This window comes from Diaphorobacter oryzae DSM 22780 (assembly GCF_059568935.1).
This window is the reverse complement of record NZ_JCANUL010000001.1, coordinates 281225-393327: the sequence shown is the minus strand read 5'-3', so window position 1 is coordinate 393327 and position 112103 is coordinate 281225. Positions and strand designations below refer to the sequence as shown.

At 66.3% G+C, this 112103-nt stretch carries 106 protein-coding genes and 1 other RNA gene (2 of these 107 running past the window's edge); 69 read left to right on the top strand and 38 right to left on the bottom strand.

The genetic code is table 11. From position 1 onward, the window contains the following. Both BP68_RS01835 and BP68_RS01830 read right to left on the bottom strand, forming a co-directional pair. On the bottom strand, positions 1-202 hold the 5' portion of the coding sequence (locus tag BP68_RS01835) for a YnfA family protein (protein ID WP_496368495.1). The gene continues 128 nt to the left of window position 1, outside the view; only the first 202 of its 330 coding nucleotides appear in the window; its start codon is at positions 200-202; its stop codon lies off the left edge, out of view. Positions 203-240: 38 nt separating this feature from the next. Beyond that, entirely contained in the window at positions 241-3411 is a 3171-nt protein-coding gene (locus tag BP68_RS01830) for a bifunctional diguanylate cyclase/phosphodiesterase (RefSeq protein WP_496368493.1), read from the bottom strand. A 245-nt stretch (positions 3412-3656) separates the two neighbouring features. On the opposite strand from BP68_RS01830, the gene BP68_RS01825 reads away from it, so the two are divergent. From BP68_RS01825 to icd, 8 genes are all read left to right on the top strand, one after another. Then, positions 3657-5537 carry an ABC transporter ATP-binding protein gene (locus tag BP68_RS01825; protein ID WP_496369052.1) on the top strand — a complete coding sequence of 627 codons (1881 nt, stop codon included), beginning with the start codon at positions 3657-3659 and terminating at the stop codon, positions 5535-5537. 202 nt (positions 5538-5739) lie between these two features. Further along, a complete protein-coding gene (smc, locus tag BP68_RS01820; protein WP_496368491.1) occupies positions 5740-9264 on the top strand; it encodes a chromosome segregation protein SMC in 3525 nt (1174 codons plus the stop codon). 21 nt (positions 9265-9285) lie between these two features. Continuing rightward, positions 9286-10383, top strand: coding sequence for a cell division protein FtsZ (locus BP68_RS01815; protein WP_496368490.1), 1098 nt, complete (start codon positions 9286-9288; stop codon positions 10381-10383). 70 nt (positions 10384-10453) lie between these two features. Next, on the top strand, positions 10454-10954 hold the full coding sequence (locus BP68_RS01810; RefSeq protein ID WP_496368488.1) for a hypothetical protein: 501 nt from the start codon (positions 10454-10456) through the stop codon (positions 10952-10954). A gap of 86 nt (positions 10955-11040) precedes the next feature. After that, entirely contained in the window at positions 11041-13143 is a 2103-nt protein-coding gene (gene ligA / locus BP68_RS01805; RefSeq protein WP_496368486.1) for an NAD-dependent DNA ligase LigA, read from the top strand. Then, positions 13143-14084, top strand: coding sequence for a patatin-like phospholipase family protein (locus BP68_RS01800; RefSeq protein ID WP_496368484.1), 942 nt, complete (start codon positions 13143-13145; stop codon positions 14082-14084). The genes ligA and BP68_RS01800 overlap by 1 nt, the downstream gene beginning before the upstream one ends. Positions 14085-14270: 186 nt before the next feature. Further along, entirely contained in the window at positions 14271-16769 is a 2499-nt protein-coding gene (locus BP68_RS01795; protein ID WP_496368482.1) for a penicillin-binding protein 1A, read from the top strand. A gap of 102 nt (positions 16770-16871) precedes the next feature. Further along, on the top strand, positions 16872-18131 hold the full coding sequence (icd, locus tag BP68_RS01790; RefSeq protein ID WP_496368480.1) for an NADP-dependent isocitrate dehydrogenase: 1260 nt from the start codon (positions 16872-16874) through the stop codon (positions 18129-18131). Positions 18132-18258: 127 nt separating this feature from the next. On the opposite strand, the gene gntR is transcribed toward icd, so the two are convergent. Beyond that, positions 18259-19284: an HTH-type transcriptional regulator GntR gene (gntR, locus tag BP68_RS01785; RefSeq protein WP_496368478.1), complete on the bottom strand. Its 1026-nt coding sequence runs from the start codon at positions 19282-19284 to the stop codon at positions 18259-18261. 235 nt (positions 19285-19519) lie between these two features. Here gntR and BP68_RS01780 point away from each other — a divergent pair, with 235 nt between their 5' ends. The 6 genes from BP68_RS01780 (at position 19520) to BP68_RS01755 (ending at position 25508) form a co-directional block, all read left to right on the top strand. Beyond that, complete coding sequence (locus BP68_RS01780; RefSeq protein ID WP_496369050.1) at positions 19520-20050, top strand: gluconokinase; 531 nt, start codon at positions 19520-19522, stop codon at positions 20048-20050. Beyond that, complete coding sequence (locus BP68_RS01775) at positions 20047-20571, top strand: TRAP transporter small permease (RefSeq protein ID WP_496368476.1); 525 nt, start codon at positions 20047-20049, stop codon at positions 20569-20571. Before BP68_RS01780 ends, BP68_RS01775 begins: the two co-directional genes overlap by 4 nt. A 15-nt stretch (positions 20572-20586) precedes the next feature. Then, the gene (locus BP68_RS01770; protein WP_496368474.1) at positions 20587-21867 is read left to right on the top strand and encodes a TRAP transporter large permease; all 1281 of its coding nucleotides are present in this window, start codon (positions 20587-20589) and stop codon (positions 21865-21867) included. Between the two features lie 48 nt (positions 21868-21915). Further along, entirely contained in the window at positions 21916-22926 is a 1011-nt protein-coding gene (locus tag BP68_RS01765; protein WP_496368472.1) for a TRAP transporter substrate-binding protein, read from the top strand. A 120-nt stretch (positions 22927-23046) separates the two neighbouring features. Then, on the top strand, positions 23047-24864 hold the full coding sequence (gene edd / locus BP68_RS01760; protein WP_496368470.1) for a phosphogluconate dehydratase: 1818 nt from the start codon (positions 23047-23049) through the stop codon (positions 24862-24864). After that, complete coding sequence (locus tag BP68_RS01755; protein ID WP_496368468.1) at positions 24855-25508, top strand: bifunctional 4-hydroxy-2-oxoglutarate aldolase/2-dehydro-3-deoxy-phosphogluconate aldolase; 654 nt, start codon at positions 24855-24857, stop codon at positions 25506-25508. The genes edd and BP68_RS01755 overlap by 10 nt, the downstream gene beginning before the upstream one ends. A 60-nt stretch (positions 25509-25568) precedes the next feature. Here BP68_RS01755 and gloA read toward each other — a convergent pair whose 3' ends face one another. After that, the gene (gene gloA / locus BP68_RS01750) at positions 25569-25985 is read right to left on the bottom strand and encodes a lactoylglutathione lyase (RefSeq protein ID WP_496368466.1); all 417 of its coding nucleotides are present in this window, start codon (positions 25983-25985) and stop codon (positions 25569-25571) included. A 56-nt stretch (positions 25986-26041) separates the two neighbouring features. Further along, entirely contained in the window at positions 26042-26830 is a 789-nt protein-coding gene (locus BP68_RS01745; protein WP_496368464.1) for an SDR family NAD(P)-dependent oxidoreductase, read from the bottom strand. Between the two features lie 99 nt (positions 26831-26929). Here BP68_RS01745 and BP68_RS01740 point away from each other — a divergent pair, with 99 nt between their 5' ends. The 3 genes from BP68_RS01740 to BP68_RS01730 all read left to right on the top strand — a co-directional run bounded on the left by BP68_RS01740 (position 26930) and on the right by BP68_RS01730 (position 29866). Then, a complete protein-coding gene (locus tag BP68_RS01740) occupies positions 26930-27763 on the top strand; it encodes a TOBE domain-containing protein (protein ID WP_496368462.1) in 834 nt (277 codons plus the stop codon). A gap of 159 nt (positions 27764-27922) precedes the next feature. Further along, positions 27923-28942 carry a MerR family transcriptional regulator gene (locus tag BP68_RS01735; RefSeq protein ID WP_496368460.1) on the top strand — a complete coding sequence of 340 codons (1020 nt, stop codon included), beginning with the start codon at positions 27923-27925 and terminating at the stop codon, positions 28940-28942. Between the two features lie 96 nt (positions 28943-29038). Then, positions 29039-29866 (top strand): class I SAM-dependent methyltransferase, encoded by an 828-nt coding sequence (locus BP68_RS01730; protein WP_496368458.1) that lies wholly within the window; start codon positions 29039-29041, stop codon positions 29864-29866. A 105-nt stretch (positions 29867-29971) separates the two neighbouring features. Here BP68_RS01730 and ffs read toward each other — a convergent pair. Continuing rightward, an RNA gene (ffs, locus tag BP68_RS01725) (signal recognition particle sRNA small type) lies at positions 29972-30068 on the bottom strand. 118 nt (positions 30069-30186) lie between these two features. Between ffs and dnaX the strand changes: the two genes are divergently transcribed. The 4 genes from dnaX to BP68_RS01705 all read left to right on the top strand — a co-directional run bounded on the left by dnaX (position 30187) and on the right by BP68_RS01705 (position 33765). Then, positions 30187-32169 (top strand): DNA polymerase III subunit gamma/tau, encoded by a 1983-nt coding sequence (gene dnaX / locus BP68_RS01720; protein ID WP_496368456.1) that lies wholly within the window; start codon positions 30187-30189, stop codon positions 32167-32169. A 30-nt stretch (positions 32170-32199) separates the two neighbouring features. Continuing rightward, positions 32200-32532, top strand: a complete 333-nt coding sequence (locus BP68_RS01715; protein ID WP_496368455.1) for a YbaB/EbfC family nucleoid-associated protein — start codon at positions 32200-32202, stop codon at positions 32530-32532. A gap of 170 nt (positions 32533-32702) precedes the next feature. Further along, entirely contained in the window at positions 32703-33293 is a 591-nt protein-coding gene (gene recR / locus BP68_RS01710) for a recombination mediator RecR (protein ID WP_496368453.1), read from the top strand. 64 nt (positions 33294-33357) lie between these two features. Beyond that, the gene (locus tag BP68_RS01705; RefSeq protein WP_496368451.1) at positions 33358-33765 is read left to right on the top strand and encodes an MAPEG family protein; all 408 of its coding nucleotides are present in this window, start codon (positions 33358-33360) and stop codon (positions 33763-33765) included. Between the two features lie 6 nt (positions 33766-33771). Here BP68_RS01705 and BP68_RS01700 read toward each other — a convergent pair whose 3' ends face one another. Continuing rightward, positions 33772-35004, bottom strand: a complete 1233-nt coding sequence (locus BP68_RS01700) for an MFS transporter (protein WP_496368449.1) — start codon at positions 35002-35004, stop codon at positions 33772-33774. Between the two features lie 384 nt (positions 35005-35388). Between BP68_RS01700 and BP68_RS01695 the strand changes: the two genes are divergently transcribed. From BP68_RS01695 to BP68_RS01670, 6 genes are all read left to right on the top strand, one after another. Beyond that, positions 35389-36435 (top strand): methionine ABC transporter ATP-binding protein, encoded by a 1047-nt coding sequence (locus BP68_RS01695; RefSeq protein ID WP_496368447.1) that lies wholly within the window; start codon positions 35389-35391, stop codon positions 36433-36435. 10 nt (positions 36436-36445) lie between these two features. Further along, on the top strand, positions 36446-37111 hold the full coding sequence (locus BP68_RS01690; protein ID WP_496368444.1) for a methionine ABC transporter permease: 666 nt from the start codon (positions 36446-36448) through the stop codon (positions 37109-37111). Positions 37112-37231: 120 nt separating this feature from the next. Continuing rightward, positions 37232-37783, top strand: coding sequence for a cupin domain-containing protein (locus BP68_RS01685; protein WP_496368435.1), 552 nt, complete (start codon positions 37232-37234; stop codon positions 37781-37783). After that, positions 37780-38865, top strand: a complete 1086-nt coding sequence (locus BP68_RS01680) for a DUF6817 domain-containing protein (protein WP_496368433.1) — start codon at positions 37780-37782, stop codon at positions 38863-38865. Before BP68_RS01685 ends, BP68_RS01680 begins: the two co-directional genes overlap by 4 nt. A gap of 229 nt (positions 38866-39094) precedes the next feature. Next, entirely contained in the window at positions 39095-40081 is a 987-nt protein-coding gene (locus BP68_RS01675) for a zinc-dependent alcohol dehydrogenase family protein (protein WP_496368431.1), read from the top strand. 36 nt (positions 40082-40117) lie between these two features. Next, on the top strand, positions 40118-40777 hold the full coding sequence (locus BP68_RS01670) for a dienelactone hydrolase family protein (protein ID WP_496368429.1): 660 nt from the start codon (positions 40118-40120) through the stop codon (positions 40775-40777). A gap of 13 nt (positions 40778-40790) precedes the next feature. Here the strand turns inward: BP68_RS01670 and BP68_RS01665 are convergent, their stop codons facing one another. Both BP68_RS01665 and BP68_RS01660 read right to left on the bottom strand, forming a co-directional pair. Next, positions 40791-41435, bottom strand: coding sequence for a phosphoribosyltransferase (locus BP68_RS01665; protein WP_496368427.1), 645 nt, complete (start codon positions 41433-41435; stop codon positions 40791-40793). Continuing rightward, the gene (locus BP68_RS01660; RefSeq protein WP_496368425.1) at positions 41432-41998 is read right to left on the bottom strand and encodes a bifunctional pyr operon transcriptional regulator/uracil phosphoribosyltransferase PyrR; all 567 of its coding nucleotides are present in this window, start codon (positions 41996-41998) and stop codon (positions 41432-41434) included. The genes BP68_RS01665 and BP68_RS01660 overlap by 4 nt, the downstream gene beginning before the upstream one ends. A 100-nt stretch (positions 41999-42098) precedes the next feature. On the opposite strand from BP68_RS01660, the gene BP68_RS01655 reads away from it, so the two are divergent. The 4 genes from BP68_RS01655 to BP68_RS01640 all read left to right on the top strand — a co-directional run bounded on the left by BP68_RS01655 (position 42099) and on the right by BP68_RS01640 (position 44713). Beyond that, positions 42099-42650: an ATP-binding cassette domain-containing protein gene (locus tag BP68_RS01655; protein ID WP_496368423.1), complete on the top strand. Its 552-nt coding sequence runs from the start codon at positions 42099-42101 to the stop codon at positions 42648-42650. A gap of 3 nt (positions 42651-42653) precedes the next feature. Continuing rightward, the gene (locus BP68_RS01650; RefSeq protein ID WP_496368421.1) at positions 42654-43109 is read left to right on the top strand and encodes a hypothetical protein; all 456 of its coding nucleotides are present in this window, start codon (positions 42654-42656) and stop codon (positions 43107-43109) included. 113 nt (positions 43110-43222) lie between these two features. Then, complete coding sequence (locus tag BP68_RS01645; RefSeq protein WP_496368419.1) at positions 43223-44020, top strand: MetQ/NlpA family ABC transporter substrate-binding protein; 798 nt, start codon at positions 43223-43225, stop codon at positions 44018-44020. Between the two features lie 141 nt (positions 44021-44161). Further along, the gene (locus BP68_RS01640; RefSeq protein ID WP_496368417.1) at positions 44162-44713 is read left to right on the top strand and encodes an NADPH-dependent FMN reductase; all 552 of its coding nucleotides are present in this window, start codon (positions 44162-44164) and stop codon (positions 44711-44713) included. Between the two features lie 133 nt (positions 44714-44846). On the opposite strand, the gene BP68_RS01635 is transcribed toward BP68_RS01640, so the two are convergent. Beyond that, on the bottom strand, positions 44847-45497 hold the full coding sequence (locus BP68_RS01635; RefSeq protein ID WP_496368415.1) for an FMN-dependent NADH-azoreductase: 651 nt from the start codon (positions 45495-45497) through the stop codon (positions 44847-44849). A 133-nt stretch (positions 45498-45630) separates the two neighbouring features. Between BP68_RS01635 and BP68_RS01630 the strand changes: the two genes are divergently transcribed. The 5 genes from BP68_RS01630 to BP68_RS01610 all read left to right on the top strand — a co-directional run bounded on the left by BP68_RS01630 (position 45631) and on the right by BP68_RS01610 (position 52502). After that, the gene (locus tag BP68_RS01630; RefSeq protein WP_496368413.1) at positions 45631-46524 is read left to right on the top strand and encodes a LysR family transcriptional regulator; all 894 of its coding nucleotides are present in this window, start codon (positions 45631-45633) and stop codon (positions 46522-46524) included. 72 nt (positions 46525-46596) lie between these two features. Next, on the top strand, positions 46597-47220 hold the full coding sequence (locus tag BP68_RS01625; RefSeq protein WP_496368411.1) for an RBBP9/YdeN family alpha/beta hydrolase: 624 nt from the start codon (positions 46597-46599) through the stop codon (positions 47218-47220). Between the two features lie 418 nt (positions 47221-47638). Further along, entirely contained in the window at positions 47639-49582 is a 1944-nt protein-coding gene (locus BP68_RS01620; protein WP_496368409.1) for a hypothetical protein, read from the top strand. Further along, entirely contained in the window at positions 49576-50610 is a 1035-nt protein-coding gene (locus BP68_RS01615; protein WP_496368407.1) for an ATP-binding protein, read from the top strand. The genes BP68_RS01620 and BP68_RS01615 overlap by 7 nt, the downstream gene beginning before the upstream one ends. Then, positions 50607-52502 carry a hypothetical protein gene (locus BP68_RS01610; RefSeq protein ID WP_496368405.1) on the top strand — a complete coding sequence of 632 codons (1896 nt, stop codon included), beginning with the start codon at positions 50607-50609 and terminating at the stop codon, positions 52500-52502. The genes BP68_RS01615 and BP68_RS01610 overlap by 4 nt, the downstream gene beginning before the upstream one ends. A 388-nt stretch (positions 52503-52890) precedes the next feature. Here BP68_RS01610 and BP68_RS01605 read toward each other — a convergent pair whose 3' ends face one another. Genes BP68_RS01605 through BP68_RS01595 form a run of 3 tightly spaced genes read right to left on the bottom strand, consistent with a single transcriptional unit; the run spans position 52891 to position 54187 of the window. Further along, positions 52891-53457, bottom strand: coding sequence for an HAD domain-containing protein (locus BP68_RS01605; RefSeq protein ID WP_496368403.1), 567 nt, complete (start codon positions 53455-53457; stop codon positions 52891-52893). Between the two features lie 16 nt (positions 53458-53473). Then, the gene (locus tag BP68_RS01600; protein WP_496368401.1) at positions 53474-53701 is read right to left on the bottom strand and encodes an MbcA/ParS/Xre antitoxin family protein; all 228 of its coding nucleotides are present in this window, start codon (positions 53699-53701) and stop codon (positions 53474-53476) included. A 33-nt stretch (positions 53702-53734) separates the two neighbouring features. Then, positions 53735-54187, bottom strand: coding sequence for an HAD domain-containing protein (locus tag BP68_RS01595; RefSeq protein ID WP_496368399.1), 453 nt, complete (start codon positions 54185-54187; stop codon positions 53735-53737). Here BP68_RS01595 and BP68_RS01590 point away from each other — a divergent pair. Beyond that, positions 54134-54634, top strand: a complete 501-nt coding sequence (locus BP68_RS01590; RefSeq protein WP_496368397.1) for a helix-turn-helix domain-containing protein — start codon at positions 54134-54136, stop codon at positions 54632-54634. The genes BP68_RS01595 and BP68_RS01590 overlap by 54 nt on opposite strands. Here BP68_RS01590 and BP68_RS01585 read toward each other — a convergent pair. Continuing rightward, positions 54592-55026 (bottom strand): hypothetical protein, encoded by a 435-nt coding sequence (locus BP68_RS01585; protein ID WP_496368395.1) that lies wholly within the window; start codon positions 55024-55026, stop codon positions 54592-54594. The two genes, BP68_RS01590 and BP68_RS01585, sit on opposite strands and share 43 nt — an antisense overlap. 79 nt (positions 55027-55105) lie before the next feature. Here BP68_RS01585 and BP68_RS01580 point away from each other — a divergent pair, with 79 nt between their 5' ends. Both BP68_RS01580 and BP68_RS01575 read left to right on the top strand, forming a co-directional pair. Beyond that, positions 55106-55642: a helix-turn-helix domain-containing protein gene (locus BP68_RS01580; protein ID WP_496368393.1), complete on the top strand. Its 537-nt coding sequence runs from the start codon at positions 55106-55108 to the stop codon at positions 55640-55642. Positions 55643-56442: 800 nt separating this feature from the next. Continuing rightward, positions 56443-57348, top strand: coding sequence for a transglycosylase SLT domain-containing protein (locus BP68_RS01575; RefSeq protein ID WP_496368391.1), 906 nt, complete (start codon positions 56443-56445; stop codon positions 57346-57348). Positions 57349-57463: 115 nt separating this feature from the next. Here the strand turns inward: BP68_RS01575 and BP68_RS01570 are convergent, their stop codons facing one another. The 7 genes from BP68_RS01570 to BP68_RS01540 are packed head-to-tail and all read right to left on the bottom strand — an operon-like array spanning position 57464 to position 62318. After that, complete coding sequence (locus BP68_RS01570) at positions 57464-58660, bottom strand: MFS transporter (RefSeq protein WP_496368389.1); 1197 nt, start codon at positions 58658-58660, stop codon at positions 57464-57466. A 20-nt stretch (positions 58661-58680) separates the two neighbouring features. Beyond that, complete coding sequence (arsH, locus tag BP68_RS01565) at positions 58681-59436, bottom strand: arsenical resistance protein ArsH (RefSeq protein WP_496369048.1); 756 nt, start codon at positions 59434-59436, stop codon at positions 58681-58683. Then, positions 59384-59818: an arsenate reductase (glutaredoxin) gene (gene arsC / locus BP68_RS01560; RefSeq protein WP_496368387.1), complete on the bottom strand. Its 435-nt coding sequence runs from the start codon at positions 59816-59818 to the stop codon at positions 59384-59386. The genes arsH and arsC overlap by 53 nt, the downstream gene beginning before the upstream one ends. 14 nt (positions 59819-59832) lie before the next feature. Next, complete coding sequence (arsB, locus tag BP68_RS01555) at positions 59833-60918, bottom strand: ACR3 family arsenite efflux transporter (protein ID WP_496368385.1); 1086 nt, start codon at positions 60916-60918, stop codon at positions 59833-59835. 1 nt (position 60919) lies between these two features. Then, a complete protein-coding gene (locus BP68_RS01550) occupies positions 60920-61426 on the bottom strand; it encodes an arsenate reductase ArsC (protein ID WP_496368383.1) in 507 nt (168 codons plus the stop codon). Positions 61427-61433: 7 nt separating this feature from the next. Beyond that, positions 61434-61973, bottom strand: a complete 540-nt coding sequence (locus tag BP68_RS01545) for an ArsI/CadI family heavy metal resistance metalloenzyme (RefSeq protein WP_496368381.1) — start codon at positions 61971-61973, stop codon at positions 61434-61436. 21 nt (positions 61974-61994) lie between these two features. Further along, entirely contained in the window at positions 61995-62318 is a 324-nt protein-coding gene (locus BP68_RS01540) for an ArsR/SmtB family transcription factor (RefSeq protein WP_496368379.1), read from the bottom strand. A gap of 115 nt (positions 62319-62433) precedes the next feature. On the opposite strand from BP68_RS01540, the gene arsA reads away from it, so the two are divergent. The 3 genes from arsA (at position 62434) to BP68_RS01525 (ending at position 65591) form a co-directional block, all read left to right on the top strand. After that, entirely contained in the window at positions 62434-64194 is a 1761-nt protein-coding gene (gene arsA / locus BP68_RS01535; RefSeq protein WP_496368377.1) for an arsenical pump-driving ATPase, read from the top strand. A gap of 318 nt (positions 64195-64512) precedes the next feature. Beyond that, positions 64513-64887, top strand: a complete 375-nt coding sequence (locus tag BP68_RS01530) for an antitoxin Xre-like helix-turn-helix domain-containing protein (RefSeq protein ID WP_496368375.1) — start codon at positions 64513-64515, stop codon at positions 64885-64887. Then, positions 64887-65591 carry an RES family NAD+ phosphorylase gene (locus BP68_RS01525; protein WP_496368374.1) on the top strand — a complete coding sequence of 235 codons (705 nt, stop codon included), beginning with the start codon at positions 64887-64889 and terminating at the stop codon, positions 65589-65591. Before BP68_RS01530 ends, BP68_RS01525 begins: the two co-directional genes overlap by 1 nt. A 440-nt stretch (positions 65592-66031) precedes the next feature. On the opposite strand, the gene BP68_RS01520 is transcribed toward BP68_RS01525, so the two are convergent. Beyond that, positions 66032-67084, bottom strand: a complete 1053-nt coding sequence (locus tag BP68_RS01520; RefSeq protein ID WP_496368372.1) for a site-specific integrase — start codon at positions 67082-67084, stop codon at positions 66032-66034. Between the two features lie 75 nt (positions 67085-67159). On the opposite strand from BP68_RS01520, the gene BP68_RS01515 reads away from it, so the two are divergent. After that, positions 67160-68209, top strand: coding sequence for a DNA-binding protein (locus tag BP68_RS01515; RefSeq protein ID WP_496368370.1), 1050 nt, complete (start codon positions 67160-67162; stop codon positions 68207-68209). A gap of 695 nt (positions 68210-68904) precedes the next feature. Next, complete coding sequence (locus BP68_RS01510) at positions 68905-69912, top strand: D-2-hydroxyacid dehydrogenase family protein (protein ID WP_496368368.1); 1008 nt, start codon at positions 68905-68907, stop codon at positions 69910-69912. A 113-nt stretch (positions 69913-70025) separates the two neighbouring features. Here BP68_RS01510 and BP68_RS01505 read toward each other — a convergent pair whose 3' ends face one another. The 4 genes from BP68_RS01505 to BP68_RS01490 all read right to left on the bottom strand — a co-directional run bounded on the left by BP68_RS01505 (position 70026) and on the right by BP68_RS01490 (position 73682). Further along, positions 70026-71153 (bottom strand): branched-chain amino acid ABC transporter substrate-binding protein, encoded by a 1128-nt coding sequence (locus BP68_RS01505; RefSeq protein ID WP_496368366.1) that lies wholly within the window; start codon positions 71151-71153, stop codon positions 70026-70028. Between the two features lie 143 nt (positions 71154-71296). Next, entirely contained in the window at positions 71297-71521 is a 225-nt protein-coding gene (locus BP68_RS01500) for a hypothetical protein (protein ID WP_496368364.1), read from the bottom strand. Between the two features lie 209 nt (positions 71522-71730). Next, positions 71731-72168: a DNA polymerase III subunit chi gene (locus tag BP68_RS01495; RefSeq protein WP_496368362.1), complete on the bottom strand. Its 438-nt coding sequence runs from the start codon at positions 72166-72168 to the stop codon at positions 71731-71733. A 23-nt stretch (positions 72169-72191) separates the two neighbouring features. Beyond that, positions 72192-73682, bottom strand: coding sequence for a leucyl aminopeptidase (locus BP68_RS01490; RefSeq protein WP_496368360.1), 1491 nt, complete (start codon positions 73680-73682; stop codon positions 72192-72194). A gap of 23 nt (positions 73683-73705) precedes the next feature. On the opposite strand from BP68_RS01490, the gene lptF reads away from it, so the two are divergent. From lptF to BP68_RS01465, 5 genes are all read left to right on the top strand, one after another. Then, positions 73706-74800 (top strand): LPS export ABC transporter permease LptF, encoded by a 1095-nt coding sequence (gene lptF / locus BP68_RS01485; protein WP_496368358.1) that lies wholly within the window; start codon positions 73706-73708, stop codon positions 74798-74800. Beyond that, entirely contained in the window at positions 74797-75906 is a 1110-nt protein-coding gene (gene lptG, locus BP68_RS01480) for an LPS export ABC transporter permease LptG (RefSeq protein WP_496368356.1), read from the top strand. The genes lptF and lptG overlap by 4 nt, the downstream gene beginning before the upstream one ends. Before the next feature lie 2 nt (positions 75907-75908). Beyond that, positions 75909-76289, top strand: a complete 381-nt coding sequence (locus tag BP68_RS01475; RefSeq protein ID WP_496368354.1) for a sirohydrochlorin chelatase — start codon at positions 75909-75911, stop codon at positions 76287-76289. Between the two features lie 69 nt (positions 76290-76358). Then, on the top strand, positions 76359-77300 hold the full coding sequence (locus tag BP68_RS01470; protein WP_496368352.1) for a CysB family HTH-type transcriptional regulator: 942 nt from the start codon (positions 76359-76361) through the stop codon (positions 77298-77300). Positions 77301-77335: 35 nt separating this feature from the next. Then, the gene (locus tag BP68_RS01465) at positions 77336-78505 is read left to right on the top strand and encodes a pyridoxal phosphate-dependent aminotransferase (protein ID WP_496368350.1); all 1170 of its coding nucleotides are present in this window, start codon (positions 77336-77338) and stop codon (positions 78503-78505) included. Between the two features lie 11 nt (positions 78506-78516). On the opposite strand, the gene BP68_RS01460 is transcribed toward BP68_RS01465, so the two are convergent. The 3 genes from BP68_RS01460 to cobA all read right to left on the bottom strand — a co-directional run bounded on the left by BP68_RS01460 (position 78517) and on the right by cobA (position 81783). After that, complete coding sequence (locus tag BP68_RS01460; protein WP_496368348.1) at positions 78517-79347, bottom strand: alpha/beta fold hydrolase; 831 nt, start codon at positions 79345-79347, stop codon at positions 78517-78519. A 59-nt stretch (positions 79348-79406) separates the two neighbouring features. Further along, positions 79407-80894, bottom strand: coding sequence for a ribonuclease G (rng, locus tag BP68_RS01455; RefSeq protein WP_496368346.1), 1488 nt, complete (start codon positions 80892-80894; stop codon positions 79407-79409). A gap of 64 nt (positions 80895-80958) precedes the next feature. Continuing rightward, positions 80959-81783: a uroporphyrinogen-III C-methyltransferase gene (cobA, locus tag BP68_RS01450; protein ID WP_496368344.1), complete on the bottom strand. Its 825-nt coding sequence runs from the start codon at positions 81781-81783 to the stop codon at positions 80959-80961. Between the two features lie 212 nt (positions 81784-81995). Between cobA and BP68_RS01445 the strand changes: the two genes are divergently transcribed. The 9 genes from BP68_RS01445 to BP68_RS01405 are packed head-to-tail and all read left to right on the top strand — an operon-like array spanning position 81996 to position 90920. Then, positions 81996-83720 carry a cytochrome D1 domain-containing protein gene (locus BP68_RS01445; protein WP_496368342.1) on the top strand — a complete coding sequence of 575 codons (1725 nt, stop codon included), beginning with the start codon at positions 81996-81998 and terminating at the stop codon, positions 83718-83720. 18 nt (positions 83721-83738) lie between these two features. Continuing rightward, positions 83739-84083 carry a c-type cytochrome gene (locus tag BP68_RS01440; protein ID WP_496368340.1) on the top strand — a complete coding sequence of 115 codons (345 nt, stop codon included), beginning with the start codon at positions 83739-83741 and terminating at the stop codon, positions 84081-84083. After that, positions 84080-85285: a cytochrome D1 domain-containing protein gene (locus BP68_RS01435; protein ID WP_496368338.1), complete on the top strand. Its 1206-nt coding sequence runs from the start codon at positions 84080-84082 to the stop codon at positions 85283-85285. The genes BP68_RS01440 and BP68_RS01435 overlap by 4 nt, the downstream gene beginning before the upstream one ends. Before the next feature lie 3 nt (positions 85286-85288). Then, positions 85289-86344, top strand: a complete 1056-nt coding sequence (gene ahbB, locus BP68_RS01430; RefSeq protein ID WP_496368336.1) for a siroheme decarboxylase subunit beta — start codon at positions 85289-85291, stop codon at positions 86342-86344. Further along, positions 86331-86813 carry an Lrp/AsnC family transcriptional regulator gene (locus BP68_RS01425; protein ID WP_496368334.1) on the top strand — a complete coding sequence of 161 codons (483 nt, stop codon included), beginning with the start codon at positions 86331-86333 and terminating at the stop codon, positions 86811-86813. Before ahbB (BP68_RS01430) ends, BP68_RS01425 begins: the two co-directional genes overlap by 14 nt. Further along, entirely contained in the window at positions 86803-87285 is a 483-nt protein-coding gene (ahbB, locus tag BP68_RS01420; protein ID WP_496368332.1) for a siroheme decarboxylase subunit beta, read from the top strand. The genes BP68_RS01425 and ahbB (BP68_RS01420) overlap by 11 nt, the downstream gene beginning before the upstream one ends. 2 nt (positions 87286-87287) lie before the next feature. Then, positions 87288-88508, top strand: coding sequence for a heme d1 biosynthesis radical SAM protein NirJ (gene nirJ, locus BP68_RS01415; protein ID WP_496368330.1), 1221 nt, complete (start codon positions 87288-87290; stop codon positions 88506-88508). Next, entirely contained in the window at positions 88501-90102 is a 1602-nt protein-coding gene (locus BP68_RS01410; RefSeq protein ID WP_496368328.1) for a cytochrome D1 domain-containing protein, read from the top strand. Before nirJ ends, BP68_RS01410 begins: the two co-directional genes overlap by 8 nt. Positions 90103-90155: 53 nt before the next feature. Continuing rightward, the gene (locus BP68_RS01405) at positions 90156-90920 is read left to right on the top strand and encodes a Crp/Fnr family transcriptional regulator (RefSeq protein WP_496368326.1); all 765 of its coding nucleotides are present in this window, start codon (positions 90156-90158) and stop codon (positions 90918-90920) included. On the opposite strand, the gene BP68_RS01400 is transcribed toward BP68_RS01405, so the two are convergent. The 6 genes from BP68_RS01400 to BP68_RS01375 all read right to left on the bottom strand — a co-directional run bounded on the left by BP68_RS01400 (position 90921) and on the right by BP68_RS01375 (position 96046). Continuing rightward, positions 90921-91538, bottom strand: coding sequence for a Maf family protein (locus BP68_RS01400; RefSeq protein WP_496368324.1), 618 nt, complete (start codon positions 91536-91538; stop codon positions 90921-90923). It lies immediately after the preceding gene. A gap of 63 nt (positions 91539-91601) precedes the next feature. Further along, entirely contained in the window at positions 91602-92069 is a 468-nt protein-coding gene (gene rlmH, locus BP68_RS01395; protein WP_496368322.1) for a 23S rRNA (pseudouridine(1915)-N(3))-methyltransferase RlmH, read from the bottom strand. Positions 92070-92084: 15 nt separating this feature from the next. Then, the gene (rsfS, locus tag BP68_RS01390; RefSeq protein WP_496368320.1) at positions 92085-92900 is read right to left on the bottom strand and encodes a ribosome silencing factor; all 816 of its coding nucleotides are present in this window, start codon (positions 92898-92900) and stop codon (positions 92085-92087) included. A gap of 171 nt (positions 92901-93071) precedes the next feature. Next, entirely contained in the window at positions 93072-94022 is a 951-nt protein-coding gene (gene hemF / locus BP68_RS01385) for an oxygen-dependent coproporphyrinogen oxidase (RefSeq protein WP_496368318.1), read from the bottom strand. Continuing rightward, positions 94022-95305 (bottom strand): phosphoribosylamine--glycine ligase, encoded by a 1284-nt coding sequence (gene purD, locus BP68_RS01380; RefSeq protein ID WP_496368316.1) that lies wholly within the window; start codon positions 95303-95305, stop codon positions 94022-94024. The genes hemF and purD overlap by 1 nt, the downstream gene beginning before the upstream one ends. Before the next feature lie 21 nt (positions 95306-95326). Further along, complete coding sequence (locus BP68_RS01375) at positions 95327-96046, bottom strand: YebC/PmpR family DNA-binding transcriptional regulator (protein ID WP_496368314.1); 720 nt, start codon at positions 96044-96046, stop codon at positions 95327-95329. Between the two features lie 71 nt (positions 96047-96117). On the opposite strand from BP68_RS01375, the gene BP68_RS01370 reads away from it, so the two are divergent. Next, complete coding sequence (locus BP68_RS01370; RefSeq protein ID WP_496368312.1) at positions 96118-97626, top strand: helicase HerA-like domain-containing protein; 1509 nt, start codon at positions 96118-96120, stop codon at positions 97624-97626. A 71-nt stretch (positions 97627-97697) separates the two neighbouring features. Further along, positions 97698-98399 (top strand): glutathione binding-like protein, encoded by a 702-nt coding sequence (locus tag BP68_RS01365; protein ID WP_496368310.1) that lies wholly within the window; start codon positions 97698-97700, stop codon positions 98397-98399. Between the two features lie 88 nt (positions 98400-98487). On the opposite strand, the gene BP68_RS01360 is transcribed toward BP68_RS01365, so the two are convergent. Continuing rightward, positions 98488-99192, bottom strand: coding sequence for a YebC/PmpR family DNA-binding transcriptional regulator (locus BP68_RS01360; RefSeq protein WP_496368308.1), 705 nt, complete (start codon positions 99190-99192; stop codon positions 98488-98490). Positions 99193-99472: 280 nt separating this feature from the next. Here BP68_RS01360 and BP68_RS01355 point away from each other — a divergent pair, with 280 nt between their 5' ends. From BP68_RS01355 to BP68_RS01320, 8 genes are all read left to right on the top strand, one after another. Continuing rightward, positions 99473-100315, top strand: coding sequence for an enoyl-CoA hydratase-related protein (locus BP68_RS01355; protein WP_496368306.1), 843 nt, complete (start codon positions 99473-99475; stop codon positions 100313-100315). Between the two features lie 178 nt (positions 100316-100493). After that, positions 100494-101483 (top strand): threo-3-hydroxy-L-aspartate ammonia-lyase, encoded by a 990-nt coding sequence (locus tag BP68_RS01350; RefSeq protein WP_496368304.1) that lies wholly within the window; start codon positions 100494-100496, stop codon positions 101481-101483. Between the two features lie 121 nt (positions 101484-101604). Then, complete coding sequence (gene upp, locus BP68_RS01345; RefSeq protein WP_496368302.1) at positions 101605-102234, top strand: uracil phosphoribosyltransferase; 630 nt, start codon at positions 101605-101607, stop codon at positions 102232-102234. Further along, positions 102231-102806 carry a GNAT family N-acetyltransferase gene (locus tag BP68_RS01340; protein ID WP_496368300.1) on the top strand — a complete coding sequence of 192 codons (576 nt, stop codon included), beginning with the start codon at positions 102231-102233 and terminating at the stop codon, positions 102804-102806. Before upp ends, BP68_RS01340 begins: the two co-directional genes overlap by 4 nt. A 135-nt stretch (positions 102807-102941) precedes the next feature. Further along, complete coding sequence (locus BP68_RS01335) at positions 102942-104672, top strand: Na/Pi cotransporter family protein (protein WP_496368298.1); 1731 nt, start codon at positions 102942-102944, stop codon at positions 104670-104672. Positions 104673-104939: 267 nt separating this feature from the next. After that, a complete protein-coding gene (adh, locus tag BP68_RS01330; RefSeq protein WP_496368296.1) occupies positions 104940-106463 on the top strand; it encodes an aldehyde dehydrogenase in 1524 nt (507 codons plus the stop codon). Positions 106464-106572: 109 nt separating this feature from the next. Then, the gene (gene adhP / locus BP68_RS01325; RefSeq protein ID WP_496368294.1) at positions 106573-107604 is read left to right on the top strand and encodes an alcohol dehydrogenase AdhP; all 1032 of its coding nucleotides are present in this window, start codon (positions 106573-106575) and stop codon (positions 107602-107604) included. 13 nt (positions 107605-107617) lie between these two features. Continuing rightward, positions 107618-108019 carry a DUF779 domain-containing protein gene (locus tag BP68_RS01320; protein ID WP_496368292.1) on the top strand — a complete coding sequence of 134 codons (402 nt, stop codon included), beginning with the start codon at positions 107618-107620 and terminating at the stop codon, positions 108017-108019. 97 nt (positions 108020-108116) lie between these two features. Here the strand turns inward: BP68_RS01320 and BP68_RS01315 are convergent, their stop codons facing one another. Then, positions 108117-110126: a sigma-54-dependent Fis family transcriptional regulator gene (locus BP68_RS01315; protein WP_496368290.1), complete on the bottom strand. Its 2010-nt coding sequence runs from the start codon at positions 110124-110126 to the stop codon at positions 108117-108119. Between the two features lie 164 nt (positions 110127-110290). Next, complete coding sequence (gene sbcB / locus BP68_RS01310; RefSeq protein ID WP_496368288.1) at positions 110291-111730, bottom strand: exodeoxyribonuclease I; 1440 nt, start codon at positions 111728-111730, stop codon at positions 110291-110293. Between the two features lie 68 nt (positions 111731-111798). Between sbcB and BP68_RS01305 the strand changes: the two genes are divergently transcribed. Then, positions 111799-112103, top strand: partial view of a lytic murein transglycosylase gene (locus tag BP68_RS01305; RefSeq protein ID WP_496368287.1) — the 5' end (the start) only. The gene runs 1015 nt beyond the window's last position; only the first 305 of its 1320 coding nucleotides appear in the window; the start codon lies at positions 111799-111801; its stop codon lies off the right edge, out of view.

Here is a 112103-nt window from a genome sequence, read left to right as displayed (position 1 = left end):
CGCCGCCGTAGGCCGCGTACACCCGTCCCGCCGCCGCCGGATGCAGCGTGAGCAGCCAGGCAAACAGCGCCAGGCTGACGGCGGCCGGCACCAGCAGCCAGGCGCTGCGCCCCTGGCGCAGCCACAGCCAGGGCAGGTAGCAGCCGATGATTTCGGCCAGGGCCGTGGCAAAGAACAGGGCGATGGTCTGCAAGGCGGCCATGGAGGGGGGCAAAACGGTGGCGAAGCGGCGCCCGCGGCTCAGGCCGCGGGCGTGGCGGTGTGCTGCAGCACCAGGGCCTCGAAGGCGTCGACCTGCAGCGGCGGGCTCAGCAGATAGCCCTGCCAGGCGCGGCAGCCGTTGCGCTCCAGGAAGGCGCGCTGCGCCTCGGTTTCCACGCCCTCGGCCGTGACCTGCAGGCCCAGGCTGGTGCCCAGCGCGACGATGGTGCGGGCGATCACGGCGTCGTTGGGGTCGGTGAGCACGTCGCGCACGAAGCTCTGGTCGATCTTCAGCTCCTGCAGCGGCAGGCGCTTGAGGTAGGCCAGCGACGAATAGCCCGTGCCGAAGTCGTCCAGCGAGAAGCCCACGCCGTAGCCGCGCAGCTGCACCATCTTGGCGATGGTGTCCTCCACGTCCTCGAGCAGCATGCCCTCGGTCAGCTCCAGCCGCAGCTGGCGCGCCTCGGCCCCCGTGCCGGCCAGCGCCGCCAGCACCTGGGGCACGAAGCCGGCCTCGTGGAACTGGCGCGGGCTCACGTTCACCGCCACCGACAGCTGGCCCAGCACCGGGTGCGCATTCCAGGTGGCCAGCCGCTCGCAGGCCGTGCGCAGCACCCACTCGCCCAGGCGCAGGATCAGGCCGCATTCCTCCGCCAGGGGGATGAACTGCGAAGGGGGAATGAAGCCCCGTTCGGGATGGCGCCAGCGCACCAGCGCCTCGGCGCCGGTGATGCGGCCGTGCACCACCTTGGGCTGGTAGAACAGCTCGAACTGCCCGGCATCCAGCCCTGCGCGCATGTCGGCCTCCAGCGCCACGCGCGCGGACACCACGGCCTGCATCTGCGGGTCGAAAAAGCGCAGGGTGTCGCGCCCGGCGGCCTTGGCCTCGTACATGGCCAGGTCGCTGCGCTTGAGCAGCTCGTCCACCGACTCGCGCAGGCCCTGGAAGACGGAGATGCCTATGCTCAGCGTGGTGTGGCGCGCCTCGCCGCCGCCGAGCTGGAACGGCTCGCGCAGCGCGGCCAGGATCTTCTGGCCCACTTCCTCCGCATGGGTCGCGGCCTCCTGCGGGTTGGCGCCCAGGTCCTTGAGCACCACCACGAACTCGTCGCCGCCGTGGCGCGCCAGGGTGTCGTCCTCGTGCACGCAGCCGCGCAAACGGTCGGCCACCTCGCACAGCAGGCGATCGCCCATGTCGTGGCCCTGTGTCTCGTTGATGTTCTTGAAGTTGTCCAGGTCCAGCATCAGCACCGCGCCGCAGCGCTGGTGCCGTGCGCTCACCGCCAGGGCCTGCTGCAGGCGGTCCAGCAGCAGGCGCCGGTTGGGCAGACCGGTGAGCGGGTCGTTGTAGGCCAGGTAGCGGATCTCCTCCTCGGCCGCCTTGCGCTGGCTCTGGTCCACCATGGTCACGATGTGGCTGCCGTCCAGCACCATGCCCGACAGTTCGATGGTGCGGTGCAGGCCGGCCTTGGAGGTGATCACGCATTCCACCGAGCGGATCACGCCGTCCGCGCCATTCTCGGCCGCCTCGTTCTCGGCCTCTTCGCAGGCGGCGTGCCAGGCCGCGCGCGCCTGCAGGCGCTGCTGCGCGTCGGGCATCACCAGGCGCCACCAGGTGTCCACATCCGGCGCCTCCTGCGCGTCATAGCCGCAGATCTGGACATGGCGCTCGTTGCGGAACACGATCACCCCGCCTTGCACCTGGTTCACCCCCACGGGCATGTGGTTGAGGATGTTGCGCAGGCGTTGCTCGCTGTGGCGCAGCGCTTCCTCCATCTGCTTGCGCTCGCTGATGTCCTGTATCACTGCGATGTGGTACTCGGGCTTGCCGGCCAGGCGCAGGGGCGAGACCATGAGGTCCACCCAGCCGATGCTGCCGTTCTTGCGCCGGCAGCGCTTTTCCAGGCGGTATTCGCTCAGTTCGCCGGCCAGCATGCGGTCCAGCATGGACAGGTCCTGCACCAGGTCCTCCGGCTCGCTGAAGTCCTGAAAGCGCATCTGCTGCAGTTCCTCCTCGGTATAGCCCAGCAGATCGCAGAGTTTCTGGTTGGCGCGCACCAGTCTGCCCGTGCGCGACTCGGTCTGGGCCATGCCCACGGCGGCCTGGGTGAAGACGGTGCGAAAGCGCTCCTCGCTCTCGCGCAGCGCCGTTCCCGCCTCTTTCACATGGTCCAGCGCCTGGGCGCGGCGCAGCACCAGCAGGCAGACCAGCGCCGTGAGCAGCGCTGTCACCAGCAGGACCGCAGAGCCCAGCAGCCAGGGCAGGCGCGCCTCCTGGGACGACAGAAAGCTAGTCGTCGGCCGAAGCTCCAGACGCCAGTTCCGGCCGCCCACATGCACATCCTGCAGGCGCACCATGTCGGCATAGGCAGGGGCTTGCGTGGCGGTGAGGAGCGGGTAGGCGGGCACCGGCGCATTGGCTCCGGCCGGACCCGAGTCGGACATGGTCAGCGACAGGCCTTCCATGTGGCCTTCGTCGCGCAGCGCCTGCACGACGTCGTGCACCCGCAGGCTCACGCCCACCGCGCCCAGAAAGCGCGGCGCTTCCAGCCGGCCTGGCACGGAGGGGGCGAACACCGGCACGCGGATGATGATGCCGGCGCGGTGCTCGCGCTCCTGGTACAGGTCGAAAGGCGCCGAGGCCACCAGGGCGCCGGTGTCCCGCGCGCGGTACATGGCCTCCAGGTTGGCCGGCTGCGAGTGGATGTCCAACCCCTGCACGCCCATGTTGCCCGCCTGGGGCCAGACAAAGTCGACGACGAAATAGTCCGGCAGCTCCTGCGCCGGGCGAATGGCGAAATCCTGGGGCAGGCGCCCGTCCATGTGGGCATCGCTGCGGGCGCGCGCCTCGAAGGCGCTGCGTTGGGGGCCGGGCACATAGCGGGTGAAGTTGATGTTCTTCACGCCGGGGTGGTTGTAGGAGAGCGCCAGCTCGCTGGCCACGCGCTCGAAGTCGGCGCGCCGCAGTTGCGGATTGACCGTGAGCAGACCGCGCATGCCCTGGAGCAGGTCCGCGTGGGACTCCATGCGCCGCTGCAGCGCCTCGGCAAACAGGCGCGCCTCCTGGTCGAAGCGCGCCTGGGCAATGGCGAGCGTAGAGGCGCGCAACTGGTCCCACAGCGCGTAGCTGGCCACGCAGCCCACCAGCGCCATCACCAGGCCCGGCAGCCAGAGCCAGGACGAAGGGCGTGGTGTGGAGGAATGGGACATGGCTGGGGGAGTGAAGGAGGAGGGCGGCGGTCTGGGGCCGCATGCGCGCCGCAAAGCATAGCGGCATTTGCCCGTGCTTCCGGCCTCGCGGCCCTTGCCGCCCCAAAAGCCGCACGGCCGCTGTCTGCACTGCAGCGTTGGGACCACAGGGGAGGAGGCGAACCGCGCCCGCATTTCCCTGGCGCCGCGCCGGTTCTTGCGCAAGGGGGCCGTACCATTCCGGGACAAGGAGTCCATTGCCCGTGCTGTTCCGTCTGTTTGAAAACCAGGTTCCGCCCTATCCGCCGGCCGAACCCATGCCGCCGCCCAAGGGTTTCTTCGCCTTCCTCTGGGCCTGCACGCAGGGCATGCGCGGCTGGATCGCGCTGCTCACCGTGACGTCGGCACTGCTGGCGCTGTACGAGGCACTGCTGTTCGCCATCATGGGCCATGTGGTGGACTGGCTGGGCACCGCTTCGCCCGAGCGTTTCTGGCAGGAGCAGCGTGCCACCATGCTGGGCATCGTGGCGGTGCTGCTGGCCAGCGGCGGCCTGCTGGCGCTGCACACCTCGGTCATGCACCAGGTGCTGGCCATCAACTTCCCGATGCGGCTGCGCTGGGTGTTCCACCGGCTGATGCTGGGCCAGAGCATGTCGTTCTACGCCGACGAGTTCGCGGGCCGCATCACCACCAAGATCATGCAGACCGCCCTGTCGGTACGCGAGGTGGTGTTCCTGGTCGTGGATGTGCTGGTGGGTGTGAGCGTCTACATGATCGGCATCCTGGTGCTGGCGGCCAGCTTCGAGTGGCGGCTGATGATTCCCTTTGCGCTGTGGCTGGCGGCCTACGTGGGGGCGTGTTTCTACTTCGTGCCGCGCCTGGGCCAGATCGGCAAGGAACAGGCCGACGCGCGCTCGATGATGACCGGCCGGGTGACCGATGCCTATACCAACATCGCCACCGTCAAGCTCTTCGCCCACACGCGCCGCGAGGCCGAATACGCCCGCAGCGCCATGGAGGCCTTCAAGGCCACGGGCTACGCGCAGATGCGGCTGGTGAGCCAGTTCGAGATCGCCAACCACCTGATGATCACGCTGCTGCTGCTGGGCAGCACGGGCACGGCGCTGTACTTGTGGTCGCAGGGCCAGGCCAGCGCCGGCGTGGTGGCGGCAGTGACTGCCATGGCGCTGCGCCTGATGGGCTATTCGCACTGGGTGATGTGGCAGATGACGGGCCTGTTCGAGAACGTGGGCACCATTCAGGACGGCATCACCACGCTGACCCGCCCGCGCACCATCGTGGATGCGCCCGATGCCCGGCCGCTGCAGGTCGCGCGCGGCGAGATCGCCTTCGAGGACGTGAGCTTCGCCTACAAGGAGGGTGGCAGGCAGGTCGTCGATGGACTGAACCTCACCATCCGCCCCGGGGAGCGCATCGGCCTCATCGGCCGCTCGGGTGCGGGCAAGTCCACGCTGGTGAACCTGCTGCTGCGCTTCCACGACGTGCAGGGCGGACGCATCGCCATCGACGGCCAGGACATCCGCGGCGTGACGCAGGACAGCCTGCGCAGCAGCATCGGCATGGTCACGCAGGACACCTCCCTGCTGCACCGCTCCATGCGCGACAACATCCTCTACGGCCGCCCCGACGCCACCGAGGAGCAGATGCGCGCAGCCGCGCGCAAGGCCGAGGCGGCGGACTTCATCGAGCAGCTCACCGACCTCAAGGGCCGCAGCGGCTACGACGCCCATGTGGGCGAGCGCGGCGTCAAGCTGTCGGGCGGACAGCGCCAGCGCGTGGCCATCACGCGCGTGATGCTCAAGGACGCCCCCATCCTGCTGCTGGACGAGGCCACGAGCGCGCTGGACTCCGAGGTCGAGGCCGCCATCCAGCAGAGCCTGGACGGCCTGATGCACGGCAAGACCGTGATCGCCATCGCCCACCGCCTCTCGACCATTGCCGCCATGGACCGCCTGATCGTCATGGATCAGGGCCATATCGTCGAACAGGGCACGCACCAGCAACTGCTGGCGCTGGGCGGCGTGTACGCACGGCTGTGGGGCCATCAGAGCGGTGGCTTCCTGGGCGAGGAGCAGGACGATGGGGAAGCGCCCGCGCCCGCACAGGAGAAAGAGCCGATGGTTTGAAGTCAAATATGGCTTGAGGGCGCACTGGCACTGCGCCTAAAGCTATTCTTTTTGAGTCGACGGTACGCCTGGGGCGGGGCCTTGCCAGGCACCCCTTGCGCCCCGTGCGCCAGTGCCCCGCCGGGCCACGGGATACCTGGACCGCCACGGTATGATTCCTGCATTGCCCGCCACAGCGAACAGACTTTTACACGCCTGACCCGTGCGTCTCAATTCGATCAAACTCGCCGGCTTCAAGTCGTTTGCCGAACCCACCAACTTCATGCTCCCGGGCCAGCTCGTGGGCGTGGTGGGTCCCAACGGCTGCGGCAAGTCCAACATCATGGACGCGGTGCGCTGGGTGCTGGGCGAATCGAAGGCCAGCGAGCTGCGCGGCGAGTCCATGCAGGACGTGATCTTCAACGGCACCACGCACCGCAAGCCCGCCAGCCGCGCCAGCGTGGAGCTGACGTTCGACAACCATGACCACCGCGCGGGCGGGCAGTGGAACCAGTTTGGCGAGATCGCCGTCAAGCGCGTGCTCACGCGCGACGGCACCAGCAGCTACTACATCAACAACCAGCCGGTGCGCCGCCGCGACGTGCAGGACGTGTTCCTGGGCACGGGCCTGGGCCCGCGCGCCTACGCCATCATCGGCCAGGGCACGATCAGCCGCATCATCGAAAGCCGTCCCGAGGAGCTGCGCCTGTTCCTCGAGGAGGCCGCAGGCGTCTCCAAGTACAAGGAGCGCCGCCGCGAGACCGAGAACCGCCTGGCCGACACGCGCGAGAACCTCACGCGCGTCGAAGACATCCTCCGCGAACTCAACGCCAACCTTGAAAAGCTGGAAAAGCAGGCCGAGGTAGCCGCGCGCTACAACGCGCTGCAGGCCGACGTGACGCTTAAGCAGCACCAGCTGTGGTTCCTCAAGCGCGCCGACGCCGAGGCCGACCAGGCCAAGGTGCGCGCCGACGGCCTGCAGGCCGTGAACGACCTCGAGTCGCGCATGGCCGACCTGCGCCATGTCGAGGCAGACCTTGAAACCATCCGCCAGGCCCACTATGCGGCCGGCGACCAGGTCAACCAGGCCCAGGGCCGCCTGTACGAGGCCACGGCCGAGGTCGGCAAGCTCGAGGCCGAGATCCGCTACGTGGTCGAGGGCCGCCAGCGCGTGGAGCAGCGCCTGCTGCAGCTGGCCGAGCAGATCGTCCAGTGGTCCGCCCGCAAGGAGGAGGCCGAGGCCGAGGTGGAGCACCTGGCCGGCGCCGGCGAGACCGCCGAGGAACAGGCCGAGCTGCTGGCCGCCCAGGTGGAGGAGCAGGCCATGCAGCTGCCCGACCTGGAGGACGCCCTGCGCCAGGGCCAGCAGCGCAGCGAGGAGCAGCGCGCCGCCGTGGTGCAGATTCAGCAGCAGATCCAGGTGCTGGCCGCCGAGCAGCGCAGCCTGGACGAGCAAAGCCGCCAGTTGGACGCCCGGTTCGAGCGCCTGCGCGCCGACCGCAATGCCCTGGCCGCCCCCGACGAGGCCCGCCTGGCCAACCTGCGCCAGCAACTGCAGGAGGCCGAGGAGGGCGCCGAGATGGCCGAGGCCCGCCTGGCGGAGCTGCAAGACAGCGTGCCGCAACTGGACGATGAACGCCGCACACGCCAGCAGGCCGTGAACCAGGAGGCCGCCCGCCAGGCCGACCTGTCGGCCCGCCTGGATGCCCTCAAGGCGCTGCAGGACAAGGTCAAGGTTGACGGCAAGCTCCAGCCCTGGCTGGCCAAGCACGGCCTGGATGGGCTGCAGGGCCTGTGGAGCCGCCTGCACATCGAACCGGGCTGGGAGAACGCGCTGGAGGCCGCGCTGCGCGAGCGCCTGGCCGCTCTGCCCGTGGGCCGGCTGGACATGGTGCGCGGCTTTCTCGGCGCCGGCGGGCAGGATGCGCCGCCCGCGCGCCTGGCCTTCTACAGCGCACCGCCCGCCGCCGCGCCCGAGCCCGCCGCGGCGCAGCCCCGGCTGTCCGACCTGCTGCGCGTGCACGACGCCGGCCTGCGCGCCGTGCTCGTGGACTGGCTGCAGGGCTGCTACACCGCGCAGTCGCTGGACGAGGCACTCAACCGCCGCGCGCAGCTGCAGCCGGGCGAGGCCATCTACGTGGCCGGCGGCCATGCGGTGGGCGTGCACAGCGTGAGCTTTTACGCCCAGGATTCCGAGCAGTCGGGCCTGCTGGCGCGCGCTCAGGAGATCGAACATCTGGAAAAGGAGCTGCGCGCCCAGGCGCTGATCGCCGAAGAGGCGCGCACGGCCCTGGTGCGGGCCGAGGCCGCCTACGCCGACGCCGCCCAGCGCCTCGTGGCCGCCCGCCGCGAGGCCAGCGAGGCCCAGGGGCGCTTTCACGAGCTGCAGGTGGAGACGCTGCGCCTGTCGCAGCTGGCCGAACAGACGCGTGCGCGCAGCGAGCAGATCGGCGCCGACCTGGCCGAGGTCGAGGCTCAGCTGTCCGAACTGCAGGAGCGCCGCGTGGCCGCCGAGGCGCGCTTCGAGGAGTTGGACATGCAGCTCGCCGACAGCCAGGAGCGCCACGCCCAACTGGGCGATCGCGTGATCGAGGCCGAGCGCCGCCTGGCCGAGTGCCGCGAGCAGCAGCGCGCGCTGGAGCGCCAGGCGCAGGAGGCCGTCTTTTCCCAGCGCAGCCTGCAGGCCCGTCGGGCCGAACTGGCACGCACCATCGACACGGCGGCCACCCAGGCGACCGCGCTGCAGGACGAACGCCAGCGCGCCCAGGACGAACAGGGCCGCCTGTCCGACGCCGCCGCCCAGGGCGGGCTGCAGCAGGCGCTGGACCTGAAGATGGAACGCGAAAGACAGCTTGCCGCGCAGCGCAGCGAGTACGACGACCTCACGGCCAAGCTGCGCGCCAGCGACGAACGCCGCCTGCAACACGAGCGTGCGCTGGACCCGCTGCGCGCGCGCATCACGGAATTCCAGCTCAAGGAACAGGCCGCGCGCCTGGGACTGGAGCAGTACAGCACGCTGCTGCAGGACGCGCAGGCCGACCTGGCGGCCGTGGAGCGCTCCATCGCCGAGGGCGGCGTGCGCATCGCCGGGCTTCAGGGCGAGATCGACCGCCTGCACCGCGAGATCACCGCCCTGGGCGCGGTGAACCTGGCGGCGCTGGATGAGCTGCAACTGGCGCGCGAGCGCAAGACCTTCCTGGACGCGCAGACGGAAGACCTCACGCTGGCCATGAACACGCTGGAGGACGCGATCCGCAAGATCGACGGCGAGACGCGCACGCTGCTGTCGGGCACCTTCGAGACCGTCAACGGGCATTTCGGCCGCATGTTCCCCGAGCTGTTCGGCGGCGGCCAGGCCAGGCTCATCATGACGGGCGACGAGATCCTCGACTCCGGCGTGCAGGTCATGGCCCAGCCGCCGGGCAAGAAGAACCAGACCATCCACCTGCTGTCGGGCGGCGAGAAGGCGCTCACGGCCATCGCGCTGGTGTTCGCCATCTTCCAGCTCAACCCCGCGCCGTTCTGCCTGCTGGACGAAGTGGACGCGCCGCTGGACGACGCCAACACCGAGCGCTACGCCAAGCTGGTGTCCAGCATGTCGCGCAGCACGCAGTTTCTTTTCATCAGCCACAACAAGATCGCCATGGAAATGGCCGAGCAACTGATCGGCGTCACCATGCAGGAGCAGGGCGTCTCGCGTATCGTGGCCGTGGACATGGAGTCCGCGCTGACCATGGCGCAGACCTGAGACGCCCCCCATTCATTCACCATGAGCAACTTCCAACTCGGTCTCATCATCGCCGGCGCCATCGTGCTGATCGTCGTCGTCGCCTACAACGCCTGGACCACCCACCGCAATGCGCCCAAGCGCGCCCGCCCGCCCGAGGCCGACCCGGCGCAGCCGACCGCGCCGCGCCAGGAGCCGGCCTTCGACGGCGCGGGCCTGCAGGGCCATCATGATGCGGCCCATGCCGACCCCAGCTTCGACGGCCATGCCGTGGACCTGCGTGACGCGCTCCAGCTGCCCGTGCCGCCGGCGGAGCGCCGGGGCGGGCTGGACCCGCTCATCGACGCCATCGCGCCCGTCGTGGCCGAGCAGCAGGTCTCGGGCGATGCGGCGCTGGCCGCCATGCCGCCCACGCGGCGCGCGGGCAGCAAGCCCTTCGCCATCGAGGGCTTCAACGAGGCCGCCCAGCAGTGGGAAACGCCCCAGCCCGGCCAGCGCTACCTGCAGTTCCAGTCCGGCGTGCAGCTGGCCAACCGCGTGGGTGCGCTCAACGAGATCGAGTTTTCCGAATTCGTGATGAAGACCCAGGGCTTTGCCGACGCGATCAACGCCACGCCGGACTTCCCCGACATGCTGCACGAGGTGGCCCGCGCGCGCGAGCTGGACCAGTTCGCCAGCGACCACGATGCCCAGCTCACCTTCGTGCTGCGCGCGCGCCAGGCCGCGTGGAGCCCCGGCTACGTGCAGCAGAACGCCGCCCGACAGGGGTTGGTGGCCGGCGCGATCCCGGGCCGCCTGGTGCTGCCGGCCAACGGGGCGGGCCTGCCGCCGATGCTGACGCTGACGTACGACTCCCAGGCCGCCATGTCGGACGACCCCGAGCAATCCGCCGTGCGCGACATCGTGCTGAGCCTGGACGTGGCCCAGGTGCACCGCGCGGAGCAGCCCTTCATGCGCCTGCGCGAGGTGGCGGCGGCGCTGGGCCAGGCCATGGACGGCGTGCTGTGCGACCAGAACGGCACGCCGCTGCCCGCCATGACCATGGACCCCATCGCGGCCGACCTGGAGCAGCTCTACGACAAGCTGGACCAGCGCGAGCTGTCGGCCGGCTCGGTGCTGGCGCGGCGCGTGTTCAGCTGAGTTCTGAGCCCCTGCGGCTTGCCGGGCTTTGGCCGGCGGGCCGCGGGACCGCTGTGGCAGGATGCCGCGCGTGAACCTGAAGACCCTTTTCTTTCCCCCGCTGCGCGAGCAGGGCGGCGCGCTCTACCGGGCCCGCCGCCAGCAGATCGAGATCGTCAAGATGGCCGTGGTGACCGCCGCGGGCATCGCCGTCATCGCCTTCGGCCAGATGTACGCCATGGGCACCCTGTATCTGGCCGTGGGCGGCTTTCTGGGCTGGCGCATGTGGCAGGAACGCCAGCGGTTCGGCCCCGGCGGCCCGCCCGTGGTGCGCGTGAGCGATGACGAGGCCCTGTTCGTGCTGCCCTCGCCGGTGATGCTGCGCGCCGAGCGCGTGCCGCTGCGCGACGTGAAGGCCGTGACCCTGCAGGGCGACTTCTGGCAGCGCCATGTCGTCTTCGAGCGCAAGCATGGCGCGCCCACGCGCGTGACGGCCTCCTACGGCCGCCATGATGCGGCGGTGGTGGACTACCTGCGCCGCAGCCTGCCCCCGCGCATTCCGGTCACGGTGCAGGCGCAGGTGACGCTCTGAGCCGCCGGCCCGCTCCGGTCTGAGGCATGATGCGGTTCGCCGCCGTGCTCCCCGCGAGCCGGCCCCCGTGAACCTACTGCATGGCCATGGCCGAGAATCTGGACCTTTTTTCCCAACCAGCGCCCAAGGGGCCTGTGCTGGTAGCTACCAAAATTGAAGCATTGCGCGCCCAACTCAACCGCTGGGCCCATGAGTACTACGTGCAGGACGCCCCCAGCGTCCCCGACGCCGAGTACGACCGCGTGTTCCAGCAGCTGCAGGCGCTGGAGGGCGCCTATCCCGACCTGGTCACGCCCGATTCGCCCACGCAACGCGTACTCGGCGCGGTGCTGGGCGGGCTCACGCCCGTGCGGCACCGCGTGGCGATGCTCAGCATCCGCACCGAGACCGATACCGAGGCCAGCGGCGCCGAGGCCTTCGACGCGCGCGTGCGCCGCGAACTCAAGCTGGCCCCGGACGGGCCCGCCGTGGAATATGTGGCCGAGCCCAAGTTCGACGGCCTGGCCATGAGCCTGCGCTACGAGGCGGGCCGCCTGGTGCAGGCCGCCACGCGCGGCGACGGCGAGGTGGGCGAGGACGTGACGCACAACATCCGCACCATTCGCCAGATACCGCTCACGCTGCCCGCGGGCGTGCCGCCCGTGCTCGAGGTGCGCGGCGAGGTGTACATGCGCCGCGCGGACTTCGACGCCCTCAACGAGCGCCAGCGCGAGAGGGGCGACAAGACCTTCGTGAACCCCCGCAACGCCGCCGCCGGCGCGGTGCGGCAGCTGGATTCGGGCATCACCGCGCAGCGGCCGCTCTCGTTCTTCGCCTACGGGCTGGGCGAGGTCACGCCGCCCGCAGAGGGCGGCCCCGACATCGCCACGCATTTCGCCTGGCTGCAGCAGCTCAAGGCATGGGGTTTTCCTGTGGCGGAGCAGGTGCAGATTGCGCAAGGCGCTCCTGAACTCATAGCATTCCACCAGCAGGTCGGGGCCACGCGCGACGCGCTGCCCTACGACATCGACGGCGTGGTCTACAAGGTCAACAGCCTGCAGTTGCAGCGCCAGCTCGGCTTCGTGACGCGGGAGCCGCGCTGGGCCGTGGCGCACAAGTACCCGGCGCAGGAGATGGCCACCCAGGCCCTGGGCATCGACGTGCAGGTGGGCCGCACGGGCAAGCTCACGCCCGTGGCGCGCCTGGCGCCGGTGTTCGTGGGCGGCGTCACGGTGACCAACGCCACGCTGCACAACCTGTTCGAGATCCGCAAGAAGGGCGTGCGCGTGGGCGACACGGTGATCGTGCGCCGCGCGGGCGACGTGATTCCCGAGGTCGTGGGCGTGGTGCCCGGCCGGCGCCCGGCCTATGTGCCCAACTTCCGCATGCCCGCGCAGTGCCCCGTGTGCGGCAGCCGCGTGGTGCGGGAAAAGGGCGAGGCCAACCACCGCTGCACGGGCGGCCTGTTTTGCGCCGCGCAGCGCAAGGAGGCCATCCTGCACTTCGCCGCCCGGCGCGCCATGGACATCGAGGGCCTGGGCGACAAGCTGGTGGACCAGCTCGTCGACGGCAACGTGATCCGCACGCTGCCCGACCTGTACCGCCTGGGGCTCAGCGCCCTGGCGGCGCTGGACCGCATGGCGGAAAAGTCGGCGCAGAACGTGCTCGACGCGCTGCACAAGTCCAAGCAGACCACGCTGGCGCGCTTTCTGTTCGGCCTGGGCGTGCGCCATGTGGGCGAGGCCACGGCCAAGGACCTGGCGCGGCATTTCGGGCAGCTCGACGCCATCATGGACGCCAGCGTGGACCAGCTGCTGCAGGTGAACGACGTGGGCCCCGTGGTGGCCGAATCCATCCACACCTTCTTTGCCCAGCCGCACAACCGCGAGGTGGTGGAGCAGCTGCGCGCCTGCGGCGTGACCTGGGAAGAGGGCGCGCCGGCCGAGCGCGCCACGCTGCCGCTGGCGGGCAAGACCATCGTGCTGACCGGCACGCTGCCCACGCTGGGACGCGAGGAGGCCAAGGAGCTGCTGGAGGCCGCGGGCGCCAAGGTGGCGGGCTCGGTCAGCAAGAAGACCCACTATGTGGTGGCCGGCAGCGAGGCCGGCAGCAAGCTGGACAAGGCACAGGCGCTGGGCATTCCCGTGCTGGACGAGGACGGCCTGCGCGCGCTGCTGCAGGGCACGCTGGCGCAGGAAGGGGGCGCCTGATGGCGCTGACCCGCCGCGCGCCGCGGCTTGGACTGGCGCTGGGCAGCGGCTCGGCCCGCGGCTGGGCGCATATCGGCGTGCTGCAGGCGCTGCGCGAGGAGGGCGTGCGGCTGGACGTGGTCTGCGGCTCCTCCATCGGCGCGCTGGTAGGCGCGGCCTACGCGGCGGGCGAGCTGGAGCGCTTTGCCGACTGGGTGCAGGGCCTGGGCATGCGCGACGTGTTCGGCTTCATGGACTTCAACCTGGCGGGCGGCATGCTCAAGGGCGAGAAGCTCATCGCCTTCTGGCGCCGCAACTTCGCGGACTTCGACATCGAATCCTCGCCGCTGCCCTTCGGCGCCGTGGCCACCGACCTGCATTCGGGCGCCGAGGTCTGGCTGCGCCACGGCTCCATCGCCGACGCGGTGCGCGCCTCCATCGCGCTGCCGGGCCTGTTCACGCCCGTGGCGCACGAGGACGGGCGCCTGCTGGTCGATGGCGGCCTGGTCAACCCCGTGCCCACGTCGCTGGCGCGGGCCATGGGGGCGGACATCGTCATCGGCGTGGACCTGAACGCCGACATCCTGCACCGCCACATGCACCCCCTGGCCGTGGTGCAGGAGCCGGCGCCAGACGCACCCGAGGGCGCGGCCACGCCCCCCGAGCCGCAGCCCGCGCGCAACGGCGACTGGATGAGCCGCCTGAAGTTCTGGAACAACGGCGGGGCCGAGGCGCCGCTGCCGCCCAAGCCTTCGGTGCTGGACGTGGTGATGACCAGCGTGACCATCATGCAGATGCGCATCACGCGCAGCCGCATGGCCGGCGACCCGCCCGAGGTGGTGATCGCGCCGCACCTGGCCCACATGGGCCTGCTGGACTTCCACCGCGCCAAGGACGCCATCGCCGAGGGTCGCCGCGCCGCCCACGCCAGCCTGCCACAGCTGCGGCAGTTCATGGCCTGAAGCATTCGGAAAACCTGTAACCCGTTGATTTCAAATGATTGGCGGTATAAAGCAGGCCAGCCAGGACCGTGCCCCGGCGCCGCCCCGTGGGGGAGGCGCACGGGTGCGCTGGGTGGTTGCTATTGAATTCATAGCTGTTTACGCTTGATACATAAGCGCTGCAGGCCTTTTTTACCAAAATCATTCATGACCTTTTCCGCCTCCCTGCGTGAACGCTGGGCCATGGTGCGGCCCGCGCTGGCGCGCCTGGCCCGCCGCCCCGAGCGCTGGCTGTCGGCGCATGGCTTGGTGTGGCTGCTGGCCGCGCTGGCCCTGGCCGGGCTGCTGTACGTGCTGGCGCTGATCCCGTTCACGCCGGCCATCAGCGACATCCGCAAGGCCAAGAGCGACCAGCCCGCGCAGCTGGTCTCCAGCGACGGGCGGCTGCTGGCCGAATACCGCTGGGTGAACCGCGAATGGGTGCCGCTGGAGACCATCGCCAAGCCGGTGGTCGATGCCCTGATCGCCACCGAGGACCACCGCTTCTACGAGCACTGGGGCATGGACTGGCGGCGCACGCTGTCGGCCGTGGTGCGCACGGCCAGCGGCAACAAGCAGGGCGGCTCCACCATCACCCAGCAGCTGGCGCGCAACCTCTACCCCGAGGACATCGGCCGCGCGCCCACGCTCACGCGCAAGCTCAAGGAGGCCATCACGGCGCTGAAGATCGAGGCGCTGTACTCCAAGGACGAGATCCTGGAGACCTACCTGAACACCGTGCCCTTCCTCTACAACGCCTACGGCATCGAGATGGCGGCGCGCACCTATTTCGACAAGTCGGCCGACAAGCTCACCGTGCTGGAGAGCGCCACGCTGATCGGCATGCTCAAGGGCACGGCCTACTACAACCCCGTGCTCAACCCCGAACGCGCGCAGGCGCGGCGCAACACGGTGCTGGCGCAGATGAAAAAGCGCGGCAAGCTGTCGGCGGCCGAGTACGACAGGCTGGTCAAGCGCCCGCTGCGCATCCGCTTCGAGCGCCAGAGCGAGGTGGCGGGCCTGGCGCCGCACCTGGCGCAGCAGCTGCGCCGCCAGCTCATCGACTGGGCCGACCGCAACGGCTACAGCCTGTACTCCGACGGTCTGGTGATCCACACCACCATCGACGCCCGGCTGCAGGAGATCGCCACCCAGGCCGTGGAACGCCAGGGCCGCACGCTGCAGGGCGTGGCCGATTCGGCCTGGGCCGCGCGCGGCGCCTGGAGTGCCAAGAGCCCGCTGGTGCAGCAGCTGGTGCGCGAATCGCCCCGGTACGACAAGGCCGTGGCGGCCGGCGCGGAGCCGGGCGAGGCGCTGCAGGAACTGCTGGGCGATGGCAGCTTCCTGCGCAACCTGCGCCAGTCCAAGACGCGCGTGCAGGCCGGCTTCATGGCGCTGGACCCGCGCAGCGGCGCGGTGCTGGCCTGGGTGGGCAGCCGTGACTTCGTGCAGGACCCGTTCGACCATGTGCAGGCGGCCAAGCGCCAGCCGGGCTCCACCTTCAAGCCCTTCGTGTATGGCGCGGCGTTCGCCCAGGGCATGCTGCCCACCGACACGCTGCTGGACACGGCCGTGGAAATCCCCCTGGGCGGCAAGCGGGTCTGGCGGCCCACGGACGGCAACGCCCCGCCCAGCGAGGAGGCCATGCTGCTGCGCGACGGCCTGGCGTATTCCAAGAACACCATCACCGCCCAGCTCATGCAGCAGGTGGGCCCCGAGCGCGTGGCGCAGCTGGCGCGCGCCATGGGGGTGCGCGAATCCAGGCTGGAGGCCGTGCCGGCGCTGGCGCTGGGCACCAGCGCGGTCACGCTCAAGGAGATGGTGGCCGCCTACGGCACCATCGCCAACGGCGGGCGCTACATGGCGCCCACGGTGATCACGCGCATTGAGGACAAGAACGGCAAGCTGCTGGAGCAGTTCACACCCGCATCCGCCGAGCGCGCGCTGAGCATGACCGCCGCCCAGGATCTGCGCGACGCCATGCGCGGCGTGATCGACAAGGGCACGGGCGCGGCCATCCGCGGCCGCTACGGCATCACGGCCGACGTGGCCGGCAAGACCGGCACCACGCAGGACAACGCCGACGGCTGGTTCATCCTCATGCACCCGCAGCTCGTGGCGGGCGCGTGGGCCGGCTTCAACGACGGGCGCATCACGCTGCGCAGCGACTACTGGGGGCAGGGCGCCCACAGCGCCCTGCCCATGGTGGGCGATGTGTTCCGCCAGGCCCTGCGCGCCAAGATCATCGACGCGCGCGAGCGCTTCATCGACGAGGAAGACAGCTCCTGGACCGGCCGCACGGTCCAGGCCGTGGGGGCGCTGCGCAACTGGGTCTACGACCTGTTCGGCCGTCCTACGGGCGAGTTGTCCGGCCCCGCCAGCGTGCCGGTGCCCTCCGCCGATCCACCCGTTCCCGCGCCCAGCGCTGTGCCGCAGGAGGAGCGCCCCGAAATCATCGACGCACCGCTCGTGCCCCTTCAGGAGGCCTCGCCCCGTGCGCCGGCTCCGGCCGAGCCGCCGGTGTGGGTGACCGAGCCGGCGGAGCCAGCGCCGCCGACATGGCGCGCGCCGGGCGACGGCGGTCCCGCGGTCGTCTCGGAGCCGGTCGTGCGGGGTGTGGTGGTGCCGGGACCGGGTGGTCTGGCCTATCCGGGCGATGCCCGCTGAGCAGGGATCGCACGAAATCTTTGTGGCTAGAATCTTTGGGCTTTTGGCCGCCAGCCGCGTATTTCGGGGCTGGCCCCGTCACCACCACCGGAGACCCGTTACATGACCAGTTACCAGCACATCAAGGTGCCTGCCGAGGGCCAGAAAATCACCGTCAATGCCGACATGTCGCTGAACGTGCCGGACCAGCCCATCATTCCCTTCATCGAGGGCGACGGCACGGGCATGGACATCACGCCCGTGATGCTCAAGGTGGTGGATGCCGCAGTCGCCAAGGCCTATGCGGGCCGCCGCAAAATCCACTGGATGGAGGTGTATGCGGGCGAGAAGTCCACCAAGGTCTATGGCCCCGACGTGTGGCTGCCCGAGGAAACCTTGCACGCCGTGCGTGACTATGTCGTGTCCATCAAGGGCCCGCTGACTACGCCCGTGGGCGGCGGCATCCGCTCGCTGAACGTGGCGCTGCGCCAGGAGCTGGACCTGTACGTCTGCCTGCGCCCGATCCAGTACTTCAAGGGTGTGCCCTCGCCGGTCAAGGCGCCGGAGAAGACCAACATGGTGATCTTCCGCGAGAACTCGGAAGACATCTACGCGGGCATCGAGTTCGAGGCGCAGTCCGACAAGGCCAAGAAGCTCATCAAGTTCCTGCAGGATGAATTCGGCGTCAAGAAGATCCGCTTTCCGGACACCTCGGGCATCGGCGTCAAGCCCGTGTCCAAGGAGGGCACGCAGCGCCTGGTACGCAAGGCCATCCAGTACGCGATCGACAACGACAAGCCCAGCGTGACCCTGGTGCACAAGGGCAACATCATGAAGTTCACGGAAGGCGGCTTCCGTGACTGGGGCTACGAGCTGGCGGCCCAGGAGTTCGGCGCCGAACTCATCGACGGCGGCCCGTGGATGCGGCTGAAGAACCCGCGCACCGGCAAGGAGATCACCGTCAAGGACAGCATCGCCGATGCCTTCCTGCAGCAGATCCTGCTGCGCCCGGCCGAGTACAGCGTGATCGCCACGCTGAACCTGAACGGCGACTACATCTCCGATGCGCTGGCGGCCCAGGTGGGCGGCATCGGCATCGCCCCTGGCGCCAACCTGTCGGACTCGGTGGCGATGTTCGAGGCCACGCACGGAACGGCGCCCAAGTACGCGGGCAAGGACTATGTGAACCCCGGCTCCGAGATCCTCTCGGCCGAGATGATGCTGCGCCACATGGGCTGGACCGAGGCGGCGGACCTCATCATCAGGTCCATGGAAAAGTCCATCCAGAGCAAGAAGGTGACCTACGACTTCGCCCGCCTCATGGACGGCGCGACCCAGGTGAGCTGCTCGGGCTTTGGGCAGGTGATGATCAACAACATGTGACCGCCGGATCGCGGTTGCGACAAAAAGGGCCCACCGTTTGCCGGTGGGCCTTTTCACATCTGCTCGATATGGTGCGGCAGCAGCAACGTAGCCATGGCCCGTAGCATGCCACGCCGCTCAGACGCTCTCAGGTGCTTTCGCGCAAGACCAGTTCGTAGTCCAACTCGATGCACTGCGGCTGCGCCAGCGTGCCGCGCATCAGGCCGAGCAGCATGGTGGCACCGGCGCGGCCGACCTCGCTGCGCGGCGTGCGGATGGTGGTCAGCGGCGGCACCATCTGCGCGCTGCCGGCCAGGTCGTTGAAGCCGGCGATGGCGATGCGCTGCGGCACGGCGATCTGCAGCCGGTTGGCCGCCAGCAGCCCGCCCTGGGCGATGTCGTCGTTGCAAAAGAAGATGGCGTCGATGTCGGGCATGCGCCGCACCATGTCCTCGAACAGGCGCGCACCCAGCGCGATGGAGGAGCGCTCGGGGCTCAGCAGCTCCAGCCGCGGGTCGTACAGGCCCGCTTCGCGCAGGGCGCGGCGGTAGCCCTCGGCACGCTGCAACACACGCGGGTCGAGCTGCGCGGCGCAGAACGCGATGCGCCGGCGCCCGCGCTGCAGCAGGTGCCGGGTGATGGCGGCGCCGGCCTCCAGCTGCGAAAAGCCGACACAGGCCACGCCGGGGGCGGTGCTGGTTTCCATGAGATGCACGCAGGGCACGCCGCTGCGCACGATGAGTTGGCGCGCGGCCTCGCTGCGGTCGAAGCCCGTCACCAGCAGACCCGCAGGCCGGTGGGGCAGGTAGGTGCGCAGCAGCAGTTCCTCCTCGGCGCTGTCGTAGTGGGTCACGCCGATGAGCGGCTGAAACCCCTCGGGAAACAGGGTACGGTGCACCGCCTCCAGCAGATCGACGAACAGCGCGTTGGACAGCAGCGGCACCAGCACCAGCACCTGGGTGCTGCGCTGCGAGGCGAGGGCGCGCGCCGCGGGGTCCGGCACATAGCCCAGGTGGTCCGCGGCTTCGCGCACGCGCTGGGCCAGCACCGGGTCCACGCTGCGCTCGCCGCGCAGGGCGCGCGACACGGTGATGGGGCTCACGCCGGCGGCGCTGGCCACGTCGTTCAGGGTGATGCGGCCGCTGGAGCGGCGCGGGCGGCGAATGGCGGACAAGGGTTATTCCTGAGGTTTGGGGCCGGATTGTCTCTTAAGATAGCGCTATCCTTCATCGGGTTTTCGCGGACTTGCGGCTGCTTAGGGCAAGCCGAAGATCCAGAAACCGTTGAAAAGACCTGCATTCCCTCAGAGGTAGGTCAATCGCTGATGGCCACTGCCCACGGGCGTGGCCATTTTTTGAACACCGACAGATAGCGCTATCTTGACTTATCAACCTGATGCCATCGTGGTGATGGGTGTGTCCGGCTGCGGCAAGTCCAGTGTGGGAGAAGCCTGCGCCCAGGCACTGGGCTGGACGCTGCACGAGGGCGATGCCCACCACGCCCCCGAGAGCATCGCCAAGATGCGGGCCGGCGTGCCCCTGACCGATGCCGACCGCGCCGGCTGGCTGGACCGGCTGGCCGTGCTGCTGCAGCCTCAGCCGGGCGCGCCCGGCGTGGTGCTCACCTGCTCGGCCCTGCGCCGCAAGTACCGCGACCGCCTGCGCGCCGGCAACCCGCGCGTGGGCTTCGTGTTCCTGGCCCTGGACTATGAGCAGGCGCTGCAGCGCGTGCAGTCGCGCGCAGGCCATTTCTTCTCGCCGGCGCTGGTGGCCGACCAGTTCGCCACGCTGGAGTCGCCCCAGGGCGAGCCCGGCGTGCTGACGCTGGACGCCATGCGCCCCGTGAACGAGCTGGCGCAGGCCGTCGTGCAGTGGCTGCGCGACCATGCCGTAGCCGACGCCGGGCCATCCATTCCTTCCTCGACCGGAGACGGTGCATGAGCGCTTCTTCTTCCTCTTCTTCCCCGGCTCGGCCGCGCAAGCCGATCGTGCAGCGATGGGCCGAACATTTCATGGTGCTGGCATTGGCCGGCATGGTGGTGGCGGTGTTCGTCAACGTGGTGCTGCGCTATGTGTTTGCCACCAGCATCGTGTCGTACGAAGAAGTCTCCCGCCTGCTGTTCGTCTGGCTGGTGGCGGTGGGCACCATCGTCGCGGCCTTCGAGGGCAAGCACCTGGGCTTCGACATGCTGACCTCGCGCCTGCGGGGCAGGGCGCGCAAGCTGCTGTTCTGGCTCAGCCAGGCCCTGGTGGCCGCGTGCATGCTGTTGCTGCTCAAGGGCTCCTGGGAACAGGTGGTCGCGGGCATGGAAAGCTACAGCACCGTGCTGGGCTATCCGCTGGCGCTTGGCGCCGCTGCCACCCTGGTATTGGCCGTGGGCCTGCTGGTGGGGCTGGTGGTGGACCTGCGACGCGGTGCATTGCGGCCGCATGGCAGCGACGCGGACACCGCGGTGGAGTGAGCGAGGCAGCCGGCCATGATCGTTACCGCCATCTTTCTTTTGGTGCTCATCGGCGGCATGGTGATCGGCATGCCGATCGCCCATGCCCTGGTGCTCACAGGTGTCGCCCTGATGTGGCACCTGGACTTCTTCGACTCGCAGCTGCTGGCGCAGAACCTGCAGGCGGGTTTCGACAACTTCCCGCTCCTGGCCGTGCCGTTCTTCATTCTGGCGGGCGAGCTGATGAACGCGGGCGGCCTGTCGCGCCGCATCATTGACCTGGCGCGCGCCTTCGTGGGGCATATCCGCGGCGGGCTGGGCTTCGTGGTCATCGGTGCGGCGGTGCTGCTGGCCTCCATGAGCGGCTCGGCCATTGCCGACACGGCGGCGCTTGCCACCATCTTGCTGCCGATGATGCGCGAGCAGAAATACCCCATGGGCTACAGCGCGGGCCTGCTGGCCTCGGGCGGCATCATCGCCCCCATCATTCCGCCGTCGATGCCGTTCGTGATCTACGGCGTGACGACCAACACCTCGATCAGCAAGCTGTTCCTGGCGGGCGTGGCGCCCGGGCTGATGATGGGGGCCTTCCTCATCGGCGCCTGGTGCTGGATCGCCCGGCGCCACGATCTGCCGGCCATGGAGCGCGTGGCCTGGGGGCCGCGCCTGAAGGCGCTGGCCCAGAGCTTCTGGGCCATGATGATGCCGGTCATCATCCTGGGCGGCCTGCGCGGCGGCATCTTCACGCCGACCGAAGCCGCCGTGGTGGCGGCCGTCTATGCGCTGCTGGTCTCCATGTTCGTGTACCGCGAGCTGAGCTGGACCCAGCTGTACGACGTGTTCCTGGCCGCGGGCAAGACCACGGCCGTGGTGATGTTCCTGTGCGGCGCAGCCACCGTGACGGCCTACATGATCACGCTGGCCGACCTGCCCAACATGCTGGCCGACAGCTTCGCGGGCGTGATGGGCAACCCCATCCTGTTCATGGCGCTGATGATGACGTTCCTGCTCGTGGTGGGCACCGCCATGGACCTGACGCCCACCATCCTGATCTTCGGCCCCGTGTGCGCACCCCTGGCCGTCAAGGCCGGCATCGACCCCGTGTACTTCGGCTTCATGTTCATTTTCGTGGGCTGCATCGGCCTGATCACCCCGCCCGTGGGCACGGTGCAGAACGTGGTGGCCGGCGTGGGCCGCCTGCGCATGGAGACCGTGATCCGGGGCACGACGCCGTTCCTCGCGGTCTATGTGCTTCTGCTGGTGCTCTTCACGCTGTTCCCCGCCCTCATCACCGCACCGCTGCGCTGGATGCACTAGGCAGCCGCTCTTTTCAACCCAACCACCCATTCCTCAAGGAGATTCAGCATGCGTATCCGTTTCGCTCTTGCCGGCCTCGCGGCCGTCCTCATGGCCACCGGCACCGCCCAGGCGCAGGACTTCAAGCCGCGCATCGTGCGCTTCGGCTACGGCCTGGTGGACAACTCCAACCAGGGGCGCGCCGCGCGCCTGTTCGCGCAGGAAGTGGAGAAAGCCAGCGGCGGCAAGATGAAGGTGCGCGCCATCGGCAACGCGTCCCTGGGCTCCGACACGCAGATGCAGCAGGCGCTGATCGGCGGCGCGCAGGAGATGATGGTGGGCTCCACCGCCACCCTGGTGGGCCTGGTGCCCGAGATGGCGGTCTGGGACACGCCCTTCCTGTTCAACAACGCGAAAGAGGCCGACACGGTGCTCGACGGCCCCGTGGGCGACAAGATCAAGGCCAAGCTGGATGCCAAGGGCATGGTGGGCCTGGTCTACTGGGAGAACGGCTTTCGCAACCTCACCAACAGCAAGCGCCCCGTGGCCAAGCTGGAAGACCTGAACGACATCAAGCTGCGCGTGATGCAGAACAACGTATTCCTCGACAGCTTCAAGGCTCTGGGCGCCAACGCCGTGCCGCTGCCGTTCTCCGAGCTGTTCACCGCGCTGGAGACCCGCGCCGTCGACGGCCAGGAAAATCCCTACAACACCATCGTGTCGAGCAAGTTCTACGAGGTGCAGAAGTACCTGACCGTGACGAACCATGTGTACAGCCCGTGGATCGTGACGGTGAGCAAGAAGTGGTGGGATGGGCTCTCGGCCGCCGAGAAGAAGGTGCTGCAGGACGCCGCCATCAAGAGCCGCGATTTCGAGCGCAAGGACACCCGCGAGGAAGCCGCCAAGGCCCTGGCCGACCTCAAGGGCAAGGGCATGCAGGTCAACGAACTGTCGGCCCAGGAAGCCAACCGCATGCGCGAGAAACTTGCCAGCGTGAACGCCGGCATTGCCAAGTCCGTGGGCCAGCAGACCTGGGACGAGGTGAACGCCGCCGTGCAGCAGGCGCGCGGCGCCAAGTAAGCGGGCAGGGCGGGCGACACCGGCTGGCGCCTGCCCATGTCCCCGGCCCCTCGGGGTCGCCCCTGGGCGCGTACGATCCGGGGGACATCACCACAGCCAGTCGCCTACCCCACGCCCAGCATGCCACTGCACGACACCGTCCACTCCGTCACCGAGCGCATCCGCCAGCGCAGTGCCGCCACGCGCGGAGCCTATCTGCGGCAACTTGAATTCCATGCGCGCCGCGACCGCGGCGCCGACCGCCTGGGCTGCGCCAACGTGGCCCATGCCTTCGCCGGCATGCCCGGCAACGACAAGCTGCGCGTGGTGGCCGAGAAGGCGCCGAACATCGGCATCGTCACGGCTTACAACGACATGCTGTCGGCCCATGCGCCGCTGCAGCACTACCCCGACCTCATCAAGGACGAGGCCCGCCGGCTGGGCGCCACGGCGCAGGTGGCGGGCGGCGTGCCGGCCATGTGCGACGGCGTGACCCAGGGCACGCCGGGCATGGAGCTGAGCCTGTTCAGCCGCGACGTGATCGCCATGGCCACGGCCGTGGCGCTGAGCCACGACGTGTTCGACGCCGCGCTCATGCTCGGCGTGTGCGACAAGATCGTGCCCGGCCTGCTCATCGGGGCCCTGCAGTTCGGCCACCTGCCCACGGTATTCGTGCCGGCGGGGCCGATGGCTTCGGGCCTGTCCAACAACGCCAAGGCCCAGGTGCGCGAGCAGGCCGCGCAGGGCCTGGTGGGCCGCGCCGAGCTGCTGCAGGCCGAGATGGCCGCCTACCACGCGCCGGGTACCTGCACGTTCTACGGCACGGCCAATAGCAACCAGATGCTGCTGGAGGCCATGGGCCTGCATGTGCCGGGCACGGCCTTCGTGAACCCTGGCCAGGCGCTGCGCCAGGAGCTCACGCGCGAGGCCGCGCGCACCGTGCTGGGCAACCAAGGCGTGCCATGTGCGCCCATCGGCCGCGTGGTGGACGAGCGGGCCATCGTCAACGCCATGGTGGCACTGCTGGCCACCGGCGGCTCCACCAACCACCTGATCCACTGGGTGGCCGTGGCGCGTGCGGCCGGCATCGTGATCGACTGGGACGATTTCTCGGCCCTGTCCGCCGTGGTGCCGCTGCTGGCGCGGGTGTATCCCAACGGCAGCGCGGACGTGAACCAGTTCCAGGCGGCCGGGGGGCCCGGCTACGTGATCCGCGAGCTGCTCGACGCCGGCCTGATGCACGAGGACGCGTGCACCGTGCGCCCGGGCGGCATCCGCGAGTTCACGCGCCACCCCGAGGGCGATGCCGACCATCGCCTGCATTGGACGGCCATCGGCGCATCGCGCGATGACAGCGTGCTGCGCCCTGCGGCGGATCCCTTCAGCGCCACGGGCGGGCTCAGGCTGCTGTCGGGCAACCTGGGGCGCAGCGTGATCAAGGTGTCGGCCGTTCCGCAGGACCGCCATGTGATCGAGGCGCCCGCGCGCGTGTTCGCCTCACAGGGCGAGCTGCAGCAGGCCTTCCAGGCCGGCGAGTTGGACCGCGACGTGGTGTGCGTGGTGCGCTGGCAAGGGCCACAGGCCAATGGCATGCCCGAGCTGCACAAGCTAACGCCCCCGTTGGCCGTGCTGCAGGGCAAGGGCCACAAGGTGGCGCTGGTCACCGACGGGCGCATGAGCGGCGCATCGGGCAAGGTGCCCGCCGCCATCCACGCATCGCCCGAGGCCTGTGCCGGCGGCCCGCTGGCGCGCGTGCGCGACGGCGACGTCATCCGCCTTGACGCGGTGGCCGGCACGCTGGACGTGCTGGTCGATGCGGCCGAATGGCAGGCCCGCCAGCCGGCCGCAATGCCGCCGGTGCTGGGCGAGGACAACGCCCACGGCTGGGGCCGTGAACTGTTTGCCGGATTCCGGCGCAACGCGCTCAGCGCGGAAGAAGGAGGCTGCGCATGGCTGTGAACACCACCGCATGGACCGCGCTCGACGTGATGCGCGACGCGCCGGTGATTCCCGTGATCGTGCTGCATGACGTGCGCCACGCCGTGCCCCTGGCGCGGGCGCTGGTGGCCGGCGGCATCCGCATGCTGGAGGTCACGCTGCGCACGCCGCAGGCACTGGACTGCATCCGGGCCATCGCCGCGGAAGTGCCCGAGGCCGTGGTGGGTGCCGGCACGGTGCGCAGCTGCGCCGACGCCGAGGCCGCCGCCCGCTCGGGTGCGCGCTTCGCCGTGAGCCCGGGCTTCACGCCCACTCTGGGCCGCGCCTGCAGGGGTGCGGGCCTGCCGCTGCTGCCCGGCGTGGCCACGGGCAGCGAGATCCTGCTGGCCCAGGAGGAGGGCTTTTCCGCGCTCAAGTTCTTTCCGGCGCTGCAGGCCGGCGGCGTGGCCATGCTGAAGGCCTGGCAGGGGCCGTTCGGCGACGTGGTGTTCTGCCCCACGGGCGGTATCCAGCCGGGCAATGCGGGGGAGTTCCTGGCCCTTCAGAACGTGGCCTGCGTCGGCGGTTCCTGGCTGGTGCCGGGCGATGCGCTGGAGCAGGGCGACTGGCAGCGCATCACGCGGCTGGCGCGGGAAGCGGCCGCGCTGGGGCGGCCGTCCATTTAAGCAAAATAAGCCTCTGGCGCTTGTGTATCAAGCGCTAATAGCTATTAAATATATAGCAAATTACCGCAGGCCGGTGCCCATGCCGGCATCGTTCTTGCGTTCGATCAGTTCGATCTTGTAGCCGTCAGGGTCCGTCACGAAGGCGATCACCGTCGTGCCGCCCATGACCGGGCCGGCCTCGCGCGTCACGGTGCCACCGGCCGCCTTGATCTTGTCGCAGGCGGCGTAGGCGTCGGGCACGCCCAGGGCGATGTGGCCGTAGGCCGTGCCCATTTCATAGCTTTCCACGCCCCAGTTGTAGGTCAGCTCGATCTCGGCCTGGCCGGGGTTGCCGCCCTCGAAGCCCAGGAAGGCCAGCGAGTATTTGTATTCGGGGTTTTCCGAGGTGCGCAGCAACTGCATGCCGAGCACCTGGGTGTAGAAGTCGATGGAGCGCTGGAGATTGCCAACGCGCAGCATGGTGTGCAGAAATCTCATGCCCGTGATTGTGCCGGCAAGTCAAAGACCGGACAGCCTGCTGCGGCCTTGCCGGATCAGACGGGCACGGTGTAGTTCAGCGTCATGCGGCCGCCATCCACGGTGACGATCTCGCCTGTGACATAGCTGGCGGCGTCGCTGGCCAGCCAGGCCACCACATCGGCCACCTCGGCCGGCTCGCCCAGGCGCTTCATGGGCGTGCGGCTCAGGATCTTCTTCTTGGCGTCCTCGCTGGTGAGCACCGCCTTGGCCGCCAGCTCCGTGGCAATGGTGCCGGGCGCCACCGCGTTCACCCGGATGCCATGGTCCGCCAGTGCCAGGGCCATCACCCGCGTGAGCTGGTTGATGCCGCCCTTGCTGATGTTGTAGCTGGCGATGTTGGGGATGGCCAGCACGCCGTTGACCGAGCTCATGTTCACGATGGCGCCGCGCCCGGCCCGTGCCATTGCGCGCGCCACGGCCTGGCCCATGAGGAAGGAACCCTTGACGTTCACGCGCAGCACGGCGTCGAAGTCCGCCTCGGACACCTCCAGGAAATCCGCCGCGCGGAAGATGCCCGCGTTGTTCACCAGCACGTCGATGCGCCCATGGGCCGCCAGGACCTGCGCCACCAGTGCGTCCACCTGGGCCTTGTCGCCCACGTCGCAGGGGATGAACGTGGCGTTCAGCTCGGCCGCCAGCGCCGCGCCATGGACGGCGTCCACATCGGCCAGGACGACCACGGCGCCCTCGCGCGCGAAGCGGCGCACGCAGGCCTCGCCAATGCCTTGGGCGCCGCCGGTGACGATGCACACGCGGCCCTGGTGGCCGAACTGGATGGTGGACGGTGGATGTGGAATGTTCATGGCGTGCATGGTACGGGCAGGGCAGCGGCCATGATGTCACGCGCCGCAGGCTTTGAACAGGCCCGTAAACTGGCGTCTTTCGATCAAAAAGGGAAGGCCATGGAGGCAGACGCAAAGCAGCCCGGCACGCGCATTGAGCTGCGCGGCTCGTTGTGGATGACGGTGGATGGCCGCAACCTGGGCGGCCCCGGCCGGGTGGAGCTGCTGTCGCACATCGCCGAGCGCGGCTCCATCACGCACGCAGCCAAGGCCATGGGCATGAGCTACAAGGCGGCCTGGGACGCCATCGACACCATGAACCAGCTGGCGGGCGAGCCGCTGGTGGAGCGCCTGGTGGGCGGCAAGGGCGGCGGCGGCACGCGGCTGACCGAGCGGGGCAAGCAACTGGTGCGCAACTTCGGCGCGATCGCGCATGCCCACCGCCGCTTCGTGGACCAGCTCAGCGAGCAGGCCGACAGCATGATCGACGACTTCCATCTGATCAGGAGAATGGGCATGAGGACCAGCGCGCGCAACCAGTTTTTCGGCACGGTGTCCCGTGTGGTGCCGGGCGCCGTCAATGACGAGGTCGAGCTTCACGTCCCCGGCCTGGGCCACGCGCTGGTGGCCATCGTCACGCATGAGAGCACCCAGGGCCTGGGCCTGGGCCTGGAGCCGGGCGCGGAGGCCTTCGCGCTGGTGAAGGCGTCGTCGATCATCGTGGTGACCGACGCGCAGGGCGCGCGCTTCTCGGCACGCAACCGGCTGCCGGGCACGGTGACGCGCGTGCAAAAGGGCGCCGTGAATACCGAGGTGGTGATTGGCCTGCCGGATGGCGGCGCCGTGGCAGCCATCGTCACGAACGAGAGCAGCGAGGCGCTAGGCCTGGCGCCCGGGGTGGCGGCATCGGCCCTGTTCAAGGCGTCGAGCGTGATCGTTGGCGTTCCCGCCTAATACCGGCCGGGACGGCGTGCGACCGCCAAGGCAGGCCGTGAAAGGCCGTACCGCTGTGGCTTCATGCCTGCGGTAGGGCGCCAAGACGTCCACCCCAACGGCCCGGCAGCTCCCAGTACCGCCGGGGCGGTGCAGCCTGTCGTTGCCCGGAGAGCATCCATGAGCGGAGTCATCAAAGGAATGGGCGCCATTCACTTGACTATCGGAGCCGTTGCACGGCGTGCCGGCATCACTGTGCGCACCTTGCACCACTACGACCATATCGGGCTGGTACGTCCGGGTGCCCGGAGCGAGTCGGGGTACCGCCTGTACAGCGCGGAGGATATTGAGCGATTGCATGCAGTGCAGTCCCTCAAGCAACTGGGGCTCAGTCTGGACGCGATCGCCGCGATGCTGTCGGGCCATGACCTCCAGCCCAGGGAACTGCTGCGCGGTCAGGTTGCCGAGGTCACTCGCCGACTGGAAGAGGCGCGGGCGCTCAAGGAGAAGTTGCAGTTCCTGGAGCAGGCCGTCTCCCGTAAAAAAGCGTCTCCCGAGGACTTGCTGGAAGGCGCACGGCTGCTGGACACCCACCTGCGGTACTTGCCGCAAGGCGGCGTGCACCGGGCGCTGGGGCGCTGGCACCGCGCCAGGCCTCGTTGGCAGCCGATTGCCGACGAACTGGAGGCCTGCCGTGCCAGCGCCGTTCCGGTCGATGCCGCAGCAGTCCAATTGCTGGCGCAAAGGTGGATGAACGTTGCGATGTCGGTCTTCGGGGGGCGCCTGGGTGCCATTTTCGACTGGGCGCGCATGCACCGTCAGGCGCCTGAGACGGCGCGGCATGCTGGACTTGAGCCGGACCTCTTGCAGTACGTAGAGCAAGCCATCGGGTTGCGATTGGCGGCATTGCAGCGACATCTGTCGCCTGAGGAACTCAAGCGCCTGGATGGCTCCACTGGGCCTGAGTGGGAAGCCTTTGCCGCTCTGGGAGAAGCGCTTTTGGCCCAGAAAGTCTCTCCAGAAACCGATGCCGCGCGTCAGCTGCTGAGCAGATACCGCGCGCTCTCGGCGCGCACCGCTGCACGGGATATGTCCCTTGCCGCAAAATTGACGCAGGCCTATGCCAGCGAACCCATCCTGGCGCTGGGGCACTTTGTCAGTCCGCAGTTGAGGGCCTACCTGGATGCAGTAGCCGCTTGACCTTGACGTTGCGTCAGGGTCGAAAGTACTCCTTTCGTTGAACAAACCACATGGAGTACTGAATTGAAATTGACGGATTGCCCCAGTCCCTCGGCCATGCGTGTCGCCATAACGCGTGCGGCCCATCAGCTTCTGGAGGACCGCCTGGTTTTCCAAGACCCGTTTGCCATCGCGTCCCTCGGCAGCGTCAACGCCGCGTCATTGATGCGCGAGCCGCTGGCGCACAACGATGTCCCTGCGCGCTCAATGCGCGCCGGAATCGTCGCTCGCGCTCGGTTGGCGGAAGACCGGCTGTTGAGCGCCATTGCGGAAGGAACCGAGCAGTACGCCATCGTGGGCGCCGGCCTGGACACCTGGGCGCTGCGCACGGAATCCACCTTGCCCGCCATCACCACTTTCGAGCTTGACCAGCCTGCAATGCAGGAGTGGAAGGCCCGGCTCTATGCCTTGAACGGATGGGCGCCACCCGCACGACTGCGCCGCGTGGCTGCCGATTTACGCGAGATGACCGCCGTGGATAGCCTTGCCAGAGGCGGTGCCGATCTCTCAAAACCCATCAGCGTGTCCGTGCAGGGGGTGCTGGTGTATCTGGACAGCGATCTGGTCGAGCGCGAGATCGCCGCCATGCGCGGGCTTGCAGCCGGCTCTACCCTCATGTTGGATTACCGGCTGGATGAACAACAACTGCATCCGGTGGAGCGCGTCATGATGCAGTTCACGGCACACATGATGGCGGCTGGCGGAGAGCCCTGGCGGTCGGCAGGGACACCGCAGCGCATGGCAGAGCTGTTGGCTGATGCCGGCTTCCAGGTCGAGGAGGATTTGGGGCCGGCCGAGCTCAATGCCCGCTACTTTGCGGGCCGCAGGGACGGATTGCAGATCGCCGGCGGAGGCTTCCGCTATCTGACGGCCATCAAACGCTAAGCCAATAGGCTGCGGGAATCGCTACAGCAGGCTTTTGGATCGCCCTTGGCCGCCAGGCCATGGAAATCGGCTGGCAGATGATCCTGAGGGGATGGCTGAAATGAAGGTGACGAGCCTTACCCCCGGCACTGACTCCACAGTTAGGGCTGCTTGGTTCCCCACCTGACCCGGTTGGCCGCTTCACCATGCGGGGAGGCCCGTCGCTTGCCATTGTAGCCGTTTCGCCACGCCCCCGCGCCAAACACCGGGGGCCACCTCACTGCCGAGGTCGGTTGGCGACTGGCGCCAAGCCGGTCTGCGGCGCCCGTAGAATCGGGCACATGTCCTATCTTGTGCTCGCCCGCAAATACCGTCCCAAGACCTTTTCGGAGATGGTGGGGCAGGAGCACGTGGTGCAGGCGCTGTCCAATGCGCTGACCCAGCAGCGACTGCACCATGCCTACCTGTTCACGGGTACGCGCGGCGTGGGCAAGACCACGGTGTCGCGCATCCTGGCCAAGTCGCTCAACTGCCAGGGGCCCGACGGGCAGGGCGGCATCACGGCCACGCCCTGCGGCGTGTGCCCGGCCTGCACCGACATCGACAGCGGCCGCTTCCCCGACTACACCGAGCTCGACGCCGCCTCCAACCGCGGCGTGGACGAGGTGCAGGGCCTGCTGGAGCAGGCCGTCTACAAGCCGGTGCAGGGGCGCTTCAAGGTCTTCATGATCGACGAAGTGCACATGCTCACGAACACGGCGTTCAACGCCATGCTCAAGACGCTGGAGGAGCCGCCCGAGTACCTCAAGTTCGTGCTGGCCACCACCGATCCGCAGAAGGTGCCGGTCACCGTGCTCTCGCGCTGCCTGCAGTTCAACCTGCGGCCCATGGCACCCGAGACGGTGCTCGAGCACCTCACCCGCGTGCTGGGGACCGAGAACGTGCCCGCCGAGCCCCAGGCGCTGCGCCTGCTGGCGCGCGCGGCGCGCGGCTCCATGCGCGACGCGCTCAGCCTGACCGACCAGGCGATTGCCTTCGGCAGCGGCCAACTGCAAGAGGCCGGCGTGCGCCAGATGCTCGGCAGCGTGGACCGCTCCTACGTATTCCGCCTGATTGAGGCGCTGGCCCAGGGCGACGGCAAGACGGTCGTCGATACCGCCGATGCGCTGCGCCTCAACGGCCTGTCGGCCGCCTCCACGCTCGAAGAAATGAGCGCCGTGCTGCAGCGCATGGCCGTGCTGCAGGCCGTGCCGCAGATGGCGTCGGCCGTGGACCTCAACGATCCGGAGGCCGCCGAGATCGCCCGCCTGGCCGCCACCATGCCGGCCGACGAGACGCAGCTGCTCTACAGCATCTGCTTGCACGGGCGCACCGAGCTGGGCCTGGCGCCCGACGAATACGCCGCGCTCACCATGGCGCTGCTGCGCCTGCTGGCCTTCAAGCCGGCGCAGACGGAAGGCCGCACGGCGGCCACGGCGGAAAAAAAAACTCTGACGCAGCCTGAGGCTGTGCCGCCCGCGCCCGCTGCGCCCGCACCTCAGCCCGTGCAGGCGCCGGTCGCGGCCCCCGCGCCGCAGGTCGCCTCGACACCAGTGCCCGCGCCTGCGTCCGTGCAGCCCGCTCCCGTGCCACCGCAGCCAACGCCGGACGACGTGAACCAGGCCGTGCAGGACGCCCTGGATGCAGTGGCCGACGCGCCGCCGCCCTGGGAGGACGATGCGGTCCCGGTGACTGCACCCGCACAGCCCCCGGCCGCCGTCCGCCTGCCCGTGCGCACGCCCGAGGCGTTGAAGCAAAATCACCCTGTAGAGCCCGCTGGACAAGCGCAAGATGCTACTGAAACGGTAGCAATTCCCGTGCGCAGCGTGCCCGAGCCGGGCGCGCGTCTGCAGCCCATGCCCCCAGTGGGGCATGCGTCCGCACTTGCGCGGCTGGTGCCCACCGAGGAGGGCGATGTCTGGTATGCCGCGGTGCAGCAGCTCGTGGCGCAGGGCGCGATCACGGCGCTGGTACGCGAATTGGCGCTGCAGTCGCAGCTGGTGGCGCGCGACCAGGACCATTGGCTGCTGCGTGTGGAGCGCGAATCGATCAACCAGCCCACGGCGCGCGAGCGCCTGCGCGCGGCGCTGGAGGCCGCGGGCCACACGCGCCAGATCAGCGTGGAGGTGGGCGTGGTGATCGACAGCCCGGCGCGCCGCAACGCCCATGCCGCGGCCGAGCGCCAGCGCGTGGCCGAAGAGATCGTGCAGGGCGACCCCTACGTGCAGCAGTTGGTGCGCGACTTCGGCGCGAAAATCGTGCCGGGCAGCATCAAGCCTGCATAAACCATTTCTAGGAAGCAAAGGAAACACACCATGTTCAACAAGGGACAGCTCGCCGGCCTGATGAAGCAAGCCCAGGCCATGCAGGACAACCTCAAGAAGGCTCAGGACGAGCTGGCCAACATCGAGGTCGAGGGCGAATCCGGCGCCGGCCTCGTGAAGGTACTGATGACCTGCAAGCACGACGTCAAGCGCGTCACCATTGACCCCAGCCTGCTGCAGGACGACAAGGACATGCTGGAAGACCTGGTGGCCGCTGCCTTCAACGCCGCCGTGCGCAAGGCCGAGGAAACCTCGTCCGAGAAGATGGGCAAGATCACCGCCGGCATGCCAGGCCTGCCTGGCGGCATGAAGTTCCCGTTTTGATGTGACAACCCCCTGTGGCGCTGCGCGCCTTCCCCCTTCTCTCACGCTGCGCGTGGGAAGGGGGACGCAGCCCTCGCTGCGGGGCGGCCCTTGCTCGGCTGCCCTGGCTCGGGGAGCGCCGGTTTCAGGCGCAGCGGGCCTGCGCGTTGCGTTCTTGTGCGCTCCATTGCATGTCAGACACCAGTTCTCTTGACGCGCTGATCCAGGCGCTGCGGCGCCTGCCGGGCGTGGGCGTGAAGTCCGCGCAGCGCATGGCGTTCCACCTGCTGCAGCACGACCGCGAGGGCGCGCAGCTGCTGTCGCGTGCGCTGGGACAGGCGGCCACGCAGGTGCGCCATTGCGAGCGCTGCCACACCTTCACCGAGGGGGCCGTGTGCGACACCTGCCTAGACCCGGGGCGCGACGCCACGCGCCTGTGCGTGGTGGAGACGCCGGCCGACCAGTCCGCCATGGAGCGCACGGCCGCGTTCAAGGGGCTGTACTTCGTGCTCATGGGGCGGCTGTCGCCGCTGGACGGCGTGGGGCCGCGCGACATCGGCGTGCACAAGCTGCTGGACCGCGCCAGCGATGGCGTGGTGCAGGAGGTGATCCTGGCCACCAGCTTCACCGCCGAGGGGGAGGCCACGGCCCACGCCATTGCCGAGGCGCTCAAGCGCCGCGGCGTGCATGTCACGCGCCTGGCGCGGGGCGTGCCCGTGGGCAGCGACCTGGAGTACGTGGACCTGGGCACCATCGCCCACGCGCTGGCCGATCGGCGCTGAATTATCAAAAACAATAGCTGCCAGCGCTTGCTGCATAAGCGCTAGCGGCCAAAAATGCTTAAAAATGAATACGACAATGCATGTGGCGCGCTTCACCGTGGCCTATTGGTGCGTGCTGATCGCGGCGCTGCTGCCCATGGTGTGTGCGCTGCTGGCCAAGCGCGGCAGCTTTCGCGGCACCGACAACCATGACCCGCGCGCCTGGCTGGCGCGCCAGACTGGCTGGCGCGCCCGCGCCAACGCGGCCCAGACCAACAGCTTCGAGGCGCTGCCATTCTTCATCGGCGCGGTGATCATCGCGCACCAGCTGGGCGCGCCCCAGATGGCGCTGGATCTGCTGGCCTTCTTGTTCGTGATGCTGCGCGTGTCCTTCATCACCATGTACGTGGGCGACATGCCCAAGGCGCGCAGCGCGGTGTGGGGCGCCGGCTTCCTGGTGAACATCGGCATCCTGCTGCTGGGCTGGCGCTGAGCCGGGTTACCCAGCCTGCGGCGGCATGGGGATTTCCTCGGTGCGCGCGGCCAGCACGGTGACCACGGCGCACAGGAGCGCCATGGCGCCGCAGAACACCATGAGGGCGCGGTCCAGGCCCAGGTGGTCCGACAGCCAGCCCATGCCCAGGATAGGCACGATGGTGCCCAGGTAGCCCACGATCAGGTAGGACGACAGCAGCCCGCCGCGCTCCTGCGGCGTGGTGAGCTTGGCGATCACGCCCATGCCCGCCACGTTCGACAGGCCGTGGCCGAAGGCCGTCACCAGCACGGCTGCGGCGAACAGCAGGGTGGAGCCGGTGACGGTGGTGGCCATGAGCAGCAGGTTGCACAGCACCAGCCCGACCCCGCTGGCCAGCACCACGCGCTTGGTGCGCCAGTTGCGCACGGCGAACTGGAAGGCCGACGACAGGAACAGGATCATGGCGATCGACAGCCCGCTCACCGCCGGCCCGTGCCAGGGCACGATCTCCCGCATGAAGCTGGGCGCCAGCGACGAGTACAGGCTGAACATGCCAAAGGCGCTGAAGGCGCCCATGCTGGCCAGCCAGAACTGGCGCCGGCGCGTGCGCGGCGGCCGCGTGAGCCGCGGCATCCACTGCGCCAGCACGCCGCGCCAGTGGCCGGGCGGCAGCGCATCGTCCTGCGGGCGCGGCGCGGGCAGGCCGCGCAGCTGGTACAGCGCGTACACCGCCAACAGGCCCATGGCCGCCGTGGGCACATAGGCGGTGACCAGCGGGTAGGGCACCCACTGCGCGATGAGGCCGCCCACCAGCGGCCCCAGGCCAAAGCCCAGCGTCATGGCCACGGTGGTCAGGGCGGCCGTGCGGCGCGGGTCGCGCCCCGGGCTGGCCTGCACCATGCCGATGGAGGCCGAGGTGGTGATCATCCCCGAGGCCAGGCCGATCATCACGCGCGCCACCATGAAGACGGGCGCGCTCCACGCCAGCGCCGAGAGCAGCACGCCCACCGTCATCAGCGCCAGCCCGGTACGCAGGATGGCCAGAAAACCGTGGCGCTGCGTGAGCCGCCCCAGAAACAGCAGGCTGGTCAGCGTGCCGGCCATGTAGGCCACGAAGATATGGGTGATGTCGCTGGGTTTGAGCCCCCAGGCCTGCTGGTACAGCGGGTACAGCGGACTGGCCAGTGCGGTGCCCATGACGCCCACGCACATGGCGTAGCCAATCCAGACGATGGGAGACCAGGGGCGTTGCGGCATAGGAAAGAGGGGGATGGTGGCGCGGGGGACGATCGGCCCCGGCAGGCCGTCGCGAAGAGTCCTGCCCGCTGGTGCATGCGCCGAAGATGCCGCATGGTAATGCGCGCCCAGCTCTCCTGCAGGGCGCGCCGCGCAAACCCCGTGCGAGCGACGGCGGTAAAATTGGCGGCCCGCGTCCATACGTCGGACGTGCGGCGCTATCGCATCGGTAGCGCTCGAGGGTTGCGCGGCCTCATAACCAGGCCGTCTTATGAAAAAGCTTTTTGTTCGTTTGGTTTTTTATAACGAACAATTACATTCACCCCCTGTTCTGACTCTCCAACCGCGCCGCGGCTGCGGGCCTGCCCCAGGGCAGGACGCGCCCGGCGCCTTGCATTCCTGTTCATGATCGACCTTCGGGGTATCACCCAGATTTACCAGGGCCCACAAGGCCCCGTCGAGGCCCTGCGCGGCATCGACCTGCATGTCACGCCGGGCGAGGTGTTCGGCATCATCGGGCGTTCCGGCGCGGGCAAGAGCTCGCTGGTGCGCGTCATCAACCTGCTCAACCGCCCCACGGCGGGCCAGGTCATCGTGGCCGGGCGCGACCTGACCCAGTTGAAGGACGGCGATCTGCGCGCCGCGCGCCGCGAGATCGGCATGGTGTTCCAGCACTTCAACCTGCTGTCCTCGCGCACCGTGTTCGAGAACGCGGCCCTGCCGCTGGAGCTGGCGGGCCTGCCCCAGGCCGAGATCCACAAGCGCGTGGGCCCGCTGCTCGACCTGGTGGGCCTGGCCCATCTGGCCGACCGCTACCCGGCGCAGATCTCGGGCGGGCAAAAGCAGCGCGTGGGCATTGCGCGCGCGCTGGCCAGCCAGCCCAAGGTGCTGCTGTCCGACGAGGCCACCAGCGCGCTGGACCCCGAGACCACGCGCTCCATCCTGGACCTGCTGCGCCAGGTGAACCGCGAACTGGGCGTGACCGTGGTGCTGATCACGCACCAGATGCAGGTCATCAAGCAGATCGCCGACCGCGTGGCCGTGATCGACGCCGGCCGCATCGTGGAAATGGGCCCGGTGATCGACGTGTTCACCCGCCCGCAGCAGGACATCACCAAGAGCCTGATCGACGAGATCGTGCCGCAGGAGCTGCCCGCCGGCGTGCTGGCGCGCGTGCGCAGCCTGGCGGCGCGGCTGGAGCCGGGCGCCAGCGGCCAGCTGCTGCGCCTGTCCTATGCGGGCGAGCATGCCTACGAGCCCATCCTGTCGCACCTGATCCGCGAGCTGGGCCTGGACCTGTCCATCCTGCACGGGCAGATCGACGAGATCCAGGACCAGACCTTCGGCTCGCTGGCGGTGTACGCCAGCGGCAACATGGCGCGCATCGGCGCCGCCATCGACTATCTGCGCGCCAACGGCGTGGTGGTGCGCACCGTGGAAGTGACAGGCTGAGGGACGAGCGATGTTCGAGAATTTTTCTGAAATGATGCTGGAGCTGTTTGTCACCTCGCTGTGGGAGACGCTCATCATGGTGGGCGTGGCGGGCGTCATCGGCGGGCTGATCGGCATTCCGCTGGGCGTGTTCCTGCGCCTGACGGACGCGGGCGGCGTACTGGAGAACGGCCCGGCCAACAAGATCGTGGGCTGGATCGTGAACGCCGTGCGCTCCACGCCGTTCATCATCCTGCTGGTGGCCATCATCCCGTTCACGCGCTTCATCACCGGCTCGTCCATCGGCACCTGGGCGGCCGTGGTGCCGCTGACCATTGCCGCCGCGCCCTTCATCGCGCGCCTGGTCGAGACCGCGCTGCGCGAGGTGGACAACGGCCTGGTGGAGGCCGCCCAGTCCATGGGCGCCACCACCGGGCAGATCGTCTGGAAGGTGCTGCTGCCCGAGGCGCTGCCCGGCATCGTGGCCGGCCTGACCATCAGCTTCGTGAGCCTCACGGGCTATTCGGCCATGGCCGGCGCCATCGGCGGCGGCGGCCTGGGCGACCTGGGCATCCGCTACGGCTACCAGCGCTTCCTGCCCGACATCATGCTGGCCGTGGTGGTCATCCTGATCTTCTTCGTGCAGGCCATCCAGAGCCTGGGCGACTGGGCCGTGCGCCGCCTCAGCCACCGCTAACCATCGTGCGCCGCCGCGCAGGCTGTGCGGCGGCGCATAAATACTCCTGATTTAATAGCTGCTGGCGCTTGATGGGTAAGCGCTAGAGGCCTTTTTCATCCAAAGAACAAGGAGCAACCCATGCACGACCGTCCGGTGAGTCCCGTGGTGCACAACCCGATCACACCGGGCGACGCCGAATTCCTCGCCGCCGTCGGCGTGCAATGGCAGCGGCGCCCGCTGGCACCCGAGCCGGGCCTGGCCGCGCTGCTGGCCCGGGACCGACTGGACGACGGCGGCCAGGCCACGGTAGTGCAGGCCGTGGGCGCGCTCGTAGTGGACGAATGCGTGGCCCATGGTTACCACAGCATGGACCTGGTCGTGCTGCACCCAGCCACGCCGGGGCTTGGCGACGCGCTGGCGCGCTTCGACCAGCCGCACACCCATGCCGGCGACGAGGTGCGCTACATCCTGGACGGCGAGGGCCTGTTCGGTTTCTTCGATGCGGCAGGCCATGAGCGGGTCTTCGCCGTGGGGCCGGGCGACTACCTGCGCATTCCGGCCGGCGTGGAGCACCGCTTCACGCTCACGGCCGCGCGGCGCATCAAGGCCCTGCGCCTTTTCTCCGATACTGCGGGGTGGACGGCCCGATACACGGGCCGCCACGCAGCACCGATGGAGACACTTGCATGACCTTGCCCTTCCAAGCCCTCGACCCCGAACTGTTCACGCGCGCCCAGACCCTGCTGGACGACGAATGGCTGGCCCGCGACGCCGATCTGGCGCCTGTGCTGCCCCTGGTACTGGCGCGCGGCGTGGGGCAGGACTGGCACAAGGCCGGCACCTTCCGCCACCACCTGGTGGGCGTGGCGCGTTCGCTGACCCTGTGGCAGCAGCCCAGGGACGTGCGCCTGCTGGGCCTGCTGCACAGCGTGTACGGCAACGCGTTCGTGGACATCGTGAAGTTCGACGCCGGCAGCGAGCGCGGCCGCCTGGCCGCCCTGGTGGGCGAGGGCGCCGAACATCTGGTCTACCTGTTTTGCACCATGAGCCGCACGCAGTTCGTGCAGAAGGTGCTGGCCGGCGCGATCGAGGCCGACGGCAGCCTGGTGCTGGACAAGAACGGCCAGCCGCAGCGCCTCACGCCCTACGAGGTGGCGGCCTTCATCATCGTGAGCATGGCCGACACCATCGAGCAGTGGTTCAGCTGGCAGGACGACATCTTCTCGCGCTTCCCCCAGGTGCAGCAGCGCCCGCAGGCGGTGCACTGGGCCGCGTCGCTGTGGCCGGGGCCCATGCGGCCCAGCGGCCGCATGGTGCACCAGATCGCGGCCCTGGGGCTGGCGCTGCAGCACCCCGGGCTGCGCGCCCAGCTGCCGCTGCCGCCGGTGTTCGACCGGTGCAGCCGGCCGCTGGCGCAGGCCGACGAGGCGGCCGCCACGTCGCTGTACTGGTCGGTGATCCAGCTGGACCAGCCGCTCGTGGACCTGGACGCCGCCATGGCCGTGCTGGAGCAGGCCGTGCGCCACAACCCCTGGGTGGGCGAGCCGCAGATGGTGCTGGCCCAGCTGTACCTGTCGGCCGGCCGCGCAGACGACGCGCGCCGCGCGGCCGCCAGCGCGCTGCAGGCCTTCAGCGCCTGGGGCAACTCATGGGACAAGCGCGTGCAGTGGGACGCCTGGATCGCCTGGACGCGCATCCTGCTGCAATCGGCAGAGCAGGGCGGTTGGCCCGAGCGGCTGGACCGGCTGAACAACGTGGCGCTGAAGGGCTGAGACCCGCGCCTGCCCCCACCCGCAACCGTGGCCCGGCCACGGTTTTTTGCTTTTTTTGAGCCTTTGGGCTTTCTGGGTAAGCGCAGATAGCTATCAATAGCATAGCATTCATGGCCCCCACGCCGCCGGCAGTGCAATGGCCCTTCTTGCCGCCCCGTGCCGCCTTGACCCGCGCGGTGTGGGGGCAGAAGATGAAGCCCTGTTCCACACCGCAACAGGGGCCCATCGCATGCGCGCCATGGTTCTGGAGCGGCCCGGCCGCCCCCTGCGGCTGACCGATTTGCCGCGGCCCGAGCCCGGGGCCGGCCAGTTGCTGCTGGCCGTCGAGGCCTGCGGCGTGTGCCGCACCGATCTGCACCTGCTCGACGGCGAACTGCCTAACCCGGCACTGCCCGTGGTGCCGGGCCATGAGATCGTGGCCCGGGTCGCCGGCCTGGGCGCCGGCGTGCAGGGCTGGCGCCTGGGGCAGCGGGTGGGCGTGCCCTGGCTGGGCTGGACCTGCGGGCAATGCCGCTTTTGCGCCAGCGGCCGCGAAAACCTGTGCGAGCGGGCCCTTTTCACGGGCTACCAGCTGAACGGTGGCTATGCCGAATACACGCTGGCAGATGCGCGCTACTGCCTGGCCTTGCCCGAGGCGCCGCCGCCCGAGCACCTGGCGCCGCTGCTGTGCGCCGGCCTCATCGGCTACCGGGCGCTGCGCCTGGCCGGCGACCCGCACCGGCTGGGCATCTACGGCTTTGGCGCGGCGGCGCATCTCATCACCCAGCTGGCGCGCGCCCAGGGGCGCGAGGTCTTTGCCTTCACCCGCCCCTGCGATGGCGCCAGCCAGGCATTCGCCCGCAGTCTGGGCGCACAGTGGGCCGCGGGAACGGACGAAGCGCCGCCGCAGCCGCTGGACGCGGCCCTGATCTTTGCGCCCGCGGGCCCCCTGGTGCCGATGGCCTTGCAGCACCTCGACAAGGGCGGCTGCGTGGTCTGCGCGGGCATCCACATGAGCGACATTCCCGGCTTTCCCTATGCCTGGCTGTGGGGCGAGCGCAGCATCCGCTCCGTGGCCAATCTGACGCGCGCCGACGGGTTCGCTTTTTTCGAGGCAGTACGGCAGGCGCCGCTGCGCACCGAGGTCACGGTGTTCGCGCTGGAGCAGGCCAACGACGCGCTGGAGCAGCTGCGCCAGGGCGCGCTCCAGGGCGCGGCCGTGCTGCGCGTGGCCTGAGCGCGGGCAGCGCACCGGCCTTCACAGGAGACTCCGATGGCCTTGCCGCTTGAACGACTGGTGCGCATCCCCGTGGACCAGACCCATATCGAGGGCCTGCTGGCGCTGCCGGCCGCACCCACGGGGCTGGTGCTGTTCGCCCATGGCAGCGGCAGCAGCCGGCACAGCCCGCGCAACAACTACGTGGCCAGGGTGCTGCATGCGCGCGGCGTGGGCACCTTGCTGCTCGACCTGCTCACGCCCGAGGAGGACCGGGACTACCGCACCCGCTTCGACATTGCCCTGCTGACGCAGCGGCTGATCCAAGCTGCGCGCTGGCTGGGCCGGCAGCCGCTCTGCCAGCCCCTGCCCCTGGGCTACTTTGGCGCCAGCACCGGCGCCGCCGCCGCCCTGATGGCCGCCGCAGCGCAGGGCCCGGCCATCCAGGCCGTGGTGTCGCGCGGCGGAAGGCCCGATCTGGCCGGCCCCGAGGCGCTGGCGCGCGTGGCCTGCCCGACCCTGCTGCTGGTGGGCGGGCACGACGAAGAGGTGCTGGAGCTGAACCGGCAGGCGGCCGCGCACATGCGCTGCCCGCACCGCCTGAGCGTGGTGCCGGGCGCCACCCATTTGTTCGAGGAGCAGGGCACCCTGGAGGCCGTGGCACGGCAGGCCGCCGACTGGTTCGAGCAATACCTGCCGCCTGCCGCGACCGCCTGAGCCGGGCGGGCCTTCAGGGGCGGAGCAGGGCGATCACTTCGTCGTCCTCGACCTGGGCAAAGTCCCGATAGAACTGGCCCACGGCCCGAAAGTCGGGGGGCGCCTGCAGGCACAGCACTTCGTCGGCCAGGGGGCGGACCATGGCAAGCGCCTCAGGCGACGACACGGGCACCGCGCAGACCAGCCGGGCGGGATGGCGCTGACGCAGCCCGTGCAGGGCGGCCACCATGGTGGCACCGGTCGCGAGGCCGTCGTCCACCACGATGACGATGCGGCCCGCGGGGTCCAGAGGCGGCCTTATTGGCGTGTACTGCGCCCGCCGCTGTCGGATGACCTCCATCTGCCGGTGCTTTTCCTCGGCGATGTAGTCCTGGTCGGCACCGGCCGAAGCGGCGTAGGGCGACAGGTAGGCCCAGCCGCTCTCGTCGACCGAGCCGATCGCGAATTCGGGCTGGTAGGGCGCACGCAGCTTGCGTACCAGCACCACGTCGAAGTCGCCCTGCAGCGCCGCCGCCAGCGATTTGGCCATGGGCACCGCGCCGCGCGGTATGGCCAGCACCAGGGGCTTTTGGCCGCGATAGGCCTGCAGCCGCGCTGCCAGCCGATGGGCGGCGTCGACGCGGTCGTGGAACACCAGGGGGCGGTCGGCGTGCGTCATGGCGCGCGCTCCGGCTGCACGAGTTCGATCCGGAAGTTGGGCTCGTACGGCGGCACATGGCAATCGACGATGCTGCCCGGAGCCACCTCCAGCCGCACCCCCACCACATCGGCATGCACCGGCAGGCGGCCCACGCAGCGGTCCACCAGGGCGGCAACCCGGATCTGCTCGGGTTGATGGCGAGCCAGGTACTGCAGCACGCGCAGCAGCGAATGGCCGGTGTACAGCACGTCGTCTACCACCAGCAGGCTGTGGCCGCAGAGGTCCAGCTCTGCATGGTCGGGCGGTTCATCGAGCCGCGTTTCGGGGTACAGCAGCGTGAGGTCGTCGGCATAGCGCTTGACGGCCAGGTCCAGCCGCAGCGGCGCGTGGATGCCGTGGCGCTGCACCAGCCGCTCGGTCAGGCGCTGGGCCAGCGGCGCGCCGCGCCGCAAAATGCCGATAACGGCCAGGCGCTGCTGGGGTCGCAGCCGGGCCGCGATCTGGCTGGCCATGGCGTCCATCACCGCATCCAGCTCGGCGCGGTCGTACAGACAGCTTCGGACTTGCGCAGACATGTGCATGGCAATCTCCGGGGACCGGACCAGTGTCGACAACAAGCCGGCCGAAGTCAATCACGGACCGTGCGGCTTCGGCTTGTGCGCCTTGCTGCAAAGGCGGATCATGGCCCCCCACGTCGACTCTCCCGCCATGGCCATCAGCGCAAGCGACTTGAGCAAGCGCTTCGACCGTTTCACGGCGCTCGACCGGCTGAACCTCGCGGTCAGGCGCGGCGCCATCTTCGGCCTGCTCGGGCCCAATGGCGCAGGCCAAAGCACTGCCATCAAGATCTTGACGACGCTGCTCGATGCCAGTTCGGGCCACGCCGCCGTGGCGGGCTTCGATGTCGCGACCCAGGCCGTCGAAGTGCGGCGCAAGATCGGCTACGTGCCTCAGCTGCTGTCGGCCGACGGGGCCCTGACCGCCATCGAGAACCTCAATCTGTCGGCCCGCCTGCATGGCATCTACGGCGCGCAGCGCAGCGCGCGCGTGCAGGAGGCGCAGCCCTTTACCGGGCTGCAGGAGCTGGCGCACCGGCTGGTCAAGACTCTTTCTGGCGGCATGGTGCGCAGTCTGGCCGATGTGTTCGTGTATTTCAGCGGGGCGGTGATCGACCAGGGCGGCCACGCCCGCGATGTGCGCGAAAGCCGCGCCGCCGTGCTGGGCAGGGGATGACCCATGCTTGACTATCTCTACACAAGCGTCGCCGTCGCCAATGCCGAAATCCGCAAACTCATGCGCGACCCGACCGAGCTGTTCAGCCGCGCGGTGCAACCCGCGCTGTGGCTGGCCGTCTTCGGCCAGGTGCGGGGGATTCCGACCGGCCGCCGGGCATCCTTGCGCAAAGCATTCTGTTCAGCGCGATCTTTACGGGATCGCCATCATCTGGAGCGCGACCTTGGCATCGTGCACAACCTGCTGGTCACGCCTGCGCCGCGCAGCGCGCTGGCGCAGGCCATCGTGGTCTATCTCGTGACGGTGGCGCTCCGGGTGCATATCTGCTGGGAGCCCGGAGCCATGGTGGTGGGCGGTAGCAGCCACTACGCCCTGGGCACGAGCTTTGGCGTCATGCTGGTGGTGTTCGCGCTGCTGGCGTTCTGGGCCGCGCGGCTGTATCCCGGCCTGACGCGTTGACCACTGCGTTGCCCCGTTATGCGACTGGGTACTAAGAAAGTGAAAACACAGTTGTTGGGGTTTTGACTTGCCCTCCCTAAGATGCCGACCCTTCCCATTCGAAAGGTCTTCCCGTGAACAAGCGCTCCCTGTTGCAATCCTCTCTCGCCCTGGCCCTGGCCGCCAGCTTCGGCTCCGGTGCCCTGGCACAGGACAAACCGATCAAGGTGGGCGTGACGGCCGGCCCGCACGCACAAATTTTCGAGCAGGTCAAGAAAGTGGCCGAGAAGCAGGGCCTGAAGATCCAGGTGGTGGAGTTCAGCGACTACGTTCAACCCAACGCGGCCCTGGCCGCCGGGGACCTGGATGCCAACAGCTACCAGCACAAGCCGTATCTGGACGCGCAGATCAAGGACCGTGGCTACAAGTTCGCCATCGCTGCGCCCACGGTCAACTTCCCCATCGGCCTGTATTCCAAAAAGGTCAAGAAGCTGGCCGACCTGAAGGAGGGCGCGCGCTTCGGCATTCCCAACGACCCCACGAACGGCGGCCGCGTGCTGCTGCTGTTGCAGGCCCAGGGCCTGATCAAGCTCAAGGAGGGCGCGGGCCTGAAGGCCACGCCGCTGGACGTGGTCAGCAACCCCAAGAAACTCAAGTTCGTGGAGCTGGATGCGGCGCAGCTGCCGCGCTCGCTTGATGACCTGGACGCCTCGGCCATCAATACCAACTTCGCCATCTCGGCCGGCCTGAACCCCAAGACCGACTCCATCGCCCAGGAGCGCCCGGACGGCCCCTACGTGAACCTGCTGGTGGTGCGCGAGGCCGACAAGGACAAGCCCTGGGTCGCGCAGCTGGTGAAGGCCTACCACAGCGAGGAGATCCGCGGCTTCATCGAGACGCAGTTCAAGGGCTCGGTGCTGGCCGGCTGGTAATGGCGGGAAGCGGGGCAGGGGGCTCGCATGAAAGCCCTTTGTCCGACAGCGGCGCACCATGGGCGGCTCGTATGATGGCCCGGTCACCGGCCGGGGTGATGGCCGCGTGGAGGTGGCACGTCCCTCTTGGAAAGGCTTTGTATGAGCAAGTACCGCATCGCTGTCGTCGTGGGCAGCCTCCGCAAGGAATCGTTCAACCGCAAGCTCGCCACGGCGCTGGCGCGCCTGGGGCCGCCGGACTTCGAGTTTCACCAGGTGCGCATTGACGACCTGCCGCTGTACAACCAGGACAACGACAGCCATCAGGCCGAGCCAGTCCTGCGCCTCAAGGATGAGATTGCTGCATCGCAGGGCGTGCTGTTCGTGACGGCGGAATACAACCGCTCCATCCCCGGCGTGCTCAAGAACGCCATCGACAACGCCTCGCGCCCCTACGGCCAGAGCGCCTGGGCCGGCAAGCCGGCGGGGGTGATCGGCGCGTCCATCGGCGCCATCGGCTCGGCGCTGGCGCAGCAGCATCTGCGCAACGTGCTGGCCTATCTGGACATGCCCACCATGGGTCAGCCCGAGGCCTTCGTCCACGTCAAGGAGGGCCTGTTCAACGCGGACGGCAGTATTGGCGAGGGCAGCAGGGACTTCCTCCAGGGCTGGATGAACCGGTATGTTGCCTGGGTGAAGCAGTACAGCGCCTAAGTTCTATCAAATTTGATAGCTGCTTGCGCTTATCCACAGAGCGCCAGAGGCCAATTTTGCCAAAAAAAGCTCGCCCTCGGCTATGCCGTGGCGGGCTGTGCGCGTGGGGACACACATGGCCCCATGTATCGGGTCAGGCCACCTGCGCCATGCGCTCCTGGTTGGCGGCGCCGGCCTGCACCGCGGTCTGGGTGGCCTGGGCTGCGGCGGCCATCGCCTGGGCCTTGGCCTCGGGCCCCATGGCCAGGCCTTCGGCACGCACGAAGCGCACATCGGTCACGCCGAAGAAACCCAGAACGGTCTGGAGGTAGCTTTCCTGGTGCTCCAGGGCGCGGCCGGCTTCGCTGGTCGAGTACACGCCGCCGCGGCTGGAGGCCACGATCACCGTCTTGCCCTTGGCCAGGCCTTCGGGGCCGTTGGCGGTGTAGCGGAAAGTGCGGCCGGGCTGGGCGATGCGGTCGATCCAGGCCTTGAGCTGTGTGGGAATGGCGAAGTTGTAGAAGGGGGCGCCAATCACCACCACATCGGCCGCGAGGAACTGGCTCACCAGCCGCTCGGAGACGGCGTTCTCATGCTTTTGCGCATCGCTCAGGCCCTCGGTCTGGCCGGTGCGGGGCGCCATGGCGTCCATGGTGAAATGCGCGGGCGCATCCGCCGCCAGATCCAGGTAGCTCACCTGCGTGCCGGGATGGCTGGCCTTCCAGGCCTGGACGATCTGGGTGGTGAGTTGGCGGGAAACGGACTGTTCGCCGGTGATGGCGGAATCGATGTGCAGCAATTGCATGAAATCTCCTGTATCAGTACAAACCCTGGTTTTGGGCGATGGGTTGATTGTCGTTTTGTACCGAATATTTGATAAGCCGCCTTCTTCGCGATAGATTGTCCTGAATTTGATGCCAACTCTGCCTCCAACCACGATGCAAGACCTGAACGACATGCTGTATTTCGCCGAGGTGGCGGAGCGCGGAGGCTTTGCCGTGGCAGGCCGGGCGCTGGGGATTCCGAAGTCCCGCCTGTCGCGGCGCGTGGCCGAGCTGGAGGCGCGCCTGGGCGTACGCCTGCTGCAGCGCACCACCCGCACGCTGTCGCTCACCGAGGTGGGCGAGGCCTACCTGCGCCACTGTCTGGCCATGCGCGAGTCGGCCCAGGCTGCGGCGGATACGGTGGCCCAGGTGCAGGCGGAGCCGCGCGGCACCGTGCGCGTGACCTGCCCGGTGACGCTGGCGCAGACGGTGCTGGGCGAACTCATGCCGCAGTTCCTGCAGCGCCACCCCCAGGTGCGGGTGGAAATGCAGGTCACCAACCGTGTCGTCAACGTAGTGGAGGAGGGCGTCGATGTCGCCTTGCGCGTGCGCCCCTCGCTGGACGACAGCGGCAGCATGGTGGTCAAGCGGCTTGACGAGGTGCGCCCACTGCTTGTGGCCAGCCCCACGCAGTTGGAGCGCCAGGGCACGCCCACCTCGATAAGCGACCTGGCTCTGATGGATACCGTGGCCATGTCGGCGGCCGACGGGCGCTCCAGCCTGCGACTGATCGGGCCCGACGGGCGGGAGGAAACGGTGCAGTTCACGCCGCGCTATGTCGCGGACGATCTGCTCACCCTCAAGTTCGCCGTGCTGGCCAGCACCGGGCTGTACTGGCTGCCCGACTACATGTGCCTGCCGGAGGTGCAGGAGGGGCGCTTGGTGCATCTGCTGCCGCAGTGGTCCCAGCCACTGTCGGTGGTGCATGCGGTGTTCGCTTCGCGCCGCGGCCTGTCGCCGGCGGTGCGCAGCTTTCTGGACTTTCTGGGCGAAACCGTCGGGTCATAGACAATTAATCTATAAATTCACAACGATATATTTGTTTGTGAATTTGAAGCGCCTCAGCAGAATCATCCCATCATGCAAAAGAGCGATGGCGTGGCGGCAGTGGCCCAGGAAAAGATTGAAGACGGCGCACCTGCAGCGGTGCGTACGACGGCCGGACCGCGCACAGCCGTTATCGTGCCGGGATGGCGAGACTCCGGGCCTGGCCACTGGCAAAGCCTATGGGCCCACCGCCTGCCCGGTGCGCTGCGCGTGGTGCAGGGCGACTGGATCACTCCCACGCGGGCGGCCTGGGTCGATGCGCTGGAGCAAACGGTGCTGGCCGCGCCGCATCCGGTGGTGATCGTGGCCCACAGCCTGGGCTGCATCGCCACCACCCACATGCGCCCCGAGGCGGCCGCACGCGTAAGCGGCGCACTGCTGGTAGCGCCGGCCGATCCCGAACGCCGCGCCGTGCTCAGCGACTTTGCGCCCGTGCCCCACACGTGCTTGCCCTATCGCAACATCCTGGTGGCCAGCGGAAACGATCCCTATTGCCCCATCCGCCGAGCCGGCGCCTATGCGCGCGCCTGGGGCAGCGAGTTCGTGCGCTTGCCGCAGGCCGGGCACATCAATGTGGAATCCGGCCACGGCGAGTGGCCCCTGGGCTGGGCGCTGCTGCAGTCTCTGCTGGATGACGCCATGGCCATACAGCATTGAGCCGCAAGGCACTGATCAGCGGCACGTGCTGGGCTTCTGGCAGTCCCCATGCGCTTCTGGTCGCCTGCCGTTTCGTACCCCATGCATCAGCGAGCGAGCCGCCAGCCCGGTCAACGCGGCGGCCAGAACGATCACGGGCGCTGGACGTTTCTTGAATCTCCAAGCCTGCCACCGCAGCGCTCACATAAGCGAATTTGATGCTACTACGTATTGGTTCTTTATAGGCGAAGACGACGAATCAGCTCCATGAAATGATGCTATTGTCACAAGGGAATTTGATGCTTACTGCGTAATTCCAGTAAATTTGAGGCTAGTTTCGTGTCCTCGGAGACGGAGCATGACAACCCAGCCACGAATCGGCTCTCGAACTGCAAGGCAGTCATCTGGCGCAACGCGAGACGTTGACACTAGTTCCTGGGTGCAAATTGATGCTGACGCATTGCCTGCACACCGTCGCGAAAAATTCATGCGTCGCCGCCAAGCGATCGAACTCTACTTGGGCGGGGCCACAGATGCCGACATTCGCAAGAAGTGCGGTATGTCGCGCTCGAACGTTTACCGCATCATTGTTAAACGCTGCTTGTTGCCGCATGCGGACGGGGAGTTGTATGGCTGGCGTGGTGCACTGCCATTTGAACGCACTGATGACTATAAGCGCAAGACGGCGATCACAGCAGGCGAAGGCGGTTCTGGAACGGCTGGAGCCTTGCAGTGGTTGTTCGCATCGCCTGAAGGCCGGGAGTTGGAGGCAAGTTTTCGGGCCCAAATTTTGGCAAAATCCCGAGGGCTAGAAGGTGCCAAGCTATCGAAGCGGAAGCTATTCCGATGGGTGATTAACCGACTTCGCGACATGGGCTACGAACGACGCGGAGAGTGGCCCTTTAACGTCGAAAAGCTTGGATACGTCACTATCTATGCATTCATAGATAAAGTTTTGAATCAGAATCCATCGCGCCAAAATTTAAGACTTGGAGGGGAAGACGCTCGTAGGAAAGCCATCGCCGGAGATGGTACAAAAAGGCCGCAGCTAGCGTCTTTCGAGCGTGTGGAATGTGATGCGCACAAGTTGGATGTCAGGATGGTTGTCGCCGTGCCTTCACCTCATGGCGGGCTGGAAATGCGCAAGATTCACCGACTGTGGGTAATCGTTCTGATCGACGTAGTGAGCCGTGCAGTTCTGGGGTACCACCTCAGCCTTCGCAGGGAATGCTCAGCCGAAGACGTGCTAATAGCCGTCAAGCGAGCGCTTTCGCCGTGGAAGCCGCGGAAATTGCAGTTCAGTGACCATGCATATGTGGAAGACGCAGGCTTCCCCTCATCCATTGCCCCCGAGTTGACCGGTGCTTGTTGGCGGGAGTTTAGTGTAGACGGTGCGCTGGCCAATATCTGCCGCCGGGTTGAGACGGTTTTGAAAGAGGTGGTCGGCTGCGATATCCTGAAACCTCAAGATAAAACAAGTTATACCAGCCGTCGCAGTAAGGATGATCGGCCTTTCATTGAGTCATTTTTTGGACACTTGTCTGGCGGTGGTTTCCATCAATTGGCACTGACCACGGGCAGCAGTCCAGCGAGCAAGCACGGAGCAGATCCTGCAGCTATAGCGAGCGAAACTCAGTTTCAGTTAGAGTATGCGGAGGAACTTCTGGATGTCTTGATCGCGAACTACAACGCAACACCACATTCAGGGCTCGGCTATCGTTCGCCACTAAAGCAACTGCTATTCCTGCTGAAGCAGGGATCACCAATGCAACGCGCCGATCCTGCCTTAGTTGCTCGAATGGTGGGTGCTCGGAAATCGTGCACAGTTTTAGGTGGATTACACACGGGGCGCAGGCCCTATTTCAACTTCGCCAATGCACGTTATTCTGCCGAATGGCTAGCCCTTCGGACGGATTTGCTTGGTAAAGAATTTTGGCTTCAGATCGAAGATGAGGACGACGCGCGATTCGCCACGGTGTCGGATAGCAAGGGATTTATTCTTGGCATGGTACGGGCAGCACCACCATGGCATCTTACGCCCCACAGCCTATTCGTTCGACAGGCAATTCGCGCACTGGAACTACGACGTCTGCTGCACTTGTCTACCAAGTGCGATGCAATTGAAGAATTGATTCTGTTCGCTGAAACGAGTTCCGGCAAGTTGCCAGCACATCCTGCGTACTTGGAGGCCCGACGAATCCTCGTCAAACATACTGAAAGGCTCGCAGCGACAACGGTGGATGAAGTAGCACCGACAGTATCGCCCGAAGAGGTGCTTCCAGCCAAATCCTCTGCCGAAACGGCACAGAAAGAGAGCACGGTCAAAAAGCCACCATTCAATGAGCGGGCACATCAAACTATTCGAATGGCAAAGACATGGTAGTTGCTCTCCATTCTCCGACACCTCTGGTGCCACCTCACATGCCGCGCAAACACCCCTTGGTAACGCGTGACTACTCGCTACATACACCGCCTATTGACAGGATGGTTGCACAGTTGGCATCTTGGTTGGACAACCAGATCGAGGGGGTCACGATCTACGGACCGTCACGCTTTGGCAAATCGAGTGCAGTAGACAACTGGGTACAAGCACTGTTAAGTCAACGATGCGGGTCCACCATTCCTTTAGTCGTCTGGAGTCACAGCGACACTAGCGGGACTAACTCTGCGGGTCAATTCTATGCTCGACTTCTGCATGCCAGTAAACACCCGTTGTCCAAAGAGACGCGTAGTCCGTCGAGTCGGCAGCATGTATTGTTAGAGCGCTGGCACTCGCTTGCCGTCAGGGGAGGTGGGCGATTTCTGGTGCTGATCATCGACGAAGCACAGGGTATGACACAGCGCGAATGGCTGTGGTTAGTTGAGTTGCACAGTTTGTTAGAGAAAGAACGACTGCGTCTGAGTGTCTTTTCCATAGCCTCCCTGCAGTTTTTTGATGAACCCGGTGCATTAGCCATGGTCGGAGGGGCCCATGTGGCATCTCGATTCATGCTGGACAGTGAGCGATTTCATGGCATCAAGGGATTGGATGAACTTGCCTATGTCATGGCTGGATACGATCAAGCCACGGAATGGCCACCTCATTCAGGTGTGTCATTTACCCAGGCCGCCGCACCGACCGCCTGGAATGAGGGTTTTCGACTGGAGGAACATGCTGAAAAACTGCATCAAGCACTACTCGATGGCTTGCCGTCCACCTACGCAGGGCCACCCGAATTCCCGATGAAATCAATTGCGCACTGCTGCCGCCACATTCTGCTTCGCATTGGGGGAGGGGCCGATGTAAAGGATGTCACTTCATCAAAGTCCCTGCAGGAGATAGTTAAGGGCAGTGGCCACCGGCAACTCATGGCTTTCGTGGGATCTACTGCATTTGCCAAGAGCCGCATGGTTGGAGGTGGCCGGTCATGAAGCAGCTGACTTGGTACCCCGATACGATATTGCCTCACACATCGTTGTGGTACACGCTGCTAAGAGTGACGTGGCTAAACGGCTTGAAGGCCGGAGACATCTGCAAATTAGTGGGCGAAGGCCTGCAAGATCGAACCATCGAGGCAACAGCGTACTCGGAATGGAACAAAAATGCAGTAAAAATGGTGGCAAAATCTCTTGGAGAGCCACTGAGTGGGTTCTCCGATTTCGCAGCATTCCACCAATTGCCTATCTGGCTGTATCCATTTATCTCAGCCAGAGATCTCCGCTGGTGCTCTGCATGCCTTGAAGCGGGGTTTCATAGCCTTCTGATGTCACTTCGGCTCATTGAAAAATGTCCTATTCATGGAATACCTTTGATTGAGAAATGTCCAGGCTGCGGAGGGTCGGTTAGCATGCGCACGCGTGGGCTGGTTGTTCAAAGCAATATTTGCCGCTGCGGGAAATTTTGGAATTTTAATGCCAACGTAATTCGACAGCCAACGCTTGATCGAAAAGATATAGCACCATGGACTCCCGTTGAAAAATGGTTGGTCAAAGTGCGTGGGATGTGCTGCTTCTTATCAAATGCAGGTGTTCATAGTCGCCAAACTCAGATGGCACTTATAGATCGGGGGTGTCGTGACCTTGGAGTTGAGCTGCCGACTTGCTTTATTCGCGATTCAGAATTTTGGTCGACAAATGATGCCCTGGCTCGATGGGGAATATACAGAGCCTGCAGCGGAAACCTGAACAACATTCGGCCTGCTGCATCAGAGCGAATATCCACAACTTCTCCTCAAGTTTGTGTCTATCGCGCTATGGGTCGTCATCTGCGGAGACATGGCCTCCCAAATCCAGACAAATGGATATTGGAACTTGTGGAAAATCGCAATCCCATGACCTTTGCGATGGAAATGGAAGAGCATCGGAAGAAGCGCATTGCCTTTTCAGAAATGATTTGGACTCGTCTTTTGGAGCCACACGCCTATATTAGGCGTTGGCCTACTCGTGCAGCGCCCAACTACTTTGCAGATCAACATCGCACGCCTCTTGAGCTTTTTTTTAGTGAGAGACTCAGCGGAAGAGGTGAAAAGGCTTCATCTCATGTCAATCAGTGGCTTAATTATCATACCATGGCCATGCGATCGCTTCTGGCATGGGGCGATGCAGTGAGGCAAACGCAAAATTCCATTAATAAATCATGGGCAGATTGGTCCACTAATATAGATTCGCTGAGCAGTAGGATTGCTTGGTTTAGTCTTCCCAAAGAAAATGGATGCCAACTTGTTGGTTACCTCTGTGACATCAATATTGCATCACTTGATTTTCCGCTATCCAAGCAGCTTAAGCTGCCAGATCGATATCTAGCGAAGAAATACTTCCCTTCTGGAAAGTGCCTTGAGTGGGATCTTTTGCGGGGATGGAGCGCTAGTCGTGGAATTCAGCCAAAGAGTGGGGATGGTGCAAAACTAGTCCGGCTGCTACATGCAGGTGTGAAAACGAAATGTTTAATTTACAAAAACAAGGGGAGGTTTGTCGCAAGACTGGAAGATGGCTCAATTCAGACAACTGGTGATAGTCCAAGGGATGCACTGAATCTTCTGCGTCGAGCGGTGATCCAGTACTGTTGCGTGTACGGTGCAAAGCATTTTGAATTGCCAACCAAACCTTCCCCGCAGAAAAAAGAGCCGCCACCAGAGGGCTGGATTGCTAGTCATGCGATTAATTCGATAGACCCACGAATTGGGCCAATCCGATTCTGGGGAGTATGTTCCTTGGATTTGGAGATGGCGCGGCGGCGCTTTCTACTCGACGCTCAGCAGTGGTACCAGAAGCACCCGGATCTGTTTCACAAGCGGCCATATGATCGTCCGGAATGCGACATCTAATAAAACGTTATATTTATCGCGAATGCCGCTTTGACTGTGTGTCGTATCCGTCTTGTGGCGCAGCAAGGAGTTGACAATGCACCCTCTCGAAGTTGACATGTGTGGCGGCTCAGTAGCGGATCGCCTCGGGAGGGGATGAGCGGTTCTAAAACCTCCCCACCGCACAGCAGTCTTATCTCCTGGTCAAGCTTGTTGTAAGTTCATCCCAGCAAGTTGTGGCCTTGGTCATTGCTTGCACTTTCATGTGTCCGTATCAGTGGCTGGAATAGCCGCATTTCTAGCCACAAAAAATTCCCAGTATTTTTGGATAATTCCAACAAAAATCATAGGCTTGCATGAGGTCTGTGATCCGCAAATGGCCATGCAATCATCGCGCTGTAGAAGCCTCTCACGGTTCAGCGATTTGCATTAGCTTTCGCCGCAGCTCACGCCGCACTTCCGGGTTGGAAAGCCCGGTGGTGCCGTCACAGGCTACCAAGTTACCGATGGCGAGCGGGGGCCAGTCCTCAATGTCATCGTCCAGGGCGATCCATTGGCGCGGCTTTCTCCGCTGCACGTCTGCCAGGATCTGCATTCCTCGCGGGGTACTGCGGAACGACGCCAGGTTCCATGGATCGGCCCCATGGACGCGCTTGTGGTACGTGCCACCGATGAATCGCGCTCGCAGTTGCTCAGGCAGGAGCTGGAGCGTCTTGGTATAGCCTGGGCGGATGCACCAGGTGCTGCTCAGCACCAGGGCTACAGCGGGATACGGGGCCAGTTCCTCTTCCAAAATGGGAAGCCACTCAAACAGCGCATGGCCCGGGGCCTGGTATTGGCTCATGTGGATGCCCTTGCGGGGATGCCAGAGTACCTTCTCATGATGGACCACGCCATCGAGGTCCAGGTACAGGATCACATCCGCGCTGCGGGGCGTGGATGCCGGTACATAGGGTGCGTGGTGGCCAGAAGTCATAGCGTATGCGCCACGTCTAAGAGTACCTGCCAGCCGGAACCTGCAGCAGCAGGTTGCGCACGAGTTCCAGGCCACCCGGCTCTTTCAGGACATCCAGGGGCTGCCGACCGCCCAATGCCAGGACAGCCCTCACGAGCCAGTCGCTCAACCACGCACTCGTATCAAAGCCCTGCGGGTTTCCAGGCGCATCGGCCATGCGCTGGACGAGCGTGGTGAGGGCCGTGATGTCGTTCTCTGGATGCATGTTGGCGTCATGTTGGCGTCACGCGGCGGCCATCTACAGAAGTTGGCGCAACCGCGCGGCCAGTTGCTCGCTGGCGATTGCAGTGAGTCCCTCCCTGCCATCCACCAGAAACAGAGATCTGCAAAACGGCCTATAGAGCCAGGAACGATCATCCACAGCCAGCCAGGGCCGGTGGGCAGCTTGACGGGCCCACAACCACGCACGGCATTCCGCCTCGCGCTCGTAGCCCACCAGCATATCGGGCACATCCGTCAGCTCCATGAACCGGGGTGTGATCCCCGCAATCCTGGCTGCCACGTCCGCAGAAAACCGCTGCTGAAGGCGCTCCAAAGGGTACTGCAACCGCCAGGTGCTGGTGATTACCAGCTCGCACTCGGGGACTTGGCGTACGACCCTCTCCAGCGATGGAAGGCAGCAAAAGTGCTTCGACTCATGGCAATGCTCTGGATGCAGAACTCCGTCGAAATCCAGGAAGAGTATGGGCATATGGGGAGAAAGGGCTGGTTAACGGATGAATTCTCGGCGCTTCATTGCTGTAATGAGACTATTTGGTCGTGGTCTTCTAAGTCCCGTTGGGCGGAAATCGGGGCAATGCCCTCCCGGAAGAATGCCCGTCCCCAAGCCGACTTTGGTCGTGCGCTGCAGCAATTGCGCGCGGCACGGGGCGTGACCCAGGAAGACATGCTGTTTGCGACCAGCAGGCGACACATCAGCCGGGTCGAGCAAGGCCACCAGGTGCCGGGCATTCGCACCATTGAAGGGTTAGCCGAGAACCTGCAGATTCATCCTCTGACGCTGGTCACCGCTGCGTACTGCCAAACACTGGACCCGGCTTCGGTCAGCGAACTCCTCGAGGTCATCAAAGCCGACTTTCACACTTTGACCTCGGGTCAGGCCGGACAAGGTGACTTGAAGGGCTCCGAGACGTTCTGAACAAGCAACCTCAGGCCCTGCATCAGTCCCGCGCCTATGCTGCCGTCCTGGCGATGAAGCATGCGGCTCACGATTTCTCGATCCACTGTAACGCTGAGCAGGGTCATGGCCTCATGCAAGGTGCCCATCGCCACATCCAGATCCTTGCCTGAGCGCATTGCTCCAGCCTTTGACAGCAGGAGCAGACTGATCGGGAGCGCCGCGCTGCCCGGTCCGCGGGTGTCATCCCAACCCTGACCAGCAAGCAAGTCCCGCAATTGATCAGAGACCAACAGAAGTTGCTGATCGTCCAGGGCGTCTGGCAAAACTGATTGCCATCCCCTCAGACCGATGAGGCTCGCCAGTTCTGGTTCGCCGAATTTTCCAAGGGTCGCTTTGTCCACGCGCAGCATGATTCCTCGTTCAAAAAATATGAGACTATTTGGTCCCACCAGGACCAAACGCGTGAAGATAGCTGAGCATTGAGGTCGAATGAGCGCCCAAGGCTCACCTTTGCGCGAATGGAAAGCTACCGGTTGCCAAATTCACTGCCATGAGCAACCAGCCTGTTGCCAACTCTCATTTGCGTCTTTGAAAAACCGCCTGGACCTCACACGCTTGGCCGAGCTTGATCGGCAGTTTTGCGAATTTGCAAGACTGCAAAGGGCGGCCACGCCCCGGTGCGGTTGGTCGAAGACCATTCGCCTTGCTATGGGCATGAGTTCCCAAGCTCTTGGAGCCCGCCTGGGCATGACGGCTCAGGGAATACGAAAGTTGGAGCAGGGAGAAGCGAATGGAACCATTTCTCTCAACACCCTCGCCAAGCTTGCCCAAGGGCTGGACTGCGAAGTGCACTACATATTGGTTCCGAGGACCAGCTTGATCGAACAAGTACTCCGGCGGACCCGTGCAGTTGCCGACACTGATTTACCAGAACCCTCCAAGATTACTGAACTTGCCCGGGAGCCGGAAGTTCTGGACTCGTTGTCAAGAATGCTATCGAAAGTCAATAAGCGGGGACTTTGGTAAGCTTGGTAAGGCTGAACGAGGATGGGAGGGTGGTTGGCGGGCTAATAGCGAGCAAATGGCCAAGCGGTCAACCATGTCGGTGCTTACCTCCAAGCCCGCAAGGCAACCGGCCCACGAGACTCAAGAAAGCCGCTGCCGCTCATGATCAACGGTCGAGCTGCTCAAATGACCAGACCGAGTGTTCAGAAGAGCCGGGATACTCATTCCCGAACGTACCGGTGAGGAGGCCCACCTGTTCCAGTATCTCGGTCAGCGTATGGTCTTCGTAGGGGGGGCCCGGCATGCAGTGCATGCGCACCACCACGTCTTGAACGTGGTGGCGATGCTGACCTTGACGGCAAGCTCGTACGGTTTTCTGGCTTTGGGAGCGCAGTTGCTCTCCCGTCTCCGGGACTTGTAACCGCTCCTCAATTCGCTGAATAGTTCCGCAACAGGCTGGAGCCAGAGAGCTGGGAGTTCAGGTAGGTCAGGGCGGGTTCTGCGCGGACTGCTCAGCCACGAATGCCATGACGTGGAGCGTCGGCCCGCCACGGCGATTCTCCACATCTAGCGTGGATGCCCGCGAGTTGGTCCACCAACCCACCACGAGGACTGACGCTTAGCGCCTTCAGCGGCTCTCCACACTGGGCAGTAACGCCATCCCGACGTGCCGCTCCAACTCTAGCGCATTCTGCTGCCTGCCTCGACTAGCGTCTTGGCCTGGAGAATAATGCAACCTCTCAAAATCAGGGCTATCGTATGCTCGCGCGGTTATGAGACGACGGGCTTTGACTCCGGAGGTGTAAAGGACAAGGACCGCCATGTCTATGCATCCATGCTGTTTGAATCTTGCGTCACTGTCGCTGGTAGCGTCCTGTATCGTGACTTTTGCTCATGCTCAAGCACAGGATGACATCCGCGACAAAACTCTTGCCGCGGATCTGCGCTTGCAAGCGATTGCCTATGAGCATGGTGAGGGGGTTGTGCGAGACCGGGTTTTGGCGGCTTTTCTTTATTGCCAAAGCGCGCGGCAGGGCGACGTGATAGCTCAATACAACCTTGGATGGATGTACGCGCACGGACATGGCGTTGAGCGAAATGATGCGATCGCGGCCTTCTTCTTTCACGCCGCAGCCGAACAAGGGCTCGAAGTGGCAAGCAACATGCTGCAGGTCGTTGGCGGTCTCACCTCCGAGATACCCGAATGCATGCAGCCAGCGCCTGCGGCTTCTTTAGCCAAGCCTGGCATTGACTACCATGCGATTGCACCGCGCAAGGTTCTTGATCTGGTGACGAAGTTGGCCCCGGAGTACAAGGTGGAGCCGCAACTGGTGCTGGCGATTATTGCTGCCGAGTCGAACTTCGACAGTCAGGCACTGTCGCCCAAGAAAGCCCAAGGGTTAATGCAATTAATCCCAGCGACCAGCGAACGCTTCAACGTCAAGAATCCGTATGACCCAGCAGAGAACATTCGGGGTGGGCTGACGTATTTGCGCTGGTTGTTGGCCTATTTTGAAGGCGATGTGGCGCTGGTGGCGGCGGCATACAACGCGGGAGAAGGCAAGGTCGAACGCTACGGCGGCGTGCCCCCGTATCGGGAGACGCGGGCTTATGTGCAGCGGATACTCAAAGCATTCGGCGTTGCAACCCATGCGTTTGATCACAAGGTGACCTCACCCTCACCGTCCCTGTCCCAGATTCGCCCAATCCTGCCAATGCCGCCATAGGCGGTGTAGCCAGGCACGAAGGACCGGTCCACCAAAGTGGGGCCCGTGATAACGCAATGCACGTAGTCGTAGAAGTCCGCATGCGTGAACACAGCGTCTCCGATGACTCTCATCTTCAATGGTGGTGTGTCGGTGCCCGCTGCAGGTCTTTGGACAAAACAGCAAGTGCCAGGAAGGCCAAGGCTCCGAGCATCGCGGACAGCCAAAGTGCTCCACTGCCCCAACGCTCCACCGCCAAGCCGAACACAAGCGGCGCCCCCGCCTGAACTACGCGTGCTGGCACCATCAGAAAGCCCTGCCGCTGACCGTAGCCCTGAGCTCCGAATATCAGTAGGGGCAGCGTCCCGATGGCGATGGTGAGAATGCCGTTGCCCAAACCATGCAGCACAGTAAAGGCAGGTGCCGCCGAGCTTCCTGCCATCGCCAGCAGCACTACGCCCACGGGATGCGCCAGAGTGGCCAGTCGCGCAGACAACAAGGGATGGGCATGCTTGAGAATGGTGAATTCAATCAGCCGTCCTGCGACTTGGGCGGGCCCCACAAGTGCTGCGATACCCACCGCAACGGTCAGCGTGACCCCTGTCGCCTCCAGCAATTGAGGCAAGTGTGCGGCCATCGCCGTGCTCACAAACCACGCGATAGCAAAGACGCAGGCCATGAGGGCCGCCGCGCGGCGCCGCCTTGCCGACCACGGCATCGTCTCCTTCTGAGTCGTACTCAAGGCGCTGGCCGTCGATGAGCCTTGATCCGCTATAGAAGCGCGTGGAAGCAGTGCATTGAGCGGCAGGCCCAGCACAACGTGCAGTGCCGCCCAGGTCAGGCATGCGCCACGCCATCCCACGACGCTTTCCAGATAGGCCGACAAGGGCCAGCCCACCGTGCTGGCAAATCCCGCGAACAAAGTGATGCCGGTGATGGCCCGCCGGGCCTCCTGGCCGTGCAGCCGTACAACCGTCGCGAACGCGGCCTCATAGAGACCACTACCCATGGCCAGACCCATTACCGCCCAAGCGGCAAAGACATGGGCAACATTGCCGGCCTGACTCAATCCCGTCAGACCCAATGCGAAAACCAGGTTGCTCGCGATGAGGACCGGCCGCCCTCCGAAACGGTCGATCGCGCGGCCTGCCCAGGGGCCGACGGCCGCAGCGAAGAGCAGGGCCACCGAGAATGCTCCGAACAGGGTGGTCACGGAAATGCCAATTTCTGCGCCCATCCCGCCCGCAAGTACCGCCGGCAGGTAGTACGACGATGCCCACGCAAGGGTTTGGGCGATGCCCAGCATCACCGTTATGGTGGTCCAGCTTGGCATGGTGCGCAGATTGGCTTCGCTCAGATGCTGCCCTGGTTCATCCGCGCGCTCAGGGCTTCGGCGCTCTCCTTGCGCTCGCTATACCTGTCCACGAGATACGGCGCCACGTCGCGCGTGAGCAGCGTGAACTTCACCAGTTCCTCCATCACGTCCACGATCCGGTCGTAGTAGGCCGAAGGCTTCATGCGCCCGGCCTCGTCGAACTCCTGGTACGCCTTGGCCACCGAGGACTGGTTGGGGATGGTTAGCATGCGCATCCAGCGGCCCAGCACGCGCATCTGGTTGACAGCGTTGAAGGACTGGGAACCACCTGAGACCTGCATCACCGCCAACGTCTTGCCCTGGGTCGGGCGTACCGCGCCGACCGACAGCGGAATCCAGTCAATCTGCGTTTTCATCAGTCCGGTCATTGCGCCGTGGCGTTCGGGCGAACTCCAGACCATGCCTTCAGCCCACTGCACCAGTCCATGCAGTTCCTTTACCTTGGGATGGTCTGCGGGGGCATCATCCACCAGCGGCAGGCCCGACGGATTGAACATCCGCGTCTCGCCGCCGAGCGCGCGTAGGATACGCGCAGCTTCTTCGACCGCCAGGCGGCTGAATGAGCGTTCGCGCAGTGAGCCGTAGAGCAGCAAAAAGCGTGGCGCGTGCGTAGCACGCTCGGGCGCCAGCAGTCGCAAGGTGTCTGGCTCCTGAAACAGTGCGGCGTCAACGCTCGGCAGATCAAGACGATGCTGAGACACGGCGGCCCTCCGTGTCCACCACCGGCTCGCCATCTTCTTTGTTGAACGCACCGCGCTGCGGCTGCGGCAGGATGTCCAGCACGGCTTCCGAGGGGCGGCACAGGCGTGTGCCCAGCGGGGTGACCACAATGGGCCGGTTGATGAGGATGGGGTGCTGGAGCATGGAGTCGATCAATTGCTCGTCGCTCCATGTCGGATCATCCAGACCCAGTTCCGCGTACGGCGTGTCCTTCTCGCGCAGCACTGCGCGCACCGGCATGCCCATTGCCGCTATCAGGCATTGCAGCGTTTCGCGGTCGAGCGAAGTCTTCAGGTAGTCGATGACGGTGGGCTCTTCACCACTGTTGCGGATCATGGCGAGCACGTTGCGCGACGTGCCGCAGGCGGGGTTGTGGTAGATGGTGATATTGCTCATGGAAAATGTCTTGGCTATCTGTGGGCTGGGGTCGGGCCGCCTTCGTACCAGCCGCGCGAGCGGTTTACCACGCGTACCACCAACAGCATCACCGGCACCTCAATCAGCACGCCGACCACAGTAGCCAGCGCCGCGCCGGACTGAAAACCAAACAGGCTGATGGCAGCGGCCACGGCCAGTTCGAAGAAGTTGCTTGCGCCGATCAGCGCCGAAGGGCAGGCGATGCTGTGTTTCTCGCCGCTCTGACGGTTGAGCCAGTAGGCCAGGCCGGAATTGAAGAACACCTGGATCAGGATCGGCACCGCCAGCATCGCAATCACCAGCGGCTGCCGGATGATGGCCTCACCCTGGAAAGCGAACAGCAGCACCAGCGTGAGCAACAGCGCCGCAATCGACAGTGGGCCGATGCGCTCCAGCGCACGGTCAAAGGCGGCTTGGCCCCGGCGCAGCAGTGCGCGGCGCCAGAGCTGCGCGAGAATCACCGGGATGACGATGTACAGAGCCACCGACACCATCAACGTCGCCCACGGCACCATGATCGACGACAAGCCCAGCAGCAGGCCGACGATGGGCGCGAAGGCGAACACCATGATGGTGTCGTTGAGAGCCACCTGGGACAGCGTGAACACCGGATCGCCGCCGGTCAGCCGGCTCCAGACGAACACCATCGCCGTGCAGGGCGCGGCGGCCAGCAAAATCAGGCCAGCGACATAGCTGTCGAGTTGGTCGGCGGGAAGCCATTGCGCGAAAACCTGGCGGATGAAGATCCAGGCCAGTAACGCCATTGAGAACGGCTTGACCGCCCAATTAACAAACAGCGTCACGCCGATGCCGCGCCAGTGCTGCTTGACCTGCCCTAGCGCGCCAAAGTCCACCTTGAGCAGCATGGGAATGATCATCACCCAGATCAGCAGTCCGACGGGCAAGTTGACCTGAGCGATCTCCATACGGCCAATGGCTTGAAAAACGCCCGGGATTAACTGCCCCAATGCGATGCCCGCCACGATGCACAAGAAGACCCAAACGGTCAGATATCGCTCGAACATGCTCATAGGAGCGCCCGCCGTCCTCTTGGCGGTTGTTTCGCACTGAGCGCTCATGTCATTCCTTGGAAAGGTCACGTGCCGTCGTTTGCAACACAGCCTTTTCAAGCTTGTCTGCAGGCAGGTTGATCAAGAGTTCCAGCCGGCGCTTGATCATGTGCAGCGTCTGACGGAAGGCTTCGAGCTTCTCTTCATCAGTGGCATCGCCTGCGGAGGGATCGGCATAGCCCCAATGTGCCGTTGCTGGGTGTCCCGGCCAGATGGGGCAGACCTCGCCCGCTGCGTTGTCGCAGACGGTGATGATCAAGTCCATCTTTGGTGCATCGGGCGTGGCAAATTCATCCCAGCTCTTGCTGCGCAGTCCTTCGATGGAGATGCCCGCCTTTTGCAAGACTTGCAGGCCCAAGGGGTTGGGCTGTTGGTTCTCACGCGGGCTGCTGCCCGCGGAGTAAGCCTTGAAACGGCCTGCGCCTATCGCGTTGAGCAAGGCTTCGGCCAAGACGCTACGCGCAGAGTTGTGGGTGCAGAGAAACAGGACGTTCAAGGGGGTGCTCGCGTTGGTCATGGTGGGATCAGCAGCAGGTTGATTTGGAAGAGGCTTTGGGGGCGCAGCAGGACGCGTGGGATTCACTTACAGGCTTCGCCACTGGTGCGCAGCATGCGGAATCCGCAGTTTGGACTGCCATAGCAGGTGTGGACGGAACACAACACGCACCTGCTTCACTTGGCTGGTCAGCCTCGTTAAACACCGGGATGTTGCCCAGGGTGTGGAAGTGTTCCCAGGCGATGCCTTGGGGATCAGTGATCCAGTGTTTTTCGCTGCGTGCGTAACAGCAGGAGGTGGCTCCCTCATCAAGCAGTGCCATGTCCGCCGCCTGCGCTTGCGTTCTGAGTTCGACAAGCTCGGCAGCGTCGTCTACCTGGAAGCCCAGGTGGTCCAGGCCTGGTTTGTTGCCCCGCGTGGAAATCGCAAAATTCACCCGTGGATCGTCGAGCATCCATTTGGCATAGTCGGCTTCAACGCGAGCAGGCTCGGCTGCAAATAGCTTGGAATAGAAGCCAATGCTCTTAGCCAGGTCGTCAACATGGATATGCACATGGAATCGTTTCATGGGATTCTCCTTGGTAGGGATTCAACAATCGCAACTCTTTGCTGTTTCAGGCAGGCAGCTTGCCCCCTGGCAGCAGTTTTCCGTGAGGTAGCTGAGCAACTCGTTCATTGAGTCGAACGAGGCCCGATAAATCAAATTGCGCCCTTGGCGCTCCTGGCTGACGAGCCCAGAGTGCACAAGCTCTTTGAGGTGGAAGGAAAGCGTATTGGGAGCGACCTCCAGTTGCTCGCACAAAACGCTTGGCGTGAGCCCTTCGGCACCTGCAACGACCAGGGCACGAAATACTCGCAAGCGCACTTCTTGCGCCAAAGCAGAGAGGGCACGGACGACATCGATTTCCTTCATTGATCAACTATACAACGATATTGGAAGTGTTGTAGATTTATGCGGTAAAGCATCTGTCATTCGCCAAAGACGCTCTCTCACTCGCACCATGCGACCCACTGATACCAGGACGCCTATGTCATCACACCTCTCCCTTCTAGACTCGCCCACCAAGTATTTGTTCTTCACCGGGAAGGGCGGAGTTGGCAAAACCTCGGTATCTACGGCGACATCCATCGCTTTGGCTGATGCTGGCAAAAAGGTGCTGTTGGTCAGCACCGACGCGGCCTCGAACCTCAACGAAATGCTCGGCATTGATTTGAGCAATCAACCGGTTCCAGTGCCTGGCGTTCCTGGCTTGCTGGTCCTGAACATTGATCCTGAAGCTGCCGCTCAAAGCTACCGCATCCGCGTCATTGAGCAGATGGGCTCACAGGCCAGCCCTGAGGAGATTGACACGGTGCGTGAGCAGCTCTCGGGCGCATGCACCACGGAGATCGCCACGTTCGATGAGTTCTCTCATTTGTTGTCGCAGGGTGGTGATGCCTTTGATCACGTTGTGTTCGATACTGCACCGACGGGGCATACGTTGAGGCTGTTAAGCCTGCCCAAAGCATGGAGTGGGTTCCTGAATGGAAATGACCGAGGGGCGTCCTGCTTAGGTCCTCACTCTGGCTTGAAGATGCAGGAGCAGCTCTTCAACCAGGCGTTGGCCTCTCTCAACGACGCCGCGCTCACCAGCATCGTCTTGGTGGCACGGCCTGAAGCGGGAGCACTCAACGAAGCGGCCAGATCATCTGACGAACTGCGGGAGTTGGGTTTGTCCCACCAGCGGTTGGTAGTGAATGCCGTCTTCAAAGCACGCGACAGCCACGATGCCATCGCCGTCGCTCTGGAGTCGTTGGGCCAAAAGGCCATCGAAGAGATGCCACAGCAGCTGAAAGGCCTGAGTCGCGACACGATTCCCATGAGACCATTCGATTCGGTAGGCCTGAAAGCACTGCGGGAGCTGTTGTCGCCGCAAACGACTTATGTGTCTGACGCTGCTTTGCACGTGCCTGATTTTGCGCTTCACAAACTCTCGGAGCTTGTGGCGGAGCTCGCCAAAAATGAACATGGCCTGATCATGGTCATGGGCAAGGGCGGCGTTGGTAAAACCACCGTTGCGGCCGCCATCGCCCTGGGCTTGATCCAACTTGGCAAGTCTGTGCATCTCAGTACCACCGATCCCGCCGCCCACTTGGCGGTGACGCTCAATGGTGATGTACCAGGATTGACAGTAGGACGCATCGATCCAAAGATCGAAACTCAGAAGTACGTGGACAAGGTTCTGGCGGCCAAATCTGCCGGTATGACCCAAGCCGAGAAAGACCTGCTGATTGAAGACTTGCGTTCACCCTGCACAGAGGAGGTCGCTGTCTTTCATGCCTTCTCGCATGTGGTGTCGCAGGCCAGAAGTTCTTTCGTAGTCCTCGATACCGCGCCCACTGGTCACTCACTGCTGCTCATGGATGCCACAGGGGCATATCACCGCCAAATGGTCCGAGAGTTTGAGGGGAAGGTTTCCGGGAGGATCGTCACCCCATTGATGCGGCTTCAAGACCCCGATTACACAAAAATCATTCTGGTGACGTTGCCTGAAGCCACTCCTGTCTCTCAAGCCGTCGCACTTCAAGACGACCTACGGCGGGCCAAGATCAATACGTTTGCGTGGGTAGTCAACAAATCACTTTTGGCAACGGGCACGCAAGACCCTCTTCTGCAAGCCCGTCTGAGCAGTGAGCGTAAGCAAATAGCACGGGTTCAAGCGCGGGCACAACATCCGTTCTATACGGTTCCATGGGCCGCGACTCCGCCTGTGGGTGTGACCGCACTGGAAGACCTGCTCACAGCTTGATTCTGAGAGCGCATAGGCCGTCTGCCGTCTATTTGGGCAATAGCAGTTTGAAGTCCGCCAATACTTCGTGGCGGAGACAGTACGTTCGATCGTCAGGAATCACGGCTATCCCTGTCGCATCACTTAACCGTATGACATGACCTTCTCCAGGATGAGGGGCCAGCCAGCGCATCAGTTCTGATCTCTTGGCTGCTCCCGCCTGGAGGATTTTTCCAACAGTGCTCCAAATTTGCATTGATGCCAACACGATTTCATCATCTTGTTTTAATGCATTTGATTGGTAAAATTTCCATGGAAAGCAATTAGCAAGGAAATGCCATGCAACCCCGTGTCGCCCAAAAGGCCGATCCCGGCGAGGTTCTCGCCAAGGCAACTGCTCGCGCAAGCGATTTGCTGGGACTCTCCGGCGCTGCCCTCGCACGCGTGCTTGGCGTGAGCGAAGCCACGGTCTCGCGCGTCTTGAGGGGCGAGAAGCCCATCAATCCGGTATCGAAGGAAGGAGAGCTGGCGTTGCTGCTCGTGCGCGTGTACCGTTCGGTGGATGCACTGGTCGGTACCGACGACACGAAGCGGCGTGCGTGGATGGCCAGCCACAACAAGGCATTGGGCGGCCAACCCCGCAAACTGGTGGAGCGCGCCGATGGCCTTGTAGCCACCTTGAATTACCTGGACGGCATGCGGGCGCCTACGTAATGGCTTGGGATCCGAATTGGTTCGACGCGGCAGGATCCATCGCAAACCGCACCATGACCGCTTGGCGCGGGGTCGAAGCGCAGCATGTGGTGTCCACCCTGCGGCTGGTGGATACCGTGGAAGAGCAGGACTTGCTGGAACAGCTGCTTGAAGGCAGCAAGCCCGCACTGCCTGAAGCCGCACAGCCCAAACACTACCTGCTGGCCACACCATTCCGGTACAGCCCAACGCACCAGAGCCGCTTCCGTCCGGCGAACGCCAAGGGGCAGTGGTACGGTGCGGAGAGCGTGTATGGGGCCTGTGCGGAAGTCGCTTACTGGCGGCACCGGTTCATCCTCGACAGCGCAGGGCTGCTGGATCAGGTGCTGCTGACGGAGCACAGCATTTTTCAAGGGGTTCTTGAAGGGGCGTCCATTGATCTGATGGAAAAGCCATGGGCGCAGGCGCGCGCGGAGTGGACGCATGGCAGCAACTATGGCGAAACCCAGGCTGTGGCCACAGAGGCGCAACGCAGGGACGTCCAATGGCTCGGCTACGAGTCGGTGCGGGCGCCTGGCGAGCGCTGCGCGGTAGCGTTCGACGTGAATTGCCTGTACGAGCCCGTCCCGTCCCTGGATAGCACCATCCAGCGATGGGTATGCAAGGCGACCCGCAGTTCGGTGATGTTCACCAGGGAGCGCATGAGCTACGTCTGGGATTTCTGAACGGTCAAAGCAGGGTGCGGTACAGAGACTCCGCGCACGCCCAGGAGGAAATCGAACAGGCCCATACCAAGACCATTGGCCTGCTTCACGACGGTCTTGGCCGCTCGTTTCACTCCAAGCCGGGTTGGCCGCAACCCGGTCTCAAGACTGCGACCACTCAAGGCGGTGGTTCTTGGAGGTCTGGTCGTCCCGAACGTCGCCCTCCGTGTACATATAGGCACTGGTGGCAGCAATGTTCGCATGTCGGAGCCAACGAAACGCAGGTAATAGCTAGGCAAGCTGGTCCTCCTATGGTCAGCGCGGCGGCAAACATGCCGAAGTCTGAGCAATCGCCTTTCAAAACTCCACATTATGGGAATAAGCGCGAGTTACCCCTGTGCCCCTAGCCGTTTTTTGCACGGCAAGTGAGATTACCCCGTAAAGCCAGCGGCGCTGGTGCTTCAGAGTAGCTTCGCCGCAGGGTTGCTGTTTGAAGGGCGGTAGTACCCCACAACGCTCGCAACGCTACGATGCCCGGTCATCGCCATGGTGTCCGCCAGTGGTACGTTCTGAACGGCAGCTTCAGTCACAAACCCCGACCTTAGCGAGTGAGCGGAAAACACCTCCGGCAGCCCGGCAAGTCTTGCGCGCTCTCGAACAATATCTCGCACGGCAGCAGGGGAGAGCGGTCCTCCAAGGTGTCCGCCTTTCCTGACCTGTCTAAAAATCGCTCCGTCCTCAATACCTGAAGTGCTCAGCCACGTCTGCAGTGCCTCCCCAGCAATGCCTTCTAGTGGTTTCACGTTGTCTGGTCGATCCGCCGCAGTCTGGTTGCTCTTGGAATAGGCAAGGGTGTAGGTGAAGCTGCTCGGCCCTACACGGCGAAGATTCTTCATGGCTGCACTTGCCACCTCAGACCGTCGGCGCCCTCCCGATGCCCAGGCAAAGAGGAGGAGGGCGCGGTCACGTATGCCTTTGAGTGATTCATCACAAGTGTCCAGGATAGCCATCAGTGGATCCTTGGTCAGCGCATCCTTCTTGTGCGGAAGCGCACCCCGTTTGCCATAGGCCCGACGTGTCTTGGCCAGCAACTCGCGCACTTTGGGATCCTGGCAAGGGTTTTTTAACTCTCGGAGCTGGTGAGCCTTGGACAGCACGGCGATCCGGTGGATCAAGGTGTTGAGCGCCATCGGACCTGGCTTTCCCTTGAATCCCGCATCCATCAGCGCCTGATCAATGACAGGCGGCAGCTCGTGAGCCAGGCCATCGGCGGTGGTCCGCTGCGCGTGATCCACGATGAACTGCAGGACGGCGTTCGCCGGCAATGGCAACGCAATGGCTTGACCATACCGAAGGCCAAACCAGGCAGCCCAGTAGCGCAATGCAGAGCGATAGCTTGCCAGCGTGTTCGCCGACTCCCCCTCGCGCATCAGATCTTCGACGGCCTGCGCCGTCACCTGTGACAGGGAGGACGGCTCCAGCGAGGGAACATTTCTCAGGGAGGGCAGACGCATGGTGAAACCGAGGTTGGAAGGATAATATTTAGGGAAACACTACATATGATGTATTGTTTGAGACAAATTTTGCTAATGAACAACGATAAGCATCGATTATCGTTGGTAAAAAATGAGTGGAGTAGGGCGATGCAACCAAAAATTGTGCGAGGCCCGCGCGGCGTGCAGATAGATGAAGTCTGGGCTGCGGCCGATGCAGTGCTTGCCCTGGGCGAGCGGCCGACGATCGAGCGGGTGCGGCAGCAGCTGGGCAGCGGCTCACCCAACACCGTCGGCCCCATGCTCGACGGGTGGTACGGCTCGCTGGCCAAGCGACTGCAGGCGCCAGCAGATACGGCTGAGCAGAACGCTGCAGGGCCCCAAGTTCCCTTGCCCGCTCCCGTGATCAGGGCAGCGAAAGCCCTGTGGGGAAGGGCGCTCCAGCACTCCGACGAGCGGGCTACAGCCCATTTCGCCCAAGCTCGCGAGGAGTTGGGAGCTCAAGCCGAGGCGCTACGCCAAGCACAGGACGAGTTGGCGCGGGAAACGCAGCGCCTGGCCGACCGCAGTGCGGCATATACATTAGCCATGCAGGCCAGAGATGCCCAGATTACCGACCTGGGTCGGTTGACCCAGGATCTGCAGCAGCAACTCCAGGCCAGCCAGCAGATGCTGGACACCTCGCGCTCGGACTGCGCGCAACTACGCCGGCTCGCAGATACAGATAGACGTCGCCAGGAAGCCAGAGATGTGGATCACCAGACTGAGCGCTCGCGTCTCGAAGAGCGCGCACAGGCCCAGGAACGCAGGCTCAACGCGGAGGTAGACCGGGCAAGGCAGGAGTCGAAGCGGCTCGCATCCCAGCTGGAGGGCGACAACAGAAAGGCCGCCCAGTCCCTGTCCGATGCAACGGACAGGGCGCGGGACCTTGACACTCGTATAGGCGCCCTGCAAATCGAGAAGGCGCGCCTATCCCAGGAGCTGCAATCTGCCCGCGACGAAATCAAAGGCCTTCAGGCGAAATTAGATGAGCGCAGCAATGACATGTTTGCGGTGCTCAACGAATTGCGAGATCGGCTGCCACTGAGTCCAACCGAAGAAGCGCCCCCGCCTGCGAGGGCTCGAAGAACGAAGTCCAAGCGCTAGATCTAGCTAGCACACCGTAGCAAGGGCCCAATGCAAAAAACTAAAGACCAGTTCGCGCTCAGCGAGCGGGAGCACGCTGCAGAGGTCGTCCGCTGCGCATACTCGACGCCATTGCGCGAGCACTGGCGAGCGCTGCCTTGTTAGTTTGAACTGCGCGGTCGAACGACTCGGCGATGAATTCGCGGTGCGAACGCGCCCCAGCCGACCAACGCTGGGCTGGTGTTGGATGCGCAATTGCTTTCGTCATGCCGCCATTTTCGCCGGAATCGGCGTTGGTTCGGCCGGTGCTCGATGCTCAACTGCCTGGATGGGTTACAACTTCGCGCCAGAATTAGACGCAACTTCAGTACCGCGAACGGCTGGCGATTGTTGTTGCGTCGATGAGGCCTTACCCATCTTCGGTATAGCAACAAATTTACTTGTGAAATAGCGTCAAATTTGCTTATGTGAACGGCCCAAGAAACGACGCCAAAAACGCATGAAACTCTGATAGATACGATGTATATTATGTTTAATATAAGACATACTTGGATACGCTATCGTTACTCTCCCTGCTACCGTCGCTGAGCCGATGCGCGGCCCTGTACCTTTCATCAACGACAATGCCCGTTGGCGTCATGGATGGCTCGTAACCATGCCATTGCAGATTCAATGAGTGTCCTGCGTCCCTCTCGCATAGATGTACTAGAGGCAGCATGAATATCGTAATACTTGATGATTACCAGGATGCAGTCCGCAAGCTGCATTGCGCAGCGCGGCTTGATCCTTACTCTGCAAAGGTCTACACCAACACGGTCAAAGGGTTGGGACAGCTGTCGGTTCGGCTGAGAGATGCCGATGTCATCGTCTTGATCCGGGACCGCACGCAGATTTCGCGGCAACTGGTGGACAAGCTTCCGCGCCTGAAGCTTATTGCGCAGACGGGACGTGTGGGCGGACATATCGATCTCGAAGCCTGCACCGAACGCGGCATCGCAGTGGCCGAAGGCGTAAGCTCTCCTGTCGCACCTGCCGAATTGACTTGGGCGCTCATCATGGCGGCCATGCGGCGCTTGCCCCAATACATTTCCAATCTTAAGCATGGTGCGTGGCAACAGTCAGGCCTGCGAGCGGCGTCCATGCCTGCCAACTTTGGGCTGGGCAACGTACTTCGCAGCAAGACTCTCGGCATCTGGGGCTACGGACGCATCGGCCAGATTGTCGCCAGCTATGGTCGGGCATTTGGCATGAACGTGAGAGTCTGGGGGCGTGAAGCATCCCGGGCACAAGCATTAAGCGACGGATTGCAGGTTGCAAGTTCTCGTGCCGAATTTTTCTCGCAGTGCGATGTGGTGTCCCTGCATCTGCGCCTCACGGAGGAAACATGCGGAATCATTACGCTGGAGGATCTGTCGTGTATGAAACCGACCTCGCTGCTTGTGAATACCTCACGCGCAGAACTGATTGAAACGGATGCTTTGATTGCGGCTCTCAACCGGGGGCGTCCGGGCATGGCGGCGATCGATGTTTTCGAAAGCGAGCCAATTTTGCAAGGACACGCCCTGCTTCGACTCGAAAATTGCATCTGCACCCCGCACATAGGCTATGTGGAGCAGGACAGCTATGAACTCTACTTCGGCGCCGCCTTCGACAACGTCGTGAATTACATCAAGGGAACGCCGACGAATATCGTCAACCCGGGAGCCCTGCAGGTACGCCGCTGAAGCGTACCGCGGAGGCATCGTCAAGCGCTTCAACGCAAACAGGGCCTCAATGAGGCCCTGTTTGTATCAAACCGGAACGGCGAACCGTCGGTTTTCTTCAAACGCTCTGCTGTTCAATTCAGCGGCGTTTTCTTGCCATCCTTGTACACATACAGCGTGATGGCCGGATTCTTCATTTCGCCATTGGGCTCAAAAGCAATGTTGGCGGTAACACCCTTGTAGTTGGACTTGAGCAGTTCGGGAATATAGACCTTGGGATCCCAAGAGTTCGCACGCTTCATGGCGTCCACCAGCAGCATGGTCGCATCGTAGGTGTATGGACTGTAGACCTGGAATTGGCCGGGGTACTTGGCGTCGTATTTGGCCTTCCAGGCCGTCCCGCCAGGCATCTTGGCCAATGACGCACCGCCTTCTGCGCACACCACATTGCCCAGCGTCTTGGCGCCAGCGGCCAGCTTGGCAATTTCGGTTGTGCAGACGCCATCACCGCCGAAATACTTCACGTTCCCCATGCCCAGCTGTTCCATTTGCCGCAGCATGGGGCCCGCCTGGGGATCCATGCCGCCGTAAAAGATGGCGTCTGGGCTCTTTGCCTTGATGGCCGTCAGAATGGCCATGAAGTCCGTGGCCTTGTCTGTGGTGAACTGCTCGTCCACCACCTTCATACCCTTCTCTGCCGCGACGCGCTTGAACACGTTGGCGACGCCCTGGCCATAGGCCGTGCGGTCGTCGACAATAGCCACGGTTTTGAGCTTCAGTGTTTCAGCCGCATAAACGGCCAAGCCTGCTCCCAGGGCATTGTCATTGGCAATGATCCGGAACGTCGTTTTATAGCCGGGGCGTGTCAGATTGGGATTGGTGGCGGCGCCCGTCACATGCGGAATGCCGCAATCGTTGTAGATCTTCGAAGCGGGAATCGTGGTGCCGGAATTCAGGTGACCCACAACACCGGCGACCTTGGCGTCACACAGCTTTTGTGCGGCAGCCGTGCCCTGCTTTGGGTCTGCCGCATCATCCTCGGCCAGCAATTCCAGCTTGACCTTCTTGCCTCCGATCGTGACGCCCTGGGCATTCAACTCCTCAATGGCCATGCGCGCGCCATTCTCATTGTCCTTGCCGTAGTGCGCCTGGGCTCCGGAAACCGGGGCCACATGACCAATTTTCACCACTTCTTGAGCGGCGGCCATCCCGGCAACCGCTGCGATCGCAGCAGCCACGGTCAGTTTCAACTTCAGTTGCATAGGGATCTCCAATTAAGAAAAGCGCTGGAACGATTGTGTTGTGTGCCAACGCGGAGAAACATATCGCAATTTATGGGCCACTTCACTAGGGAACACGATGGAGTTTCCGGGAAACGACACAGGAGATACCCTGTCACGCCACTTCAAGGGTCGTTCCGCTGATTCACCAGCTCTTCGGCCACCGCTTCATAGACCGCATGACGTACCACGGACTCCACCTCTTCCCGGAGACGAGGGACCATGGAGCGCGTTTGTTCCTGCACTACCAGTGCAATCGCTTCCCGCAGACGCTGATCCAGCACAACGTCTACGCGCTGCAGGACGCGGTGCACCACATACTCCTCGAAGCCATAAGGCAGGCCGTCCATTACGGCGGCAGTCCCGGAACTCTCAGAAGGGGGGGGAGGTGAGGCTGATACCTGCGGAACCGCAGGTGATCGAGAAGAAAGTGCTGGCTCTGGCGGGGTTGCCATTGCCTGTACTGTTTTGGCAGGTACGTGCTGCTGCCCGTTGCCAGGCAGTTGCACCACATCGGTGAGCGTAGGCACAAATCTGGGGGGCGTCTTGGAAGCGGCCATCAGTTGCCCTCTTTCAGCTCCAGGTCGTGGCGGACGATGTCATAGCCACGCTGAGCATAGTCACGCCAGCGCTCGCGGGCACGGCCTCGATCTGCCGGATTGGATTGACTCACCACTTCCACCAGCTTGGCAAATTGCTCAAAACCCTCGGGCACCGCATCGCCGACATTGACCAATACATCGCGGTGGCGGCATGTGCGCGGATCCATCGCCAGCACTACTGGCGATGCCTGCAGCATCTCCTCGTCGGCGTCATGGGTGCAATGAGCCACAAAATCGGATGATCCCAAGGCCCACAGCATGCGATCAAGGCGCTGCAAGTCTTCTGCAGAACCCGTGATTGCCACACGCGCATCAAGGCGAGTCGCCTTCCTTGTAAAACGGCAGACATAGGCCAGCTTGTCTGGCGCATTGAAATGGAATGCGACTTGGGTCATGCCCTGACCATCCGGGGCGTTCATCACCCCGCCTGCACGCGCCTGGGCTTCGCCGCTGGTCGCTTCGTTGAGGACGCAGACGCCATGCCCAGCAAATAGTGCAGTAACAAGCCCACGGGACGCCCTGTCGCCCCCTTCGCCGCCCCGCCCTTCCAGGCCGTTCCGGCAATATCCAGATGCGCCCAGGGAATGTCTCCGACGAAACGCTGCAGGAACTTGGCCGCGGTAATGGCGCCTCCGGCGCGCCCAGCCACGTTGGCCATGTCGGCAAAATGGCTCTTGAGTCCCTCGGCATATTCCTCATCGAGCGGCAAGCGCCAGCAGGGATCCAGTGCCGTTTCGCCCGCAGCCAACAAGCGCTCTGCCAGGTCATCATCCGAGGCGAACATGCCGCTGCGCAGCCCGCCCAGCGCCACGACACAGGCGCCAGTCAACGTCGCAACGTCGATCATGGCTGCCGGCTTGAAGCGCGCCGCATAGGACAGCGCGTCGCACAGCACCAGGCGCCCTTCCGCATCGGTATTCAGGATTTCGATGGTCTGGCCGCTCATGCTCGTGACGACATCCCCGGGCTTGACGGCCTTGCCATCCGGCATGTTTTCGCAGGCAGGGATGAGTCCTACCACGTTGATGGCCGGCTTCAGCTCCGCCAGCGCGCGGAACACGCCAAGCACGCTGGCCGCGCCCCCCATGTCGAACTTCATCTCATCCATCTCGGCGGCCGGCTTCAGCGAAATACCACCCGTATCAAAGGTAATCCCCTTGCCGACCAGCACCACGGGAGGCTGCGTCCGAGCTGCGCCGTCATAGCGCAATTCAATGAAACGCAGCGGCTGCTCCGAGCCTTGCGCCACGGCGAGAAACGCCCCCATCCCCAGCTTGGCCACTTCCGCCGGCCCGTGCAGCTTGCACTGGACCCCCGAATATTTGGCAAGTGCCTTGGCCGCATTGCCCACCAGCGCAGGCGTTGCGTGATTGGCCGGGCGATTGGCCCACTCGCGCGCATATTCAATGCCCGCAACGAGCGCCGCCCCCGTCGTGAACTCCGCTTCGGCCATGCCCGCGTTGGACACCCCCACCGTCACGCGCGACAGCGCACGTGGCTCGGCCTTGCTTTTGGTGGCCGTGTAGACGTAGCTGACATCGGCGACCGCTCGCATCAATGCCTCCACGGCACCCGCCTTGGCGGCGGCGGCAAACACCACGGTCGCACGCTTGACGGAAGGTGCCTTCAGGACCGCCCCCAGAGCCTGCACAGCCTGGCGCACGGCACGCGGACCGCCGTCGCCGCACCCCAGCAAGACGACCCTGCGTGCCCCAATGCCTACAGGCGCGTAGAGCTGCAGAAGCTTGCCTGGCTTGGTTTCCAGGTCACCGTCCTTCAGCGCCCTCGCGGCGAGGGTTGACAAGGCATCTGCACGTGGCTCGAATCCCTCTGGCACCAGCACCGCCAGCAGATCGCATTTGTGCGCAGCGGCGGAGGACAACGAAAGCGTCTTCAGTTCAAAGTTCATAATCGGCGTTTTCCTTCGAGCCAATGTTATTCGATTCATCCATCCGCAAGGAGCTGGCCCGCACCTTTGGCGCAACCCTGGTGGTTCTGATCACCGTGGTGATGACCATGATGCTGATCCGCACCCTGGGCCAGGCGTCCCGAGGCAGTGTGGCTCCATCCGACGTGATGCTGGTCATGGGCTTCACGGTGCTGGGGCAGTTGCCCACGATCCTCAGCCTGAGCCTCTTCATCGCCGTTGTGGGGGCCCTGGCACGCATGTACCGCGACAGCGAGATGGTCATCTGGTTCTCCGCCGGTCGCGGCCTCATGAGCCTGATGGCACCGCTGCTGCGCTTTTCCTGGCCGGTGATGCTGTCCATCGCCGCGCTGTCCCTCGTCGTGTGGCCCTGGGCCAACAGGCAAATCCAGGAACTCAAGACCCAGTACGAGCAGCGCAGCGACGTGGACCGCATCGCCCCGGGCGAGTTCCAGGAATCCTCCAACGGCTCGCGTGTGTTCTTCATCGACAAGGACACGCCGGATGCCAACGCGGCGAGCAACGTGTTCATCGCCACGACCGAGGCGCACCGGGAAACCGTCACCTCGGCGCAGAGCGCGCGGCTCGAGATACGCAACGGCGAACGCATGGCGCTGCTGAGCAACGGTCAGCGACTGGAGACGCTGCTCGACAAGCCGGGACTGCGCATCAGTGAATTCGTCGAATACGGTACGCATATCGGCAGCAGCTCTCAGAACGACCCTGACGCGGGCGCCGTGAAGACGCGCGATACCTGGGAGCTGATACGGGATCCCCAGCCGCGCCATCAGGCAGAACTGGGCTGGCGCATGGGCATGGCCTTTGCCGCGCTGAACTTCATCGTGCTGGGCCTGGCGGTTGCCATCGTCAACCCGCGGGCCGGTCGCAGCACCAGCCTAGTGTTCGCGCTGTTCGCATTCATGGTGTACTACAACCTCATGACGGTGGGCCAGACCTGGATTGGCGTCGGCCGGCTGGGCTTGCTGCCCTTCATGCTGGCGCTGCATGGCGGCACGTTGGCGCTCGGGCTGCTGCTGCTGGCGGCGCGCCACAACCACTGGTCGCTGCGCAGGCTCTTGCCCCGCCGGAAAAGCACATGACGACGATCCGACGCTTCATCTACCGCGAGGTCATCACAGGCGTGGCCTTTGTCACGCTGGCCTTTCTCGCGCTGTTTTTCTTCTTCGACATGGTGGACGAGCTGCGCTGGGTCGGGCGCGCGGGGGCCAATGGCTACCAGCTCTCCCACGCACTGCTGTTTGTGGCGCTGAGCCTGCCGCAGCACCTGTATGAGCTGCTGCCCATCACCGTGCTGATCGGCACCATCTTCGTCATGGCCCGACTGGCGCAGAGTTCGGAGTTCACCATCATGCGCACCAGCGGACTCGGGCCATGGCGTGCGCTCAGTACGCTGCTGATGCTGGGCTGCGCCTTCGTCGCCGTCACATTCACTGTGGGCGACTACCTTGCCCCAGCCACCGAGCGGGCCGCATCGCTGGTCAAGGCCCGGCGGCTGGGCCAGATCAGCACGGGAGCCACCGGAGCCTGGCTCAAGGAGCGGCAGGACGGGCACTCGTTCGCCGTGAACGTGCGCGCCATTGATCCCAATGGCCACATGCGCTCCGTGCGTGTGTTCGAGTTCGACGCCCAAGGCCGTGTCGCCTCCACGACCCAGGCCGAGCAGGCCACGTTCGACGACAGCGCCGACGCCTGGAATCTGCAGGAGGTCAAGCGCAGCGTGTTCGAGCACCAGGCCAACGGGGACGTGCATGTGACCCGAATGCAAGAGCCTGCCCTGCGCTGGGCCACGCGCATCAGCCCGGACATGGTGGCGGCCTCGCTGCTCAAGCCCGACAAGATGGCCACCATCGACCTGTTCCGCTACATCCGCCACCTGGAGGCCAACGGGCAGGCTGCCCAGCGCTACGAGATCGAGTTCTGGCGCAAGGTGTTCTATCCCTTGAGCTGCCTGGTGATGGTGGTGCTCTCACTGCCCTTCGCCTACCTGCATTTCCGCTCGGGCGGCATTGCCGGCTATGTGTTTGGCGGGGTCATGGCGGGTATCAGCTTCTTCCTGTTGAACAACGTGTTCGGCTTCGCAGGCAATCTGCAGAACTGGTCACCATGGCTCACCGCGGCCGCGCCAGGGCTGATCTATTCACTGCTATCCCTGGCGGCCTTCGGCTGGCTGGTGCTGAGGCGCTAACCATGGCCCATCCAAACGGCCTGATTTTGCTGGCCCATGGTTCGCGCGACCCCCAATGGCGCCGCCCCATGGAGGCCGTGTGCGCGCGCATCCAGGCCGACCAGCCTGCGCTGAGCGTGCGCTGCGCCTATCTGGAGCTGTGCGGTCCGGACCTGGCCTCGGCGGTCCAGGACATGGCCGCCGAGGGTGTGGCGTGCGTGGGCATTGTCCCCATGTTCCTGGGCACGGGGCGCCATGCGCGCGAAGACCTCCCGCGCATGGTGCAGGAGCTGGCCCAGGCCTTTCCCCGCATGCGGCTGCAGCTGCGCCCCCCCATCGGCGAGGACGAGCGCATGACCGCCCTCATGGCGCACATTGCCAGCGAGGGCATCGCAGAACCCTGACGACCGGCTGAAGCAGACATCATTAGATTAATGAAGCATAATGATGTGATTCTTTAGCCGAAATCAGATATGAATCTGCACCAGTTTCGCTTCGTCCAAGAGGCCGCGCGCCGCAACCTCAATCTCACCGAGGCCGCCAAGGCGCTGCACACCTCCCAGCCCGGGGTCTCGAAGGCCATCATCGAACTGGAGGACGAACTGGGCGTGGACATCTTCGCCCGCCACGGCAAGCGGCTCAAGCGCATCACCGAGCCGGGCCAGCATGTGCTCAAGAGCATCGAACTCATCATGCGGGAGGTGGGCAACCTCAAGCGCATCGGCGAACAGTACAGCGCGCAGGACAGCGGCACGCTGGCCATTGCCACCACCCACACGCAGGCGCGCTACGTGCTGCCCATGCCCGTGGCCAGGCTGCGCGAGGCCTACCCCAAGGTGACCATCAGCCTGCACCAGGCCACGCCGCACGAGGTGGCGCGCATGGTGATCGACGAAGTGGCCGAGATCGGCATGGCCACCGAATCCCTGGCCGACTACCCGGACCTCGTCACCCTGCCCTGCTACGAATGGCAGCACGTGCTGGTGCTGCCGTCCAGCCATCCGCTGGCGCAGAAGGACCGCATCGGCCTGGAAGACATCGCGCACGAGGCGCTCATCACCTACCACCCCTCGTTCACCGGCCGCGGCAAGATCGACCAGGCTTTCGCCACCCGCAAGCTGCAGCCGCGCATCGTGCTGGAGGCCATCGACTCCGACGTGATCAAGACCTACGTGCGACTGGGCCTGGGCATCGGCATCGTGGCCGAGATGGCCATGCGCGACGACCCGCAGGGGGACCTCGTCGTGCGCCCGGTGGGCCACCTTTTCGGGCAGAGCGTGGCACGCGTGGCCTTCAAGCGGGGCGCCTACCTGCGCAACTTCGTCTACAAGTTTGCCGAACTGCTCAGCGACCGCCTGAGCCGCGACCTCATCGCCCGCGCCATGACCGGGCATGTGAACGACTACGAACTCTGACCCCCTGCCCTGGCCTGCCCGCCATCGACCGCCCCATGAACGCCATCGACCGCCTGCCTTCTCCACCCTTTCCCAGCCGCCTTCCCAACGTAGGCACCACCATCTTCACCGTCATGTCGGCCCTGGCGCAGCAGCACCAGGCCGTGAACCTGGGCCAGGGCTTTCCAGACTTTCACTGCGACCCGAAGCTACTGGACGCCGTCACCCACGCCATGCAGGCGGGCCACAACCAGTACCCCCCCATGGCGGGCGTGCCGGCCCTGCGCCAGGCGGTTGCTTCAAAAATAGAAGCACTCCACGCCCGCCAATATGACCCCGACACCGAAATCACCATCACGGCCGGGGCCACGCAGGCCATTCTCACGGCCATCCTGGCCTGCGTGCAGCCAGGCGACGAGGTCATCGTGCTGGAGCCCTGCTACGACAGCTACGTGCCCAATATCGAGCTAGCGGGTGGCGTGGTCGTGCGCGTGCCGCTCACGCCGGGCAGCTTCCGGCCGGACTTCGCCAAGATCGCCGCCGCCATCACGCCGCGCACGCGCCTGTTGCTCATCAACACGCCGCACAACCCCAGCGCCACCATCTGGACGGACGGGGACATGCGCACGCTGGAGGAACTGCTGGCCCCCACGAACGTGCTGCTGATCAGCGACGAGGTCTACGAGCACATGGTCTTCGACGGTGCCGAGCACCAGAGCGCGGCGCGTTTCGCAGGCCTGGCGGCGCGCGCCTTCATCGTCTCCAGCTTCGGCAAGACCTTCCACGTCACCGGCTGGAAGGTGGGCACGGTGGCCGCGCCGGCCGCCATGACGGCGGAATTCCGCAAGGTGCACCAGTTCAACGTGTTCACGGTGAACACGCCCATGCAGCACGGCCTGGCCGAATACCTGCAAGACCCCGCGCCTTACCTGCAGTTGCCCGCCTTCTACCAGGCCAAGCGCGATCTGTTCCGCCAGGGGCTGGCAGGCTCGCGCCTGAAGCTGCTGCCCAGCACCGGCAGCTATTTCCAGTGCGTGGACATCTCGGCCGTGAGCGACCTGAACGAATCCGACTTCTGTCAATGGCTCACGCGCGAGATCGGCGTGGCCGCCATTCCGCTATCGGCCTTCTATGGCGACGGCTTCGACCAGCGCGTGGTGCGCTTTTGCTTCGCCAAGAAGGACGAGACCCTGCGCGCAGCCATTGAGCGGCTGCGCCGGCTCTGAACACCCCCGGGTCAGTGCGCCAGCGGCGCCAGAAATGCCGCGATGCGCTGCAGCACCTCAGCCGCGCGCTCGCGGTGCGGCACGTGGTGGCAGCCGGCCAGCAGCGCCAGCTCTGCCGTCCCGCCCACACACTGTGCAATCCGTTCGGGCTGCCGCACCGAGCCGTATTCATCCCGCTCGCCGTGGATCACCAGCGCGGGGCACTGCACCCGGGGCAGCACCGGCTCCAGGCTGTAGTCGCGGAATGCCGGTGAGAGCCAGGTGCGCGTCCACGCCTCCAGCACCCAGCGGGCCTTGTCGCCGTGGTACTTGCGCAGGCGATCCATCTCGCCACCGGCTGCGAACGCGGCCTCGGCCGCGCGGATCCCCTGCAATGTGAGTTCCTCCACAAAGCACTGCGCCGATTCGGTGATCAGGGCCCCGCAGGCGTCGCCCGCAGCGGCCGCGGCGAACGCCGCCATGCCGCCGCCCACGCTGTGGCCCATGGCCACGAAGCGCTCCACGCCGCAGTGCCGTAGCATGCGCGGTACGACCTGCTCGCCCTCCATCCGCACGAAGTCGATGGCAAGGGGGTCGCTGCGCGGCGCGGACTGGCCGAACCCCAGCCGGTCGTACGCCAGCACCTCGCGCCCGGTGTGTGCGCACAGCAATGGCGGGAAGTCCCGCCACAGCGCCACGCAGCCCAGCGAGTCGTGGAACAGCACGATGGGCGCCCCCGCGCCCTGCCCTGCGCCAGCCGGCAACCATCTGCGCACGAACAGCGGGCCGCTGCCGGCATCCACCCATGCGTCCCGCACCGACACCGCGCCCGGCCCTGCCGTTGTCCCAGCCACCTGATTCATATCATTTTGATAGCTGCTAGCGCTTGCCAGATAAGCGCCAGAGGCCAATTTGACTCAAATTACAGCAGCACGATGTCGTACTGCTCCTGCCCCATACCCGCCTCCGCCTGCAGCGAGATCGGCTTGCCGATGAAGTCCGACAGGCCCGCCAGGTGCTGGCTCTCCTCGTCCAGGAACAGCTCCACCACCTTGGGCGAGGCGATGACGCGGAACTCGCGCGGGTTGAACTGCCGCGCCTCGCGCAGCACTTCGCGCAGGATGTCGTAGCACACGGTGCGCGCCGTCTTCACCTCCCCCACACCCGCGCAGGTGGGGCATGGCTCGCACAGCATGTGCGACAGCGATTCGCGCGTGCGCTTGCGCGTCATCTCCACCAGGCCCAGCTGCGAAAAGCCGCCCACCATGGTCTTGACGCGGTCGCGGGCCAGCTGCTTGCGAAACTCCGCCAGCACGGCCGCCTGGTGGTCCTCGCGCAGCATGTCGATGAAGTCGGCGATCACGATGCCGCCCAGGTTGCGCAGTCGCAGTTGCCGCGCGATGGCGCCGGCCGCCTCCAGGTTGGTCTTGAAGATGGTGTCGTCGAAGTTGCGCGCCCCCACGTAGCCGCCGGTGTTCACGTCGATGGTGGTGAGCGCCTCGGTCTGGTCCACGATCAGGTAGCCCCCGGACTTGAGCTGCACGCGCCGGCCCAGGGCCAGGGCCACTTCCTCGTCGATGGAATACAGGTCGAAGACCGGCCGCTCTCCCTTGTAGAGTTGCAGCTTGGCCGCAGCGGAGGGCATGAACTCGTTGGCGAACGCATTGAGTGCGGCGAACTGTTCGCGCGAATCGATGCGGATGCTCTGCGTTTCTTCGCTCACCAGATCGCGCAGCACGCGCTGCAGCAGGCTCAAGTCCTGGTACAGCAGCGAGGTGGGCGGCCGGGTCTGCGCCGCCTGCCGGATGCCCGCCCAGGTCTTGCGCAGGTAGGCAATGTCTTCCGCCAGCTCATCGTCGCTCGCGTCCTCGCCATTGGTGCGCAGGATGAAGCCGCCGCCCCCGCCCGTGGACTTGTCGCCCACCAGGGCCTGCAGGCGCGCACGCAGCGCGTCGCGCTCCTCCTGCGGAATTTTCTGCGACACGCCCACATGGTCGTCCTGCGGCAGGAACACCAGCAGCCGCCCGGCGATGCTGATCTGGGTCGACAGGCGCGCGCCCTTGCTGCCTATCGGGTCCTTGATGACCTGCACCATCAGCGCCTGCCCCTCGAACACCTGCTTTTCGATGGGCACGGGCGGCTCGCCCTTGCGCGTGAACATGGGTGCCTCGCCCCCCTCCTGGCGCTGCCACACGTCCGCCACGTGCAGGAAGGCCGCTCGCTCCAGGCCGATATCGATGAAGGCCGACTGCATGCCCGGCAGCACGCGCGACACCTTGCCCAGGTACACGTTGCCAACCAGGCCGCGCTCCAGGGTGCGCTCCACGTGCAGCTCCTGCACGGAGCCGTTTTCGACCACCGCCACGCGCGTTTCCTGGGGCGACCAGTTGATGAGAATGTCTTGTTGCATGGGCTTTGCCAGATGAAGCGCCCATGATGCCTGAAAGCGGCCCGTACAGCGGGCCGCAGGGCCGTCACAGCACCGTGGCCTGCATTCCCCGCAGCAGCTGCGGCTGCAGCGCCACCACGTCCCCCACCACGATGAGCGCCGGCGGTCGCACGCGGTGCTGCAGCGCCAGTGCGGGCAGCTCCTGCAGCGTGCCGCTGATGCAGCGCTGTCCCGGCAGCGAGGCCTGCTCGACCAGGGCCGCGGGTGTGCAAGCCGGCAGGCCATGGGCCACCAGTTCCTTGCAGATCACGGGCAGCGTGCCCACCCCCATGTAGATCACCACGGTCTGGCGCGGCCGCGCCAGCGCCTCCCAATCGAGCGCGACCTCGTCGTCGCCGCGCAGGTGCCCGGTGGCGAACACCAGCGTGGCCGCATGGTCGCGGTGGGTCAGAGGAATGCCGGCGCAGGCGCCCGCCCCCTGTGCCGCCGTGATGCCGGGCACCACGTCGAAGGCGATGCCCGCCTCGGCCAGCGCCTGCACCTCTTCGCCGCCGCGGCCGAAGATGAAGCCATCGCCCCCCTTGAGCCGCACCAGGCTGCGCCCGCTGCGCGCCAGCCGCACCATGAGGTCGATGATGGACTCCTGCGGCAGCGTGTGGTGCGAGGCTTCCTTGCCCACGTAGATCAGGTCGGCGTCCTCGGCCACGTAGCGCAGCACCTCCTTGCCCACCAGATGGTCGTAGAGCACCAGGCGCGCGCCGCGCAGCGCCTTCACGGCGCGCAGCGTGAGCAGTTCGGGGTCGCCCGGGCCTGCGCCCACCAGCGTCACGCGCCCGGGTTGGGGGGGAGTTCCCGGAACGCCTGTGGTGGGCGCTGCGGTGAACCAGCGCGCATCTTCAATGAAGTTCATGTCGGCCTTTCTTGGCAGATCGTGGGGTGGGCTCCATTGTTCAAAGGCCACACGGACCGCGTCCTTGAACCAGTTCAAGGACAGGTGGCAATGCCCGCTGCGACGATGCAGCCACTCGCACCAAGAGGGGATGGACAGCGACCTCGCGAGAGTGGCTCCGGCATTCAGCGGGGGCACGCCCATGCGCTGACCCGAGACGCAGAGGACCCACAATGACAGCAAAGAGGATCGCCAGGCTGGTGGCGCTAGCGGCCGCCACCCTGGTGTCGGCCACCGCCATGGCACAGGACGGCAAGCACGTTTCAGAGGCCGAGAAGAACTACCAGGCGGGCAGCTCGCCCCTGGCCAACGAGCCCATGTACCAAAGCATGAACCCCAAGGCCCCGCCCATGACGCAGGCCGAGTTCGACCTGGGCCGCAAGATCTATTTCGAGCGCTGCGCGGGCTGCCACGGCGTGCTGCGCAAGGGCGCCACGGGCAAGCCGCTGACGCCCGACATCACCCTGCCCAAGGGTACGGAATACCTCAAGGTCTTCATTGCCTACGGCTCGCCGGCGGGCATGCCCAACTGGCTGACCTCGGGCGAAATGGATGAGAAGCAGGTGGACCTGATGGCCCGCTACATCCAGCAGGACCCGCCCACACCGCCCGAGTGGGGCCTGGCCGACGCCAAGAACACCTGGAAGGTCATCATTCCTCCGGAGAAACGGCCGAAGAAGAAGATGAACAACTACAACATCGCCAACATCTTCTCCACCACGCTGCGCGATACCGGCGAAGTGGCGCTGATCGACGGCGATACCAAGGAGATCATCAACATCGTCAAGACCGGCTACGCCGTGCACATCTCGCGCATGTCGGCCTCGGGGCGCTACCTGTTCGTGATCGGCCGCGACGCCAAGATCAACATGATCGACCTGTGGATGGAAAAGCCCGACAACGTGGCCGAGATCCGCGTGGGCCTGGAGGCGCGCTCGGTCGACACCAGCAAGTTCAAGGGCTACGAGGACAAGCTGGCCATTGCCGGCTCCTACTGGCCGCCCCAGTTCACCATCATGGACGGTGACACGCTGGAGCCGCTGAAGATCGTTTCCACCCGCGGCATGGTCGTGGGCACGCAGGAATACCACCCCGAGCCGCGCGTGGCCTCCATCGTTGCGTCGCACTACAAGCCGGAATTCCTCGTGAACGTCAAGGAAACCGGCAAAACGCTGATGGTGGACTATTCCAACCTTCAAGCCCTCAAGATGACCGAGATCGGCTCGGCGCCCTTCCTGCATGACGGTGGCTGGGACTCGTCCAAGCGCTACTTCATGGTGGCTGCCAACAACAGCAACAAGATCGCCGCGATCGACGCCAAGGACGGCAAGCTCGCCGGCCTGACCGAAGTGGGCAAGATTCCCCACCCCGGCCGCGGCGCCAACTTCACCCATCCCAAGTACGGCCCCGTCTGGGCCACCGGCCACCTGGGTGACGAGACGATCTCGCTGATCGGCACCGATCCCAAGAAGTACAAGCAGTACGCCTGGAAGGAAGTGGCCAAGCTCAAGGGACCCGGCGGCGGCGCACTGTTCATCAAGAGCCATCCCAAGTCCAAGCACCTGTACTCGGACGCCCCCCTCAACCCAGACCCCAAGGTCTCCCAGTCGGTCGTGGTGTATGACATCAACGACCTGGACAAGGGCTATGTGACCCTGCCGATCGGCGAATGGGCGGGACTGCCCAACGACGGCGGCGCCAAGCGCGTGGTACAGCCAGAGTTCAACAAGGCGGGTGACGAGGTCTGGTTTGCCGTCTGGTCGGCCAAGGACAAGCAAAGCGCCCTGGTCGTCGTGGATGACAAGACGCTCAAGCTCAAGACCGTGATCAAGGACCCGCGCCTGATCACGCCCACCGGCCACTTCAACGTGCACAACACCCAGCACGACGTCTACTGACGCAAGCCAAGGCCCGCCATGACCCATGCCCCCGTCCTGACCCTGGCCTTGGCGCTGTGCGCCACGGCCGCCGGCGCGCAAACCGCGCCGGCACCCGAACGCGTCGCGCAGCTCGTGCGCATGGTGCGCCAGGACTGCGGCTCCTGCCATGGCATGCGCCTCACCGGTGGCCTGGGGCCCGCGCTCACGCGCGAGGCCCTGGCCGCCAAGCCTGCCGACTATCTGGCCGCCGTCATCACCCACGGCATTCCCGGCACCCCCATGCCGCCCTGGAGCGCCCTGCTGCACAGTGGTGAGGCGCTGTGGATCGCGCAGCGGCTGGCCAGCGGCTTTCCCGAAGAAACCAGGAGCTCCGCCCCATGAAACGGCGCACCCTGCTCTCCCTCAGTGCCGGCGCCCCGCTGCTTGCCAGCGGCTGCGCGGCCACCTCTTCCACGGCCACGCCACCGGCCCCCGCTCTGCAAGGCACGGGCGACCTCGGCGTGGTCATCGAGCGCGCCCAAGGGGCGCTCACCCTCGTCAACACCACCCGGCGCGAAGCCGTGGGCCGCGTGGAGGGCCTGGGCGACCTGTCGCATGCCTCGGTCGTCTTCTCGCGCGACGAACGCCATGCCTATGTCTTCGGCCGCGACGGCGGCCTGACCCGCGTGGACCTGCTCACTCGGCGCATCGCCGGCCGCGTGATGCAGGCTGGCAACTCCATCGGCGGCGCCATCTGCGCCGATGGCAGCCTGGTTGCCGCGCAGAACTACACGCCCGGCGGCGTGAAGCTCTTCGACACAGTCACCCTGGCGCAGCTGGCCGACCTGCCGGCGCTCACCGCCGAAGGCCAGCGCTCGCGCGTGGTGGGCCTGGCAGACCTGCCCCAGCGCCGCTTCATCTACAGCCTGTTCGACGCCAATGCCATCTGCATTGCCGACTGCAAGGATCCCACCCAGCCGCGCGTGACCACGCTGCACGGCATAGGCCGCCAGCCCTACGACGCGCTGGTCACGCCCAATGGCCGTCACTACATTGCCGGGCTGTTCGGCGAGGACGGCCTGGCCATGGTGGACCTGTGGGAGCCCGAGCCCCGCGCACGCCGCATCCTGGCGGGCTACGGGCGCGGCGAGCAACCCCTGCCCGTCTACAAGATGCCCCACCTGCGCGGCTGGGCCGTGGCGGGCCGCCATGCCTATCTGCCGGCCATCGGCCGCCACGAGGTGCTGGTGGTGGACACCGACAGCTGGGCCGAGGTCGGGCGCATCCCTGTCGCGGGCCAGCCCGTGTTCGTGATGGCGCGGCCCGACGGGCGCCAGGTGTGGGTCAACTTCTCCGTACCCGACTACGACCGCGTGCAGGTCATCGACACGCCCAGCCAGCGCGTCGTCGACACGCTGCGGCCCGGCAAGGCCGTGCTGCACATGGAGTTCACGCCGCGCGGCGAGTCCGTATGGATCAGCTGCCGCGACGACAACCGCGTACAGGTCTATGACACCCACACGCTGCAGGCGCAGGCCACGCTGGCCGTCGATGCCCCCAGCGGCATCTTCTTCACCGCCCGCGCGCAGCGCATGGGGTTCTAGGCCATGCCGGGCAGCCACCACGCCACGCATCTCACGCTGCTCAACACCTGGCAGCGCGACTTTCCCCTGTGCGCCGAGCCTTTCGCCACCATCGGCCGAACCCTTGGGCTGGACGCCAGCGAGGTGCTCGGCAGCTATGCACGGCTCTGGCAGGCTGGCGCACTCAGCCGCATCGGCGCCGTGTTCGCCCCCGGCGCGGGCGGTGCCTCGCTGTTGGCTGCCATGGCCGTACCGCCCGAGCGCCTGGACGACGTGGCGGCCACCGTGTCGGCCCACCAGGGCGTCAACCACAACTACGAACGCGAACATGCCACCAACCTCTGGTTCGTCGCCACCGGCCGCGACGCCGAGCATGTGGAGCGCCTGCTGCAGGCCATAGAGCAGGCCACGGCCCTGCCCGTGCTGCGCCTGCCCATGCTGCAGCCCTACCGCATCGATACGGCCTTCGACCTGGCCTCCCCAGCCACCGGCGTCTCGGAGGCCTTCGGCGCGACGGGCCCCACGGCCCCAGCCAGCGCGCCGCTCGCACCGTGCGACTGGCCGCTCGCCGCGCTGGCCGAACAGGGCCTGCCCCTGACCGAGCGGCCCTACGACGTCTGGGCCGACCAGCTGCACTGCAGCACATCCGACGTGCTGGCCACGCTCTCGCGCTGGCAGCAAGCCGGCCTGCTCAGCCGCTTCGGCGTGGTGGTGCGCCACCACGAACTGGGCTACACGGCGAACGCCATGGCCGTTTTCGACGTGCCCGACACCGCGGTGGACGGCCATGGCGCGGCGCTGGCGCACGCGCGGGGCATCACCCTGGCCTACCGCCGCGCCCGCGCGCCCGGCTGGCCCTACAACCTCTACTGCATGGTGCACGGGCGCGACCGCCACACGGTGCGTGCCGTGCTGGCCGAGGCCATGGACCAGGCCGGCCTGGCGGCCCGCCCCAGCGCCGTCCTGTTCTCGCTGCGGCGCTTCAAGCAGACCGGGGCGCGGCGATTCGCCCATCACGCACCCCACGCCAACCCAGAGCCCGAGCCCGCCCTGCAGGAGACCATCAATGCTCTGCCCTGAAGATGCCCGCCTGGTAGACCACCTGCACGGCGGCTTCCCGCTGGTGGACCACCCCTTCGCCGCCGTGGGCGCCGACCTGGGATGGACCGAGGAGCAGGTGATCGAGCGCCTGCACCGCCTGCTCGCGCAGGGCGTGCTCACCCGCTTCGGGCCGCTGTTCCAGATTGAGCGCGCGGGCGGGCAGTTCGTGCTGGCAGCCATGGCCGTGCCCGAGGCGCGCTTCGACACCGTCAGCGCCACCGTCAACGCCTTCACCGAGGTCGCCCACAACTACCGGCGCGAGCACGCGCTGAACATGTGGTTCGTGGTCGCCGCCGAATCGCCCGCGCTGGCCCGCGCGGCGCTGGACCGCATCGAGGCGGCGACTGGCCTGCCCGTCTACGCCTTTCCCAAGGAAGACGAGTATTTCGTGGAACTGCGCCTGCCGCCCCTGCCCACGGGGTCCACCGGAGAACGCCATGGCGCTTGATGCCTTCGACCGCGCGCTCATCGCCGCCACCCAGGGGGGCCTGCCGCTCGTGGCGCGGCCCTACGAGGCCGTGGGCGCCATGCTGGGCGTACCCGGAGAACAGGTGCGCGAGCGCCTGGCGCAGATGATCGACGAGGGCCTGGTGCGCCGCATAGGCGCCGTGCCCAACCACTACCGCCTGGGCTACACGGCCAACGGCATGAGCGTGTGGAACGTGGACGACGCCCAGGTCGCCACGCTGGGCCGCCGGGTGGCCAGCCTGCCCGGCGTGAGCCACTGCTACCGCCGCCCGCGCCACCTGCCGCTGTGGCCCTACAACCTGTTCGCGATGCTGCACGGCCCCACGCGCACGCATGTGGAGCGGCAGGCCGCGCAGATTGCCGCGCTGCTGGGCGATGCCTGCCACGGCAGCGACATCCTGTATTCCACGGCCATTCTCAAGAAGACCGGTCTGCGCCTCAAGGAAGATTGACCATGTTTCGCATCAGCCAGTACCTGCGCGAACTGCACGCGGCCGAGACCACCGGCACCTATCCCGTGCCGCACGAGCGCCGCGCGCGCGGCCCCGTCGTCATCTGGAACCTGATTCGCCGCTGCAACCTCACCTGCAAGCACTGCTACGCCCTCTCGGCCGACCACGACTATGCGGGCGAGCTGTCGCAGCCCGAAGTGTTCATCGTGATGGACGACCTCAAGGCCTTCGGCGTGCCGGCGCTCATCCTCTCGGGCGGCGAGCCGCTGCTGCGCCCCGATCTGTTCGAGATCGCCGCGCGCGCACGCGATCTGGGCTTCTACACCGGCCTGTCCACCAACGGGACGCTGATCGACGCCCCCATGGCCGCGCGCATCGCGGGCGCGGGCTTCGACTACGTGGGCATCAGCCTGGACGGTCTGAAACCCACGCACGACAAGTTCCGCCGCCTCGACGGCGCGTTCGACCGCAGCCTGGCTGCCATCCGCCACTTGGCCACGCACCAGGTCAAGGTGGGCCTGCGCTTCACCATGACCGCGCTGAACGCGCACGACCTGCCCGCGCTCTTGCAGCTCATGCAGGACGAAGGGGCCAACAAGTTCTACTTCTCGCACCTGAACTACGCCGGGCGCGGCAACATCCACCGCGACAAGGACGCCCACCACCAGGCCACGCGCGCCGCCATGGACCTGCTGTTCGACCACGCCTGGGCCGCCGCCCAGGCCGGCAGCCTGGACGACTACGTGAGCGGCAACAACGACGCCGACGGCCCCTACCTGCTGCAGTGGGTGCGCCGGCACCTGCCGCAGTGGGAAGGCGCGCTGTGCCAGCGCCTGGTGGCCTGGGGCGGCAACGCCAGCGGCCAGATGGTGGCCAACATCGACAACCTGGGCCATGTGCACCCTGACACCATGTGGTGGCACCACGACCTGGGCAGCGTGCGCGAGCGCCCGTTCTCGCAGATCTGGAACGACACCAGCGACCCGCTGATGGCCGGCCTGAAGCAGCGCCCGCGTCCCGTGCAGGGCCGCTGCGCGGCGTGCCAGTACCTTGCCATTTGCAACGGCAACACGCGCGTGCGCGCCCAGCAGCTCACGGGCAACCCATGGTTCGAGGACCCCGGCTGCTACCTGAGCGACGCCGAGACAGGCGCGGCCAGCACGCCGTTCCAGCCGCCCGCCAGGAAAAACGCGCGCCGCACCATCGAGATCGCCCATGCATAAAGCCCTTCGCCCCCTGCTGACTACCCTGACCGCCATTGCCGCCCTGGCCTGGCTGCCCACGCTGCACGCCCAGGCGCCCGAGGCCACCAAGCCAGACGCTCCCGCCCTCTACCAGCAGCACTGCGCCGTGTGCCACGGCGCGCAGCGCACCGGCCTGATGGGCCCGGCACTGCTGCCCGAGAGCCTGGAGCGTGTACGCCCCGCCGAGATGCTGCGCGTCATCCAGCAGGGCCGCCCCGCCACCCAGATGCCGGGGTTCTCCGAACAGCTGGGCGACGCGGAGATCCGCGCCCTGGCCGCCTGGGTACGCACGCCGGTGGTGCCCGCGCCGCGCTGGGGCGAGGCCGACATCCGCGCCTCGCGCAACTTCACGCCCGCGCCCGAGGATGAACCCGCGCACCCCAAGTGGGACGCCGACCCGATGAACCTGTTCGTCGTCGTCGAGGGCGGCGACCACCATGTCTCGCTGCTCGACGGCGACCGCCTTGAGGTCATCACGCGCTTTGCCAGCCGCTACGCGCTGCACGGCGGTCCCAAGTTTACGCCCGACGGGCGCTACGTGTTCTTCGGCTCGCGCGACGGCTGGATCACCAAATACGACCTGTGGCGCCTGCGCGTGGTGGCCGAGGTGCGCGCCGGCCTAAACATGCGCAACGTGGCCGTCAGCAGCGACGGGCGCTGGGTCATGGCCGCCAACTACCTGCCGCACACGCTGGCGCTGTTCGACGCCGACCTTCAGCTCGTCAAGACCTACGACGCCGCCACGCTGGACGGCAAGGCCAGCTCGCGCGTCTCGGCCGTGTACGACGCCGCGCCGCGCCACAGCTTCGTGGTGGCGCTCAAGGACATCCCCGAGATCTGGGAAATTTCCTACGACAAGCAGGCCGGACCCATCCACGACGGCCTGGTGCACGACTACAAGATGGGCGAGGCGATCGCCAAGCCCGGCTACCTGGGCGTGCGCCGCACGCCCTTGAGCGAGCCGCTGGACGACTTCTTCTTCGACCAGAGCTACCGCCACGTACTCGGCGCCACGCGCCCGAAAAGTGGCGGTGACGAACGCGCCAGCGCCCAGGTGGTCAACCTCGACATCCGCCGCAAGGTGGCCGACCTGCCCATTGCCGGCATGCCGCACCTGGGCTCTGGCATCACCTTCGACTGGGGCGACACCACGGTGCTGGCCAGTCCCAACCTGGGCGGGGGTGCCGTGGACGTGATCGACATGCGCACCTGGAAGACGGTGCGCACCATCGCCACGCCCGGGCCGGGCTTCTTCATGCGCAGCCACGAGAAAACGCCCTATGCCTGGACCGACTCCATGATGAGCCCCACGGCCAGGGACACCCTGACCATCATCGACAAGCGCACGCTGGAGACCGTGGCCCAGGTGCGCGAGCCGGGCAAGACGCTGGCGCACATCGAGTTCACCCGCGACGGGCGTTACGCCCTGGCCAGCGTCTGGGAGATGGACGGCGCCCTCGTCGTCTACGACGCCGCCACCTTCCGGGAGGTCAAGCGCCTGCCCATGAAGAAGCCGGTGGGTAAATACAACGTCTGGAACAAGATCACCCGCAGCGAGGGCACGTCGCACTGACCCCATTGCTCTACATCAATCCGCAGCCTGGGGGTATCCCCTGTAATGCGGGCATGGATACTGCCAACTTCGACATATCCCGCTACCTTGCTGCCCTGCCGCTGTTCCAGGAAATGACGCCCCAGGAACTGCGGCGCCTGTCGGGGGGGTGCCGCCTGAGGCGCTACGCACGCGGCGACAACGTGTTCTGCGTGGGCATGCCGTGCGAGGAGTTCCATGTCACCGTCATGGGCCAGGTCAAGCTGTTCGCGCTTTCGCCCGCCGGGCAGGAAAAGGTGATCGAGTTGGCCGGCCCCGGCATCAGCTTTGCCGAGGCGCTGATGTTCACCGACCGTCCCTACATCGTGAACGCCCAGGCGCTGACCGACACCCTGCTGCTCAGCGTGGGCAAGGCCGCCGTGGTGCACGAGATCGAGAGCGACCCGCGCTTTGCCATGCGCATGCTGGCCGGCATCTCGCGGCGCCTGCACGGTCTGGTGCGCGACGTGCAGACCTACACGCTGCACAGCGGAACCCAGCGGGTGATCGGCTACCTGCTGCAGGCCCTGCCCGAAGACTCGCCCCATCCGATGGAGCCCATGCCCGGCTGCTGCCCTGCGCGGCGGGCGGCGGCCATGGCGGCCGAGCCCGCGCCACCGGCCAGCACACGCAGCGTTTCGCTGCCGGTGAGCAAGGCCACCATCGCATCGCGGCTGTCGATCACCCCCGAGTACTTCTCGCGCGTGCTGCACGACCTGGAGGCCGCAGGCCTGATCCAGATCGACAAGCGCGACATCCACATCCCGGACACCGCGCGCCTGGCCAGCCACCCGATGTGATCAGACCCGCAGCACGCCGGCCGTGCGCAGCAGGCACGCCGTCTCGTACATGGGCAGGCCCATGATGCCCGAGTAGCTGCCGGCCAAGTGCTCCACATAGGCCGCGGCGCGGCCCTGGATCGCGTAGGCGCCGGCCTTGCCCAGCGGTTCGCCCGTGGCCACGTAGTCCGCGATCTGCGCCTTGGACATGGGCGCGAAGCGCACGCGCGACACCGACAGCGCCGCAAGGCGCTTGTCCCCCGCCTGCAGCGCCACGGCCGTGAGCACGCAGTGCTCCTGCCCCGCCAGTTCGCCCAGCATGCGCGCGGCGTCGCGCCCGTCCTCGGGCTTGCCGTAGATGGTGTCGCCCAGCGCGACCGTGGTGTCCGAGCACAGGATGGGCGCCGGCGGCAACGCGCGCCGCGCATGGCGCGCCACGGCGGCGTCGAGCTTGAGGCCGGTCACCCGCTGCACATAGGCCGTGGGCGACTCGCCGGCGTGCACCGCCTCGATGGCCTCGGCATCCTCAGGCAGGTCGCCGTCCGTGTTGGGCAGCAGCAGTTCATGGCGCACACCCAACTGTTCCAGCAGCTGGCGGCGGCGTGGGCTTTGCGAGGCAAGATAGATGAAGTCAGACATCTTATGAGTCAAATTGGCCTCTAGCGCTCACCCATCAAGCGCAAGCTGCTATCAAAAGTGATGTTACTCGCGGTGGTAGGGATGGCCGGCATTCACTGACCAGGCGCGGTAGAGCTGCTCGATGAGCAGCACGCGCACCATGGCGTGCGGCAGGGTCAGGTCCGACAGGCGGATGCGCTCGTGCGCCGCCTGGCGAAAGGCCGGCTCCAGCCCATCGGGCCCGCCGATCACCAGGGCCACGTCGTCGCCGCCCAGTTGCCAGTCCTTCAGGCGCTGGGCCAGGGCCTTGGTGGTGAGGTTGGTGCCGCGTTCGTCCAGCACCACCACGCGCGTGCCGCGCGGGATGGCAGCCTCGATGCGCTCGCGCTCGGCGGCGTACAGGGTCTCCAGCGTCTTGGAGCCGCGCGGCTCGGTCTTGACGGCCTTGAGTTCGACCTTCAGCTCGGGCGGAAAGCGCTTAGCGTAGTCGTCATAGGCCGTCTGCGCCCAGTCGGGCACGCGCTGGCCCACGGCCACGATGAGCAGCTTCATGGGTCAGGAAAAGCCTCAGGCCTTCTTGCGCGCGGGCGCCTTCTTGGCCGCCGGCTTGGCTGCGGGCTTGCGCGCCGTGGTCTTGGCGGCGGCCTTGGCCGGTGCCTTCTTGGTGGCAGGCTTGTTGACCACGACGGTCTTCACCACGGCCTTGGCCGCCGGCTTCTTGGCCGCCACCTTCTTCGCGCCGGGCTTGGGAGCCGCAGCCGTCTTGGCAACGGCCTTGGCGGTCGGCTTAACGGCCGACTTGGGCGTGGCCGACTTGGCCGGCGCGGCCTTCACGACGGCCTTGGCCGCTGGCTTGGCGGCCGGTTTTGCGGCAGCTTTGGCCGGTGCCTTCTTGGCTGCAGGCTTGGCCACGGTCTTGGCTGCGGCCTTCTTGGCCGCCGGCTTCTTGCGTGCAGGGGCCTCGTCGCCCCCTTCCGACGCCATGATCTTGCGCGGCTTGGGCGCACCGAGCTTCATGCGCACGGGCAGCTCGCCCCAGATTTCCTCCAGCCGGTAGTACTGGCGGATGGCGGGCTGCATGATGTGGGCCACGGCCTGGCCGCAGTCCACGATGATCCACTCGCCGTTCTCCTCGCCCTCGGTGCGCGGCTTGACGAAGCCCGCCTCGCGCACCGCGTCGCGCACGCTGGCGGCCAGCGCCTTGGTCTGGCGGTTGGAGGTGCCGGTGGCCACGATCACGCGCTCGAACAGGGGCGAGAGATGCTCGGTGTTGAAGACCTGGATGTCTTGCGCCTTGACGTCCTCCAGTCCATCGACGATGGCCCGCTGGAGCTTGGTCACGTCTTTCTTGGCGGCGGTTTCCGATTTGCTGGAAGTGGTCATCAGGAGGTCTTCAGTGAAAGGATGGAATCAATATAGCCTGCAAGCCCTGCGGCGGCCAATAGGGGCGCGCAGCGGTTTTCGAGGCGTTGTTTAGTGGTCAAAAAAGGCCTTGGCGCACAACAGGCGAGCGCTACAAGCTATCAAAATTATAGTTGCCGGCCCGCCCGGTGCTCAGAGCCAGTCGCGGCGCTGTAAAAAGCGCGCGGTGAGTTCGGCCTCGGGCGACCCGGGCGCGTGCTCGCGCTGGTAGGCCCAGGCCGCCAGCGGCGGCATGGACAGCAGGATGGATTCGGTGCGCCCACCCGACTGCAGGCCGAAGTGCGTGCCGCGGTCCCAGACCAGGTTGAACTCCACGTAGCGCCCGCGGCGGTACAGCTGGAATTCGCGCTCGCGCTCGCCATGGGGCATGTGCATGCGCCGCTCCACGATGGGCAGGTAGGCCCCCAGGAAGGCGTCGCCCACGCTCTGCGTCATGGCCAGGCTTTGCTCGAAGCCCAGTTCGGAGAAGTCGTCGAAGAAGATGCCGCCCACGCCGCGCTGCTCATGGCGGTGCTTGAGGTAGAAGTACTCGTCGCACCAGGTCTTGAAGCGCGGGTACAGGCCATCGCCGAAGGGCTGGACCGCATCGCGGCAGGCGCGGTGGAAATGCACGGCGTCGTCCTCGAAGCCGTAGAACGGCGTGAGGTCCATGCCGCCGCCGAACCAGCAGGTGGGCTCCTGCCCCGGCTGGCCCGCGGAGATCATGCGCACGTTCATGTGCACCGTGGGCACGTAGGGATTGCGCGGGTGGAACACCAGGGACACGCCCATGGCCTCGAACGGCGCACCGGCCAGCTCGGGCCGGTGCTGCGTGGCCGAGGGCGGCAGGCGCGGACCGCTCACGTGCGAGAAGCCGCAGCCCGCGCGCTCGAACACGCGGCCGCCCTCCAGGATGCGCGTGATGCCGTCGCCCTGCAGCGGCGAGCCTGGCTCGCGCTGCCAGGCATCGGAGCGAAAGCGCGCCCCGCCCTGCGCCGTGGGGCCTTCGAGGCCCTCCAGCGCACCGGTGATGCGCGCCTGCAGTTCCTCCAGGTAGCCGCGCACCCGGCCCACCGTATCGCCGGTGCCGAACAGCCGCGCCATCAATTGGCCTTCACGGCGCGGTGACCGATGTCGCGGCGGTACTGCGCGCCATCGAAATGGATGCCCCGGGCCACGTCGTACACGCGCTGCTGCGCCTGCTTGACGCTGTCGGCCAGGGCCGTCACGCACAGCACGCGGCCACCGCTGGTGCGCACCACGCCGTCCTGCAGCTGCGTGCCGGCGTGGAACACCATGGCATCGTCCTGGTCCTGCGGCAGGCCGTTGACCGCGTCGCCCTTGCGCGGGCTGTCCGGGTAGCCGTGCGCGGCCATCACCACGCCCAGCGCCGTGCGGCGGTCCCAGTGCAGCTCGACCTGGTCCAGCTTGCCGTCCACGGCGGCGCCCAGCACCTCGACCAGGTCGCTTTTGAGGCGCATCATGATCGGCTGCGTTTCGGGGTCGCCCATGCGGCAGTTGAACTCCAGCGTCTTGGGATGGCCGGCGGCGTCGATCATCAGGCCGGCGTACAGGAAGCCCGTATAGGGAATGCCGTCCTTTTCCATGCCGCGGATGGTGGGCAGGATGACCTCGCGCATGGCGCGCGCATGCACGTCGGCCGTGACCACCGGCGCGGGCGAATAGGCCCCCATGCCGCCCGTGTTGGGGCCCTGGTCGCCGTCCTTCAGGCGCTTGTGGTCCTGGCTGGTGGCCAGGGCCAGCACGTTCTTGCCGTCGCACAGCACGATGAAGGAGGCTTCCTCGCCCTCGAGGAACTCCTCGATCACCACGCGCGCGCCGCCTTCGTTGTGCGTCACGCCGTACTTGTTGTCCACCAGCATGAAGTCCACGGCATCGTGGGCCTCCTGCAGCGTGGTGGCCACCACCACGCCCTTGCCCGCGGCCAGACCGTCGGCCTTGATGACGATGGGCGCGCCCAGGCGGTCCACGTAGGCATGGGCCGCCTGCGGGTCGGTGAAGGTCTCGTACTCGGCCGTGGGAATGCCGTGGCGCTTCATGAAGGCCTTGGAGAAGGCCTTGGAGCTTTCCAGCTGCGCGGCCGCCTGCGAGGGGCCGAAGATGCGCAGGCCGTGGGCACGGAACTCGTCCACCACGCCAGCGGCCAGCGGGGCCTCGGGGCCGACGACGGTCAGGCCGATCTTCTGCTCCTGCGCCCATTCGCGCAGTTCCACCACGTCGCCGATGGGCACGTTTTCATATTTCGGCGACAGCGCCGTGCCGCCGTTGCCCGGCGCCACATAAACCTTGGTGGTCTTGGGGGACTGGCTGAGTTTCCAGGCCAGTGCGTGTTCCCGGCCGCCGCCGCCAATGACTAGGATTTTCATAGGGTGTCGTTGCTCAGGTTCCTAGAGCTCTGCGTTGTGGTAGACCTCTTGCACGTCGTCGAGGTCTTCGATCATGTCCAGGAGCTTTTGCATGCGGGCCACGTCGTCGCCCTCCAGGGCGATGGTGTTCTCGGGGCGCATGGTGACCTCGGCCACCTCGGGCTTGAGGCCCGCGGCCTCCAGCGCGTCGCGCACGGCCTCAAAGTCGCCGGGCGCGGTCAGCACCTCGATGGCGCCGTCGTCGTCCGTGACCACGTCCTCGGCGCCGGCCTCCAGCGCCACTTCCATGACCTGGTCCTCGTTCGTGCCCGGGGCGAAGATCATCTGCCCCACATGCTTGAACTGGAAGGCCACGGAGCCTTCGGTGCCCATGTTGCCGCCGTACTTGCTGAAGGCATGGCGCACCTCGGCCACCGTGCGCACGCGGTTGTCGGTCATGGTGTCCACGATGATCGCGGCGCCGCCGATGCCGTAGCCCTCGTAGCGGATTTCCTCGTAGCTCACGCCTTCCAGAGTGCCCGAGGCCTTGTCGATGTTGTACTTGATGCGGTCGGCCGGCATGTTGGCGGCCTTGGCCTTGTCGATGGCCAGACGCAGACGGGGGTTGGCCGAGGGGTCGCCGCCACCGGTCCGCGCCGCGACGGTGATTTCACGAATGATGCGGGTCCAGATCTTTCCGCGCTTCTCATCCTGGCGACCCTTGCGGTGCTGGATGTTGGCCCATTTACTGTGTCCTGCCACTGCAGCGTCCTTTGATTGATTTAATCTTGCGGCCGGGATTTTACTTTTGACTCACCCCCCAGACTAAAGCCATGGCAGAACCCCTTCTGATTGCACAGCACGATTCCACCCAATGCCACCTGCTGCCGGGCCTGGCCAACCGCCACGGACTGATCACCGGCGCGACCGGCACCGGCAAGACGGTGACGCTGCAAACCCTGGCCGAGCAGTTCTCGCGCATCGGCGTGCCGGTGTTCATGGCCGACGTGAAGGGCGACCTCACGGGCATCAGCCAGAAGGGCCGCGTGGGCGACAAGCTCGCCAAGACGCTGGCCGAGCGCGGCCTGCCCCTGCCCGAGCCCGCCGCCTGCCCCACCACGCTGTGGGACGTGTTCGGCACGCAGGGCCACCCGGTGCGCGCCACCGTCTCCGACATGGGCCCGCTGCTGCTGGGCCGCATGCTGAACCTGAACGAGACCCAGCTCGGCGTGCTGAACCTGGTGTTCAAGATCGCCGACGACAACGGCCTGCTGCTGCTGGACCTGAAGGACCTGCGCGCCATGCTCACCTACGTGGGCGACAACGCCAAGGAGTTCACCACCGAGTATGGCAACATCTCCACGGCCAGCGTGGGCGCCATCCAGCGCGGCCTGCTCACGATCGAGACCCAGGGCGGCGACCAGTTCTTCGGCGAGCCCATGCTCAACATCGAGGACTTCATGCAGACCGTCGATGGCCAGGGCGTGGTCAACATCCTGGCTGCCGACAAGCTCATGAACTCGCCGCGCCTGTACGCCACCTTCCTGCTGTGGATGCTGTCCGAGCTGTTCGAGCAGCTGCCCGAGATCGGCGACCCCGACAAGCCCAAGCTGGTGTTCTTCTTCGACGAGGCCCACCTGCTGTTCAACGAGGCGCCCAAGGTGCTGGTCGAACGCATCGAGCTCGTGGTGCGCCTGGTGCGCTCCAAGGGCGTGGGCGTGTACTTCGTCACCCAGAACCCGCTGGACATTCCCGACAGCGTGCTGGCCCAGTTGGGCAACCGCGTGCAGCACGCGCTGCGCGCCTTCACACCGCGCGACCAGAAGGCCGTCAAGGCCACGGCCACCACCATGCGCCCCAAGGCGGGTCTGGACATCGAGGCCGCCATCACCGAGCTGGCCGTGGGCGAGGCGCTGGTGAGCTTTCTCGACCCCAAGGGCCGCCCCAGCGAGACCGAGCGCGTCTACGTGCTGCCGCCGGGCAGCCAGATCGGCCCCATCACCGACGGCGACCGGCGCGCGCTGCTCGCGGGCTCGCTCGTCGCGGGCACCTACGACACGCCCGTGGACCGCGAATCGGCCTACGAGAAGCTGCGCGGCCGCGCCGACGCGGCGGCCGGCAATGCCGCGGCCAACCCGGCCAAGGGCGCCGCGCAGGACGACGGCGGGCTGATGGGCGGGCTCAACGACGTGCTGTTCGGCAGCACCGGCCCGCGCGGCGGCAAGCGCGACGGCCTGGTGCAGACCATGGCCAAGTCCGCCGTGCGCACCATGGGCACCAACCTGGGCAAGGAAATCCTGCGCGGCGTGCTGGGCGGCATTTTCGGCGGCAGGAAGCGCTGAGACTTCAAGCCGAATCAGGCCCCGACGACCACCCATCAAGCGCAAGCAGCTATTGTTTCAAGAGCAAGCCCATGATCGACCTGTACTACTGGACCACACCCAACGGCCACAAGATCACGCTGTTTCTGGAAGAGGCCGGCCTGCCCTACCGCATCCACCCGGTGAACATCGGGCGGGGCGAGCAGTTCGCGCCCGACTTCCTGCGCATCGCGCCCAACAACCGCATCCCGGCCATCGTGGACCAGGCGCCCGCCGACGGCGGCGCGCCGCTGTCCGTCTTCGAGTCGGGGGCCATCCTGCTGTACCTGGCCGACAAATCCGGCCGCCTCATCCCGCAGGGCCTGCGCGGGCGCACCGAGGCGCTGCAGTGGCTGTTCTGGCAGATGGGCGGCCTGGGGCCCATGGCCGGGCAGAACCACCACTTCACCCAGTACGCGCCCGAGCCCCTGCCCTACGCCATCAACCGCTACGTGAAGGAAACCGCGCGCCTGTACGGCGTGCTGGACAAGCACCTGGCCGACGGGCGTGCGTTCATCGCGGGCGACTACTCCATCGCCGACATGGCCTGCTACCCCTGGATCGTGCCGCACGACAAGCAGCGCCAGAACCTGGCGGACTTCCCGCACCTGCAGCGCTGGTTCGAGCGCATCCGCGCGCGCCCCGCCACCGAACGCGCCTACGCACTGGCCCAGACCATCAACACCGCCCCCACGGTGGACGAGGCGGCCAAGAAGGTGCTGTTCGGCCAGGACGCCGCCACGGTGCGCCGGTAGCGCGCGCGCCTTGCGCGGCCAGCCACAAAAAAAGCCGCTGGATCAGCGGCTTTTCCTTGTGGACATGGCGGGCACTGCGGCGACCATGTCAGTCCACCAGCCCGACGAACACGTTCTGCACGTCGTCGTTGTTCTCGATGCCGGCCAGGAAGGCCTGCACCTCTTCCTGCGCCTCGGCGGACAGGCTGGCCATGCTCACCGGGTTCTTGGCCTTGTAGCCCAGCTTGGCCGACAGCACCTTGAAGCCGAACTCGGGCAGCGCCTTGGCGACCGTGTCCAGGTCCGTGGCGTCGGTCAGGAACAGGGTCTGGCCCTCTTCCTCTCCGGGCTCGAAATCCTGTGCGCCGGCCTCGATGGCGGCCAGTTCCGCGTCCGCGCCGGGCTGTTCCGGCTCGGCCTCGATCATGCCCACATGGTCGAAGTCCCAGGCCACGGCGCTCATCTGGCCCTTGCGAAAGCACACGCGCATCTCGGGCGCCGTGCGGTTCACGTTGTCGGTCAGGCATTCCACCATCACCGGCACCTGGTGCGGCGCAAAGCCTTCATAGATGACGCGCTCGTAGTTCACGGCATCGCCACCCACGCCCGAGCCCTTCTTGATCGCGCGTTCCAGCGTGTCCTTGGGCATGGACGCCTTGCGCGCCGCCTCGACGGCCAGGCGCAGGCGCGAATTGCCGGCCGGGTCCGCGCCGGCACGTGCGGCGACGATGATTTCCTTGACCAGCTTCCCAAAAAGCCTGCCCTTGGCATCGGCGACCAGCGCCTTGCCCTTTGCCTTCCATTGCGCGCCCATGGCTGCGATTCCTTTACGTGAAGCCAACAAAAAATGCGGCCTGCGCCGCAGCGGCAAAGTGTATACCCCGCCATCTGCACCAAGGGTGCGGGCGCCCATGCCGGCTCTTCCCGTGCCGATGCGCAGCGCCGCGTGGCGCACAGGGCAGGCACTATGCATTCAATAGCATCCAGCGCTTACCCAGCCATCGCTATGCGCTGATTTCATCCACGCCCTGACGACCACCGCGCCGTCACGCACGCGACGCATGGCGACCTGCGGGCCCCCTACAGTGGGCCCCATGAACACCCTCACCTGCTTCACCCTCACCATCACCGACCAGGTGGCCCACCTGGTGCTGAACCGCCCCGAGGCCATGAACACCATGCACCCCCGGTTCTGGCGCGAGCTGGACCAGGTGCTGGCCGACCTGCACCGCGGCGGCGAGGCGCGGGCGCTGGTCATCAGCAGCACCGGCAAGCATTTCAGCGCCGGCATGGCGCTGGAGACCTTCGGCGGTGCCATCACGCTGGACGACGCCAGCCCCGAGGGCCGCGCCGCCATCTTCGACCTGCTCACCGACATGCAGGCCACCTTCACGCGCATCGAGAACCTGCGCATGCCGGTGATCGCCGCCATCCACGGCGGCTGCATCGGCGGCGCGGTGGACATGGTGGCCGCGGCCTGCATCCGCTACGCCACGCGCGATGCGTTCTTCTGCATCCAGGAGATCAACATCGGCATGGTGGCCGACATGGGCACGCTGCAGCGCCTGCCCAAGCTCATGCCGCTGGGCCTGCTCAAGGAGCTGGCCTACACCGGCCGCCGCCTGCCGGCCGAGCGCGCGCTGGCCAGCGGCCTGGTGACGGAACTCTTCGACACCCAGGAAGACCTGCTGGCCGCCGCCCTGGCCTGCGCGCGCGAGATCGCCGCCAAGCCGCCCGTGGCCATCTGGGGCACCAAGCAGGCCGTGCACTACGCGCGCGACCACGGCGTTCAGGACAGCCTGCGCCAGATGGGCTGGCTGCAGGGCGCGATCTGGAGCAACCGCCACCTGGGCGAATCCGTGGCCGCCATGAAGCAGCGCCGCGCGGGCGCGTTTCCCGCGCTGGCGCCGTTGCAGCGCTTCGGCGACCTGGACTGAACGCCGCCGCCGGCCGCCTTGCCGCGCCGGCCAGCGCAGTTACATCAAACTTCATAGCTGCCTACGCTTGCTGCATGGGCGCTGCAGGCATTTTTGCTGCTGAAACACCCCGGGCCGGGCTATGATGCACCGGCGCGCCACCGCGCGCCCCCATTCCAACCCGCGTTCGACAGCCGCCATGAACCTGCCTCGCCCGCCCCTGCCCACCTACGACGACGTCGCCGAAGCCGCCCACCGCCTCAAGGGCATGGCGCACCACACGCCGGTGCTGCGATCCAGCACGGCGGATGCGCTGCTCGGGGCCGAACTGTTCTTCAAGTGCGAGAACCTGCAGCGCATGGGCGCGTTCAAGTTCCGCGGCGCCTTCAACGCCCTGGTGCAGTTCAGCGACGCGCAGCGCCGGCGCGGCGTGCTGGCGTTCTCGTCGGGCAACCACGCGCAGGCCATCGCCCTGTCGGCGCGCCTGCTGGAGATGCCGGCCGTCATCGTCATGCCCGAGGACGCGCCCGCCGCGAAGATCGCCGCCACGCGCGGCTACGGCGCCGAGGTCGTCACCTACAACCGCTTCACCGAGGATCGCGAGGCCATCAGCCGCCGCCTGGCCACCGAGCGCGGCATGACGCTGATCCCGCCCTACGACCACGCCCACGTGATCGCGGGCCAGGGCACGGTGGCCAAGGAACTGCTCGAAGAGGTGCCGCAGTTGGACTACCTGTTCGTGCCCCTGGGCGGCGGCGGCCTGCTGTCGGGCAGCCTGCTGGCGGCCGGCGCGCTGGCGCCGCACTGCCAGGTGATCGGCGTGGAGCCCGAGGCCGGCAACGACGCCCAGCAGTCGCTGCGCGCCGGCCAGATCGTGCGCATCGACACGCCCAGCACCATTGCCGACGGCGCCCAGACCCAGGCGCTGGGCACGCTCACCTTCCCCCTCATCCACGCCGGCGTGTCGGACATCGTCACCGCCACCGACGCCCAGCTGATCGAGGCCCTGCGCTTCTTCGCCGAACGCATGAAGATCGTGGTCGAGCCCACGGGCGCGCTGGGCTTCGCTGCCGCCCGCCATGGCGGCCTGCGGCTGCAGGGCAAGCGCGTGGGCATCGTCATCAGCGGCGGCAACGTGGACCTGGCGCGCTACGCGCAGTTCCTGGCCACGGAGCCGGCGGGCGGCTGAACCGCCGGGCCGCCAGGCCACCCGATATGGCCCTGCTGCGGCCATGGCCCCCGGGGCCCGGGTGCAAAATTCCGGCTTCACGAACGTCCTTTCTCCTTTCACCCATAAGAGGCACCAGCCCATGAGCAACGTCCACGTCATCGACCACCCCCTGGTGCAGCACAAGCTGACCCTGATGCGCAAGAAGGACGCCAGCACCAACAGCTTCCGCCGCCTGCTGGGCGAGCTGTCCACCCTGATGGCCTACGAGGTCACGCGCGACATGCCGCTGCAGGACGTGACCATCGAGACCCCGCTGGAGACCATGACCGCCAAGATGATCGACGGCAAGAAACTGGTGCTGGTGTCCATCCTGCGCGCGGGCAACGGCTTCCTGGACGGCATGCTCAACGTGGTGCCCGGCGCGCGCATCGGCCACATCGGCCTGTATCGCGACCCCGAGACGCTGCAGCCCGTCGAGTACTACTTCAAGATGCCCTCCGAGATGGCCGAGCGCGACATCATCGTGGTCGACCCCATGCTCGCCACCGGCAACTCCGCCGCCGCCGCCGTGCAGCGCCTCAAGCAGCTGCAGCCGCGCTCCATCAAGTTCGTCTGCCTGCTGGCCGCCCCCGAGGGCGTGGCCACCCTGCAGCAGGCCCACCCCGACGTGCCGATCTACACCGCCGCCATCGACCGCGAGCTCGACGAGCACGGCTACATCCTGCCGGGCCTGGGCGACGCGGGCGACCGCATCTTCGGCACCAAGTGAACGCGCCCCCCGCCAACTGGCTGGCCACGCCCCGCCTGCGGCTGCGGCCCTGGACGGACGCCGACCGCGCGCCCTTCGCGGCGCTCAATGACGACGCGCAGGTGATGGAGCATTTCCCCGCGCGGCTCACCCGCGCGCAAAGCGATGCCATGGCCGACCGCATCGAGGCGCTGATCCACGAGCGCGGCTGGGGCTTCTGGGCCGCCGACTGCCTGCTGGACGGGACGCCCCGCTTCATGGGCTTCGTGGGCCTGCACACGCCCGCGCCCGAGCTGCCCTTCGCCCCCTGCGTGGAAATCGGCTGGCGCCTGGCCCGTCCCTACTGGGGCCAGGGCCTGGCCAGCGAGGCCGCACGGCTGGCGCTGCGCGTGGGCTTCGACTGGCTGGGGCTGGAGGAGATCGTCGCCTTCACCGCCGTCGGCAACCTGCGCTCCCAGGCCGTCATGCGGCGCCTGGGCATGCGCGAATGCCCCGGCGAGGCCTTCGAGCACCCGGCCCTCGCGCCCGGCCATCCGCTGCGCGCGCACTGCCTGTACCGCCTGCAGCGCGGCGCCTGGGCCGCAACGGCCTGAGGGGCCGGCGGGCCTGTCTGCGGGCAGGAATCTCCATAGAATCGGCCTTTAGCGCCCGGATGACCGGCGCTGATAGCTATTCATTCAATAGCAAAACACCCCGCCGCAAAACTCCGCAAGCCCCGCCCCAACGCCTTGACCGCCAGCACCACTCCCTTGCTCGCCGCCGGCACGCTGCTGGGCGGCATCGGCCTGTTCCTGCTGGGCATGACCATGCTGACCGACGGCCTGAAGCTGGCCGCCGGGCGCGCGCTGGAGCGCATCCTGGCCGCGTGGACGCGCACGCCGCTGCACGGGCTGGTGACGGGCGTGGCGCTCACGGCGCTGGTGCAGTCGTCCACCGCCATGACGGTGGCGGCCATCGGCTTCGTGAACGCCGGGCTGCTGGGCTTCAGCTCGGCGCTGTGGGTGGTGTTCGGCTCCAACCTGGGCTCGTCGGTCACCGGCTGGCTCGTGGCCTGGCTGGGCTTTGCGATGAAGGTGGACACCTTCGCCCTGCCCTTCATCGGCGCGGGCATGGCGCTCACCCTCGCCGGCAGCGGCACGCGGCGCGGCGCGCTGGGCCAGGCGGTGGCCGGCTTCGGCGTGCTGTTCCTGGGCATCGAGCTGCTGCGCCAGGGCTTCACGGGGCTGGGGCCGCAGGCGCTGCCGCCGCTGTCCAGCGACCTGCCGGGCCTGGCGCTGGCCGTGCTCATCGGCCTGGCGATGACGGTGGTGCTGCAGGCCTCCTCGGCCACGCTGGCCGTGGCGCTCACCGCCGTGGCGGGCGGCTCGCTGGCGGTGGAGGTGGGCGCGGGCCTGGTGATCGGCGCCAACGTGGGCACCACGCTCACCGGCATCCTGGCCGCCATCCGCGCCACCGCCAACGCACGGCGGCTGGCCGCGGCGCATGTGCTGTTCAACGTAGTCACGGCGGCGGTGGCCCTGGCGCTGCTGTCGCCGCTGCTGGCGCTCATCCACGCGCTGGGCCTGTGGTTCACCGGCAAGGGGGATGCGGTGACGCAGCTCGTGCTGTTCCACACCGCCTTCAACGTGCTGGGCGTGCTGCTGATGTGGCCGCTGTCCGCGCCGCTGGCGCGCTTTCTGCTGCGGCGCTTTCGCTCGTCCGAGGAGGACGAGGCCCGGGCGCGCTTTCTGGACCACAACGTGGCCGCCGTGCCCGCGCTGGCCCTGCAGGCCCTGCGCCGCGAGATGGCCCGCGTGGGCCACCAGGCCATGCGCCTGGCGGCCGATGCCACGCGCCTGGTGCCCACGGGCGCCACCGCCACGGCACCGCCGCAGGCCGGCGCACAGCTCACCCGCCAGCTGCAGACCCTGGAACAGCTGCAGCAGCAGGTGGGCGCCTTCGTCAGCGACGTGAGCCGACAGGCCCTGTCGCGCGACGTGGCCGAGCAGATGCCCGAGCTGCTGCGCATCGCCGGCTACTACGACACCCTGGCGCGCGTGATGCACCAGACGGGCCTGCAGGCCCTGCGCGCGCCGCGCCCCGAGTCCGCAGCCATGCTGGCGGACCACCCGCTGCAGGCGCTGGCCCCCGCCTGCGCGGCGGCGCTGGGCTTCTTTGCGGCGGCCGATCCGCAGGCCGCCACGCCCGAGGGCGCCGCCGGCGACACCCCGGCCGCCGTGGACGCCGCCCAGGCCCGCTTCGACGCGGCCTACGAGGACGCCAAGGCCGACCTGCTGCGCGCCGGCGCATCGGGGCGGCTGGAGGTGGCCGCCGTGCACGAATGGGCCGGCCTGCTGGGCGACCTGCGCCGCGCCGTGCAGCAGGGCCACAAGGCCGCCACGCGTCTGGCGGCGCTGCCGCCGCTGGCCCCGCTGCCCGCCGACAGCGCACCGCACACCGGGGCGGGCCCGGAAGTTTGAGCAAAAATGGCCTGCAGCGCCCGTCCATCAAGCGCAAACAGCTACTGAATCAATAGCAAACCACCGCGCTGCGCCCCGCCCTGGCCGGGGCACGGCTGTGCCGCTTTGGAACACCGGGCCGGAACAGCCGTTGCCCCGCCACGGCACAGCGCGCGACACCGGCCGCCGCCCGCCCCCTGTGCGGCCGCGCTGGCATGGCTATTGCGGTAAGAGGTACGCCGCCCGCTCCGGGCAGCGAAACACCCATAACCACCCAGGAGACACAGCATGAACATGGCCGAAATCGCCAGCCTTGGCATCGCCAACCCCTACAAGCAGCAGTACGGCAACTACATCGGCGGGCAGTGGGTGCCGCCCGCGGACGGGCAGTATTTCGAAAACGTCTCGCCCGTCACCGGGCAGGTGTTCACCGCCGTGCCGCGCTCCAACGCCAAGGACATCGACGCCGCGCTGGACGCCGCGCACAAGGCCAAGGCGGCCTGGGGCCGCACCTCGACCACGACACGCGCCAACATCCTGAACAAGATCGCCGACCGCATGGAGGCCCACCTGCTGCAGCTGGCGGTGGCCGAGACCATCGACAACGGCAAGCCGCTGCGCGAGACCATGGCGGCCGACATTCCGCTGGCCATCGACCATTTCCGCTACTTCGCCGGCGCCGTGCGCGCGCAGGAGGGCGGCATCAGCGAGATCGACGGCGACACCATCGCCTACCACTTCCACGAGCCGCTGGGCGTGGTGGGCCAGATCATTCCGTGGAACTTCCCCATCCTGATGGCCGTGTGGAAGCTGGCCCCGGCCCTGGCCGCCGGCAACTGCGTGGTGCTCAAGCCGGCCGAGCAGACGCCCGCCTCCATCCTGGTGCTGATGGAGCTGGTGGGCGACCTGCTGCCGCCCGGCGTGCTCAACGTGGTCAACGGCTTCGGCCTGGAGGCGGGCAAGCCGCTGGCGTCGAGCAACCGCATCGCCAAGATCGCCTTCACCGGCGAGACCACCACCGGCCGGCTGATCATGCAGTACGCCAGCCAGAACATCATCCCGGTGACGCTGGAGCTGGGCGGCAAGAGCCCCAACGTCTTCTTCGAGGACGTGATGGCCGCCGACGACGGCTTCTTCGACAAGGCGCTGGAGGGCTTCGCCATGTTCGCGCTGAACCAGGGCGAGGTCTGCACCTGCCCCAGCCGCGCGCTGATCCAGGAGTCGATCTACGAGCGCTTCATGGAGCGCGCGCTCAAGCGCGTGGCCGCCATCAAGCAGGGCCACCCGCTGGACAAGAGCACCATGATCGGCGCCCAGGCCTCGCAGGAGCAGCTGGAAAAAATCCTCTCCTACCTCGACCTGGGCAAGCAGGAAGGCGCCGAATGCCTGATCGGCGGCGCGCGCAACACTGCGCTGGGCGGCGACCTGGCTGGCGGCTACTACGTGCAGCCCACGGTGTTCAGGGGGCACAACAAGATGCGCATCTTCCAGGAGGAGATCTTCGGCCCCGTGGTGTCGGTGACCACCTTCAAGACCGAGGAAGAGGCGCTGGAGATCGCCAACGACACGCTGTACGGCCTGGGCGCCGGCGTGTGGAGCCGCGATGGTGCGCGCGCCTTCCGCATGGGCAAGGGCATCCAGGCCGGGCGCGTGTGGACCAACTGCTACCACCACTACCCCGCGCACGCGGCGTTTGGCGGCTACAAGCAGTCGGGCATCGGCCGCGAGAACCACAAGATGATGCTGGACCACTACCAGCAGACCAAGAACCTGCTGGTAAGTTACACCCAGCAGCCGCTGGGCTTCTTCTGAGCCCCGGCTTCCCCGCCTGCCGCTCTGCGGCAGGCACCGCCCGCGGCGGCGGGCGCCTTCGGGCCGGCCCGCCCCGCACCCCGTCACCACAGAGAAGGAGGTTCCCCCCATGCCAGCCAAGACGATGAAGGCCGCCGTTGTGCGCGAATTCGGCAAGCCGCTGACCATTGAGGAAGTGCCCGTGCCCCGGCCGGCGGCCGACCAGATCCTGGTCAAGATCGAGGCCTCGGGCGTGTGCCACACCGACCTGCACGCCGCCGAGGGCGACTGGCCCGTCAAGCCCAATCCGCCGTTCATCCCCGGCCACGAGGGCGTGGGCTTCGTCGCGGCCGTGGGCGCCAACGTCAAGCATGTGAAGGAAGGCGACCGCGTGGGCGTGCCCTGGCTGCACTCGGCCTGCGGCTGCTGCACCCATTGCCTGGGCGGCTGGGAAACGCTGTGCGAGTCGCAGAGCAACACCGGCTATTCGGTCAACGGCGGCTTTGCCGACTACGCGCTGGCCGACCCCGCCTACGTCGGCCACCTGCCCAAGGAGGTGGGCTTTGTGGAGATCGCGCCCGTGCTGTGCGCCGGCGTGACGGTCTACAAGGGCCTGAAGGTGACCGACACCAAGCCCGGCGACTGGGTGGCCATCTCCGGCATCGGCGGCCTGGGCCACATGGCCGTGCAGTACGCGCGCGCCATGGGCCTGAACGTGGCCGCCGTGGACGTGGATGACGACAAGCTGGCGCTGGCCCGCCGGCTGGGCGCCAGCGTGACGGTGAACGCCCGCAACGCCGACCCGGCGGCCGTGCTGCAAAAGGAGATCGGCGGCGCGCACGGCGCGCTGGTCACGGCCGTGTCGCCCCAGGCCTTCGAGCAGGCGCTGGGCATGGTGCGGCGCGGCGGCACGGTGTCGCTCAACGGCCTGCCGCCGGGCAACTTCCCGCTGCCCATCTTCGACATGGTGCTGCGCGGCGTGACGGTGCGCGGCTCCATCGTGGGCACGCGGCTGGACCTGCAGGAGTCGCTGGACTTCGCCGCGCGCGGCCAGGTCAAGGCCACGGTGAGCACCGAGCGGCTGGAGAACATCAACGACGTGTTCGCCCGCATGCACAAGGGCCAGATCCAGGGGCGCGTGGTGCTGGACATGGCCGCCTGACGGGAGCGCGCGCATGGACTCGCCCGCCCCCGCTGCCGCCCGCGTGTCGGCCACGCCCGCTGCCGCGGCCCTCATCGAGCGGCTGATGGCCCAGCACGGCCCGCTGATGTTCCACCAGTCGGGCGGCTGCTGCGACGGCAGCGCCCCCATGTGCTTCGCGCGCGGGGAGTTCCTGGTGGGCGACGCCGACGTGCTGCTGGGCGAGATCGCCGGGCAGCCGTTCTACATGAGCCGGGCGCAGTTCGCGTACTGGGAGCACACGCACCTGCTCATCGACGCGGTGCCGGGCGGCGGCGGCATGTTCTCGCTCGAAGGGGCGACGGGCATGCGCTTTTTGACCCGCTCGCGGCTGTACTCCGACGCGGAGTGGGCGGCCATCGAGGCACTCGGGCCGCCGCCTTCGGGCACGCTTTGATGCTATCAAGCTGGTAGCTTCTAGCGCTTGCCTAGAGGGAACTTCAGGCACTTTTTTGCCTGAAGTCCTTTTACATCAAGCGCCAACAGCTCTTATTTCAGGAGCGCTGCGCCCGCAGATGGCGGTACACCGTGCCGCGCGACACGCCCAGCGCGCGCGCCGCCGCCGACACATTGCCCTGGTGCGCCGCCAGCGCCTGCTGCAGGGCGCCGGACGTGACCTCGCCCAGCCGGCGCACGCCGGCATCAAAGGGCGCGGCCGCGCCATCCGCGCCAGGCACAGTGGCCTGCTGTGCCTGCGCCACCGCGGCGCCCTGCCGCACCAGCGCATCGCAGTCCTCCAGGAAATCCTCGGGCAGATGCTCGCGCAGGATGGTGTCCCCCGCGCCCTCGGCCATCAGCGCCGCGGTGCGCAGCACGTTGGCCAGCTGGCGCAGATTACCCGGCCAGGCATGGGCGGCAAACAGCGCCATGACCTCGGGCGACACGCGCACCGGGCCCGCGCCGGCGCCGCGCAGGCCGTCGGCCTCGCACTGCGCGCGCAGCAGCCGCGCCACGATCACGGCCAGGTCGGTGCGCTCGCGCAGCGCGGGCAGGCGCACCACGAGCCCGTTCAGGCGGTAGTAGAGATCCTCGCGGAACTGGCCCTGCGCCATCATCTCGCGCAGGTTGCGGTGCGTGGCGCAGACCACGTTCACGTCCACGTCGATCTGCCGCGCGGCCCCCAGCGGCGCCACGCTGCGCTCCTGCAGCACGCGCAGCAGCCGCGCCTGCATGGACAGCGGCATGTCGCCGATCTCGTCGAGGAACAGCGTGCCGCCGTGCGCCTGCACGATCTTGCCCGTGCTGCCCTTGCGGCGCGCGCCGGTGAAGGCGCCCTCCTCGTAGCCGAACAGCTCGGCCTCGATCAGCGTCTCGGGGATCGAGGCGCAATTGACGGCCACGAACGGCCCGCGCGCGCGCTCGCCGTCGTGGTGGATGGCGCGCGCCAGCAGCTCCTTGCCCGTGCCCGTCTCCCCCAGGATCAGCGTGGGCACGCTGCGCCCCAGCAGCCGGGTGACGCGCTCGATCACCTGCGCGAGTTGGGCATCGCCCGTGTTCAGGTAGCGCAGGCCGGACAGGCCCGGCGGCGTGGCGGCGCGGGCCCCTGGCGGCACCGGTGCGGACGGCTCCGCCAGGTCGTCCATGGCCGGCAACACGGTGGCACCACGCGGGCGGAACTCCACCTGCGCCTGCACCGTGCCCCCGCCCGGCAGCGGCAGGGCCAGCAGCGTGGGCATCGTCTGGCGCGCCTGCGCCAGCAGCGTGCTCATGGGCAGGCCGAACAGCGACGGCAGGGTATGGGCCGCCAGCGCGGCGCGCGACAGGCCCAGTTGGAACTGGGCGCTGCGGTTGGCCGCGAGGAAGCGCCCCTCGGGCGTGAACGCCGCCAGGCCCTCCATCAGCGTGCCCAGGAATTCCGGCCGCGCGTGAAAGCGCAGGCGCACGGCGTCTTCGTACACCTTGCCAAACAGGTGGTTCTCCACCATGGCGGCGGACATGCGCACCAGCGCCAGCGTGTGGGCGCTGTGCCCCCGGCGGTCGCCGCTCACGTCGAACGTGCCCACGATGGCCCCCTGCGGGTCGAAGATGGGCACGCAGGTGCAGGTCAGGAAATGGTTGGCCTGCAGGTAGTGCTGGCGGCCGTTGATCTGCACCGCTTCGCCCAGCACCAGCGCCGTGCCGATGGCGTTCGTGCCCTTGCTGCTTTCCGACCAGCGGGCGCCGGGCTGCAGGGCCACGCGCCCGGCCCGGCCCAGGAATTCGTCATCGCCCTCGGCATGCAGGATCACGCCCTGCGCATCGGTCAGCACCACCATGCTCTGCGTGCCCTGCAGCTGGGTGGCCAGCGTCTCCATGACGGGGCGCGCATGGGCGCACAGGGCCTCGTTGCGCGACACCGTCCAGGCCAGGGTCTGGCGGTCGAGCAGGTGCAGGTCGGCCGATTCGTGGGGCTGCAGCCCGAACGACTGGGAACGCGCATGCGCCTGGGCGATGATGCCCGCCGCAGGCGGCGCCAGCGTGGCGCCTGCGGCCTCGTCCGGGTACGGCGGTCCAGAGCGTTGCATGGAGTCTCCTGTGCAAGGTGCGCCTTCTGCGCCGGGCCGGGCCCATGTCGCTGGCGAGGCGCTTGCGGGCCACGATAGCATCAATCTCCAGGCGTTCCCCCCAGCAACCGTGCGCGGTGCACAGGTTTGGGCCCGCCGGGCACCGCGGCGTGGCCCCGCTCCGGTCAATCCATGCCGGGGGCGATGCTCTCGGCGTAGTCGTACACCGCGCCCAGGATGGCCTCGGCGCGCTCGTCCGCTTCGGCGCCCAGCGTGTCCAGGCGCTCGAACAGCGCGTCGAAGGTCAGCGCGCCGCCTTCTCCCTCCACCAGCATCGCGACGCGGTGCGCCTCCCAGCGCTCCTGCTCCTCGGGCGCCAGGGTCTGGGGGAAGTTGCGCGCGCGGTAGCGCCAGACCAGCTCGGCCAGGCGGGCGTCGTCGAAACCGGGGCGCTCGCGCGCCAGCTCCTCGGGTGCCAGGGCGCGCAGCCGGTTCAGGCGCCGCCGATCCTCGTTGCCCACGAAGCCGCCGTACAGGTCCTGGTCCACGTCCGGCGTGCCTTCCTGCGGCCGCTGGTACACCGCGGACCAGATGGCGCTCATGTCGGGCAGATCGCGCGCCACGGCGGCATGGCGCGCGGCCTGCTCCAGGTCGATGCCCCAGCGCTGGGCCAGGGCCGGCGTGAGCGTGTTCACATTACCCACGACCATGGGCGACTTGTTCAGGTGCACCGTCTTGAGCGGCAGGCGCTGCACGCCCTCGGGCAGGTCGGCCGCACGCGTGAACAAGCGCAGGCGGATATCGTCCGCGCCCAGAGTGGCCAGTTCGGCCGGATCGTGCGCCAGGTCCCAGGCCAGCAGCTCATTCTTGTTGGTGGGGTGTGTGGCCAGCGGCCACATCACGGCCAGGCAGCCGCGTTCGGCCGGGAACATGCCCGAGACATGCAGGAAGGGCCGCGCCGTCTGGGCCGTGGCGGGCAGGCGCAGTTCAGCCGCCACGCGGTCCTTCTTGTGCAGGCTGAGCGCGAAGTCGAACAGGCGCGGGTTGTGCTGGCGGATCAGCCGCGCCAGCGCGATGGTGGCGCGCACGTCGGACAGCGCGTCGTGCGCGGCCTCGTGCGCGAGGCCGTTGGCCTGGCTCAGGTGCTCCAGCTTGAAGCTGGGCTTGCCGTCCTCGTGCATCGGCCATTCGATGCCGTCCGGGCGCAGCGCGTAGGTCATGCGCACCACGTCCAGCAGGTCCCAGCGGCCGCACTGGTTCTGCCATTCGCGGGCATAGGGGTCCATCAGGTTGCGCCAGAACATGAAGCGCGTGATTTCGTCGTCGAAGCGGATGGTGTTGTAGCCCACGCCGATGGTGCCGGGCTGCGCCAGCTCGGCCTTGATGCGGGCGGCAAAGGCATGCTCGGGCAGGCCCTTTTCCAGGCACAGCTGGGGCGTGATACCGGTGATGAGGCAGGACTGCGGGTCCGGCAGATAGTCGTCGGCCGGCCGGCAGTAGATCATCAAAGGCTCGCCGATCTCGTTCAGTTCGGCATCGGTGCGGATGGCGGCGAACTGCGCAGGGCGGTCGCGGCGCGTGTTGGCGCCGAAGGTTTCGTAGTCGTGCCAGAGAAAGGTGTGCATGGGGAAAATTGCAGCCGGAAACAATGCCAGGCCCGAGTATGCATGGCGAGGGCCGGCACAATGCCCGCATGCGTTTCCTGTTTCTCCCCGCCGCCGTGGGCCTGGCAGCACTTGCCGGCTGCGCCACACCTCCCACCCCCACGGCAGGCGCTGCCTCCGCCCCGCCAGCAGCGCCGCTCGCAGCCACTGCGGCCGCGCCGGCCGCTGCGCCACAGCCTGCCACCCCGCCGCCCGAGGCCAGCGCTAGTGACACGGCCGCCACCATCGCCGGCTTTCACGCCTGGGTGAATGCCTTCGCCCAGGAGGCCCTGGCCGCCGGCATCAGCCCGCAGACCGTGGACGCCACGCTGGGCCAGGCCCAGTGGCAGCCGCG

What these genes read in the sequence shown, in the direction of transcription:
- BP68_RS01830 (WP_496368493.1), bottom strand. Translation starts at nt 3,411, where the DNA reads ATGTCCCATTCCTCCACACCACGCCCTTCGTCCTGGCTCTGGCTGCCG.
- BP68_RS01815 (WP_496368490.1), top strand. Translation starts at nt 9,286, where the DNA reads ATGAGCAACTTCCAACTCGGTCTCATCATCGCCGGCGCCATCGTGCTG.
- ligA (WP_496368486.1), top strand. Translation starts at nt 11,041, where the DNA reads ATGGCCGAGAATCTGGACCTTTTTTCCCAACCAGCGCCCAAGGGGCCT.
- BP68_RS01800 (WP_496368484.1), top strand. Translation starts at nt 13,143, where the DNA reads ATGGCGCTGACCCGCCGCGCGCCGCGGCTTGGACTGGCGCTGGGCAGC.
- BP68_RS01795 (WP_496368482.1), top strand. Translation starts at nt 14,271, where the DNA reads ATGACCTTTTCCGCCTCCCTGCGTGAACGCTGGGCCATGGTGCGGCCC.
- icd (WP_496368480.1), top strand. Translation starts at nt 16,872, where the DNA reads ATGACCAGTTACCAGCACATCAAGGTGCCTGCCGAGGGCCAGAAAATC.
- BP68_RS01780 (WP_496369050.1), top strand. Translation starts at nt 19,520, where the DNA reads ATGGGTGTGTCCGGCTGCGGCAAGTCCAGTGTGGGAGAAGCCTGCGCC.
- BP68_RS01775 (WP_496368476.1), top strand. Translation starts at nt 20,047, where the DNA reads ATGAGCGCTTCTTCTTCCTCTTCTTCCCCGGCTCGGCCGCGCAAGCCG.
- BP68_RS01770 (WP_496368474.1), top strand. Translation starts at nt 20,587, where the DNA reads ATGATCGTTACCGCCATCTTTCTTTTGGTGCTCATCGGCGGCATGGTG.
- BP68_RS01765 (WP_496368472.1), top strand. Translation starts at nt 21,916, where the DNA reads ATGCGTATCCGTTTCGCTCTTGCCGGCCTCGCGGCCGTCCTCATGGCC.
- edd (WP_496368470.1), top strand. Translation starts at nt 23,047, where the DNA reads ATGCCACTGCACGACACCGTCCACTCCGTCACCGAGCGCATCCGCCAG.
- BP68_RS01755 (WP_496368468.1), top strand. Translation starts at nt 24,855, where the DNA reads ATGGCTGTGAACACCACCGCATGGACCGCGCTCGACGTGATGCGCGAC.
- gloA (WP_496368466.1), bottom strand. Translation starts at nt 25,985, where the DNA reads ATGAGATTTCTGCACACCATGCTGCGCGTTGGCAATCTCCAGCGCTCC.
- BP68_RS01745 (WP_496368464.1), bottom strand. Translation starts at nt 26,830, where the DNA reads ATGAACATTCCACATCCACCGTCCACCATCCAGTTCGGCCACCAGGGC.
- BP68_RS01740 (WP_496368462.1), top strand. Translation starts at nt 26,930, where the DNA reads ATGGAGGCAGACGCAAAGCAGCCCGGCACGCGCATTGAGCTGCGCGGC.
- BP68_RS01735 (WP_496368460.1), top strand. Translation starts at nt 27,923, where the DNA reads ATGAGCGGAGTCATCAAAGGAATGGGCGCCATTCACTTGACTATCGGA.
- BP68_RS01730 (WP_496368458.1), top strand. Translation starts at nt 29,039, where the DNA reads ATGCGTGTCGCCATAACGCGTGCGGCCCATCAGCTTCTGGAGGACCGC.
- dnaX (WP_496368456.1), top strand. Translation starts at nt 30,187, where the DNA reads ATGTCCTATCTTGTGCTCGCCCGCAAATACCGTCCCAAGACCTTTTCG.
- BP68_RS01715 (WP_496368455.1), top strand. Translation starts at nt 32,200, where the DNA reads ATGTTCAACAAGGGACAGCTCGCCGGCCTGATGAAGCAAGCCCAGGCC.
- recR (WP_496368453.1), top strand. Translation starts at nt 32,703, where the DNA reads ATGTCAGACACCAGTTCTCTTGACGCGCTGATCCAGGCGCTGCGGCGC.
- BP68_RS01705 (WP_496368451.1), top strand. Translation starts at nt 33,358, where the DNA reads ATGAATACGACAATGCATGTGGCGCGCTTCACCGTGGCCTATTGGTGC.
- BP68_RS01700 (WP_496368449.1), bottom strand. Translation starts at nt 35,004, where the DNA reads ATGCCGCAACGCCCCTGGTCTCCCATCGTCTGGATTGGCTACGCCATG.
- BP68_RS01695 (WP_496368447.1), top strand. Translation starts at nt 35,389, where the DNA reads ATGATCGACCTTCGGGGTATCACCCAGATTTACCAGGGCCCACAAGGC.
- BP68_RS01690 (WP_496368444.1), top strand. Translation starts at nt 36,446, where the DNA reads ATGTTCGAGAATTTTTCTGAAATGATGCTGGAGCTGTTTGTCACCTCG.
- BP68_RS01685 (WP_496368435.1), top strand. Translation starts at nt 37,232, where the DNA reads ATGCACGACCGTCCGGTGAGTCCCGTGGTGCACAACCCGATCACACCG.
- BP68_RS01680 (WP_496368433.1), top strand. Translation starts at nt 37,780, where the DNA reads ATGACCTTGCCCTTCCAAGCCCTCGACCCCGAACTGTTCACGCGCGCC.
- BP68_RS01675 (WP_496368431.1), top strand. Translation starts at nt 39,095, where the DNA reads ATGCGCGCCATGGTTCTGGAGCGGCCCGGCCGCCCCCTGCGGCTGACC.
- BP68_RS01670 (WP_496368429.1), top strand. Translation starts at nt 40,118, where the DNA reads ATGGCCTTGCCGCTTGAACGACTGGTGCGCATCCCCGTGGACCAGACC.
- BP68_RS01665 (WP_496368427.1), bottom strand. Translation starts at nt 41,435, where the DNA reads ATGACGCACGCCGACCGCCCCCTGGTGTTCCACGACCGCGTCGACGCC.
- BP68_RS01660 (WP_496368425.1), bottom strand. Translation starts at nt 41,998, where the DNA reads ATGCACATGTCTGCGCAAGTCCGAAGCTGTCTGTACGACCGCGCCGAG.
- BP68_RS01655 (WP_496368423.1), top strand. Translation starts at nt 42,099, where the DNA reads ATGGCCCCCCACGTCGACTCTCCCGCCATGGCCATCAGCGCAAGCGAC.
- BP68_RS01650 (WP_496368421.1), top strand. Translation starts at nt 42,654, where the DNA reads ATGCTTGACTATCTCTACACAAGCGTCGCCGTCGCCAATGCCGAAATC.
- BP68_RS01640 (WP_496368417.1), top strand. Translation starts at nt 44,162, where the DNA reads ATGAGCAAGTACCGCATCGCTGTCGTCGTGGGCAGCCTCCGCAAGGAA.
- BP68_RS01635 (WP_496368415.1), bottom strand. Translation starts at nt 45,497, where the DNA reads ATGCAATTGCTGCACATCGATTCCGCCATCACCGGCGAACAGTCCGTT.
- BP68_RS01630 (WP_496368413.1), top strand. Translation starts at nt 45,631, where the DNA reads ATGCAAGACCTGAACGACATGCTGTATTTCGCCGAGGTGGCGGAGCGC.
- BP68_RS01625 (WP_496368411.1), top strand. Translation starts at nt 46,597, where the DNA reads ATGCAAAAGAGCGATGGCGTGGCGGCAGTGGCCCAGGAAAAGATTGAA.
- BP68_RS01615 (WP_496368407.1), top strand. Translation starts at nt 49,576, where the DNA reads ATGGTAGTTGCTCTCCATTCTCCGACACCTCTGGTGCCACCTCACATG.
- BP68_RS01610 (WP_496368405.1), top strand. Translation starts at nt 50,607, where the DNA reads ATGAAGCAGCTGACTTGGTACCCCGATACGATATTGCCTCACACATCG.
- BP68_RS01605 (WP_496368403.1), bottom strand. Translation starts at nt 53,457, where the DNA reads ATGACTTCTGGCCACCACGCACCCTATGTACCGGCATCCACGCCCCGC.
- BP68_RS01600 (WP_496368401.1), bottom strand. Translation starts at nt 53,701, where the DNA reads ATGCATCCAGAGAACGACATCACGGCCCTCACCACGCTCGTCCAGCGC.
- BP68_RS01590 (WP_496368397.1), top strand. Translation starts at nt 54,134, where the DNA reads ATGGCAATGCTCTGGATGCAGAACTCCGTCGAAATCCAGGAAGAGTAT.
- BP68_RS01595 (WP_496368399.1), bottom strand. Translation starts at nt 54,187, where the DNA reads ATGCCCATACTCTTCCTGGATTTCGACGGAGTTCTGCATCCAGAGCAT.
- BP68_RS01585 (WP_496368395.1), bottom strand. Translation starts at nt 55,026, where the DNA reads ATGCTGCGCGTGGACAAAGCGACCCTTGGAAAATTCGGCGAACCAGAA.
- BP68_RS01580 (WP_496368393.1), top strand. Translation starts at nt 55,106, where the DNA reads ATGAGCGCCCAAGGCTCACCTTTGCGCGAATGGAAAGCTACCGGTTGC.
- BP68_RS01575 (WP_496368391.1), top strand. Translation starts at nt 56,443, where the DNA reads ATGTCTATGCATCCATGCTGTTTGAATCTTGCGTCACTGTCGCTGGTA.
- BP68_RS01570 (WP_496368389.1), bottom strand. Translation starts at nt 58,660, where the DNA reads ATGCCAAGCTGGACCACCATAACGGTGATGCTGGGCATCGCCCAAACC.
- arsH (WP_496369048.1), bottom strand. Translation starts at nt 59,436, where the DNA reads ATGGCGAGCCGGTGGTGGACACGGAGGGCCGCCGTGTCTCAGCATCGT.
- arsC (WP_496368387.1), bottom strand. Translation starts at nt 59,818, where the DNA reads ATGAGCAATATCACCATCTACCACAACCCCGCCTGCGGCACGTCGCGC.
- arsB (WP_496368385.1), bottom strand. Translation starts at nt 60,918, where the DNA reads ATGAGCGCTCAGTGCGAAACAACCGCCAAGAGGACGGCGGGCGCTCCT.
- BP68_RS01550 (WP_496368383.1), bottom strand. Translation starts at nt 61,426, where the DNA reads ATGACCAACGCGAGCACCCCCTTGAACGTCCTGTTTCTCTGCACCCAC.
- BP68_RS01545 (WP_496368381.1), bottom strand. Translation starts at nt 61,973, where the DNA reads ATGAAACGATTCCATGTGCATATCCATGTTGACGACCTGGCTAAGAGC.
- BP68_RS01540 (WP_496368379.1), bottom strand. Translation starts at nt 62,318, where the DNA reads ATGAAGGAAATCGATGTCGTCCGTGCCCTCTCTGCTTTGGCGCAAGAA.
- arsA (WP_496368377.1), top strand. Translation starts at nt 62,434, where the DNA reads ATGTCATCACACCTCTCCCTTCTAGACTCGCCCACCAAGTATTTGTTC.
- BP68_RS01530 (WP_496368375.1), top strand. Translation starts at nt 64,513, where the DNA reads ATGCAACCCCGTGTCGCCCAAAAGGCCGATCCCGGCGAGGTTCTCGCC.
- BP68_RS01525 (WP_496368374.1), top strand. Translation starts at nt 64,887, where the DNA reads ATGGCTTGGGATCCGAATTGGTTCGACGCGGCAGGATCCATCGCAAAC.
- BP68_RS01520 (WP_496368372.1), bottom strand. Translation starts at nt 67,084, where the DNA reads ATGCGTCTGCCCTCCCTGAGAAATGTTCCCTCGCTGGAGCCGTCCTCC.
- BP68_RS01515 (WP_496368370.1), top strand. Translation starts at nt 67,160, where the DNA reads ATGAACAACGATAAGCATCGATTATCGTTGGTAAAAAATGAGTGGAGT.
- BP68_RS01510 (WP_496368368.1), top strand. Translation starts at nt 68,905, where the DNA reads ATGAATATCGTAATACTTGATGATTACCAGGATGCAGTCCGCAAGCTG.
- BP68_RS01505 (WP_496368366.1), bottom strand. Translation starts at nt 71,153, where the DNA reads ATGCAACTGAAGTTGAAACTGACCGTGGCTGCTGCGATCGCAGCGGTT.
- BP68_RS01500 (WP_496368364.1), bottom strand. Translation starts at nt 71,521, where the DNA reads ATGGACGGCCTGCCTTATGGCTTCGAGGAGTATGTGGTGCACCGCGTC.
- BP68_RS01495 (WP_496368362.1), bottom strand. Translation starts at nt 72,168, where the DNA reads ATGACCCAAGTCGCATTCCATTTCAATGCGCCAGACAAGCTGGCCTAT.
- BP68_RS01490 (WP_496368360.1), bottom strand. Translation starts at nt 73,682, where the DNA reads ATGAACTTTGAACTGAAGACGCTTTCGTTGTCCTCCGCCGCTGCGCAC.
- lptF (WP_496368358.1), top strand. Translation starts at nt 73,706, where the DNA reads ATGTTATTCGATTCATCCATCCGCAAGGAGCTGGCCCGCACCTTTGGC.
- lptG (WP_496368356.1), top strand. Translation starts at nt 74,797, where the DNA reads ATGACGACGATCCGACGCTTCATCTACCGCGAGGTCATCACAGGCGTG.
- BP68_RS01475 (WP_496368354.1), top strand. Translation starts at nt 75,909, where the DNA reads ATGGCCCATCCAAACGGCCTGATTTTGCTGGCCCATGGTTCGCGCGAC.
- BP68_RS01470 (WP_496368352.1), top strand. Translation starts at nt 76,359, where the DNA reads ATGAATCTGCACCAGTTTCGCTTCGTCCAAGAGGCCGCGCGCCGCAAC.
- BP68_RS01465 (WP_496368350.1), top strand. Translation starts at nt 77,336, where the DNA reads ATGAACGCCATCGACCGCCTGCCTTCTCCACCCTTTCCCAGCCGCCTT.
- BP68_RS01460 (WP_496368348.1), bottom strand. Translation starts at nt 79,347, where the DNA reads ATGAATCAGGTGGCTGGGACAACGGCAGGGCCGGGCGCGGTGTCGGTG.
- rng (WP_496368346.1), bottom strand. Translation starts at nt 80,894, where the DNA reads ATGCAACAAGACATTCTCATCAACTGGTCGCCCCAGGAAACGCGCGTG.
- cobA (WP_496368344.1), bottom strand. Translation starts at nt 81,783, where the DNA reads ATGAACTTCATTGAAGATGCGCGCTGGTTCACCGCAGCGCCCACCACA.
- BP68_RS01445 (WP_496368342.1), top strand. Translation starts at nt 81,996, where the DNA reads ATGACAGCAAAGAGGATCGCCAGGCTGGTGGCGCTAGCGGCCGCCACC.
- BP68_RS01440 (WP_496368340.1), top strand. Translation starts at nt 83,739, where the DNA reads ATGACCCATGCCCCCGTCCTGACCCTGGCCTTGGCGCTGTGCGCCACG.
- BP68_RS01435 (WP_496368338.1), top strand. Translation starts at nt 84,080, where the DNA reads ATGAAACGGCGCACCCTGCTCTCCCTCAGTGCCGGCGCCCCGCTGCTT.
- ahbB (WP_496368336.1), top strand. Translation starts at nt 85,289, where the DNA reads ATGCCGGGCAGCCACCACGCCACGCATCTCACGCTGCTCAACACCTGG.
- BP68_RS01425 (WP_496368334.1), top strand. Translation starts at nt 86,331, where the DNA reads ATGCTCTGCCCTGAAGATGCCCGCCTGGTAGACCACCTGCACGGCGGC.
- ahbB (WP_496368332.1), top strand. Translation starts at nt 86,803, where the DNA reads ATGGCGCTTGATGCCTTCGACCGCGCGCTCATCGCCGCCACCCAGGGG.
- nirJ (WP_496368330.1), top strand. Translation starts at nt 87,288, where the DNA reads ATGTTTCGCATCAGCCAGTACCTGCGCGAACTGCACGCGGCCGAGACC.
- BP68_RS01410 (WP_496368328.1), top strand. Translation starts at nt 88,501, where the DNA reads ATGCATAAAGCCCTTCGCCCCCTGCTGACTACCCTGACCGCCATTGCC.
- BP68_RS01405 (WP_496368326.1), top strand. Translation starts at nt 90,156, where the DNA reads ATGGATACTGCCAACTTCGACATATCCCGCTACCTTGCTGCCCTGCCG.
- BP68_RS01400 (WP_496368324.1), bottom strand. Translation starts at nt 91,538, where the DNA reads ATGTCTGACTTCATCTATCTTGCCTCGCAAAGCCCACGCCGCCGCCAG.
- rlmH (WP_496368322.1), bottom strand. Translation starts at nt 92,069, where the DNA reads ATGAAGCTGCTCATCGTGGCCGTGGGCCAGCGCGTGCCCGACTGGGCG.
- rsfS (WP_496368320.1), bottom strand. Translation starts at nt 92,900, where the DNA reads ATGACCACTTCCAGCAAATCGGAAACCGCCGCCAAGAAAGACGTGACC.
- hemF (WP_496368318.1), bottom strand. Translation starts at nt 94,022, where the DNA reads ATGGCGCGGCTGTTCGGCACCGGCGATACGGTGGGCCGGGTGCGCGGC.
- purD (WP_496368316.1), bottom strand. Translation starts at nt 95,305, where the DNA reads ATGAAAATCCTAGTCATTGGCGGCGGCGGCCGGGAACACGCACTGGCC.
- BP68_RS01370 (WP_496368312.1), top strand. Translation starts at nt 96,118, where the DNA reads ATGGCAGAACCCCTTCTGATTGCACAGCACGATTCCACCCAATGCCAC.
- BP68_RS01365 (WP_496368310.1), top strand. Translation starts at nt 97,698, where the DNA reads ATGATCGACCTGTACTACTGGACCACACCCAACGGCCACAAGATCACG.
- BP68_RS01360 (WP_496368308.1), bottom strand. Translation starts at nt 99,192, where the DNA reads ATGGGCGCGCAATGGAAGGCAAAGGGCAAGGCGCTGGTCGCCGATGCC.
- BP68_RS01355 (WP_496368306.1), top strand. Translation starts at nt 99,473, where the DNA reads ATGAACACCCTCACCTGCTTCACCCTCACCATCACCGACCAGGTGGCC.
- BP68_RS01350 (WP_496368304.1), top strand. Translation starts at nt 100,494, where the DNA reads ATGAACCTGCCTCGCCCGCCCCTGCCCACCTACGACGACGTCGCCGAA.
- upp (WP_496368302.1), top strand. Translation starts at nt 101,605, where the DNA reads ATGAGCAACGTCCACGTCATCGACCACCCCCTGGTGCAGCACAAGCTG.
- adh (WP_496368296.1), top strand. Translation starts at nt 104,940, where the DNA reads ATGAACATGGCCGAAATCGCCAGCCTTGGCATCGCCAACCCCTACAAG.
- adhP (WP_496368294.1), top strand. Translation starts at nt 106,573, where the DNA reads ATGCCAGCCAAGACGATGAAGGCCGCCGTTGTGCGCGAATTCGGCAAG.
- BP68_RS01320 (WP_496368292.1), top strand. Translation starts at nt 107,618, where the DNA reads ATGGACTCGCCCGCCCCCGCTGCCGCCCGCGTGTCGGCCACGCCCGCT.
- BP68_RS01315 (WP_496368290.1), bottom strand. Translation starts at nt 110,126, where the DNA reads ATGCAACGCTCTGGACCGCCGTACCCGGACGAGGCCGCAGGCGCCACG.
- sbcB (WP_496368288.1), bottom strand. Translation starts at nt 111,730, where the DNA reads ATGCACACCTTTCTCTGGCACGACTACGAAACCTTCGGCGCCAACACG.